This window comes from Hydrogenophaga laconesensis, from assembly GCF_031457235.1.
Lineage (GTDB): Bacteria > Pseudomonadota > Gammaproteobacteria > Burkholderiales > Burkholderiaceae_C > Hydrogenophaga > Hydrogenophaga laconesensis.
In genome coordinates this window covers 112,892-226,674 of the sequence record NZ_JAVDWE010000007.1, presented here as the reverse complement: position 1 = coordinate 226,674, position 113,783 = coordinate 112,892, and the positions used below count along the sequence as shown (strand labels likewise).

Genomic DNA, 113,783 nt, shown 5'->3' with positions numbered 1-113,783 from the left:
CTCGAGCTGCATCGCAGTCTCCAGCCGGCGCGCCGGAATCTGCATGTGGTAGGCCGTGGCATCGCGCGAGGTGAAGGCGTTGTCGACACCGCCCATCGCCGCGACGCGGCGCGAGAATTCGCCCGGCTTGATGTCGGGTGTGCCCTTGAACATCATGTGTTCCAGCGCATGGGCCACGCCGGTGGTGCCATCGACCTCGTCCATCGATCCCACGCGCACCCACAGCATCTGCACGACCGTGGGCGCCCTGCGGTCGGGCCGCACGATCACCGTCAGGCCGTTGGCCAGTGTGAACTGTTGCACCGCCGGGGTCGCCGCAGCGAACGGGGAAGCTGGCACAGGTGTGGCAGACGGCTGGGCCAGGGCACCGGTTCCCAGCATCGCCAGGGCCACGAGGAAGGCGCAACAGCGCTTGTCGATCGACGGCATGGGGCGTTTCATAGAATGCAATGGATTCTAGAGATGGAAAAATGTTCTCGTTCTTTCGCAAAAAAGCCCCCGTCCCCCCGCCAGCCGCCCTTCCAGAGGCTTCTGCACCCGCCGTTGCGGTGCCCGACCCCATCGTGGCGGCACCAGCACCCGCCCCTCGCCAGGGCTGGCTCGACAAGCTCAAGGCCGGCCTGCGCAAGACCGGTTCGGGCATTGCCACCGTGTTCACCGGGACGCAGATCGACGACGCGCTGTATGAGGAGCTGGAGTCGGCACTGCTGATGGCCGACACCGGCGTGAAGGCCACCACGCACCTGCTGACCGATCTCAAGCGCCGCGTGAAGGAGAGCAAGACCACCGATCCGGCGGCCGTGAAAGGCCTGCTGGCCGACGCCATCGCCGATCTGCTCGCCCCCTTGCAGAAGCCACTGGTCATCGGCGAGCACAAGCCCACCGTGATCATGGTCGCCGGCGTCAATGGCGCGGGCAAGACCACCTCCATCGGCAAGCTCACGCGACACCTGGCCGACAGCGGTGCCTCGGTGCTGCTCGCCGCTGCAGACACCTTCCGCGCGGCGGCACGCGAGCAACTGGCCGTCTGGGCCGACCGCAACACCGTGGAAATCATCACCCAGCAAGGCGGTGACCCTGCCGCTGTGAGCTTCGACGCGGTCACCGCCGGCAGGGCACGCGGGCGCGATGTGGTGCTGGTCGACACCGCCGGCCGCCTGCCGACGCAGCTGCATCTGATGGAGGAGCTGCGCAAGATCAAGCGTGTGGTGCAGAAGGCCGACGCCGGTGCACCGCATGAGGTGCTGCTGGTGATCGACGGCAACACCGGCCAGAACGCACTCCACCAGGTGCGGGCCTTCGACGACGCGCTGCAGCTCACCGGCCTGGTCATCACCAAGCTCGATGGCACAGCCAAGGGCGGCGTGCTCTGCGCCATCGCGCGCGAGAAGCCGGTGCCCGTCTACTTCATCGGTGTGGGCGAAAAGCTCGAAGATCTCGAGACCTTCGACGCCCGCGAATTTGCGCAGGCGCTGCTCGCCTGAAACCGCCCAGAATGCCTGCCCTCCACCCTTCCCTGTCCACCACCAGGCCCATGCCATGAGCTCCACCACCGTCTGGCTCGAAGCCGCCTTCCTGGGTCTCATCCAGGGGCTCACCGAATTCCTGCCCATTTCATCGAGCGCGCACCTGCGCATCATCGGCCCGCTGCTGCCCTCGGGCGGCGACCCTGGCGCGGCCTTCACGGCGATCACGCAAATCGGCACCGAGGCCGCCGTGCTGCTGTACTTCCGGCACGACATCGTGCGCATCTTCCTGGCCTGGTGGGCATCGCTTACCCAACCCGCGCGGCGGCAGGACCCTGACGCGCGCATGGGCTGGCTGATCATCATCGGCTCGGTGCCCATCGTGGTGCTGGGCCTGCTCTTCAAGGACGCGATCGAAGGTTCGCTGCGCAACCTCTACATCACGGCCACGATGCTGATCGTGTTCGCGATCATCCTGGGCGCGGCCGACCGCCATGGCCGTCGCGAGCGGACGCTGGACAAGCTCACCTGGACACACGGCCTGCTGTTCGGCCTGGCCCAGGCCATGGCGCTCATCCCGGGCGTCTCGCGCTCGGGCGGCACCATCACCGCCGGCCTCCTCATGGGCTACACGCGCGAAGCGGCGGCCCGCTATTCCTTCCTGCTCGCCATCCCGGCCGTGATGGGTTCCGGCTGTTACCAGTTGCTGCGCAGCTGGCAACACGGCAGCCCGATCGCAGCCGGCCCGACCGCCCTGGCCACGCTGATCGCCTTCGGCGTCGGCTATGGCGTGATCGTGGTATTCCTCAAACTGGTGTCCACGCGCGGCTACATGGCCTTCGTGTACTACCGCATCGCGCTCGGCCTGCTGGTCTTCGGACTGCTGGGCGCCGGCATTCTGAGCGCGCATTGAACACCTTCCCGCCATCGCCCGGCGCAGCACCCGACGGCAGCGGGTTCTGGGGCCGGCGCTGGCGAAAGCAGGTGGCCTGGCGTGTGCTGTTCTGGCGCGACATGCTCGCTGTGGGCAGCGTGATCAACCTCTGCACCGGGCTGGCGGCGCTGATGCTGGTGGCCCAGGATCAACCGATTGGATGGGCCCTGGCCGTGCACTTCGCCCCGCTGCCCTACAACACCTTCCTGCTCGCCACGCTGCTGCGCACCCCCGGCGCACCCCGTGCGGCCCGGGTCGCGGGCTGTGCGTGGTTCGCGGCCATGCTGGTGGTCTGAGACACAAGCCACATGCACCACGGCATCAAGAAACTCGTGCTGCTCGGTGCCGGCCAGGCGCATCTGCAGGTGCTGGCCCGCCTCGCACGGCACCACCCCGGCAATCTCGACGTGATCCTGCTCACGCCGTTCCCGCACCACACCGGCCACGGTTGCCTGCCGGGCTTCGTCACCGGCCAGCACACGGCAGACGAAGGACGCGTCGCGCTCGAACCTCTGGTGCGCGCGGCGCGCGCGCGCTGGCTGCAAGGCCGCTGCACGGGGCTGGACGCCACGGCGCAGCAGGTGCAGATCACGCCCACCGGCGGCGCCCAGGGCGTGCCCACCACCCTGGGCTATGACCTGCTGTCCATCGACATCGGTACCCAGCCCGACAGACCCTGGCTGGACGCCACCATGCCAGGGGCCACGCACCACGCGCTGCACCTGCACCCGGTGGAAGCCTTCATCGCCCTCTGGCCGCAGGTGATGGCCATGGCGCAGAAGCAGGCCGTCTCGCTGGCCGTGGTGGGTGCAGGGGCCGACGGCATCGAACTCGTGTTCGCGGCCGCGCAGGGCATCCGCGAGCATGGCCTGCCGGGCTCGCGCTTCACCCTCATCTCGGGCGGAGAAGACATCGGCCCCGACCTGCCAGCGGGCGTGCGGCAACGGGTGTTGGCCCAGCTCAGGCACCAGGGAATCACGGTATTGCGAGAGGCCTGCGTCGGCATGAGCGAGGGCGAAGTCCTATTGGGCAACGGGGCGCGGCTGGCCTGCGACGTGCCACTGCTGACGATGGGCATGCGCCCGGCCGCGTGGCTGCAGGGCAGCGGATTGGCGCTCAACGACACAGGGCAGGTGCTGGTCGGCCCGCAGTTGCAGAGCACCAGCCACGCCCAGGTATTCGCCACGGGTGGCGTGTCCGCGCAGTTGGACGGCACGCCCGGCGACATGCACGCCGGCACCGTGCTCGCCTACAACCTGCTGGCCGCGCATGAAGGCGCACCGCTGCGCACCCTGCCATCCAAACGCCAGCGCGTGGCCCTGCTGGCCTGTGGCACTGGCCACGCCATCGCAAGCTGGGGCCCACTGTGTGTGGGCGGTCGATGGGTCTGGGAATGGAAAGACCGCATCGACCGGGGGTTTCTGGAGTTGCACCGCGTGACGCGCGGATAAAAAACAACATACCCCCCGAGGCATGCCACCCAAAGCATGCGCTGGCACCGGGCTTGCTATACGCTAACTTGCCCCGCAGGGGGGCGTCCGTGCCGCCGCAGCCACGTCTCCATGGTCATCACCCTTCTGGTTTTTGTTCATCTCATCGCCACCTGTACGGCGATCGGCACACTGGTGCTCACCGATCTGCGGCTCATTGCGCGGGCCACGGGCTATCGCGTGGTGATTCCGCCGCCTGAGCGGCTGGAAACCCGCATCGTCGCAGCGGCGTTGCTGGTGCTGTATTTCAGTGGTGCCGCACTGATCGCCCTGGGCATGCGGGAGAACAGCGACTACATCGCCAACCCCAAGCTGCAGGCCAAGTTGTTGCTGGTGGTCATGCTGACGCTGAACGCGTTCATCCTGCACCGCTACGTGTTTCCCATCCTGGGGCGTTCGCTCAGGGTATCCGCCTGGAGCAACCGCGAATGGTTCACCGTGGTCACCAGCGTGTCGCTCTCCAACAGCCTGTGGTTCTATTGCGCGTTCCTGGGCGTCGCCCGCCACTGGAGCGGTACGGTGCCACTGGAATTCGTGCTGCTGGTGGGCCTGATGATCTGGGCCGTGGTGTTCTGCCTGGCCAATGGCCTGCTGGCCCTGGCCTCGCGCGACAACCCTCGCAAAAAGAGACCCGACTGGCTCGATTCCATCAAGGCCCGCCTGAGAAATCTGTTCCAGCTGCGGGACCGCTGAACCCGCTGCTGGTCACACCTTTGCGCGCCGCCCTCGCGCCGATCGCTCAGCAACCGAGCAATTCGGCCAGGTGCAGGAAGTCCCGGGCATGCCAGGTGTTGGCCGCGTCGGGCGACACGTCCTTGGGCCGTCCGGCGCCGAACTCCAGCGGCCGTTCCACATAGGCCGTGGCCAGGCCACAGGCACGGGCGGCGGCCAGGTCGTCCTGGTGCGCGGCCACCAGCATCACCTGTGCAGGCGCCACGCGGAACACCCCGGCCACGCCGAGGTAGGTGCGGGGGTCGGGCTTGTACGCACGGAACACCTCTGCAGACAACACACAGTCCCATGGCAGACCGGCACGCTTGGCCATGTTCGTGAGCAGACCGATGTTGCCGTTGGACAGTGTGCACAGTGTGTGGCGCGTCTTCAGCCGCACCAGCCCGGCCACCGTGTCCGGCCACGGGTCCAGCCGATGCCACACGCGGTTGAGGTGATCGCGCTCGTCCTCCCCCAGATGCGATAGACCGAAACGCGGCAACAACCCGTCCAGCACCATGCGGTGCAGGTCATCGATCAGCGTCCAGCCGAGCTCGCCCGAGCGCACGCGTTGCATCGCGGGCTGGTATCCGGCGCGCCACGCGGTGGCGAACGCGTCGGCATCGATCTGCGGGTACAGCGCCTGGACCTCCCGCACGATGCTGCCGTGCCAGTCGACCACGGTGCCGAAGACGTCGAAAGCGAGGATGGAGGGGGTGGGCATGGCGGTGCTCAGCGCAGCTTCAGCGCGGTGACCTCGATCTCGATCTTCATGCGCGGGTCGAGCAGGCCCGCCGAGATCATCATCGCGGCCGGACGGGCCTTGCCCAGATACTTGCGCAGCGCGGGCCAGCAGGCCTCGAACAGAGAGGCATCGGGCAGCACATAGTTCACACGCACCACATCGTCCAGGCTGGTACCCGCCTGCTGCAGCGCGGCCTGGATGTTGAGCAGGCACTGCTCGGTCTGCTGGGCGATGTCGTCGGAGATCTGCATGGTGGCGTAGTCGAACCCCGTGGTGCCGGAGACGAAGACCCAGTCGCCCGCCACCACGGCGCGCGAATAACCGATCTGCTCCTCAAAAGGCGAGCCGGAACTGATGTGTCGACGGTTCATCGTGTCTCCTCAATCCACCAGCAAGCGCACGCCATCGTCACGCGCCGCCAGCACCTCGCCCACCTCGGCCGCCGCGCCGAAGCCATGGCGATGGAACACGGCGAGCACATCGGCCACGGCCTCGGGCGCGCACGCCACCAGCAGACCACCGCTGGTCTGCGGGTCGCTCAGCAGGGCCTGGTCCACCGGTTGAACGCCGTTCCCCAGGCGCACCTCGTGGCCGTAGGCAGCCCAGTTGCGGCCCGAGGCACCGGTGACCATGCCCGCCGCCGCCAGGCCTCGCACGCCCTCGATCAGCGGCACGCGGGCCATGTCGATGCGCGCCGTGGTGTTCGAACCGCGCGCCATTTCCAGCGCATGGCCGGCCAGGCCGAAGCCGGTCACGTCGGTCAGCGCGTGAACGCTGGCAAGCCCGGCGAGGTCGGGGCCGGCGGTGTTCAGCTTCGTGGTGTTGTCGATCATCTGCGTGTAGCCCACGGCGGGCAGCGCGTCCTTCTTGAGCGCGGCGGACAGCACACCCACACCCAGCGGCTTGCCCAGCACCAGCCGGTCTCCCACGCGGGCGTCGGCATTGCGCCGCACGCGGTCCGGGTGCACCAGCCCCAGCGCCACCAGGCCGTAGATGGGCTCGACCGAGTCGATGGTGTGGCCGCCCGCGATGGGGATGCCGGCCGCCTGGCACACGCTCTGGCCGCCGGCCAGGATCTTTCCGATGGTCTCGGTGGACAGCACGTTGATCGGCATGCCCACCAGCGCGAGCGCCATGATGGGCGTTCCGCCCATGGCGTAGACATCGCTGATGGCGTTCGTCGCTGCAATGCGCCCGAAATCGAACGGGTCATCGACGATGGGCATGAAGAAGTCGGTGGTGGCGATCAGCGCCTGCTGGTCGTTGAGCCGGTACACCGCCGCGTCATCGGCCGTCTCGATGCCGACCAGCAGCTCCTTCGGAATGGGCATGGCGCTCGTGCCCTTGAGGATGTCGCTGAGCACGCCGGGTGCGATCTTGCAGCCGCAGCCGCCGCCGTGCGATAGGCTCGTGAGCCGGGGTTCGGTGCGGGTCGTCGTGGGGGAGATGGTCATGGGGCGCCGGGCGAGGTAGGTATGCCCGACATTGTGCGTGCTCGGCGCACGGAGAGGGATCGGGGTCTACACGGGCGCCCAGAACACGCTGAACCAGCCGTTCGCATCGGTCCAGTGCTTCGGCGCGCCGAAGCCAGCCTCGCGCAGCAGCATCGCGAAATCCTGCGGTTGCCACTTGTACGAGTTCTCGGTGTGCAGACGCTCGCCGTCGGCAAACGTCCGCTCGCCACCGGGCCAGCGCACGGTCTGCGTGCCCATGGCCTGCAGGTGCATCTCGATGCGGGACTCATCGGCGTTGAACAGTGCCACGTGCTGCCAGGCAGCCGGTGCGAAGTCGGCGTTCAGCAGGCGGTTCACGTGGCGCAGCAGGTTGCGGTTGAACGCGGCGGTCACGCCGAGCTCGTCATCGTAGGCGCGTTCGAGCACGTCGCGTGGCTTGACACGGTCCACACCGATCAGAAGGCCTCCGCCCGCACCGCCAGCCTCGCACACGGCGTGCGCCTGGCACAGCAGCGCGAGCGCCTGGTCGGGCAGGAAATTGCCGATGCTGGAGCCGGGGTAGAACACCACACGCGGCTGCTGCGAGAGGGCGCGCCCGGCCAGCCAGGCGTTGGCGTCGGCGCCGAGCGCGAACAGGGTGGAGAAGTCCATGCCCAGGCCGAGCATGGGCAGATCGGGGTGGCGCTGCTGCAGTGCCGCCAGCGTGTCGCGCAGGTAATCCACCGAGATGTCCACCGGCACATAGGCAGAAGGCCGCAGCACCGGGAACAGGCGCGCGGCCTTGGCACAACTGCCCGCGCCCAGGTCCAGCAGCACCGCGCCTTCGGGCACATGACGCGCCATCCCGGCACCATGCTGTGCGAACACCGCCGCCTCGGTCCGCGTGGGGTAGTACTCGGGCAACTCGGTGATGGCATCGAACAGGCGCGAGCCCAGCGCGTCGTAGAAGAACTTGGGCGAGATGCCTGCAGGCGTCTGCATGAGGCCCGCAACAAGTTCGGGGTGCGACGCACCCGGGCGCGGCTGGTGCAACTGGACGAACTGCGGTGCCTGGTCGATGTATCGCATGCGGTCTCCTTCGGCGGTGTTGATGTTCTAGCGTGCCAGCCGCAGCCCGCTGAACTGCCAGCGTGCATCGGTTGGAAAGAAGTTGCGGTAGCTCGCGCGCAGGTGCGAGGTGGGCGTGGCGCACGAGCCCCCGCGCAGCACGTACTGGTTGACCATGAACTTGCCGTTGTATTCACCCACCGCGCCTTCGGCCGGGCGGTAACCGGGGTAGGCGGCGTAGCTGCTGCTGGTCCACTCCCACACATCGCCATAGACCTGCATCAGGCCTTCGCCAGCGGCGCGCGCGGGCAACGGGTGCAGGGCATGGCTTTCCTGCAGGTTGCCCTGCACCACCAGCGGCGCGGCGGCGGCTTCCCACTCGGCCTCGGTGGGCAGGCGCGCACCGGCCCACTCGCGGTGCGTGGCAGACGCCCAGTGCGCAAAGGCGTCGGCTTCGAAGTGGCTGATGTGTGCCACCGGCGTGTGCGGGTCCAGCCCCACTTCACCGTGCAGCGTGAACACGCTGGGCATGGCGCCGGTCTCCGTCGGCAAGGTCCAGTACATCGGTGCGCGCAGGTTCTGCGCACAGACCCAGTCCCAGCCGGCGGCAAGCCACCAGCGGGGGTCGGTGTAACCACCGTCCTGCACGAAGGCCCACCACTCGCCGTTGGTGACGAGCCGGTTCATCAACGAATAGGGTTCGAGCCACTGCCGGTGACGCGGCAACTCGTTGTCGAACGCAAAGCCCTCACCCGCATGTCCGACCTCGACCAGACCGCCGGCCTGCTCGATCCAGCGCGGATCGACCGCCACCACCGGCACCAGAGGCCAGTGGCGGCGGTAGGCGGGCCGCAATGGGTTGATGGACAGCAGGTGCTTCACATCGGTGAGCAGCAGCTCCTGGTGCTGCTGTTCGTGGTGCAGGCCGAGATCGATCAGACGCAGGGCTTCTTCGCTGTGGGTGTGCTCGATCAGGCGCGCGATGCGCGCGTCCACCTGTTCGCGCCATTGCCAGACGGTGGCAAGGTCGGGCCGCGTGAGCAGGCCGCGCTGCGGCCGCGAGAAGCGGTCGCCCACGCCCTGGTAGTAACTGTTGAACAGCACACGAAACGCGGGGTCGAAGGGTTTGAAACCGGGTTCGAAACGCTCGAGAACGAAGGTCTCGAAGAACCAGGTGACGTGCGCGAGGTGCCATTTCACCGGGCTTGCGTCGGGCATGGACTGGGCCTGGCAGTCTTCGGGCGAGAGCGGTGCGGCCAGCGCCCGGCTGCGTTCGCGCACGGCCGTGTAGTGGCGCGCCAGCCCCGCGCGGTTGTGCCGTGTGTCGTTTGAACGCTGTGTGGCAGCCGGGCGGGGCGTGGGGGTCATGGGTCAGGTTCCTGGCTTGAGCCGCAACAGCTGGCCGTCGCGGTCGTCGGTGAGGAGGTAGATAAAGCCGTCCGGCCCCTGGCGCACGTCGCGCACGCGCTGGGCCAGGTCGGGCAGCACTTTGTCTTCGCGCACCACGCGTTCGCCATCCATGACGAGGCGCACGAGGTAGCGGAACTTGAGCGAGCCGACCAGCAGGTTGCCCTGCCAGTCGCTGCCATAGGGTCCGCCCTTCACGAAGGCCATGCCGGAGGGCGCGATGGAAGGCTTCCAGTACAGCAGTGGCTGCTCCAGGCCTTCCTTGCTGGTGATGCCGTCGCCCACCTTGCCACCGCCGTAATTCTCACCATAGGTGATGACGGGCCAACCGTAGTTCTTGCCAGCGTCGGTGCGGTTGAGTTCGTCGCCGCCCTGGGGACCGTGCTCGATGGTCCAGAGGCGGCCGTCGGGGCCGAGCGTGGCGCCTTGCACGTTGCGGTGGCCCAGGCTCCATATCTCGGGCAGCGCGCCGGCCCGGCCCACGAAGGGGTTGCCGGGGTGCGCACTGCCATCGGGCCGCACGCGCACCACCTTGCCGTTGTGGTTGTCCAGCGTCTGCGCGTCGGCCATGCGCTGGAAGCGGTCGCCCAGCGCAAGGAACAGGCTGCCATCCTCGTCCTGCGCGATGCGGCACCCAAAATGCAGCCGGCTCGCCACCTTGGGTTTCTGGCTGAAAATGACGCGCACGTCTTCCAGCGCGGACGCGTCGGACGACAGGCGTGCCGACGCCATGGCCGTGGAGTTGCCCCCCAGGCCGGGTTCGCTGTAGCAGAAATGCACCAGGCGGTTGCGCGCGAAGTCGCGGTCGGTGACGAGGTCGAGCAGGCCGCCCTGCCCCACGGCGTCGACCTCGGGCACGTTCCTGAGCGGCTGGCCCACACGGCCGTTGGCGCTGACCACCCGCATGCGGCCGGGTCGCTCGGTCACCAGCATGCGGTTGTCTCCGATGAAGGCCACGGCCCAGGGGTTGTGCAGGCCCTGGGCGACAACTTCGGTGGTGACGGCGGACGATTGCGCATGCGCGGCAGGGGCAATCAACGTGCCCGCGAGGGCGGTCAATGCGAGCAGAGGCCTGGCAAAAGAAGGGGTCATGGTCATGTGGAAGTGGTTGCGGAAAAAATGGCGGCAACCCGGTTGGTGCGTCTGCGCCGCCCGGGGTTCCCGCGTGTCCGCTCAACCCATGGGCCGCACCCCGAACAGCCACGCATGCGCCCAGAACACGATGGCAAGGTAGATCGCCAGCCCGGCCACCACGGCAATGGCATCGTTGACCGCGCTGCCCGGCAGTGCGGGTGGACGCCGCAGCAGCCCGGCCGCTTCGCGGCGCTTGACCGAGATGCGGTCGGCCACGGCCCAGGCCAGAAAACCGCCGAACAACAGCACGTCGGCGAGCGTGCCGTTGGCCAGCAGGTGGGCCAGCGCCCAGCATTTCACCGCCAGCAGCATCGGGTGCCGTGCGGCCCGCTGGATGCGCCCGGGCAGGTAGGCCGCGAGCAGGAGCACGAAGACCGGCAGCATCAGCAACATCGCCAGGTGGCGCAGCCCGGCAGGCGGCGTGTAGAGCAGCACGGGAGCCTGTCGCGCCAGGCCGTAGCCCCAGACGATGAGCGCCAGGCCGATGAAGGACACCAGCGTGTACACGCCCTTGAAGGCGTTCTCTCCCAGGCGTTGCGCCAGGGCGTGGCGCCCCTGCGGCGCGACGATGGACACCGAGTGCACCCCCAGGAACAGCACGAGGCCGACGACCAACCACGACATGACCACCTCCTTTGGCTACCGCGGCATCGGGTGCCGCATGGCGAAGAGGCACTGTAGCGCCGGTGGCGCCGCGGTCAAGCCACCGGGGTCAAGCCCCGTGGCGCGCCGCATGGCGCTGGGCGCAGACCCAGCCCAGCTCGGCGAGGGGATCGGCCTTCGAAGCGGTCTGGGCCGCGTCGGCCGAGGCCGCGGTGCCATCCACCAGGCGCTGGCCGATGCCGCGCAGGATGGCGGCCATGCGGAACAGGTTGTAGGCCATGCAGAAGTCCCAATGGGCCATGGGGTCGCGACCGGTGGCAGCGGCATAGGCCTGGACGTAGGGCCGCTCCTGCGGGATGCCCAGGTGGTCCAGGTCCAGTCCGCCGATGCCGCGCCAGAGCGAGGCCGGGATGTGCCAGCTCATGCAGTGATAGGCGAAATCCGCCAGCGGGTGCCCCAGGGTCGAGAGCTCCCAGTCCAGCACACCCAGCACCTTCGGCTCGGTGGGGTGGAACACCAGGTTGTCCAGCCGGAAGTCGCCATGCACCAGGGTGGTCTCGTCGCCGGGCGGAATGTGCTCGGGCAGCCAGTCGATGAGACGGTGCATGGCGGTGCTCATGGGCAGGGTCGACTCGACACACTGGCGCGACCAGCGGGAGATCTGCCGGGCGAAATAATTGCCGGGCTTGCCGTAGTCGGCCAGTCCCGTGGCGGCGGGATCGATGGCATGCAGGGCCGCGATCACGCGGTTCATCTCGCCATAGATGGCGGCGCGCTCCTCGCGCGGCATGCCGGGCAGTGCCTGGTCGATCAGCACGCGGCCTTCGAGCCACTCCATCAGATAGAAAGGCGTGCCCAGCACCGTGGCGTCATCGCAGTAGGTCAGCATGCGGGGCACGGGCACCGCAGTCCCGTGCAGGGCGTGCATGACGCGGTATTCACGGTCGATGGCGTGGGCCCCCGGCAGCAGCGCGCCCGATGGCTTCTTGCGCAACACATAACGCTCGCCGCCCACCTCCACGCGGTAGGTCGGGTTGGACTGCCCTCCCGAAAGCGCGGTGAGCGTGGGACGCTGTCCACTGCCCAGGCCCTGCGCCCCCAGATACCCGCCGAGGCGATCGATGTCCAGGCTCATAGCGAACTCACCAGATGGCCGCCGTCCACCGCCACGCAGGCGCCCGACATGGCGGCGCCCGCGTCGCTGGCGAGCAGCAGCAACGGGCCATCGAGGTCGGTGAGCGCGCCGAAGCGGCGGCTCGGGATGCGCGCACGCAGCTTCTCGCCGGCCTCGCTGTCCATGAATTCGCGGTTGAGGTCCGTCACGATGTAGCCCGGCAGCAGCGCGTTGACGCGCACACGGTGGCGCGCGAGTTCGAGCGCCATGGCCTTGGTGGCCTGAACGACGCCGGCCTTGCTGATGGCGTACGGTGCCACACCGCCGGCCACGCGCTCGCCCAGGATGGACGCGACGTTGACGATCGCACCACCCTTGCCGGCGGCCACCATGCGCCGCGCGGCCTCGGTCGCCACCAGCCAGCACCCCTTGAGATTGGTGTCCATCACCTGGTCCCAATCGTCCTCGGTCTGCGCGAGCAGGGGCCGGGTCACCGTGATGCCGGCGTTGTTGACCACCACATCGGGAGCGCCCCAGTCGGCCAGCGCATCGAAGCAGGCCTTGACGCTGGAAGCGCTGGTGACGTCGAGCGCAACGGCCCTCGCCTGCACACCCGATGCCGCGATCTGCCGCACGCTGGCTTCGAGCTTGTCGGCGCGGCGCGCGGCCAGCACCACCTTCGCTCCCGCGCCTGCCACGAGATGTGCGAAGTGATGGCCGAGGCCGCTGGAGGCGCCGGTGACGAGCACCACACGGCCATCGAGCTGCCAGCGGGAGAAGACACGCGCGCTCATGCCGGCGCTCCGGCATGGCGGTCGGCCGCCTGCACGATCTTGCGGGCCATGCTCCAGCGGTGCACTTCGCTCGGGCCGTCGTAGATGCGGAAGGCGCGCATGTCGGTGAAGATGCGCATCACCTCTTTCTCGGCGGTCACGCCCTGTCCACCCAGGATCTGCACGCAACGGTCGACGACGCGCCACTCCGCCTCCGAGCACACCACCTTGGCGCGGCTGGACTCGAAGTTGCACCGCTCGCCCTGGTCCAGCATCCACGCCGTGTGCCAGATGTGCAGCCGGGCGGTGTGCAGGTCCATGTCGTTGTCCGCCAGCATGAACCCCACGCCCTCGTGTTCGGCGAGGGGCCGCCCGAAAGCCTGGCGCCGGCGGGCGTGGTCCACCGCGGCATCGTGGGCCCGACGGGCCTGTCCGAGCCAGCGCATGCAGTGCGTGAGGCGCGCGGGCGCCAGCCGCACCTGGGCGTAGCGGAACCCCTTGCCCACCTCGCCGAGGACGTCTTCCTCGGGCACATACAGGTTCTCGAAACGCAGCACCGCGTGCCCACCCGTGAAGCAACGGTCCATGGCGTCCATGTTGCGCTCGTGAACGATGCCGGGTTGATCCATGTCGGCGAGGAACATGGTCGCTGTGCCATCTTCCATGCGCGCCATGACGATGACGTAGCTCGCACCCTCCGCACCGGTGATGAACCACTTGGTGCCGTTGATGCGGTAACCCCGGCCGTCGCGGGTGGCCGTCGTCTGCAGCATGCCCGGGTCTGCACCCGCCCCGGGCGAGGGCTCGGTCATGGCGAAGCACGAGCGGGTGAACCCCTTCACCTGTGGTGCGAGCCAGCGCTGCTTCTGCGCGGCGCTGGCCACCTCCTCCATCAGGTGGATGTTGCCTTCGTCGGGCGCGTGGATGTTGAGTGCTGTCGGGCCCAGCCACGAATAGCCGGCCTCCTCGAACATCACCGCCTTGGCGACGTGGGACAGCCCCAGTCCACCCATCCCGATGGACGCGTGCGGCGTCAGCAGACCGGCCGCGCGGGCGCGAGAGACCAGCTCGTCGCGCAGCGCGGCGTGCGGGCCGTGTGCGTCCTGCCGGGGATCGTTCTCCAGGGGCATGATCTGCTCCCGGATGAAGTCGCGCGTGGTGCGCTGCAAGGTCTTCAGTTCGTCCGATAGTTCGAAGTTCATGTGGGCAGTGAATGTCTCTTGGCGGGAGCCGCTCAGGCGGCCTTCTTCAGGGGAATCACGCGGCGCTGCAGGGCGGCGAGCAGATCGGCTTCGCGCCTCTTCGCCGCTTCGATGCCGCGCTCGCGCACATGGCCGTAGCCACGGATCTGCTCCGGCAGGCTGGCCAGTTCGACGGCGGCCTCGTGGTGCGCGCCGTCCCGGGTGACCTGCAGGGTCTCGACGGCCTTGTCGACGTTCGCCTCGTACTCACCGATGAGGGCACGTTCGGTGCGCCGCTCCCGCGTGTAGCCGAATAGGTCGAACGCCGTGCCGCGCAGGCCGCGCAACCCGGCCAGAACCTTGAACAGCGGAACGATCCAGGCGCCGAACGCCATCTTGCGCGGCTCGCCGGTGCCGGGGTCGCGGCGCGCAAGCAAGGGCGGCGCGAGGTTGAAGACCAGCTTGTAGTCGCCCTCGAACTGGCGGTCGATGTGCTGCAGGAAACCGCTGTGCACATGCAGGCGCGCCACCTCGTACTCGTCCTTGATGGCCATGAGCTTGAACTGGTACTTCGCAACGGCGCGCGTGAGTTCGGTGCGCCCTGGGAACGCCGCGCGCTCGGCCGCGCGCACCTTGTCCACCACGGCCATGTAGCGCTGCGCGTAGGCCTCGTTCTGGTAGTCGACCAGGTACTGGCGGCGCAGGGCGATGGCCTGGTCCAGGTCGTCCACCGGCGCCGGCGATATGCCCGCGCTGCCCGCGGCCTGGCGCGAGGCGATCAGGTTCTCCACCGCCCGGGCATCCACCGCCGTGCGGCGCCCCCACATGAACGCGTCACGGTTCATCTGCTGGGCCGTGCCATTGAGCTCGATGGCTTTGTCGATGGCCTCGGCCGACAGGGGAATGAGCCCGCGCTGGAACGCGAAACCCATCATGAACATGTTGGCGGCGATGCTGTCCCCCATCAGCGCCACAGCGATGCGGCTCGCGGCCACGAAGACCGCGCCATCGGTCCCCACGGCATCGGCGATGTTGCGGTGCAGGCCGCCGCTGGGGAACTGCATGTCCGCGTTGCGCGCGAAATGGCCGGGCATGGTCTCTTCGGTGTTCACCACCATGCGGGTATGTCCCTTGCGCGTGAGGGCCAGGGTCTTCGAGTTGCCCGCCACGATCATGTCGCAGCCCAGCACGAGGTCGGCGCCGCCGGCCGCGATGCGGATGGTCTTGATGGCTTCGGGCGAACGCCCGAAACGAAGGTGGCTCCAGACCGAACCCCCCTTCTGCGCCAGGCCGGCCATGTCCAGGATGCCGCAGCCCAGCCCCTGCAGGTGCGCGGCCATGCCGAGGATGGCACCGATCGTCACCACACCGGTGCCGCCCATGCCGGTCACCAGAATGCTGTAGACGCCCTTCTCCAGCGACGGCAGGACGGGGTCGGGCAGCGGCGGGAACACGGCGGTATTGCCCATGCGTTCGGGCTTGCGGAGCTGGCCGCCCAGCACCGTCACAAAGCTCGGGCAGAAGCCCTTGGCGCAGGAATAGTCCTTGTTGCAGGAGGACTGGTCGATGCGGCGTTTGCGGCCCAGCTCGGTTTCCAGCGGCTGCACCGACACGCAGTTCGACTTCACACCGCAGTCGCCACAACCCTCGCACACCAGGTCGTTGATGACCAGCCGCTTGGCCGGGTCGGGGAATGTGCCGCGCTTGCGACGGCGCCGCTTCTCGGCCGCGCAGGTCTGGTCGTAGATGAGCACGGTGGTGCCCTCGATCTCTCGCAACTGCTTCTGCACTTCGTTGATGTCGTCGCGGTGGTGCACCGTGAGCCCGGGGGGCCATTGGATGCCGGCCGGGTACTTGGCGGGTTCGTCGGTCACCACGACGATGCGCTTCACGCCCTCTGCGTGCACCTGGTGTGCCATGGTCGGCACGTCGAGCGGCCCATCGTGCTTCTGACCACCGGTCATGGCCACCGCGTCGTTGAACAGCAGCTTGAAGGTGATGTTGGTCTTCGCCGCCACAGCGGCGCGCACGGCGAGCAGGCCGGAATGGAAATAGGTGCCGTCGCCCATGTTCTGGAACATGTGGCCGCGTCTGGAGAACGGCGCCTCGCCCACCCACGACATGCCTTCGGCACCCATCTGGGTGTAGCCCTGCGTGGAGCGGTCCATGGCCTGCGCCATCCAGCTGCAGCCGATGCCGGCGTAGCCCTTGCTGCCCTCGGGCAGCACCGTGGAAGAACTGTGCGGGCAACCGCTGCAGAAGTAGAAGCTGCGCGAGAGGATGTCGATCACGCCCTTGGGCGCGCGGTAGCCGCGCAGCTCTTCCACGCGCTGGCGCAGCGCCTCGAGATCGCCGTCGTTGAGTTCGAGCAGGCGTTCGCCGATGGCGATGGCGATCTGGTTGGAGTCCAGCGCCATCTCGGACTGCAGCAAGGTCTGGCCACGTTCGTCCTTCTTGCCCACGATGGGCGGTGCATCGGGCATGCCGTAGAGCTGTTCCTTGAGCTGGAACTCCAGCAGGCTGCGCTTCTCCTCCACCACCAGGATCTTCTGCAGGCCAAGGGCGAACGCCTTCGCACCTTCCGGCTCCAGCGGCCAGGTCATGCCGACCTTGTAGACGCGCAGGCCAAGCGCGGCCGCGGCTTCCTCCGACAGATTGAGCTCGTCCAGCGCCTGCAACACATCCAGGTAGCTCTTGCCATGGCTGACGATGCCCAGCCGGGGCGAGTCGGAGTCCAGCACCACCTTGTCGATGCCATTGGCGCGGGCGAAGGCGGACACCGCCACCAGTTTGTGGCGGTGCAGGCGCGCCTCCTGGGCGTGCGGCGTGTCCGGCTGGCGCAGGTTCACGCCATCGGGCGGCATCTCCACGCCCTCGGGCAGGCGAATCTGCACGCGGTTGATGTCGACGTCGATGGACGCGGTCGCCTCGACGTTGTCCTTCACGCACTTCATGCCAACCCAGCAACCGCTGTAACGCGACAGCGCCCAGCCGATCACCCCGTAATCCAGGATCTCCTGCACGCCCGAAGGACTGAGCACGGGGATCATGGCGTCGACCATGGCGAACTCGCTCTGGTGGCAGGTGGTCGACGACTCGCAGGTGTGGTCATCGCCCAGGAGCACCAGCACACCGCCGTTCTTCGACGAGCCGGCCAGATTGCCATGGCGGAAGGCGTCGCCGGTGCGGTCCACACCGGGGCCCTTGCCGTACCAGATGGAGAACACGCCGTCGTACCGGCCCTCGCCCGTGGCTTCCGCCTGCTGCGTGCCCCACACAGCGGTGGCAGCGAGGTCTTCATTCACACCCGGCACGAAAAGCACGTTGTGGGCGGAGAGGTGCTTCTTCGCCTTGCCAAGCTGGTCATCGAAGCCGCCCAGCGGCGAGCCCCGGTAGCCAGAGATATAGCCGGCGGTCGTCTTGCCCTCCTGGCGGTCGCGCAGGTGCTGGGTCATGGGCAGGCGCACCAGTGCCTGCGTGCCGGTGATGAAGATGCGCCCCTTCTCCAGGGTGTATTTGTCGTCCAGGCTGACGGCTTTGAGACTCATGGGTTTCCTTCTTGGCTGAACCAGGGTGGCGCCACGGGCATGGCCCCTGCGCCTAAGTGTCGACACTTGTTTATTCAGAAGTAAATCATGTCCACAAGACGCTTGTCAACCCTTATGGGAAAGTCCTGAGTCAAGCCACTTCAGAGCTTTCTCCGTTGTCATATTTTCCGCACAAATCCAGTGCAGCACGCACTCTCCTTGCGCGTCGTAAGCGATTGATAGTGCACGGATAAAGTGCAAGAACCCAATGTGTCGGCACTTATATAGTCACTTGTAGCTAGTGGCATGCATATTGCAATTGTCCGACTAGGGAAAACACCACTCCACACAATCGGAATCGGCTCATATAAACATTGTCTCTATAAGTGTCGACAGTTTGAATGTCGCACCGATACCAACCTTTTCAACACACAGGAGCATCCAATGAACATCCAGCGCATCCAACCCAACGCCCGCATGAGCGCCGCCGTCGTCTGCAACGGTTTCGTCTTCGTCTCCGGCCAGGTGGCCGACGACACCAGCGCCAATGTCGCGGGGCAGACGAAGCAGATCCTCGACAAGATCGACAGCATCCTGGCCGAGGCCGGCACCAGCAAGGAGCGCATCCTCAGCGCCAACATCTGGATCGCCGAAGCCGCCACGTTCAACGAGATGAACAGCGTGTGGGACGCCTGGGTGCCGGCCGGCCACACGCCCGCCCGGGCCTGCGTGGAATCCAAGCTCGCGTTCCCGCAGTACACGGTCGAAATCGGTGTGATCGCCGCCGTCTGAGCGCCACGCGATGAAGACGGTCATTCTCGGAGGGGGCATCGTCGGCGTGACGACCGCCTACTACCTCGCCCGCGAGGGGCACGAGGTGGTGGTGGTGGACCGGCAGCCCGGCGTCGCCAGGGAAACCAGTTTTGCCAACGCCGGCCTGGTGGCTCCTGGCCATGCCTACACCTGGGCCTCGCCCCGTGCGCCCAAGATCTTGCTCAAGTCGCTCTTTCTCAAAGGCCAGGCGCTGCGGCTCAAGCTGCGCTTCGACCCGCGCATGTGGTCCTGGGGGCTGAAGTTCCTGGCCGAATGCTCGGCAGAGCGCTCGCGCGAGAACACCGCGCGCAAGCTGCGGCTGTGCCTGTATTCACAGGACCTTCTCCAGGAACTGACGGCCCAGGAGAACCTGCGGTACGACCTGATCTCCGGTGGGTGCCTCTACGTCTACCGCGACCCGGCCGCCTTCGAGCGCGGCGTGGCCGCCACCAGCGTGCTGTCCGACGGCGGCCTCACGCTGCAGCGGCTCACGCCCGACGAGGTGGTGCAGCGTGAGCCGTCGCTGGCCGCCTCGCGCTCACAGATCGCCGGCGCGATCTTCTGCCCGTCCGACGAGAGCGGCGATGCCCATCTCTTCTCGCAACAGCTGGCCCAGCGCTGCGAGCAACTGGGCGTGCAGTTCCTGATGGACCGCCCGATCACCGGCTGGGACCACAGCGCCGACCAGATCCGCGCGGTGCACACGGACAAGGGCCCCATCACGGGTGACCGTTTCGTGCTGGCGCTGGGCAGTTACTCGCCACTGCTGGCTTCCAAGCTGGGGTACGGCCTGCCCGTGTACCCCGTCAAGGGCTACTCGATGACGGTGCCCATCCGCGAGGGCGACGAGGCGCCCACGCTGGGCGGCGTCGACGAACACAACCTGGTGGCCTGGGCGCGCTTCGGCAACCGCCTGCGCTTCACGGCCACTGCGGAGTTCGCGGGCTACGACACGCGGCACCAGCCGAGCGACTTCGCGGACATGCTGGGCGTGGCCCGGCAGTTGTTTCCGCGCGGTGCCGACTACGGCTCGCCGTCGTACTGGTCCTGCCTGCGCCCCATGACGCCGGCCGGCGCGCCCATTCTCGGCGCCACGCGCCACCGCAACCTCTTCCTCAACACGGGCCATGGGCACATGGGCTGGACGATGGCCTGCGGCACCGGCCGCATCGTCGCCGACCTGCTGTGCGGCCGCAAACCCCAACACAGCCTGGAAGGCCTGACCCTATGACCACCCTGACTGCACCCAACCGCACCTACCAGAAGCACGCGTTCACGCTGGGCACCGGCCCGGCGTCGCGGGCGGCCATCGGGCTGATCGTGCTGGCCACCGACCACACGATCGAGCACGAATGGCACCGCATCATGCAGCTCGACGGTGTGGCGCTCTACCAGTCGCGCCTCTACAACTCGGCGGACATCAACGCGCAGACGCTGGCGGCGATGGAGAAGGACATTGCCCCCGCCACGGCCCTGATCCTGCCCGGCCAGCGCATGGACGTGGTGGCCTTCGGCTGCACCTCCGGTGCGATGGTGATCGGCGAGGAGACGGTGTTCGAGCGCATCCGCGAGGTGCGCCCGGGTGTGCCGTGCACCACCCCCATCACCGCCGCGCAGGCGGCCCTCAAGGCACTCGGTGCGCAACGCGTCGGCCTGCTCACGCCCTACGTGAAATCGGTCAGCGACTGGATGGCCGACTACATCGCCGACCGCGGTTTCGACGTCACCGCCAGCGTGTCCTACGAGCACGGCGACGACAACGAGGTGGCGCGCATCGACGAGGCCTCGATCCGCGCCTCGGTGCTGGAGATGGGCAAGGCGTCCGATGTCGATGCCGTGTTCGTCTCGTGCACCAGCATGCGCCTGGCCAGCCAGGTGGCCGCGCTGGAACAGGCCATCGGCAAACCTGTGATTTCGAGCAACCACGCCATGGCGTGGCACGCGCTGCGACTCGCGGGCATTCGCGACGCGTTGCCCCAGTGGGGCCGCCTCTACAGCCTCTGAACCTTTTCGCAGCCCCGCTGCATTTCCTCGCCGCCGGCATCGCCGGCCTTTTTCCACCACCGGTTCCCACAGGAGTGAAGCATGAAGAAGATTGCAACCAGATTCTTGGCAGCGGGCTTGCTCGCCGCCGCAGCCGCCGCGCAGGCACAGGACGTCACGATCGGAGCCGTCCTGCCACTGACCGGCGCCAGCGCCAGCATCGGCGAAGACCAGCGCCGCGGCATCGAACTCGCGACCGAGCGCGTCAACGCCGCCGGTGGCGTGCTGGGCCGCAAGCTGCGCGTGATCATTGAAGACTCGGGTGGCCGCGCACCCACGGCGCTCGATGGCGCCAAGAAGCTGGTGACGGTGGACAAGGTGCCGGTGGTGCTGGGCGAGTACTCCTCGGGCATCACGATTCCGACGGCGCAATACGTCATCAAGGAAGGTGCTTCGCACCTGAACATCGGCAGCTCCAGCCCGCGCGTGCGCGACATCGGCGTGGGCTCCTTCAGCCTGATCGGGCTGGACAACGTGTCCGCCAAGTTCGCTGCCACCGACGTCTACGAGCAGAAGTACCGCAAGGCCGCCTTCATCGCCCCCAACAACGCGTATGGCCAGGGCGTTGCCGAAGAATTCAAGAAAGCCTTCGAAGCGCTGGGTGGCCAGGTGGTCACCTCCATCCTCTACACCGCCGGCCAATCCACCTACCGCCGCGAGCTGCAGCAGATCGAACGCTCCGCGCCCGACGTGTACGTCTACAGCGCCTACGGCCAGGAAGCGGCCATCATCAACCGCGAAGCCTTCGACCTGGGCCTGAACAAGACGCAGTGGTACGCCATCTACCTGACCATGTGCACCACCGACACGCCGGCACAGATCGCCAACGGCCAGCTCGGCATGGAAGTGAGCTCGATCGGCCCGAACGGCAAGTCGTACGAAGAGACGTACTCCAGGAAGTACAACGAGAAGATGAAGTCGGCCTACGGCAGCTACGCCTATGACGGCGTGATGTTCGCCGCTGCGGCCATCAAGCAGGCGGGTTCCACGGACAACGCCAAGGTTCGCGCTGCGCTGAGCGAAGTGGGCCGCAAGTTCGAAGGCGTGACCGGCGAGATCTCCTTCGACCAGGACCGTCAGCGCGCGGTGCAGCCGTACCTGCGCATGCGCTACCAGAACGGCGCCGTCGTTTCGCGTTGATCCCCTGGCGCGAACCCTCCCGCAACGGTGGGTTCGCGCCCTGCCCTTCCTCATGAGGCCCGCCCATGTTTCAGTTCTTCCTGGACGTGCTCATCCGCACGGCTGACCTTGCCCTGGTCGCCGTGGGGCTGAGTGCGGTCTATGCCCTGGTCAAGTTTCCCAACGTGGCGCACGTGCAGTACGCCGTCATCGGTGCCTTTCTGACACTGACAGGGCAACGCATGGGCCTGCCTTTTGCCGTTGCCATGGTGGTCTCATGCCTTCTCACGGGTGTGCTGGCTGTCTTTCTCAACACGCTGGTGTTCCGCCGGCTCCTGCGCTCGGGCCCAGCCATCGCGATGATCGGGTCCCTCGCCGTGTCGATGGTGATCGTGGCCCTGGTGCTGGGCATCGCCGGATCGCGTCCCCAGCGTTTTGAATTCGACATCGTCGCGCCGCTGGTGATCGCGGGTGCCCGCGTCTCTCATGCGCAGGCTTACTCGATCGCGGTGGCCGTCGCGGTGCTGGCCGTGTTCACCTTCGTGCTCTACCGCACCTCGGTCGGCCGTTCGATGCGCGCGCTGGCGTCCAACCGCGCACTGGCCGAAGCCACCGGCATCAACGCCGCGGCCATCACCAACCAGATCAGTTTCGTCAGCGGCGCGCTGGCGGCCGTGGGCGGCACCATGCTCGCGATGACCAGCGACGTACACGTCAACCTCGGCACCGACCTGCTGTTGCCGGTGTTCGCAGCGGCCATTCTCGGTGGGCTGGGCAGCCCGTTGGGTGCGGTGGCCGGCGCCTTGCTCATCGCCATCGCCGAGACCTCGGTGACCAACATGAACTTCGGCTGGCTGGTGGGTCAGCCCCTCGCCTTCCTGCCGGTGACGTACATCGGCGCGGCGTCCTTCATCTTCCTGCTGGTGGCGCTGATCTTCAAACCCTACGGCCTGTTCGACCGGGAGGTGCGCCGTGTCTGATTTCCTGCTGCATGCCGTCACCGTGACGGCCATCTACGCCCTCATCGCCGTCTCGCTCAATATCCAGGCGGGTTACGCCGGGTTGCTCAACCTGGGCCACATCGCCTTTGTGGGCGTGGGGGCCTACGCGGTCGGCATCGCGCACCAGATGCAATGGCATCCCGCCATCGGCTGGATGCTGGGCCTGGCGGTGGCCGCCGCGCTGGGTTTCTTCGTCTCGCGGCTGGGCCGCAACCTGGGCGCGGACTACTGGGGCATCGCCACCCTGGCCGTGGCCGAGATCGTGCGCACGTTCGCGCTGAACGAGGACTGGCTGACCGGTGGTGCCCAGGGCATCAGCGGCATCCCGTCCATGTGGAGTTCGATGAGCTCGTCGGCTTCGCGCTGGGCTTTCATGGCCACGGTGCTGGTGACCCTGCTTGCGGCTGCAGCCCTCACGAGCCGGCTGGGCGCGGGCCGCTTCGGCCGTTCGTTGCGGCTCATGCGCGAAGAGCCATCCCTGGCCACGAGCATGGGCTACGACCTGGTGGGCCTGAAATCGCGCGCCACGGTCACCTCGGCCATGATGGCCGCCGTGGCGGGTGCCTTCCTCGGCCACTACGTGAGCTACGTCGGACCGGACTTCATGCTCGCTTCCGAGACCTTCATGATCTGGACGATGGTGATGATCGGCGGCCTCGGCAACGTGGCCGGGGTCGTGATCGGCGCGCTGTTGGTGCAAGGCATCTACATCTCGGTGCCGTTCGCACGGGACTTTCTCGGCATTGGCTCCGATGTGGCCGGTGCCGTGCGCCTCGGCCTCATCGGCTGCCTGCTGCTGGCCTGCCTGCTCTGGCGCAAGGACGGCCTTCTCCCCGAAACCCTGAGGAAGCTGTGATGCACACGCTGCTCGATATCCAGAACATCCACAAGGCCTTTGGCGGCAACGTGGTGCTGCAAGGCGCCTCGCTCAACGTGATGCCGGGCGAGATCGTCGGCCTGCTGGGCCCGAACGGCTCCGGCAAGAGCACGCTGCTCAACGTGGCGTCCGGCTTCGCCCGCTCCGACTCGGGCGAGGTGCGCTTCCAAGGCGAGGACATCTCGCGCCTGCCCGCACACCGCATCGTGCAACACGGCATGGCCAGGACCTTTCAGCTGCCCTCGATGCCCAGCCGCATGAGCGTGCTCGAGGTGACACTGGCAGCCGACACACGCCTGCACGGCGTGTGGTCCACCCTGCTCAGGCCACGCGCCGTGCGCGAGGCCGAGGCCGAAGCGCTGCAACAGGCCAACCAGTTGCTGGACGCCCTGCTGCTGACCCCGGTGAAGCACCTGGCGGCCTCGGCGATCTCGGGCGGCCAGAAGAAGCTGCTGAGCATTGCCTGCGCGCTGATGGCGCGGCCCAAGCTGCTGATGCTCGATGAGCCCACCGCCGGCGTGCACCCCAACCTGCGCCGCGACATCGTGCAGACCTTGCAACGCCTTCGGGGCCAGGGCATTTCGCAGCTCATCGTCGAGCACGACATGCATTTCGTGCGCGAGGTGTGCACCCGCTGCGTGGTGCTGGACCGTGGCCAGATCGTGGCCGACTGCAAGCCCGAAGAGCTGTCTTCGCATCCCCAGGTCATCGAGGCGTACCTGGGCCGCGCCGCCGCCGACGCGGCACAGATGAAGGCCGCGTGATGGCACCCGCACAAGACGCTCTCCCACTCATCGAACGCCAGCCACGCGGCGCCAGGGTACACAACATGAACGAAAGATCGGAAAAGGACATCGATGTCCGCGACGTGGTGGCCGGCTACAGCGCTGAAGTCGACATCCTGCGCGGCATCTCGCTGACCGTGGCGCCGCGCGAGATCGTCTGCATCCTGGGGCCCAACGGTTGCGGCAAGTCCACGCTGCTCAAGACCGTCGCGGGGTTCCTGCGACCGCGACGCGGCAGCATCCACATCCGCGACGAAGACGTCGGCCAGATCCCCGTGCACCGCAAGGTGCGCAGCGGCACGCTCGGATTCGTGCCGCAGACCGACAACGTCTTCGGATCGCTGACCACATGGGAGAACCTCGCGCTCGGCGGTCAGTTCATGTCGAAGGCGGACTGCGCGCAACGCATCGATGAGCTGTGCACGACCTACCCGGTGCTCGCGCGCAAGCTGGGCGCACCGGCCGCATCGCTATCGGGCGGTGAACGGCAGGTGCTGTCGCTGGCCCGCGCGCTGATGCCGCGCCCACGCGTGCTGCTGCTCGACGAGCCCTCCGCCGGCTTGTCGCCCAAGACGCTCGCCGAGGTGTTCGAAGCCATCTCCGCCACGCGCGACAAGGAAGGCATTTCGGTGCTGATGGTGGAGCAGAACGCGATGGAGGCCCTGCGCATCTCGGACCGCGCCTATGTGCTGTCGATCGGCACCGTCGCACTCGAGAACAAGGCCAGGGTGCTCATGAACAGCCCGGAAATGCGCGAGCTGTACCTGGGCGGCCGGCCGCATTGAGGTGGACACCCCCCTGCGCCGCTGCGCGGCTTCCCCCCTCCGTGGCGCGCCTTCGGCGCTTCGAGGGGGGGACGGCAGCTCGGGCCGGCGGAGCCGGACCCTTGCTGCCTCTGGTGGGGGTTGCCTCTTTGGTCGCCGCACCGCAATAAACCCAGGCCACCTTCATGAACCCTAGCCCTATCTCTTCGCTGCCACATGGCAGCCTGGTCGCGATCCTCACACCCTTCGGCGCCAGCGGCGGCATCGACTGGCCCGCGCTCGAACGCCTCATCGACTGGCATGTGCGCAGCGGCACGCGCGGCCTGGTGGTGGCGGGAACAACGGGCGAATCGTCCACCTTGAGCATGGACGAGCACGCCGAGCTGCTGGCGCGTTCGGTGGAACACGCGGCTGGCCGCATCCACATCATGGCGGGCGTGGGCGCGAACTCGACCGCCGAAGCCGTGCACCTCGCGCGCATGGCGCAGCAGGCGGGCGCGCACTCGCTGCTCAGCGTGGTGCCGTACTACAACAAGCCCACGCAGGAAGGGCTGTACCGCCACTTCAGCGAACAGGCCGATGCGACGCCGTTGCCACTGGTGCTCTACAGCGTGTCGGGCCGCACGGTGGTGGACTTCAGCGTGTCCACCGTGCGGCGGTTGGCGCAACACCCGAATATCCGGGGCATCAAGGATGCGTCCGGCGATCTCGTGCGCGCGCAGCAACTGTCGGCCGCGTTGCCCGAAAGCTTCGTGCGCTACAGCGGCGACGATCTGACCGGCGCGGCGGTGCTCGCGCTGGGGGCCCACGGCATCATCTCCGTCACGGCCAACGTGGTGCCCGCTGCCGTGCAGGCGCAATGCAGTGCCATTGCGGGCGGGCGGCTCGCGCAGTCGCGCACGCTGGTTGCGGACCTCTTCGAACTGTCGCAGGCGCTCTTCACCGAGAGCAACCCGATTCCGGTGAAGTACCTTGCCAGCCTCATGGGCCTGTGCGAGAACCGGCTGCGCGCGCCACTGGTGCCGGCCGGCACGGCGTGTGCCCACGGGCTCGAGGATTTCTTCACCCAGTCGGCCCTCATCGCCGATGCGCGCGAGGCGTTTTCAGATGCGCGCGCACGCGCAGTGGCGTGACCCTCCGCCGCTTGCGGACCGGAGGCGTGCGCAAGTGACCACCGCACAAGGTGTAACATCCACGGGGCAGCAACTGTCTACACTTGTTGTGACAAAACGGGAAGGGTCTTGAAGGTTCTTCCCGGAGAAGTCCAAGCCAGCCTTTTCTAGTCCCTACGCCCATTCCTATGGCCACCTCCGCTGCCCGCCGACGCGCCGCCCCCCAGCACATCCCGCAGACACGGGACGAGAGTTCCGTGGAGCGCCTCTACCTGGACCTGCGGGACCGGGCGATGCGCTACGAATTCCGGCCGGGCACCCGGATCAATGAGCAGGCGTTGGGGCGCGAATTCGGCGTGAGCCGCGCGCCGCTGCGCGAGGCCTTGAACCGGCTGGTGGCCGAAGGCCTGCTGGACTTCGTGATGAACAAGGGGTTCTTCCGCAAGAACATCAGCGTCGACGAGGTGTTCGATCTCTATCAGGTGCGCATCGCACTGGAGCGACGAGCGATCTTCCTGGCGCTGCAGCGCGCCAGCGACGCGGAGATCGAAGCGGTGCGGCAGTACTGGGCCGAGGTCATGTCCCGCGCGGCCGAAATGTCTTCCGACGACTTCCTGCTGGCCGATGAGGAGTTCCACCGGCGCATGGTCGCTCTGGCCCGGAACAAGGAACTGAGTGCGTTCATGGAGGTCGTCACGCGGCGCATCCACATCGCGCGCCACATCGACATCCAGCAGTCGGCCTGGAACGCCAAGGCGTTCGACGCCCACTTCGAAATCCTGCAACTGATGCAGGACCGCAAGAAGGACGCCGCGCTGGAGTGCATCACCGAGCACATCGACATGAGCATGAAGCGGGCCGTGGAAATCACCAAGGAGATGGTGGCCAAGTTCTTCCTGGTCAATTCGTCGGTGCCGGAAACGTCGCTCCCCACGCATCAGGGCGCGAGCGGCTGAAGCCGGCCCCAGATGCCGTCCCCCTCCCCGCGCCAAAGGCGCGCCTGAGAGGGAGAAGCCACGCAGCGGCGCAGGGAGAGCTTTCTGTCACACCTGGGCCCGGCGCAGGCGCTCACGGCTGTTGGAGAGGTGCGTGCGCATCGCCTTGCGGGCGGCCTCGGCATCGCGCAACCGGATCGCGTTGTAGATGTTCTGGTGCTCACCATGCACACGCCGAAGGTAGGCCGGCAGCCCTTCGGGTTCGCTGCTCGCGGTGTTGATCCGCGTGCGAGGAATGATCATGGTGCCCAGGTAGGTCATGAGGTCCGCGAAATGCCGGTTGCCGGTGGCCCGCGCCACTTCCATGTGGAACTGGAAGTCGGACGGGACGGCGTCGGACGACTCGGCGATGGAGGCTTCGAAGGCGGCGAGTGCGGCGGCCATGTTCTGCAGGTGGCTGTCGTCCCTGCGTTGCGCGGCCAGGCTCGCGGCCTCGCTCTCCAGGCTGATGCGCAACTCCAGCAGCGAGATCACATCGGCCACGGTGGCAAAGTCTTCGGGCGCGACGCGGAAGTTGTTTTGTTCGGGGGGCGCCATCACGAAGGTGCCGATGCCATGGCGCGTTTCCACCAGGCCTGAGGCCTGCAGGCGCGAAATGGCTTCGCGCACCACGGTGCGGCTCACCTCGAAGCGCGCCATCAGTTCGGATTCGGTGGGCAGCTTGTCACCGGTCTGCAGGCGGCCTTCGCGCACGTCGGCGGCCAGCGTGTCGACGATTTCAGGCACCAGGCCGCGCTGCCGGCGCGGGCGCGTGGGCGGCATGACCAGTGGCGTTGTCTCGTCACCTAGGGTTTTCACGGGGAGCATTGTTTTTTCCTTGACACGCCATTGTGGCGTTCACACAATCCGCCCAAGTTGTCTGACAACCGACAACAGACAACAAGATGGCCGGACTGTAGCAAACCGCTCGCGAAACTCCAAGCCTTTCGAGACAAGCCGCACACCATGGACTCACCCATCAACACCCACCACCGGTTGCTGCTCACCGGCGCTGCCGGCGGCCTGGGAACGGCCCTGCGCGATCGCCTCAAGGGCAACTGCACGGTGCTGCGCCTGTCCGACACGGCCGACCTCGGGGAGGCGGGGGCGGATGAAGAAATCGTGCAGGCCGACCTGTCCAGCGCGGAAGAGGTCGATGCCATGGTCGAGGGTTGCGATGCCATCGTGCACATGGGCGGCATCTCGGTGGAGGCGCCGTTCGGCGCGATCCTGCAGGCCAACATCCTGGGGGTGTACCACCTGTACGAAGCGGCACGGCGGCATGGCGTCAAGCGCATCGTGTTCGCGAGTTCGAACCACGTCACCGGCTTCTACAAGCAGAGCGAGACGATCCATGCGGAACACCCGCCCCGCCCCGACGGTTTCTACGGCTTGAGCAAGGCGTTTGGCGAAGACCTCGCGCGCCTCTATTTCGATCGCCACGGCATCGAGACCGCCTGCGTGCGCATCGGCTCGTCGTTCGTCGAACCGAAAGACCGCCGCATGCTCGCCACCTGGCTGAGCTTTGACGACCTGCACCGCCTCATCGGTGCCTGCCTGAGCACGCCGGTGCTGGGCCACACCATCGTGTTCGGCATGTCGGACAACGCCGTGACCTGGTGGGACAACAGCCGTGCGCGGCACATCGGCTACGTACCGCGCGACAGCTCGGACGTGTTCCGCGAAGCGGTCTTCGCGCGCACCAGTGCCCCCGACCTGAACGACCCGGCGGCCATCTACCAGGGCGGCGCCTTCGTCAAGGCTGGTCCGTTCTGAACGGCACGCCACCCCGCACCATGACCACCACAGCCGACCTGGTGCTCGACGCCCGCAATGGCGTGGGCGAAAGCCCCGTGTGGGACGCGCAGCGCGGCTGCCTGTTCTGGGTCGATATCCCCGGCCGCCTGCTCTGGTGCTGGAATACGGGCACGGGCCGCTCGCGCGTCTGGGCCACACCGGAGATGACGGGCTGCATCGCCCTGGCTGCGGGCAGCGAGACCACGCCCCATGGCCGCTGGGTGGCGGCGATGGAAACGGGTGTGGCGGTGCTCACACCGCACGACGACGGCTCGATGACCCATGAGCCACTGGCCGGCGTGCAGCACCCCCAGCCCGGCATGCGCTTCAACGATGGCCGCTGCGACCGCCAGGGTCGGCTGCGCGCCGGCACCATGGTGATGGACATGGCGCTCGCCGCACCGGCGGGCAGCCTCTATGCCCTCGACGACGGTGTGCTGCGCGCACAGCGCAACGGATTCATCACGCCCAACGGCATGGCCTTCAGCCCCGATGGCCGGACGATGTACCTGTCGGACTCGCACCCCGACGTGCAGACCATCTGGGCGTTCGAGTACGACACCGACACCGGCACGCCGGGCGAGCCCCGCGTGTTCATCGACATGAAACCCCTGCCCGGCCGACCCGACGGCGCGGCGGTGGATATTGACGGTGGCTACTGGATCTGCGGCAACGACGCGGGCCTGGTGCATCGCTTCACACCCGACGGCCGGCTGGACCTTTCACTCCCCGTACCGGTGAAGAAACCCGCGATGTGCGCCTTCGGTGGCAGCGGCCTTGACACCCTGTTCGTCACCTCCATCCGCCCGGGTGGCGACCTCGCCGACCAGCCGCTGGCCGGTGGCGTGTTCGCGCTGCGCCCCGGTGTGCGGGGGCTGCCCGAACCGCACTGCGCATTGACCTGATTCCTGCATTCCGACAAGAGGCCACAAGCCCCCTTCTGTTTTCAACCACCAACCGAAAGCGCTGAGGACGACATGCACATCAAATCCCTAATGACCCTCGTGGCCGCCTGTGCCGCCTTCGCGGCGCAGGCCACCGAGTTCCGCTCGGCCGACACGCACAACGCGGACGACTACCCCACTGTCGCGGCCGTGAAGTACATGAGCGAGCTGCTGGAGAAGAAGAGCGGCGGCAAGCACAAGATCAAGGTGTTCAACAAGCAGGCCCTGGGCAGCGAGAAGGAGACCATTGACCAGGTGAAGATCGGCGCGCTGGACTTCACGCGCGTGAACGTGGGTCCGATGAACGCCATCTGCCCGCTCACGCAGGTGCCCACCATGCCCTTCCTCTTCAGCTCGATCGCGCACATGCGCAAGACGCTGGACGGCCCGGTGGGCGACGAGATCCTCAAGAGCTGCGAGTCGGCCGGCTTCATCGGCCTGGCGTTCTATGACAGCGGCGCGCGATCCATCTACGCCAAGAAGCCGATCAAGACCGTGGCCGATGCCAAGGGCCTGAAGATCCGCGTGCAGCAGTCCGACCTGTGGGTCGCGCTCGTCAGCGCGATGGGCGCCAATGCGACGCCCATGCCCTACGGCGAGGTGTACACCGGACTCAAGACCGGACTGATCGATGCCGCGGAGAACAACATCCCTTCGTTCGACACTGCCAAGCACGTGGAAGCCGTGAAGATCTACTCGAAAACCGAGCATTCGATGGCCCCCGAGATCCTGGTGATGTCCAAGGTGGTCTACGACAAGCTGCCCAAAGCCGAGCAGGACATGATCCGTGCCGCCGCCAAGGAATCGGTCGCGTTTGAACGCCAGAAGTGGGACGAGCAGGAGGCCAAGTCGCTCGCGAATGTGAAGGCCGCCGGCGCAGAGATCGTCGAGGTGGACAAGAAGTCGTTCCAGGCCGTCATGGGCCCGGTCTACGACAAGTTCATGACCACGCCCGACATGAAGCGCCTGGTCAAGACGATCCAGGACACCAAGTAAGCCCTGCCCATTCCACCCCAGCCCTCGCCCGCTGCCGCGGGCAGGGCAGCAAGGTCTCTCATGTTCACCAAACTGTGTGCCGGCTTGTCCAAGCTGTGCCTGATGCTGGCCGTGATCGGGTTGATCGCCGTCGTGCTGTGCGTGCAATGGCAGGTGATCGGCCGCTACGTTTTCAACGACACGCCCACCTGGGCGGAAGCGCTGGCCATGCTGCTGGTGCTGTTCGTCACCGCCTTCGGCCTCGCCGTGGGCGTGCGCGATGCGGGCCACATCGGCCTGGAATCGCTGGTGAGCCTGCTGCCCATTCGCTGGCAGCGGCGCATCGAGTACGTGATCCACACCCTGGTGGCGATCTTCGGCGCGATGATGGCGCAGAGCGGCTGGATGTGGATGAGCGCCAAGTGGAGTGAGAAGAAGCCGATGCTGCCCGTGCCCGACGGCATCGACTACCTGCCGATCGTGATCGCCGGTGTGCTCATCGTGCTGTTCTCGATCGAACACATCGTCGCGCTGGTCCGCGGCACGCTCGTGGAGCCCGCATGGAACTGACCGTTCTCGGACTGAGCTTCACGCTCCTGCTGATTCTGGGCGTGCCGGTGGCCTTCGCCATCGGACTGTCGTCGATCGCCACCATCATCGTCGCCGGCCTGCCCGTGGCGGTGGTGTTCCAGAAGATGGTCGGCGGCATGCAGGTGTTCAGCTTCCTCGCCATTCCATTCTTCGTGTTCGCGGGCGAGCTGATGTTGTATGGCGGCATCGCCGACCGCATCGTGCGCTTCGCCAACAGCCTGGTGGGCCACGTGCGTGGCGGCCTGGGCATGAGCAACGTGGTGGGCTGCACGCTGTTCGGTGGCGTGGCGGGTTCGCCGCTGGCGGACGTATCGGCCATCGGCTCGGTGATGATCCCGCTGATGAAGAAGGAGGGCTACGACGCCGACTACGCGGTCAACGTCACGACCCACGCCGCGCTGGTCGGCGCGATCATGCCGACCTCGCACAACATGATCATCTTCACGCTGGCCACCTCGGGCATCGCGTCGGTGAGCATCCTCAGCCTGATCCTGGCCGGGCTCATTCCGGCTTTGATCCTCACGCTGTGCAACCTGGGCGCGGCCTACTACGTCGCGGTGAAGCGCGGCTATCCGACCCATGGCAGGTTCCCCGGCTGGGGCGAGGTGTTCCGATCCTTCGGGGCCGCGCTGCCCGGCCTGCTGGTGATCGTGATCATTCTCGCGGGCATTCTCTCGGGTGCGTTCACCGCCACCGAGTCCGCGTCCATTGCGGTGGCGTGGGCGCTGGCCATCACCGTGCTGGTGTACCGCACGCTGTCGTGGCACAACTTCCTCAAGGCCTGCGCCAAGGCGTGCAAGACCACGGGGGTCGTGCTGCTGCTGATCGGCATCTCGTCGGCCTTCGGCTATTTCATGGCGCTGTATGAGGTACCGCAGCTCACCGGCGAGCTGATGAAGTCTGTCTCTGAAAAGCCCTGGGTGATCTTTCTCATGATCAACCTGCTGCTGTTCATCCTCGGCACCTTTCTCGACATGGCCGCCACCATCCTGATCTGCACGCCGATCTTCATGCCGATCGCGATGCAGTTCGGCATGGACCCGACGCAGTTCGGCATCGTGATGCTGATCAACTGCGCCCTGGGTCTCAACACGCCACCCGTGGGATCGGTCCAGTTCGTGGGCTGCGCGATCGGCGGCATCTCGGTCGGCCAGGTGATGCGCACCATCGCACCGTTCTACGGCGCGCTGGGCATCTGCCTGATGCTGGTCACCTACGTTCCTGCGTTCTCACTCTGGCTGCCCAGCCTCGTCAAATAAACATTCAAGGAGAGACCACATGTCCATCAACCGCAGACAGCTGCTGGCTTCGTCCGCCGCCATCGCCACCATTGGCCTGCCCGCCTACGCACAGACCTTTCCGAACAAGCTGGTGAAGATCATCGTGCCGTACCCGCCGGGCGGTTCGTCGGACATCATCGCGCGCTCGATCAGCCAGCCGCTGTCGGACAGCCTGGGTCAGACGGTCGTTGTGGAGAACCGCGCCGGCGCCAACGGCAACCTGGGCGCCGACCTGGTCGCCAAGTCCGCCCCCGACGGCCACACCCTGCTTCTGTGCGACGTGGGCGCCCTGGCAATCAGCCCCTCGGTCTACACCAAACTCAACTTCGACCCGAGCAAGGATCTGCGCGGCGTGACCATGCTGGCGTACTCGCCACACATGTTGGCGGTGCATCCATCGGTGAAGGCCAACACCCTCAAGGAGCTGGTAGCCCTGTCCAAGACCACCGAGCTGAACTTCGCCGTGACCGCCGTGGGCAGCGCGCCGCACGTGGCCGGCGTGGCCGTGGAACGCGCCACCGGCGCCAAATGGACCTACGTGCCCTACAAAGGCGGCTCCCAGGCCGTCGCCGACACCGTGGCCGGTCAGACGCAGGTGATCATGAACGGCATGCTGGCCACCTTGCCCAACGTCCAGAACGGACGGCTGAAGGTGCTGGGCATCTCGAAGAAGACGCGCATGCCACTGGTGGGCGAGGTGCCGACGCTGGCCGAACAGGGTGTCACCGATTTCGAGTCGGGCACCTGGCAGGGCGTCGTCGTGCCCCGTGGCACCCCGGCGGCGATCGTCTCGCGCCTCAACGCCGAACTGATCAAGGCCATCCGCAGCCCCGATGTGCGCGCGCGCCTGACCGGCCAGGGTGCCGAGGTGGTGACCATGCAGCCCGCGGAGCAGGACGCCTTCTTCGAGCGGGAACGCAAGCGCTGGGGCGCGGTCGTGGCGCAGGCCGACATCAAGCTGGACTGAATCTGACCCGCGGCCGACCACAATAGGGGGATGAGCACACTTCCATTCCCCCGCCTCCTCGACCCCGCGCGCTTCCAGGGCGACGTGGACGGCCGGCCCGCCCGCCTCTTCTTCCTGCGCAATGCGCGCGGCATGCAGGTGGCCATCACCAGCCTGGGTGCGAAGGTGCTGCAGATCCTGGTGCCGGACAGCACCGGGGCACTGGACGACGTGGCGCTCGGCTACGACCAGTTGGCCGATGTGATCACCGGCTCGCCGTCCATGGGCGCATTCGTCGGCCGCTACGCCGGCCGCATCGGTGGCGCACGCTTCACGCTCGATGGCCGCGAGCACCGCCTTGCGGCCAACTCCGGGTCGCATTGCATCCACGGCGGCCCGCGCGGCTCACGCCACCGCGTATTCGAAGCCACGCAACCCGATGCCGCAACGCTGCAGCTGCGGCACCGTTTCCTGACCGCCGAGGACGGCTTTCCCGGCACGCTTGACCTGCAGCTGACCTACCGCCTCGACGACGACAACGCGCTCGTGCTGGAGCACACGGCCACCGCCATCGACGAGCCCGGGCCGGCCAGCTTCACCAGCCACATCTACTTCAACCTCGATGGCGTGGACCAGGGCCAGCGCATCGACGGACATGTGCTGCAGGTGCCCGCCTCCGGCGAGGTGCTGGCCACGGGCACGGACGGCATCGCCACGGGTGGGCTCGTGCCGCTCGACGGCCATCCGCACGATCTGCGTTCCGCGCGCAGGCTGGGAGACCTGTCCGACATCGACTTGAGCTACGTGCTGCAACCCCAGCAACAAGCCGGTCCGCGTCTCTGCGCGCGCCTGCACAGCGCCGCCAGCGGGCGCACCCTGGAGGTGTTGACCACCGAGCCCTTGTTGCAGGTCTACACCGCGGGGCAGCTGGGCACTGCGGAGAAGCCCGATCTGGGCAAATGGGGGGTGCGGCACCGGCCGCGTTCCGCCGTCTGCCTGGAGCCTCAGCATTTCCCCAATGCCCCGAACTGCCCCACGCTACCGCAGAACAATGTGACACCTGGGAGGCCCTACACGGCGACGACGGTCTACCGTTTCGGCACGCTCTGAACGCCGTCGGCGCCGTCAGGGAAAGCGGAACCGGTCCCGGCGCTGGCACTCCGGCGGCTCGCCGTAACCCGCAGAACGGACTTTCTGGTCCTGCGTGATTTCCACCTGGAACCAGCGGCAGAACGGGTTGTCGTAGCGGTAGCTCCAGACCGAGCCGCGGTTGCGCGCCAACCCCTCCACTTCGCCCGGCCGCCCGAGCTTTTCGCGCACCGCACTCTGGTCCATGCCAGGCAGGATCTGGCCGAAGTTGGCCTCGTTGAGCACCTGCTCCGCACGCACGGCGCGCCCAGCGGCATCGAGGTAGACGAACCACGTCTGCGGCCCGTACGGCCCTCGGGGAAACTCCAGCCGGGTGCCGCCCTCGACCTGCCGTCTCGTCTCCGGCGGCCCCATGCGAGCCTCGATCTGCTCGCCCGTCAGACCGGCGAAGTCGGCGGGCGGTGCATAGCCGGCACATCCCGCCAGCAACAGGGACGCACCCATCAGGTGCCACAAGGACAAGCGCATGGCTGGCTCCCGGGTTGGTGTTGGACGATCCGCCGCAACGGCAAGACGAAGAGACCGAGTGTGCGGCGCACCGGGTTCACAGGTCTGCGCGCTGCCGCACGCTGGCGGTACCGTCGTCAGCCCAGCAGGGCGGCCAGGCCGCCCTCGGGCTCGAAACGGTGGTTCCGGTGCACCAGCCGGGTGGGGCCCGGCCAGACCCTCGCCGACAGGCTGTGCCTCGGATCACCGGGGTAGCAGATCACGCGGCACCCCTCCTCGTCAAACGGCTCCGGCTCGATCAGCGACGGCGGGCGGCTGCGGGCGGTTGTCAGCACCTGGGCGACGTTACCCAGCCGGCTGAGTTCGCTCAGGCTCATGATCTGCGGTGGCGCCAGATCAATCTCGCCGGCCCAGTAGCGCTCCAGCCCGCCCCGTGGCGACAGCCAGACAGCCTCGGTCGCCTCGTGCGCACAGTGCTCCACCGCCTGGCCATCCGGGGCAGGGGCCACGAAGAAGCGGGTATCGAAGCGCTTGTTGGTCACGGAAGGTACACGCGGGGTCACCCAACGCGACCAGGGATACACGCAGGCTGTGGCGATCGGCAAACCCCGGGTGCGCAGAGCGTCGGCGAAAGGCGTGCCGGTGGCCGTCAAGGCACGCACGGCCTGCACGTGGGCGGCACCTTCCGGCTGGCCCAGCAGCAGGCCACATTCCTCGAAGGTTTCTCGCAACGCGGCGACATGCAGGCCCAGCGCCATGGCGGGTTCCAGAGTTGGCTCACGCAGGACGTCGCGGCAGACCACGGGCGTGCGGTCCACCGCCGTGGAGTCGGCGTGTCCATCCGACGCGTCCAGTTTGCCGCCCGGAAAAACATGCACCCCACCCAGCACACCGGAATTGCCGTGCCGGCGAACCAGCAACACCTCCAGACCGGAAGGGCCGTCGCGCACCACCATCACGGTGGCGGCAGCCACGGGCGGGGTGAGCACTTCATCGGAATTGATTGCAATGGGCATCCGGCATTGTCCTTGCGCGGCACGTGGCCTGCAGTCGCCATGGTTCAACCCGCTCATTTTTAATGCTTTTGCATTGTTTTCCGAACGTATTCAGACGCCAGACACCCAGGAAAGAAAGAAAACCGGGTGGCCACAGGGGCGTGGAACTTTGGCTTTAGCACTCAATCCCAGAGAGTGCTAATATTCTTCGCAGACACCTGAGGAGGGTTCACATGTCCCACACACTTGCTCCTGTTGCCACCGCCACCCACGGCTCGATCGCCGTGGCGAACCCGTGGGCGCTGGTGCCGCCCCTGGGCAACCTGGACGCCTACATTTCCGCCGTCAACCGCCTGCCCCTGCTCACGCTGGAACAGGAGCAGCAGGCCGCCCGGCGCCTGCGCGACGATAACGACCTGGATGCTGCCGGCCAGTTGGTGATGTCTCACCTTCGCCTGGTGGTGTCGATCTCGCGCCAATACCTGGGCTATGGCCTTGCCCATGGCGACCTGATCCAGGAAGGCAACGTCGGCCTGATGAAGGCCGTCAAGCGCTTCGACCCCGACCAGGGCGTGCGTCTGGTGAGCTATGCCATGCACTGGATCAAGGCCGAGATCCATGAATACATCCTGAAGAACTGGCGCATGGTCAAGCTGGCCACCACCAAGGCGCAGCGCAAGCTCTTTTTCAACCTCCGTTCCCGCAAGCAGGGTTTCCGCGCTGATGCGCTGGACGGTGACACCCACCGCGAAGTGCTGTCGGACAGCGAAGTCGGCGTGGTGGCGCGCGAGCTCAATGTGAAGCCCGAAGAAGTGCGTGAGATGGAAACACGCCTCTCCGGCGGCGACGTGGTGCTGGACCCCGCACCCGGCGACGATGGCGAGGACAGCTTCGGCCCTATCGCGTACCTGGCCGACGCCACCCACGAGCCCACGGCAGTGCTCGAATCTGCCCAGCGCGACGCCCTGGCCACGGAAGGCGTGGCACACGCCATGAGTGAACTGGACGAACGTTCGCGCCGCATCGTCAGTGAGCGCTGGCTCAAGGTGAACGATGACGGTTCCGGTGGCATGACGCTGCACGAACTGGCCGCCGAATACGGTGTGAGCGCCGAGCGTATTCGCCAGATCGAGGTGGCGGCCATGAAGAAGATGCGCAAGGCCCTGGCCGACTACACCTGATCCTCCCCTCCTGCAATGAGCCCCGGCGGTCCATGTGCCCCGGGGCTTTTTCGTGAGCGCCCAGGTCGAGGAGCGGACCTTGTTACCGGAGGCACGTCACTGCGTGCGCGACAATCGCCGGATGTCTCATGTCTACGCGCCACCCGGCGCCCTCCATGCGGGCCTGTTGCTTGCCCGGTGGGTGCTCCTCCTCTTGTCGATCTTCCTGCTTCGGACAGCCCTGGCGACCAACGCACCCACGGTTGTGCTCGATGGGACACAGGCAACCATTTCGCTTGACCAGCGCAGCACATACTGGGTCGATCCCTCCGGCCAGCTCACGGTGCAGGAGGTGGAGGCGCAGCAGGCGTCCCTGCCATTCGCCTTGCGCAGCAATACCTTGCGGCTGCGGCTTCCCGAAAAAGGCGCCATGTGGGTGCGCTTCGACGTCGACGTTCGCGACAGCAGTGCACACTGGGAACTGGAGCTGGCCCGCTCGGGCACCGACGCCATCAGTCTGTATCACCGGCAGGCGGACGGGACCTGGAGGGCCCAGCACGCGGGCGACCGCATCGCGGTAGAGGATTGGGCATTCCCAGACCGCTATCCCGTCTTTTCGCTCGACTCGCGTGCCAATGCCGTGGTGACGTACTGGTTGCGCATCGAACATGCCCGCGTGCCGTACTCAGGCCACCTGCTGATCCACAACCATCACACGCTGCGCGAGTTGCGCATTCACCAGCAATTCCTGCTGGGTGCGTATTTCGGCATGGCGATGCTGCTCACGGCGACGGCATTGGCCAATGCGCTGGTGTTCCGCGATACCAGCTTCGCCGCCTACGCCATCTACATCACGGTGCTGGGACTGGCCCTGGCGGCATCGCTGGGCGTGGCGGGCCAGTTCCTCTGGCCAGGTTCGGCCCGATGGAACGGTTGGGCGGAGTTCGTGCTCATGCCGATGACTGCCGTCTGTGGCCTGCTGTTCGTGCGCCACGTCGTGCAGCCCAGGCGCATCGGCAGGTGGCTGGACCGCTCGGCCCTGGCGGCACCCGCCCTGCTGTCGGCGTTGACGCTGTGGGATCTGCTGGCGCCCAAGGCATGGACCCTGCCCGCGGTGACCGCCGTTGCCGCGGTCAACCTGATGCTGGTCTATGCGCTGCTCTGGGCAGCATGGCGCACGGGGGACCGCTGGGTGCGCTGGGTCGCACTGGGCATGCTGCCGGTGCTCATCGCAGGCGTGCTCCCCGTGATGCGCAACTTCAATCTCATTTCCTCGGGCTTTCTCTCGCAGTACGGCATGGTGATCGCCGCTGCCCTCGAAGCGCCCCTGCTGCTCTACGGCCTGCTGCAGCGCTCATCGCTGCAGCACGAGGCACAGGCCCGTGCCCGCGCCCTGGCTCTGACCGAACCTCTCACTGGCCTGAGCAACCGCCACAACTTCATGCTGCGCCTGCACGACAGCCTGGTGCGCGCGCTGCGTTACCAGCATCGCAGCGCGCTGCTGCTGATCAGCCTGGACAACCACGACTGGTTCGCCGACCAGCATGGGCGCGAGGTGGCGGACCGTGCCTTGGTGATCACCGGTTCGCTGCTGCGCTCCGTGGCGCGCGATGTCGACACGGCAAGCCGCATCGACGACAGCACCATGGCGCTGTTGATGGAAGGCCCGGTCAAAGAGGCACAGGCCCTTTCCGCTGCCACCAGCATCGTTGCGAGCGGCTTGCGGCCTGCGGTGCAGTTGCCTGTGGGCGCTGCACTGAAGTTCAAGGTCGTGGTGGCCTTGTTGCCGGACATGTCGCAGGAACTGCAACAGGACGCGCAGGCCCACCTGGGCTGGCTGCGCATGGCGCTCGACGCCCTGCGCAAAGACCCGCTCAAGGCGATCCTGAAGCTGAACTTCTGATCAGGCCTCTCGGCGCAGCGCAGGGAACAGGATCACGTCGCGGATACTCGGGCTGTCGGTGAGCAGCATCATGAGGCGGTCGATGCCAATGCCGCAGCCACCAGCCGGCGGCATGCCGTACTCCAGCGCGCGGATGTAGTCAGCGTCGTAGTACATCGCCTCCTCGTCACCACCATCCTTGGCAGAAGCCTGGGCCTGAAAACGCGCGGCTTGATCCTCCGCATCGTTGAGTTCGGAGAACGCGTTGCCGAACTCGCGCCCGGTGATGTAGAGCTCGAAGCGCTCGGTCACTTCCGGGTGTGCGTCATTGGCGCGCGCCAGCGGCGAGATTTCGGTCGGGTGGTCCATGATGAAGGTCGGATTCCAGAGCTTGTCCTCGACCTTCTCCTCGAAATACAGCACCTGAAGGGCGGGCAGGCTGCGGCTGGACAGCTGGTGTTTTTCCTCGCTCAGGCCCAGCTTCTTCAGCTTCGCCTGTAACCAGGCCGCATCGTCCACGCCGTCACCGGCTTCGGTGTACTTGACGATCGCCTCGCGGATCGTCAGCCGCTCGAACGGCGACATCACATCCACCGGCCGCCCCTGGTAGGTCAGCGGCTCATCGCCGCGAAGGCGGCGCACCACGTGACGGATGAGCTTCTCGTTGAAGTCCATCAAGTCCTGGTAGTTCCAGTACGCCGCATAGAACTCCATCATGGTGAACTCTGGGTTGTGGCGGACGCTGATGCCTTCGTTGCGGAAGTTGCGGTTGATCTCGAACACGCGGTCGAAGCCGCCCACCAGCAGCCGCTTGAGATAGAGCTCGGGCGCGATGCGCAGGAACATTTCCTGGTCGAGCGCGTTGTGGTGGGTCTTGAAAGGCTTGGCATTGGCTCCACCCGGAATCGGGTGCAGCATCGGCGTCTCGACCTCCAGGAAGCCATGGCTCACCATGAAGTCGCGAATCGCCGACAGCGACTTGCTGCGCGTCACAAAACGCTGGCGCGCGGCTTCGTCCGTGATCAGGTCCACGTAACGCTGGCGGTACTTGATCTCCTGGTCGGCAATGCCATGGAACTTGTCGGGCAACGGGCGCAGGTTCTTCGTCAGCAGGCGGATCTGGCTCGCCTGGATCGTAAGCTCGCCAGTGCGCGTGCGCATCAGCGTGCCCTCCACACCGAGAATATCGCCAAGGTCCCAATGCTTGAACGCGGCGTACACGTCCTCACCCACGGCATCCTTGCTGACATAGACCTGGATCCGGCCGGAAGCGTCCTGCAACGTGGCGAAACTGGCCTTGCCCATCACGCGCTTGAGCATCATGCGCCCTGCCACGCTCACCTGCACCGGTGCGGCCTCCAGCGCTTCCTTGCTGCTCTCACCCCATTGCTGGGACAGGTCTGTGGCCTTGTTCGCGGGTTTGAAGTCGTTGGGAAATGCCACACCTTTCCCCTGCTTCTGGGCCTCGCGCAGGGCTTTGAGCTTCTCGCGGCGTTCGGCGATGAGCTGGTTTTCGTCCTGCGCAGCAGGCGCACCGGTTTCGGCGTTGGGGGGGGTCTGGGCTTGGGTCATGAATGAAAAATGGGTTGGGCACCGAGGTGCGCAACCCATGATTGTAGTTTTCAGGCTGGCCCGGGCCCGAAATGCGATCTGCCGCCGGGTCATCCTGCGTGAATCGGCCCTTCGGGAGCACGCCCCCCGCGATGCGTGCGGCGCCCTTACTCGCCCAGGTAGGCGGCGCGCACCTTGGGGTCGTCAAGCATCTCGCGGCCCACGCCGGTCATGATGATTTCGCCGGAATCCATGACATAGCCACGGTCGGCAATCTGCAGGGCGCGGCGGGCATTTTGCTCCACCAGCAGAATCGTCACCCCCTGGGCCGACACATCGCGCACGACCTCGAAGATCTTGTCCACCATGATGGGCGAAAGCCCCATCGATGGCTCGTCAAGCAACAGCACCTTGGGTTGGCTCATCAGCGCGCGGGCCATGGCAAGCATCTGTTGCTCACCACCGCTCATGGTGCCGGCCAGCTGGTCTTTGCGCTCGCGCAGGCGCGGGAAGATGCCGAACATCCTCTCGATATCCTGCGCAATGCCGGCCTTGTCCTTGCGGATGTAGGCGCCCATTTGCAGGTTTTCTGTGATGGTCATGCGCGTGAACACGCCACGGCCTTCCGGAACCATGGCCAAGCCTTGCTTCACCAGATCCCAGGCACCCTTGCCCTTGATGCTCTGCCCCAGGTACTCGACATCGCCTGCTTCGTACGCGAGAGAGCCCGTGACCGCTTTCATCGTGGTGGTTTTGCCTGCACCGTTCGAACCGATCAGCGAAATCAGCTCGCCTTCGCGAACTTCGAGATCGATGCCCTTGACGGCCTTGATACCGCCATACGCGACCTTCAGACCGCTGACTTTAAGAAGTGTGTTTGCCATTTGCATCGGTCCTTGATCAGTGGCCGCCGGTACCGAGGTAGGCCTCGATCACCTTGGGGTTCTTCTGCACATCGGCAGGTGTGCCTGAAGCGAGCTGCTTGCCGTAGTCGAGCACGGTTACGCGGTCGCACAGCCCCATCACCAGCTTCACGTCGTGCTCGATCAGCAGAATCGTGCGGTTGTCCTTGCGGATGCGGTCGATCAACTCACGCAACTGAACTTTTTCAGTCGCGTTCATGCCTGCGGCCGGCTCGTCAAGTGCAATCAGCTGCGGGTCCGTGGCCAGGGCGCGCGCAATCTCCAGTCGGCGCTGGTCACCATAGCTCAACGTGCGCGACTTGTAATCGGCAAACTTCTCGATGCCCACGTACGCCAGCAACTCTCGGGCGCGGTCCGTGATCTCCTTCTCCTCACGCTTGAAGCCAGGCGTGCGCAACACTGCACCGATCAGGCCCGAGTGCGTGCGAACGTGGCGCCCGACCATGACGTTTTCCAGCGCGGTCATCTCAGCGAACAACCGGATGTTCTGGAACGTTCGCGCGATGCCAGCCTTGGCCACCTCATGCACAGCCGTGGGGGTGTAGGGCTTGCCCGCGAGTTCGAAAGACCCACTGTCGGGGGTGTACAAGCCGGTCAGCACGTTGAAGAACGTCGTCTTGCCAGCACCATTGGGACCGATCAGGCCATAGACCTGACCACGCTGGATTTCAATGCCCACATCACTCAGGGCCTGCAGGCCACCAAAGCGCTTGGAGACATTCGCCACTTTGAGAATCATGTCGCTCATCTGAATGCTCCGCTTACTTGGATAGGGACTTGCCGTGCTCGGGCGCAGGCCACAAGCCCCGCGGACGAAGCAGCATCACGACCACCATGGCCAGTGCGATGAGCAACTGGCGCAGGATCTCTGGGCCCAGGCGACCACCCGTCAATTCCGTCAAAGGATGTGCCACGTGACGCAGCACCTCGGGCAGACCTGCCAGCAGCAGCGCACCGAGCACCACGCCCGGGATGTGACCGATGCCACCGAGCACCACCATGGCCACCACCATCACCGACTCCATCAGTGAGAACGACTCAGGGGACACGAATCGCTGGAAAGAGGCGAACAGCACGCCGGAGACACCACCAAACGAGGCTCCCATGCCGAAGGCCAGCAACTTGAGGTTGCGCGTGTTCAAGCCCATGGCCTTGGCGGCAATCTCGTCCTCGCGAATCGCCATCCATGCACGGCCAATGCGCGAGTCCTGCAGACGGTAGGAGAGAACGATGGCCAGCACCACGAAGAACAGGAACAGGTAGTAGTACAGCGTGACCGGCTGAAAGGTGTAGTCACCGATGGTCAAACGCTTGCCGAGGTCCAGCCCGAAGACGGAGATGGAGTCGATCTGGCTGATGCCCTTGGGGCCGTTGGTGATGTTCACCGGACGGTCCATGTTGAGCAGGAAGATACGGATGATTTCACCGAAGCCCAGCGTGATGATGGCCAGGTAGTCACCGCGCAGCTTGAGCGTTGGAGCGCCGAGGATCATGCCGACGATGCCGGCGATCACCGCCGCAAGAATCATCACCCACCAGATGCTGTAGTGCAGGCCATTGGGGAACATGGCCTTGATGGCCGGAAAGGTGTCGGCCAGGTGAGGCGAGCCGAGCAAGGCAAACACATAGGCGCCCACCGCGAAGAAGGCGATGTAACCCAGATCAAGGAGGCCGGCGTAGCCGACCACGATGTTCAGGCCGAGAGCCAGCAGGACATACAGCAGGGCGATGTCGACAATGCGCACCCAGGAATTGCTGCCGGTGGATTGCAGGATGATGGGCAGCAGCAGCAGAGCCACGGCTGCAATGAGGAAAGCGATCAGCTTGCCAGTCTTGGTGTTCATCATGTGGTTTCTCCCGGACTGTCAGGCTCGGTCGGCGACACGTTCACCCAGCAGGCCCGACGGACGCAGCGTGAGAACGATGGCGAGAACGATGAACGCGAAGATGTCGGTGTACTGGCTGCCCAGCACACCACCGGTGAGCTTGCCGAGGTAGCCGGCGCCCAGCGACTCGATCAGACCCAGGGCAATGCCCCCGACAACGGCACCGGCGAGGTTGCCAATGCCACCCATGACGGCCGCCACGAACGCCTTGAGGCCGGGCATGAAACCCATGGCGTGCTGCACAGTGCCATAGTTGGAAGCCCACATCACGCCAGCGATGGCGGCCAGCATGGCACCGATGATGAAGGTAGCGGAGATGACCGTGTCGGGCTTGATGCCCATGAGCGCGGCCACGCGCGGGTTTTCGGCAGTGGCGCGCATGGCGCGACCCAGATTGGTGCGGTTGACGAGCCACATGAGAAAAGCCAGCGTGACCGCGGTGGTGGCCAGGATGACCACCTGCGTCACCGAGACGACCGCGCCTGCCACTTCGATCGGCGCGCGCGAGAGCATCGAGGGGTAGGACTTGGGATTGGGTGCCCAGATGATCATCGCGAACGTCTGAAGCAGCAGCGACATCCCGATCGCAGTGATCAGCGGTGCCAACCGGTTCGAGTTTCGCAGGGGCCTGTAGGCGAGCTTCTCGATCGAGAAATTCAGTGTGGCGCAGACCACCATCGCAATCACCGTGGCGAGGAAAAGGACCGCCCAGGTCGGCAATCCGGTGGATGCATTCATCATCCATCCGATGACGGTCCAACTGGTCAGGGCCCCGACCATCAGCACATCACCGTGTGCAAAGTTGATCAGGCCGATGATGCCGTACACCATGGTGTATCCAAGTGCGACGAGTGCATACATGCTGCCCAGCACCAGACCGTTGATGATCTGCTGTAGCAAAACTTCCATGAAAGATTCTCCGTGTGTGTGACAGGCCGCAGGTCGCTTGTGGCGCTGGCCCGTTTCAACCTAGCAAAAAACCCGCCAGACATGACCTTGAAACAGGACAGACTGCGGGTTGGTGGACGGATTGTAATGAGGCGTTTTGAGGGCCGAATGCGTGTAAGCCCTTAGCGGGCGCGGGTTTACCCTGATCAAAATACCCCGACGGGTTCCCACATCAGTGCGATTGCCGACACATTAGTTTTTTTGATTGTTCAGTTTTTTTAGTTCGCGCAACTTATCGGCAATGCGCAACTCCAGCCCACGCTCGACTGGTCGGTAGAAGTCGGGGTTGGCCATCCCGTCGGGCAGGTAACTTTCCCCGGCGGCAAAACCACCCTCTTCATCATGGGCGTAGCGATAGCCCTTCCCGTAATCCAGCGACTTCATGAGCCTGGTGGGCGCATTGCGCAGGTGCATGGGCACGGGTCTCGTGCCGTCCTTTTTCACGAAGGCCTTGGCCTGGTTGAACGCCTTGTAGACTGCGTTGGATTTCGGTGCCACGGCAAGGTACACCACGCACTCGGCAAGGGCAAGTTCGCCCTCGGGGCTGCCCAGGCGTTCGTAAACCTCGGCCGCATCCAGCGCCAGGCGCAGCGCCCGCGGATCGGCCAGGCCAATGTCCTCGCTCGCCATCCGGATGAGGCGCCGCGCCATGTACCGCGGATCGGCCCCACCATCGAGCATGCGCACGAACCAGTACAGCGATGCGTCCGGGTCCGAGCCGCGCACGCTCTTGTGCAATGCGCTGATGGTGTCGTAGAACTGTTCTCCACCCTTGTCATAGCGCCGCATGCGCTCGCCGAGAACCTTGAGCAGCCAGGCATCGCTCACCTCGGTCAACTGTTCCCGGTCCGCGGCCACAGCCAGGGTCTCCAGTGTGTTGAGCAGGCGACGGGCGTCACCGTCGGCATAGGAAATGAGTCGATCGATGGCTGCAGCCTCGATGGCAGGAACCGCGTCAATGGCCTGGGCCTTGGCCACGATCTCCCGCAGATCATCCTCGGACAAGGGCTGCAGCACATAGACCGCCGCGCGCGACAGAAGCGCCGAATTGACTTCGAACGAAGGGTTTTCGGTAGTCGCCCCGATGAAGGTGAACAGACCGCTTTCCACATGCGGCAGGAAGGCGTCCTGCTGGCTCTTGTTGAACCGGTGCACCTCGTCGACAAACAGAATCGTCCGCTGAGGTGTCAAACCGCTGCGCGCTGCCTCGGCTCGCTCCACGGCTTCGCGGATGTCCTTCACGCCGCCCAGCACGGCGCTGATGGTGAGGAACTGGGCGTCGAAGGCATTGGCCATCAGGCGCGCGATGGTGGTCTTCCCCACGCCTGGGGGGCCCCACAGAATGCAGCTGTGCGGCTGGCCCGATTCGAAGGCGAGGCGAAGTGCCATGCCTTCACCCAGCATGTGCCGCTGCCCGATCACTTCGGCCAGCGTACGCGGGCGCAGGCGCTCGGCCAGGGGCATGTGATTGCTGGCGATCGGCACGGGGGGACGATCAGGGCTTGACGACCGCAGCACCTGGGGGCGGCTGGAACTTGAAGTCACCCAACTTCAGCGGCGCATTGGCCTGCCAGTTGTTGAACGTGAGCACCGAGCGTTGGCCCAGGCTGTCCTCGATGTCCAGCACAGCGAGCTGTCCTTGGCGAAAACCCACACGCACCATCTGCAACTGGCCGTTGCGGTCCTTCGGACGGGCTTCAAGCCACGCCAGGCCGTCGCGTGCAGCTGCAGACTTCAACTCGAATGCATCGGAAAGCCCCTTGAGATCGGCGCCGGCGGCAATCAAGGCCGCAGGTGTGCTGCCCAGGGCATCTTTCTGTGCGCGCGAGGTGACCTGATTCAGGTCGACATCGTGAAGCCACAGCGTCTGTCCATCCGCCACGATGGTCTGCTCGAAGGGCTTGGCGTAGACAAAGCGAAAGCGGTCAGGCCGAAGAAATTCGAATGTGCCGCTGGAGGTCTTGCTGCGCGCCACGTTGTCGCTCGCGCGCCTGGGTGAAGTCACGACCTGGGTGAAGTTCGCTTTACCGCTGTTGACTTCACGCAGAAACTTCTCGAGGTCTTGCAGGCCGTCGGCGTGGGCCATGGCAGCGCAGCAGGCCAGCGCACAAGTGGTGATGAATTGCTTGATCATGGACGGTAGGATCCGGTTGCGCCGACTTGGTTGCACATCGGCTGCGTTCAATCTCCGCGCGAGGGCACCAGAATGTCACGCTGGCCGCTGGATGTGAGGGCGCTGACAAGCCCCGCGTTCTCCATGTCTTCCAGCAGGCGCGCGGCGCGGTTGTAACCGATCTTCAGCTTGCGCTGCACATAGGAAATGCTTGCCTTGCGGTCCTTGAGCACGATCTCCACGGCCTGGTCGTACAGTGCGTCCTTCTCGCCATTGCCCTCTCCGCCGCCTTCGCCAAACAGGTCACCCCCGTCACCGTCGCCCGTCCCACCCTCGAGCACACCGTCGATGTAGTTGGGCTCGCCGCCCTGCTCCTTGAGATAGGCCACGACGCGATGCACCTCGTCGTCGCTCACGAAGGCGCCGTGCACACGGATCGGGAAGCCGGTTCCCGAGGGCATGTACAGCATGTCGCCCATGCCCAGCAGGCTTTCGGCACCCATCTGGTCGAGAATGGTGCGGCTGTCGATCTTGCTGCTTACCTGAAAGGACAGGCGAGTGGGAATATTGGCTTTGATGAGGCCGGTGATCACATCCACGCTGGGGCGTTGGGTGGCAAGGATCAGATGGATACCCGCAGCGCGCGCCTTCTGCGCCAGACGAGCGATGAGTTCCTCGATCTTCTTGCCCACCACCATCATCAGGTCAGCGAGCTCATCGATCACCACCACGATGTAGGGCAGGCGTTCCAGCGGCTCAGCCTGCTCCGGAGTAAGACTGAACGGGTTGCCGATGATCTCGCCACGCGCCGTCGCCTCGTCGATCTTGGTGTTGAAGCCCGCGAGGTTGCGCACGCCCATCTTGCTCATGAGCTTGTAGCGCTTCTCCATCTCCGCCACACACCAGTTCAGACCGTTGGCAGCGTGCTTCATGTCCGTCACCACGGGTGCCAGCAGGTGCGGGATACCCTCGTAGACGCTCATTTCCAGCATCTTCGGGTCGATCAGCAGCAGGCGCACGTCGCGCGCATCGGCCTTGTAGAGCAGCGACAGGATCATCGCGTTGATGCCCACTGACTTGCCCGAACCCGTGGTCCCAGCCACGAGGCAATGCGGCATCTTCGCGAGATCGGCCACCACCGGCTGACCGCCGATGTCCTTGCCCAGGCCCATGGTCAGCATCGACTTGGCGTCGTTGTAGATCTGAGATCCAAGGATTTCGCTGAGCCTGATCGTCTGGCGTTTGGCGTTTGGCAACTCGAGCGCCATCAGGTTCTTGCCCGGGATGGTCTCGATCACCCGAATCGAGACCAGTGACAGCGAACGGGCCAGATCACGCCCAAGGTTGACGATCTGCGATCCTTTGACCCCGGTCGCGGGCTCGATCTCATAACGCGTGATCACCGGCCCTGGAGCGGCGGCCACCACGCGGACCTCGACGCCAAAATCCTTGAGTTTCTTTTCAATCAGGCGACTGGTCATCTCCAGCGTCTGGCTGTCGACGCCAGCCTGGTGCGTGGGCGCACTGTCGAGCAGGTCGACCTGGGGCAGCTTGCTGTCGGGCAACTCGGTGAAAAGCGGTTTCTGGCGCTCCTTGGCCACGCGTTCGCTCTTGGGAACGTCCACCAGTGTGGGTTCGATCACCACCGGCGTCGGGTGGTGCTCCTCGATCTCGACACGCTCAACCTTGACGACCTCTTCCCGTTCGCGTGCGGCCTTCTCCCCAATGCGCTGATCTTCGACCGCCTCGCGCTTCTCGCGCCGGGCTTCGAACCAGCCGTCGAGCGTGTGGCCCACTTCCTCGGCCCAATGGCCCCAGGAGAAACGGAAAACCGTCGGCAGGCAAACCAGCAGCACGGCCAGCATGGCCAGGGCCGAGCCAGTGAAACCCAGCCATCGCGTGGCCACCGGACCCAGCGCATGGCCAAGCACGCCGCCCGCATGGTCCGGCAACAAAGCCTCCAATCGGTACAGACGGCTCCATTCCAGCACGGCACTGGCTCCCATCAGGGTGACCAGCGCCAGCCAGAAGAGGACACGCCGTACCCACGGCCGATGCCAGATGCCGTCACCGGGCTCCGTGGCGTCGCCCTCGGCTCCTTGCGCACCACGAATCCAGCGCGCCAGCGTGGACAGCCACGCCCGGACACCCGCGAGGAACAGCCACCACACCGAAAAGCCGAAAAGGTAATAGCTCCAGTCCGACAACATGGCCCCCAGCCGGCCACCCCAGTTGCCAACATCTGACGAGGTGCCCGTGGTGCTCCAGGCCGGATCGGCCAGGGAGTGGCTGAGCAATGCCAGCAGCCAGAAAGCGAGCGCGGCCGCGCCCAGCACCAGGCCAATTTCCTGGGCAAACCGGGAAACACCCGCCGGCGCCGCAGGGCTGCGGTCGGCGTTGAGGGTGTTGAGTGAGTAAGTCATAGGCTCCGTCGAATTCCAACGGCAAGCTTACCCCATGCCAGTCGCGCGGCGGGCAGTGCCCGCAGAGGCTGCAGCAGACTCAACCCAGCGAGTTGAGGCGCTCCTTGATCACCGTACTGCCCTCTTCCGTGACCTCGATGAAACCCCGGTCTTCAAGGTCCTTCATGACACGGCTGACCATTTCGCGAGAAGCCCCGATCATCTTGGCCACATCCTGGCGGGAAACACGGTCCTTGATGGTCAGAACGCCATCTTTGTCGGGCTGGGCAAACTCCAGCAGGGCACGCGCCACGCGGCCATAGACATCCATCAGGGCCAGCGATTCGATCTTGCGGTCGGCGTGGCGCAGACGCTGCACAAGGCCGCGCATGACCGCATACGCCATCGAGGTGTTTTCGGGCAGGCAGCGTGCGAACTCGGTGCGCCCCAGAATCAGCACATCCGTCTGCACCTCCGCGCGCACAGTCGCGGAGTGCGGCTGGTTGTCGATCAGGCTCATCTCGCCCACGTAATCGCCTGGATTCATGGTCGCCAGGATCACCTCGCGTCCACGCGTGTCCGTCGTCACCACGCGCGCCCGTCCTGTCAGAACAATGGCCAGGCAGTTGGACTTCTTGCCCTGTTCGACAATGCATTCGCCGCGCTTGAAGCGCCTCTTGACCACGGAATCCGCCACCGACTCGGCCTGCGCCTGGGTCAAGGTGGAGAAAAGCGGCACCCTGCGGATGAGATCGAGATTGGACAGGAGAGACATGCGTGTATTCCTTGGTTGGGACGGCGCAAGCAGCGCTCTTTCATACAATGATTCGCACACATCGGGCGCCCGGCGGCACTGGATTCGCTCGCCTAATGCCCCCATATAACCGCTTACTCTAAACCACTTGGCTCCAAATTCGATGGGGCGCTCAACATGAAACACGCGAAAGTCCTCATCCTGGGTTCTGGCCCTGCTGGCTACACCGCCGCCGTCTATGCCGCGCGCGCCAACCTCAACCCCGTGCTCATCACCGGCATTGCCCAGGGCGGCCAGCTCATGACCACGACCGACGTGGACAACTGGCCTGCCGACGCCGAGGGTGTGCAGGGCCCCGATCTGATGCAGCGGTTTCTGGCGCACGCGGAGCGCTTCAAGACCGAAATCATCTTCGACCACATCAACACCGTGGACTTCAGCAAACGGCCCTTCGTGCTCAAGGGCGACAGCGGCGAATACAGCTGCGACGCACTCATCATCGCGACCGGTGCATCGGCCAAGTACCTGGGCCTGCCTTCCGAGGAAAGCTTCATGGGCAAAGGCGTGTCGGGTTGCGCCACCTGCGACGGCTTCTTCTACCGGGGACAGGAAGTCAGCGTGGTCGGTGGCGGCAACACGGCCGTGGAAGAGGCCCTGTACCTCTCCAACATCGCCAGCAAGGTCACGCTCGTGCACCGCCGGGACACATTCAAGGCGGAAGCCATCCTGGTCGACAAGCTGATGGAGAAGGTTGCTGCCGGCAAGATCGAGCTCAAGCTGCACAGCACGCTGGACGAGGTGCTGGGTGATCAGACCGGTGTGACCGGTGTGCGCTTGAAGAGCGTGAAGACAGGCAACACCGAAGAGGTGGCGGTGAAAGGTTGCTTCATCGCCATCGGTCACCAGCCCAACACCGACATCTTCAAGGGCCAGCTCGAGATGAAGGACGGCTATATCACCACCCGTTCCGGACTTCAGGGGATGGCCACCATGACCAGCGTGCCAGGCGTCTTTGCCGCCGGCGACGTGCAGGATCATGTGTACCGCCAGGCCATCACCAGTGCAGGCACGGGCTGCATGGCCGCACTCGATGCTCAACGCTTCCTGGAGCAGAACGCGGGCTGAAATCCCGACCTGACGGTCGGACTTGCCCGGCTGGCCAGGGATTGACTATAATTGCGGGCTTTGCTGCGCTTTACCGGCCTGCCCGGGTACGAAGCAGATCTTCGGGTTACCGCCACCCTTTCCTGGCGAGGTGAGGCTGATGGGCCAGACGGGGACTCCCCCGGTTCGCGGTCCGCAGCTGTTTGAAATGATCGGAGTGTCCTCATGGCACGCGTCTGCGACGTCACGGGCAAGAAGCCCATGGTCGGGAACAACGTTTCCCACGCCAACAACAAAACCAAGCGCCGGTTCCTGCCGAACCTGCAATACCGCCGTTTCTGGGTCGAGAGTGAAAACCGCTGGGTGCGCCTGCGCGTCTCTGGCGCTGCTCTGCGCCTGATCGACAAAAACGGCATTGACGCCGTGCTCGCCGACCTGCGCGCACGCGGTCAGGCTTAAGGAGAACCGAACATGGCAACCAAAGGCGCACGCGAGAAGATCAAGCTGGAATCCACCGCTGGAACCGGCCACTTCTACACCACCACCAAAAACAAGAAGACCACGCCCGAGAAGATGCTGATCAAGAAATTTGATCCGAAGGCTCGCAAGCACGTGGACTACAAGGAAATCAAGCTCAAGTAATCGAGCCGATGCCCCAACAAAAAACCCGCTGTCTTCACAGCGGGTTTTTTGTTGTCCGGGGGCCGCGCAGGCGGCGTCCGGAAGATCGGGTGCGATCAGGCGTGGGCAGAGCGCAGGCGGATCGAGAAATCACGCAGGGCGGCGATACCGCTTTCTTCAGCGCGGCGGCACCAGGCTTGCAAGTCCACAGCCAGTTGCTCACGGGTAGCATTGGTGCTGGACCACAGGGCACGCAGCTCCTCGCGCATCGTCACCATCTTGTCGAGCACGGGGTGCTCCGCACGGACCTGGGCCAGCTGAGCCTTCACATTGGCGGGCACCTTGTCGTCATCGCGGTGCAGCCAGCGGCGCGCTGCTTGCAAGACGGTCGCGTCGCCACGGCGCTGCTTCAGGGCTTGCAGCTCCTGCTTGCACGCGGCACGCATTTCGCGGGCATAGCCGGCCATCACTTCGTAGCGGTTGGCGATGATCGCCTCCAGCGTCTTCTCGTCGGCCACCGGGCGAACGGCACCATAGGCCATCTTCGGCGGCACCTTCTTCACGGACGCAAGACCGACGGACTTCATCATGGTGATGTACATCCAGCCAATGTCGAACTCGTAAGGCTTGACCGACAGCTTGGCCGAGGTCGGGTATGTGTGGTGGTTGTTGTGCAACTCTTCACCCCCGATCAGGATGCCCCAGGGCGACACGTTGGTGCTCGCATCGGTGGCTTCGAAGTTGCGGTAGCCCCACCAGTGGCCGATGCCGTTGATGACGCCGGCGGCGGTGATGGGAATCCAGGCCATCTGCAGGGCCCAGACGGCCACACCCAGGACACCGAACAGCGCCACGTCGATGATCAGCATCAGGCTCACGCCGAGGCGCGAATGGCCCGTGTAGAGGTGCTTCTCGATCCAGTCGTTGGGCGTGTTGTGGCCGTAACGCTCCATGGTCTCGGCATTCTTCGCCTCGGCGCGGTAAAGCTCGGCACCTTCGTAGAACACCTTCTTGATGCCAAAGATGTGCGGGCTGTGAGGATCCCCCTCATGTTCGCACTTGGCGTGGTGCTTGCGGTGAATGGCCGTCCACTCCTTCGTGACCATGCCCGTGGTCATCCACAGCCAGAAGCGGAAGAAATGCGAGGCAATCGGATGAAGGTCCAGCGACCGGTGCGCGGAATGGCGGTGCAGGTAGATGGTGACGCTGGCGATCGTGATGTGTGTCAACACCAGGGCCACGAGAAGGACCTGCCACCAGGCAGCGCCAGTGAGGCCCTGCGCCAGAAACTGGATCAGGCCATCCCAAAGCTGGGTCAAGGTTCCGGAATCGGAAGAAAACATGGAGTTCCTAAAAGACCGCCCTGGGTCACGAAAAGAAGCGCGCCAAGCCCGTGGGCGGTGTGGGTCAGCGAAGGTCGAATTTTAAGGCCGGGGGTGGAAATCACCAACCCAAGGAACGAGTTGGATGCAAACTTCCGCCTTCAGTTCAGGTAAATTGACGGCAATTCAAGGCCTTTTCCGCCAAACGGCAGCGAAAAAGCCGTCGGTTGCGTGCCGATGAGGCCACAAACGCAGCCAGCGCCCATCTTTGCCGGAGCACAGCGAAGACGCCTCAGAAACGTGCGCACTGGCCAGGAGCCCCTCCACGGGGACAGGCTCGAAGTCGGCATGACCGGCCTCAAAAGCCGAGCAGACCGCCTCATTCTCCTCCCGCAGCAAGCTGCAGGTCGCGTACACCAGGCGGCCACCCGGCTTCAGCAAGCGGGCTGCGCTGTGCAGGATGGCCTGTTGCAACGCCGCCAAATCTCCCACGGTTTGCGGCGTCTGGCGCCATTTCAGGTCGGGGCTGCGCCGCAGTGTGCCGAGGCCAGAACAGGGGGCATCCACCAGCACGCGGTCGATCTTGCCCGCCAGGCGCTTGATGCGGTCATCCCGCTCATGCGCAATGGCCACGGGGTGCACGTTGGACAGGCCGCTGCGCGCCAGCCGGGGTTTGAGCGCATCGAGGCGATGGCCCGATGTATCGAAGGCGTAGAGCCGGCCACTGTTGCGCATGGCAGCACCGATGGCGAGGGTCTTGCCACCCGCGCCGGCGCAGAAATCCACGACCATCTCGCCACGCTTGGCATCCAGCAGCAGGGCCAGCAGTTGCGAACCTTCATCCTGCACCTCGACTTCCCCCTGCACGAAAGCGGGCAGTTTGGCCAGCGAGGGTTTGCCTTGCAGCCGGATGCCCATCGGCGAATAGGGCGTGGCCGTGCCGGCCAGACCGGCTTTCTGCAATGCCGTGAGCGCCGCGTCGCGCTTGGCCTTGAGAACATTCACCCGAAGGTCCAGCGGTGCGGGCTGGTTCAGACTGGCGGCGAGGGCGTTGAACTCGTCGCCCACCTGGTCGCGCAAGGCCGTGACCAGCCACTCGGGCAGGTTGTGGCGATGCGGCGCCATGAGCTCGGCGTCGTTGACGGCATCGCAATGGTCGAGCCAGATTTTCTCGGGCTCGGTCAGCGCGCTCTTGAGAAAGTCGCGGTCACCGGGGAACGCGAGGATGGCCAGGCGGCGCCATTTCGAGCCACTGCCCGAGCGGGCCAGCCATTCAAGCCGGAGGCGTTCCCGCAGGATGGTATAGACGGTGTCGGACAGGGTGGCCCGCTCGCGCGGGCCAAGCGAGCGGTTCTCGCGGAAATGGCGCGCCACGACAGCGTCCGCGGGGTGCTCGAACTTGAAGACTTGTTCGATCAGGCTGGCGCTTTCGTCCAGAAGGGCTTTGGGATGCATAAGGCGTATTGTCCACCGGGGATAATCATGGGCTATGTCCGAAATCTCCGAACAGGTGCGCCGCCGGCGCACTTTCGCCATCATTTCCCACCCCGACGCGGGCAAGACCACGCTGACAGAGAAGCTGCTGCTGTTCTCCGGCGCCATCAACATTGCGGGCAGCGTCAAGGCCCGCAAGGCCGCCCGCCACGCCACCAGCGACTGGATGGAAATCGAGAAGCAACGCGGCATCTCGGTGGCGTCATCCGTGATGCAGATGGAATACCGCGACTGCGTGATCAACCTGCTCGACACCCCGGGCCACCAGGACTTCTCTGAAGACACCTACCGCGTGCTCACCGCCGTCGATGCGGCCCTGATGGTGATCGACGCCGGCAACGGCGTGGAGCCCCAGACCCGGCGCCTGCTGCAGGTCTGCCGCGCGCGCAACACACCCATCCTCACTTTCGTGAACAAGATGGACCGCGAGGTGCAGGCACCGCTGGACCTGATGGACGAAATCGAACGAGAGCTCGGCATGACCGTCGTGCCCTTCACCTGGCCCGTTGGCATGGGCAAGACGTTCCGCGGCGTGTTCGACCGGCGTACCGACCAGATGCGCGTGTTCGCCGCCGGTGAGGATCGCCGGGGTGGCGACGAGGAAGTGCTCACCGGACTGGCCAACCCCGAAAGCGTGAAGCGCTTTGGCGCGGAGTTCGAGCAGGCGCGCGAGGAACTGGAGCTGGTGTCGGGTGCCTCCCCTGCATTCGACGAGCAGCAGTTCCTTGCTGGCCAGCAGACGCCCATGCTGTTCGGGTCTGCGGTGAACAACTTCGGCGTTCGCGAGGTGCTCGACGCGCTGGTCGACCTCGCCCCGCCGCCCGGTGAGCGGCCGGCCATCCAGCGCACGGTGAAGCCAGAGGAAACCAAGTTCAGCGGCGTGGTGTTCAAGATCCAGGCCAACATGGATCCGGCACACCGCGACCGCATCGCCTTCGTGCGCGTGGCGAGCGGCCATTTCGAACGCGGCATGAAGCTCAAGGTGGTGCGATCGGGCAAGGACCTGCGGCCCAACACCGTGGTGAGCTTCCTTTCTCAGCGGCGCGAACTGCTGGACGAGGCGTTTGCCGGTGACATCATTGGCATTCCCAACCACGGCGTGCTGCAGCTCGGCGACACCCTGACCGAAGGCGAGAGCCTGCAGTTCACGGGTCTGCCCTTCTTCGCGCCGGAAATCATCCGCAGTGTGGAAGTGGCCGACCCGCTGCGCAGCAAGCAGCTGCGCGCCGGCCTGACCCAGCTCGGCGAAGAAGGTGCGATCCAGGTGTTTCGCCCCGTCGCCGGTTCGGTGCTGCTGCTCGGTGCGGTGGGTCAGCTGCAGTTCGAGGTGGTGGCGCACCGGCTAGAGCATGAGTACGGCGTGAAGGCCCGCATCATGAACAGCCCATATCAGGTGGCGCGCTGGGTCACCTGCGCACCTGAGGACGGCGGCGATATCGAGCTGAAACGATTCATTGACGCCAACAGCCACCGTGTGGCGCTGGACGCCGTGGATGCGCCCACCCTGCTCGTGGACCATTCCGCGACGCTGCGCGCCGTGGAAGCCAACTGGCCCAAGATCAAGTTCCACGCGATGCGTGAGCACGCGGGGCTTGTGTTTGCCAAAGGCGTCTGATCAAGCCACGGCGAGCAGCCGCTCCACCGCCCGCGGGTAGATCACATGTTCCTGCGCGAGCACCCGTGCCCCAAGCGATTCCGCGGTGTCGTCCGGCAGCACCGGCACCACGGCCTGCTCCAGAATCTCGCCGTGATCCAGCTCGGATGTCACGCGGTGCACAGTGGCGCCGGCAAAGCGGCAACCCATCTCGATGGCGCGCTGGTGCGTCTTCAGGCCCGGGAAAGCGGGCAACAGGCTGGGGTGGATGTTGATGAGTCGCCCCTCGTAGTGCTGCACGAATCCCGGCGTGAGGATTCGCATGAACCCCGCCAGCACCACGAGCGCGGGGGCATGCCGGTCGATTTCGGCCTTCAGGGCCGCATCGAAGGCCTCGCGGCTGTCATAGCCCTTGTGGTCCAGCGCGGCAGTGGCGATGCCCTGCTCCTTCGCCCAGGCCAGACCCGGGGCCGCGGCCTTGTTGCTGACGACAGCTGCGATGCGTGCGCCGAAGCGGGCCTGCCAGCGTTGTGTCCGGGCGGTCTCCACGATGGCAGCCATGTTCGAGCCGCTGCCGGAGATGAGAATCACGATGTTTTTGTTCAGGCCAGACATGGCCGGGAAGTGTAATGACCTCAGACCTGCAACCCCTCTCTGCCGGCCGCCCGCGCGGCCATGATTTCAACCAGCGTCCGCTCTCGGCCGCCGAGGCGCGCGTGCTCGGCACGCTCATGGAAAAGGCGCGTACGGTGCCCGACAGCTACCCGCTCACGCTCAACGCCCTGGTAACCGGCTGCAACCAGAAATCCAGCCGGGAACCGGTGACGAACCTGGCCGATGCCCTCGTGCTGGAAGCACTGGACGGTCTGCGCAGCCTGCACATGGTGCTTGAGGGCGGCGGAAGCCGCGTCACGCGCTACGAGCACAACTTCGCGCGCGCGGTGGGTGTGCCCGAGCAGTCCGCCGTGCTGTTGGGCATGCTGATGTTGCGCGGCCCGCAGACCGCTGGGGAACTGCGCTTGAACACCGAGCGCTGGTACAAATTTCTCGACATCGCTTCGGTCGACGGCTTCCTGGAGGAAATGCAGGAGCGCGCAGCCGACAAAGGCGGCCCCCTGGTGGTGAAGCTTCCGCGTGCGCCTGGTGCCCGTGAGCAGCGCTGGGCGCACCTGCTGTGTGGCCCGGTCGACATGACCGCGCCCGCTGCACAGGCCACGAATGCCAGCAGTGCGGCCACCGAGGATGAGCTGATCGCCCTCAGCCGCCGGGTGGCTTCGCTGGAAAACACGGTGGCCTCCTTGCAGGAGCAGCTGCAGAATCTGCACGAGCAGTTGGGCATGTCACAGCCCGGACAGCCATAAAACGAACGGTCGTGCGAAACTGACCGGCGTTGTTCAATTTGCCGGCACACATCCTGTGGCGGCCACCAGGAGACATCCATGGATTTGGCATTCACGCCCGAAGAACAGGCGTTTCGCGAGGAGATCCGCAGCTGGGTCAAGGCCAACCTGCCTGCCGAGATTTCCTACAAGGTCCACAACGCTCTGCGCCTGACGCGCGACGACATGCAGCGCTGGGCGAAGATTCTGGGCAAGAAGGGGTGGCTCGGCTGGGGCTGGCCGAAGGAGTTCGGTGGCCCGGGCTGGAATGCCGTGCAGAAGCACCTGTTCGAGGAAGAATGCGCCCTGGCCGGCGCGCCTCGTGTGGTGCCCTTCGGCCCGGTGATGGTCGCGCCCGTGATCATGGCCTTCGGCAACAAGGAGCAGCAGCAACGCTTCCTGCCCGGCATCGCCAGTGGTGAAGTCTGGTGGAGCCAGGGCTACAGCGAACCAGGTTCCGGTTCGGACCTGGCCTCGGTAAAGACCCGTGCCGAGCGCAAGGGCGACAAATACATCGTGAATGGCCAGAAGACCTGGACCACACTGGGCCAGTACGGCGAATGGATCTTCTGCCTCGTGCGCACCAGCAACGAAGGCAAGCCGCAGACCGGTATTTCCTTCCTGCTGATCGACATGAAATCGCCCGGCGTCTCCGTGCGGCCGATCAAGCTGCTCGATGGTGAGAGCGAGGTGAACGAGGTCTGGTTCGACAACGTCGAAGTGCCTGCGGAGAACCTCATTGGCGAAGAGAACAAGGGCTGGACCTATGCCAAGCACCTGCTCAGCCACGAGCGCACCAACATCGCCGACGTGAACCGCGCCAAGCGCGAGCTCGAGCGCCTCAAGCGCATCGCCAGGACCGAGGGCGTCTGGGACGACGTGCGCTTCCGCGATCAGATCGCGCTGCTCGAAGTGGATGTGGTGGCGCTGGAAATGCTGGTGCTGCGTGTGCTCTCGGCCGAGAAGTCGGGCAAGAACTCGCTGGACATCGCCGGCTTGCTCAAGATCAAGGGCAGCGAGATCCAGCAGCGCTACAGCGAACTCATGATGCTCGCGGCCGGCCCCTACAGCCTGCCCTTCATCGAGGAAGCCATGGAAGCCGGCTGGCAGGGCAACTTCCCCGGGGGCGTCAACGCCAACGCGCCGCTCGCCTCCACCTACTTCAACATGCGCAAGACCACCATCTACGGCGGCAGCAACGAAGTGCAACGCAACATCGTCGCGCAGACGGTTCTGGGCTGAAGACTGAGGAGACACACATGGATTTCGATTTCAGCGACGACCAGCAGCAACTGCGCGACGCCGTGCGCAAATGGGTCGACAAGGGATACACCTTCGAACGCCACAACGCCATCGTGGCCGCTGGTGGCTTTGACCGCGCCGCTTACACGGAACTGGCCGAACTGGGCCTGGCGGGCCTCTACGTGAGCGAGGACGATGGTGGCCTAGGCATGGGCCCCATTGAAGGCATGGTGGTCATGGAGGAGCTGGGACGCGGCATCGTGCTCGAGCCGCTGGGCCAGACGCTCATCGCCTCCGGCCTGCTCGGTGGCTACGCCCCGGCGGAACTCAAGGCCGCCTGGCTGCCTCGGGTGGCCTCGGGAGAAGTCCTGGTGGTGTTGGCGCATCAGGAACGCAAGGCCCGCTACAGGCTGGATCTTTGCGCAACCACAGCCGTGCAGGCCGGCCAGGGCTGGACCTTGACCGGCACCAAGAACGTCGTGCCCGCCGCCGACCACGCCGACGCCTTCATCGTGCCCGCCATGGCGGGTGGCAAGATGGGCCTGTTCCTGGTGGAACGCACCGCATCGGGCGTGAGCACCCACGGACATGCCACGCAAGACGGCGGCCGCGCCGGAGATCTGACGCTCAAGGACGCGCCGGCCCGGCTGATCACCACGGATGGACTGACCGCGCTGGAACACGGGGTGGACATCGGCATCGCTGCCGCCTGCGCCGAAGGCGTGGGCGTCATGGACAAGACCGTGGCCATCACGGTCGAGTACATGAACACCCGCAAGCAGTTCGGCGTGGCGATTGCCACGTTCCAGGCCCTCCGCCACCGCGTGGCCGACATGAAGATGCAGCTGGAGCTGGCGCGCTCGATGAGCTATTACGCCAGCCTCAAGCTCAATGCACCGACGGCCGAGCGCCGGGCGGCCATGGCCCGTGCCAAGGTGCAGCTGGGCACGGCCATGCGCTTCATTGGTCAGCAGGCGGTGCAGCTGCATGGTGGCATCGGCGTGACCGACGAATACATCGTCAGCCACTATTTCAAGAAGCTCACGCAACTCGAAATGACCTACGGCGACACCCTGCACCATCTTGGCGAGGTATCGGCCCGGATGCAGGACACAGCCGGCGTTTTCGCCTGACCCGCAGCGGCCCGCACCACGCGGGCCGCGTTGTTCTGGGCCCGACCCCAAGAGGAAACCAGCGCATGACCACCCGCCGATCCATCTTTGCCGCCATGGCCGGCAGCCTGCTGCTGGCCGCCTGCGCCAGCACCCCCGACGACAACGCACGGCCACCGATCGTGTTTGTTCACGGCAATGGCGACTCCGCGTCCATCTGGCAAAGCACCCTGTGGCGCTTCGAGTCCAACGGTTGGCCGCGCGAACGCCTGCATGCGATCGACCTGCCCTATCCATTGGCCAGGGACGAGGACGGCAAGGCGCAGCCAGGCCGATCCTCCACCACCGAACACATGGCTTTCCTGAAGACCGAAGTCGAGAAAGTGATCAAGGCCACCGGCGCGGCACAGGTGGTGCTGGTGGCGAACTCGCGTGGCGGCTACGCCGTGCGCAACTACGTCCAGAACGGTGGCGGCGACAAGACCGTGAGCCACGCGGTGCTCGGCGGTACGCCCAACCACGGCGTATGGGCCATCAAGGGCTTCCGGGAGACCAACGAGTTCTCGGGCACCGGCCCGTTCCTCACCGCGCTGAACGCGCCGAAGAACAACGCCGGCGACGAGGTGACAGGCCCGGTGAAGTGGATGACGATCCGCTCGGACAACAACGACAAGTTCGCGCAGCCCGATGGCGTGTGGATCGGCGCCCGGGGGACGCCCACCAACGTTACCTTCGAAGGTCCGGCGCTCAAGGGTGCGCAGAACGTCGTGCTGCCCCGCGTGGACCACCGTGAGACCTCGTTCTCGCCCGCTGCGTTCGACGCCATGCATCGTTTCATCACCGGGCGGGAGCCGCGAGCAAGCGGGATCGCGCCTCAGGACGCCGTGGTGCTCAACGGCAAGGTCACCGGCCTCGGCCTGTCATCCACGGACCCGGCCTCGGGCAATTACTCGAACAACCTGCCGCTGCCGGGCGCCCAGCTCACGGTGTATGCGATTGACCCGGCCACCGGCGAGCGCCGTGGCGCTGCGGTGCACAGCAAGACCGTGGGCGCCGATGGCCTCTGGGGCCCCTTCCCGGCGCGGGTGGGCCAGCCCTACGAGTTCGTCATCAGCGCTCCCGGTTACGCCACCACGCACATCTACCGCAGCGCATTTCCCCGTGGCAGCGATCTGGTCCACCTGCGCGCGGAGCGCCTGGCCGCAGCCGACAGGGCAGCAGCCTCCTCCGTCACATTCACCCGCCCGCGAGGCTATTTCGACGCGGCGCGCGACACCATGTCGTTCGACGGCAAGGCCCTGCCCGGCGTGCCCCCCATGGGGGCAGGCGTATCGAGCTCGAAGATCCTCGTGGCCGACAGCGGCGTGCGGACCATCGCGGCCGAGTTCAATGGCGAGAAGCTGGCGGGCCGTACGTGGCCCGCCAGCGACAACCACGTGGTCGTGCTGGAACTGACCTACTGAAGCTAGGCGTGCAACCGCGAGGTCTTGGGCAGATGGGACATCAAAAACTCCATCTGGTCCGCCAGGATGCGGCGGTTGCGCAGGATGAAGTCTTCCCAGAGGCTGGGCACATAAGGCGCGTACAGCAAGCCCATGTGGGCCTGCTCGGGCGTGCGGTTGCCCTTGCGGTGGTTGCACGACTTGCAGGCCGTCACCACGTTCATCCAGGTGTCGCGCCCGTTCTGCCCCAGCGGCACGATGTGCTCGCGCGTGAGCACTTCCTCGTGGAAATGCTCTCCGCAGTAGGCGCACACATTGCGGTCGCGCGCGAAGAGCTTGCTGTTGGTCAGCGTGGGCCGCAGGTCGAAAGGGTTGATGCGCGGCACGCCCTGGGTGCCGATGATGGAGTTGACCGTGATGATGGACTGCCGCCCGGTCACTGCGTTGTGCCCGCCATGAAACACCGCCACTTCGGCCCCCATCTCCCAGCGCACCTCATCCGCCGCGTAGTGCAACACGGCTTCCTCCAGGCTGATCCACGACTGTGGCAAACCTTGTGCGGAGAGCTTCAAGACCTTCAAGACGGGCTCCTTCCAATGAACGTGTCAACGGGGAGGGACGGCACTCGCCAGGGCCGCCCTGCGCCGCCGGCGGGGCCCGCGGGCGCATATCATCATGTGCCAATATAGCCTGCTTTGATGAAGCAACTGTGGCGATGGGTTGTAAGCCACCGCTTTTGTCCTCATCTGACCGCTCAGAACTGCCCCAGATCACCTCTCCCTGCATGAAAATCTTTCGTGGTTTGCGATCCCGCTCCAGCGGCACACCCGGTTGCGCGCTGACCATCGGCAACTTCGATGGCGTGCACCGGGGCCACCAGGCCATGCTTGCGCTGCTCGACAACGAGGCGCGGCACCGGGGGGTGCCGAGCTGTGTGATGACCTTCGAACCGCATCCCCGCGACTACTTTGCCGCACTCCACCAGAAGCCGGAGCTGGCACCGGCGCGCATCGCCACGCTGCGCGACAAGCTACAGGAACTGGAGCGCTGCGGTGTCGACGAATGCGTGATCCTGCCTTTCAACGCCCGCCTGGCCAACCAGCCGCCCGAGGCTTTCATCCAGGACACGCTGGTGGAGGCCTTCGGCGCGAAGTACGTGCTGGTGGGCGACGATTTCCGCTTCGGCGCCAGGCGCGCCGGTGACTACACCATGCTGGACGCCGCTGGCAGCCGCCTGGGGTTCGACGTGGCTCGCATGCAAAGCTATGAGGTGCATGGCCTGCGCGTCTCCAGTTCCGCCGTGCGCGAAGCCCTGGGTGACGGCCGCATGGACGACGCCGCCGCCCTGCTCGGCCGCCCGTACAGCATCAGCGGCCATGTGGTGCATGGGCGCAAGCTCGGTCGCCAGCTGGCCGAGAGTTCGCCGGGGCGGGGTGACGGCTTTCGCACCCTCAACCTGCGGTTTTCCCACTGGAAACCAGCGGCCAGCGGCATCTTCGCAGTGCATGTGCACGGCCTCGGTCCGGACGCCGATTCCCCACCCCTGCCGGGCGTCGCCAACCTGGGTGTGAGGCCTTCGCTCGACCCGGCGGACGTCAATGGCGGGCGCGTCCTGCTGGAAACCCATTGCCTCGAATGGCCGGCCGCGCTGGCGGCCAGCCTGCCTGGCGGGGAGGCCTACGGTAAAATCGTCCGGGTGGAACTGCTGCACAAACTGCATGACGAGCTGAAGTACGACAGCCTCGACGCCCTGACCCAGGGTATCGCACGGGACTGCGACGACGCGCGCGCGTTCTTTGCATCGCTGCACACCCAGACCCACCGGCAGACCACCCGCGACCGAATTTAGACGATCCGTCTGTCCGGTCGCTGCCCTTCGACAGGCTCAGGGCGAACGGTTTCTGTCCCAGTTCCACACTCCCCGTTCGGGCTGAGCTTGTCGAAGCCACCAACGCATTCCCGTCATGTCCGACTCCCCCACCGACTACCGCAGCACCCTTAACCTGCCCGACACGCCCTTTCCCATGCGCGGCGACCTGCCCAAGCGCGAACCGGGCTGGGTGGGCGCATGGAACCAGGAAGGGCTCTACAAGCGCCTGCGCGACGCCCGTGAAGGCGCACCGCTGTTCGTGCTGCACGACGGCCCGCCCTACGCCAACGGCCAGATCCACATGGGCCACGCCGTCAACAAAGTGCTCAAGGACATGATCGTCAAGAGCCGCCAACTGGCCGGCTTCGACGCGCAGTACATCCCGGGTTGGGACTGCCACGGCCTGCCGATCGAGAACGCCATCGAGAAGAAGCACGGCCGCAACCTCAGCCGCGACGACATGCAGGCGAAAAGCCGGGCCTACGCCACCGAGCAGATCGGCCAGCAGCGCGAGGACTTCAAGCGTCTGGGCATCCTGGGCGACTGGGAGCGGCCCTACCGCACCATGGACTTCGCCAACGAGGCGGGCGAGATCCGTGCCTTCAAGCGCGTGATCGAGCGTGGCTTTGTCTATCGGGGCCTCAAGCCGGTCTACTGGTGCTTCGACTGCGGCTCCTCGCTGGCCGAATTCGAGATCGAGTACGCCGACAAGAAGAGCGACACGCTGGACGTGGCCTTCGAGACCGACGACGCCGGCAAGCTGGCGAGCGCATTCGGCCTGGCTTCGCTACGGGCGGGCAAATCGGCCTTCGCCGTCATCTGGACCACCACCGCCTGGACCATCCCCGCCAACCAGGCGCTCAACGCCCACCCCGACCTGAGCTACGCGCTCGTGGACACGCCGCGCGGCGTGCTGCTGCTGGCCGAGTCGCTGGTCGAGAAATGCCTGGAGCGTTTCCAGCTCGAAGGACAGGTGATCGCCACGGCCAAGGGCGAAGCGCTGCGAGGCCAGGTGTTCCGCCACCCGCTGTACGACGCCGATGCCGGCTACCGCCGTGTCTCCCCGCTGTACCTGGCCGACTACGTGAGCGACAGCGACGGCACCGGCCTCGTGCACTCGGCGCCTGCCTATGGCCTGGACGACTTCAATTCCTGCGTGTCGCATGGGCTGGCCTATGACGACATCCTCAATCCGGTGCAGGGCAATGGCACCTACGCAGCGGACTTCCCGCTGTTCGGCGGCCAGCACATCTGGAAGGCGGTGCCAGCCATCCTGGAGGCGCTGAAGCAGGCCGATCGCCTGATGGCCACGCAGCCGATCACCCACAGCTATCCGCACTGCTGGCGCCACAAGACGCCGGTGATCTACCGCGCGGCCGCGCAGTGGTTCATCCGCATGGACGAAGGCGAAGGTGTGTTCACGAAGGACAAGGCGCCACACACCCTGCGGCAGACCGCGCTGGAAGCCATCGAGCACACGCACTTCTTCCCGGAGAACGGCAAGGCCCGCCTGCACGACATGATCGCCAACCGGCCCGACTGGTGTATCTCGCGCCAGCGCAGCTGGGGCGTGCCGATCCCGTTCTTCCTGCATAAGGACTCGGGCGAGCTGCACCCGCGCACCATGGAGATCCTCGATCAGGCCGCCGACATGGTCGAGAAAGGTGGGATCGAGGCCTGGAGCCGCGTGACGGCCGAGGACATCCTGGGCGCGCAAGATGCGCCGCTCTACACCAAGAGCCAGGACATCCTGGAGGTCTGGTTCGACTCCGGCTCGACCTTCCAGCACGTGCTGCGCGGCAGCCACGCCAAGGCCTATGTCAACGGTGCCTTCCACCACGAAGGCCCCGAGGCCGACCTGTACCTCGAAGGCCATGACCAGCACCGAGGCTGGTTCCACTCCTCGCTGCTGCTGGGCTGCGCCCTGCACGACCGCGCCCCCTACCGGGGCCTGCTCACCCATGGCTTCACGGTGGACAGCCAGGGTCGCAAGATGAGCAAATCGCTCGGCAACGGCATCGATCCGCAGGACGTCACCAAGAAGCTGGGCGCCGAGATCATCCGCCTGTGGGTGGCCGCGAGCGACTACTCGGGCGACATCGCCGGCGACGACAAGATCCTGGCCCGCGTGGTCGACGCCTACCGCCGCATCCGCAACACGCTGCGCTTCCTGCTCGCCAACATCAGTGACTTCGACCCGGCCACCGACGCCGTGCCGATGGACCAGATGCTGGAAATCGACCGCTACGCGCTGGCGCGCGCGGCGCAGTTCCAGGCCGAGGTGCTGGCGCATTTCGAGGTGTACGAATTCCACCCCGTGGTCGCCAAACTGCAGGTGTATTGCTCTGAAGACCTGGGCGCGTTCTACCTGGACGTGCTCAAGGACCGCCTCTACACCACGGCACCCAAAAGCCTGGCGCGCCGCAGCGCACAGACCGCGCTGCACCAGATCACGCACGCCATGCTGCGCTGGATGGCACCCTTCCTGAGTTTCACCGCTGAAGAGGCATGGCCCGTGCTCGCGGGCGCGCAGAACCGGGGTTCGATCTTCTTCGAGACCTACGCCAACCTGCCCGTGGCCAACGAAGGCCTCCTGACCAAGTGGGCGCGCATCTGCGAGATCCGCAACCTGGTGAACAAGGAGATCGAGACCGTCCGCACGGCGGGCCAGGTGGGCTCCTCGCTGCAGGCCAATGTGCGCCTCACGGCACCGGCCGACGACCATGCGTTGCTGGCCTCGCTGGGTGAGGACCTCCGCTTCGCCCTGATCGTGTCGGCGGTGGAGTTGCTGGCCGGGGAAGAACTGGCGGTGCAGGTCGTTCCGTCGACGGCCACCAAGTGCGAGCGCTGCTGGCACTACCGCGATGATGTGGGCAGCGATGCCGCCCACCCCACGCTGTGCGGCCGCTGCACCAGCAACCTCTTTGGCGCGGGCGAGCCGCGCACGGTGGCCTGATATGAGCCCCCACGTTCTTCACTGCGTGTATTCACTGCCCCCCGAGGGGGTGCGTGCCACCCTTGGGGCGGCCTGGCAGGTGGCACCATGACGGCCACCGGCAGCCGCCACATCTGGCCCTGGCTGGGCCTGGCGGCCGTGGTGTTCCTGGCCGACCAGATCACCAAGAACTGGATCCTGGCGGCCTACCAGCTGGGCGACAGCACCCACCTCACCGGCTTCTTCAACATCGTGCGTGTGCACAACACGGGCGCGGCCTTCTCGTTCCTCGCGGGTGCGGGCGGCTGGCAGCGCTGGTTCTTCACCGCCGTGGGCGTGGGCGCTGCCATCTTCATCGTCTGGATGCTTCGCTCGCACCCGGGCCAGAAGCTGTTCTCGTTCGCACTGTCCTGTATCCTGGGCGGGGCGCTGGGCAACGTGATCGACCGCCTGTGGCACGGCTATGTGGTGGACTGGCTGGACTTCCACTGGTCCTTCCTGGCCGGCCTTTTTCCGGGCGGGCACTTCCCGTCGTTCAACCTGGCCGATGTCGCCATTTCGATCGGCGCCATCTCGCTGATCCTCGACGAGATCCTGCGCGTGCGCCGCCGCTGACCCCCTGCGCGGTCCCGCGAGCCCGCACCGCGGACGGGACCTGTCTTCGCAGCGTATAGTTTTGAGGTTCATGAAACATCTGTTGGACCTTCTTGCGGCGATCGCCCTGCTGGTATGGGGCACCCATCTGGTGCGCACCGGCGTGCTTCGCGTCTTCGGCAGCAACCTGCGGCAGATTCTGGCGTCGAGCATGGGCAACCGCTTCACCGCTGCCCTCTCGGGGCTGGGCGTGACCGCGCTGGTGCAGTCCAGCACTGCCACGGCGCTCATCACCGCCTCTTTCGTCGGTCGCGGCCTCATCGCCCTGCCCGCTGCGCTGGCCGTGATGCTGGGCGCGGACATCGGCACCAGCCTCATGGCCGTGGTGTTCTCCTTCGATCTTTCCTGGCTTTCGCCGCTGTTCATCTTTCTTGGCGTCACCCTGTTCATCGCGCGCCAGGGCACGCAGGTCGGTGATTTCGGCCGCGTGCTGATCGGACTCGGGCTGATGCTGCTCGCGCTGCGGCTGATTTCGGGGGCCACGGGTGTTCTCACGCAGAACCCGGCGGTGCAGATGATGCTGGGCTCGCTCACCAGCGACCGGATGCTGGAGATCCTGATGGGGGCTGCGCTCGCCGTGGTTGCGTACTCCAGCCTCGCGGTGGTGCTGCTGGCCTCCACTCTGGCGCTGCAGGTGGTGGGGCTCGATGTCGCCTTGGGTATCGTGCTCGGCGCCAATCTGGGCAGTGGTCTGCTGGCCGTGATCACGACAGCCAAGTCGGGCATCAGCACCCGCCAGGTGCCGCTGGGCAATCTGCTGTTCAAGGTACTGGGCATAACGATCGCGATCTGGCTCATTCCCGCCTGGCTGCAATTCATGCAACCTCTGGTGCGGGATCCGGCCACGCTCACCGTGCTGTTCCACCTCAGCTTCAACCTGATGGTAGGTGCGGTGTTCATCGGCCTGACCAAGCCAGTGGCGCGCATGGTGAACCGCCTGCTGCCACTCAAGGAAGGCAAGGGACCGCTGGACCGACCCAACCACCTCGACCCATCAGCCCTGGCAACGCCTTCGCTGGCCATTTCGTGCGCCGCGCGCGAGGCCATGCACCAGGCCGATGTGGTGGAGACCATGCTGCGTGGCGTGCTCACCGTGATCCGCAACAACGACGCCAAGCTTTCGCAGGACCTGCGCAAGCTCGACGACACGGTGGACAACCTTTACTCCTCGATCAAGTACTACCTCACCAAGATCTCGCGGCAGCAGCTCAGCGAGGCCGAGGGCCGGCGCTGGACGGACATCATCAGCTTCACCATCAACATGGAGCAGATCGGTGACACGGTCGAACGCGTGCTGCTCGACATCGAGGACAAGAAAATCCGCAAGGGCCGCAGTTTTTCCGAAGCCGGCATGGCCGAAATCACCGAACTGCACGCGCGCCTGCTGGACAACATGCGCCTGGGCATGAGCGTTTTCCTCAACGGCAACGTGCGCGATGCGCAGAAGCTGGTGGAGGAGAAGGTGCGCTTTCGCGACATGGAACGCGAATACGCCGCCACCCATCTGGACCGCCTCTCGGGCATGACGCCGCAGAGCATGGACACCAGCTCGCTGCACCTGGACCTCATCAGCGACCTCAAGCGCATCAACTCGCACATCTGCTCGATCGCCTACCCGATCCTCGACAGCGCCGGCGTGCTGGCGCCCAGCCGTTTGCGCGAGCCCAGCCCCCCGTCGCACGCCAGCCGCCTCTGAAGCCACCCGGGCTGCAGGGCCCTGACCCCTGTGCTACGCTGGCCCTCCGCTTTTTGCACCAATCCCAAGGAGACCACATGCCCGGACTGCTGCCCCACATCGATCCCGACGGCCTGCTCGAGTTCTCGGTGGTCTACACCGACCGCGCGCTCAACCACATGTCCCGGCGTTTCCAGGGCGTGATGACCGACATTTCCGCCATGCTCAAGCGCGTCTATGGTGCCCACTCCACCGTGCTGGTGCCTGGCAGCGGCACGTTTGGCATGGAGTCCGTGGCGCGGCAGTTTGCGCATGGCAAGCATGTGCTCGTCATCCGCAATGGCTGGTTCAGCTACCGCTGGACGCAGATTTTCGAGATGGGCGGCATTCCCGCCAGCCACACCGCAATGAAGGCCCGCCGCATCGCCGAAGGCGCGCAAGCCGCGTGGGCGCCCGCCCCCATCGAAGAGGTGAAAACCACGATCGCACGCGAGAAGCCTGCGGTGGTGTTCGCCCCGCACGTGGAAACCGCCGCCGGCATGATCCTGCCGGACGACTACCTCAAGGCTGTGGCCGATGCGGTGCACGCCGTGGGCGGTCTGTTCGTGCTCGACTGCGTCGCCTCCGGCGCGATGTGGGTGGACATGAAAGCCACCGGCGTCGACATCCTCATTTCGGCCCCGCAGAAGGGCTGGAGCAGCTCCCCCTGCTGCGCCATGGTGATGCTCAGCGAGCGCGCCCGCACGGCGATCGACCAGACGCAGAGCACCACCTTCGCGATGGACCTGAAGAAGTGGCTGCAGATCATGGAGACCTATGAGGGCGGGGGTCATGCGTACCACACCACACTGCCCACCGACGCCCTGCTCCGCCTTCGAGACACCATGAAGGAAACCGAGGCCTACGGCTTCGAGCGCGTGCGCAAGGAACAGATCGAACTCGGCACGCAGGTGCGCGCGCTGCTCGTGCGCCATGGCTTCCCCAGCGTGGCCGCATCCGGCTTCCAGGCGCCTGGCGTGGTGGTGAGCCACACGACCGACCCCGAGATCCAGTCCAGCAAGGCGTTTCTTGCGCAAGGTCTGCAGACGGCGGCAGGCGTGCCGCTGCAGTGCGACGAGGGTGCGGATTTCAAGACTTTCCGGATCGGCCTGTTCGGGCTGGACAAGTGGCACGACGTGCCGGGCACGCTTCAGCACCTGGAACGTGCGCTGGCGCAGGCCACGCCCAAGGTGGCGCAATTGGCCTGATGGCGTGCCTGGACCTCGCGGGATCGGAGTGCGATGGCACTCCGATCCGCGAATGTCCCCCGGCGGCTGGTGCCGCCTCCTCCTTTATTTCGCTGCGCAGAGCGCCATCGCACTCCGATCAGGGCGCCCGCCTGAGGCTCAGGGCAGCAGCACTGTGCAACCGGTGGTGGCGCGTGCTTCCAGGCTCTTGTGCGCGGCCTGCACGTCGATCAGTGCGAAACGTTGGTCGATGCGCACCTTGACCTTGCCGCCTTCCACCACCGCGAACAGGTCGTCCGCCATGGCCTGCGTGCGCTCCCGGCTGTTGATGTGGCTGAACAGCGTCTGGCGCGTCACATAGATCGAGCCCTTGGAAGCCAGGATACCCGGCGCGAACGGCGGCACCGGTCCCGAAGCATTGCCGAAGCTGACCATCAGGCCGAAGGGGCGCAGACAGTCGAGCGATTTGTCGAAGGTGTCCTTGCCCACCGAGTCGTAGACCACCTTCACGCCTTGCCCGTTGGTGATGTCCTTGACGCGCGCGGCGAAGTCCTCGGTGCGGTAGTTGATGGCGTGTGCCGCACCGTGCTCAAGCGCCAGTGCGCATTTCTCGTCAGACCCCGCAGTGCCGATCAGTTGAAGACCCAGCGACCTGGCCCATTGGCAGGCGATCAGCCCCACGCCACCGGCGGCCGCATGGAACAGCACGAAATCACCCGCTTCCAGCCCCTCCACTGGACGGCTGCGCTTGAGAAGGTACTGCGCGGTCAAGCCCTTGAGCATCATGGCCGCACCGGTTTCGAAGTCGATGGCGTCGGGCAGGCGGCAGACGTTCATGGCGGGCATCACGCGCACATCGCAGTAGCTGCCAGGTGGGTTGGCGGCATAGGCCGCGCGGTCGCCGGCCTTGAGATGCGTCACGCCCTCGCCGACGGCCTCGATCACACCTGCGCCTTCCATGCCGAGCGCCAGTGGCAGGGGAAAGGGGTACAGGCCGGTACGCTGGTACACGTCGATGAAGTTCAGGCCCACGGCGTGGTGGCGGATGCGCACCTGCCCAGGACCCGGCTCGCCCACGCTCACGGTGTCGATCACCAGTTGCTCGGGACCGCCCACGGCATGGATGCGCACGGCACGGCTGGTCTGTTTGCTCATCTTGGTCTCCTCATCGGTGAAGCGCAACAACAGGGAATGCGGCGATGCTGCCATGAATCGGCGACGCCCCTGCGGCAGCCATTCCATCATCCCCTGCCTGTGGCCGGTCTTGCCATCGCGGCTACAGTGTCGGGCCATGCCGCCGAACCCCAGTACCTCACGCCTCACGCCCACCGCACTGGTGCTGCTCACGCTGCCGCCCCTGCTGTGGGCCGGCAATGCGGTGGTCGGCAGGCTGATGCAGGGCGTGGTGCCGCCGATCACGCTCAATTTCCTGCGCTGGGCGCTGGCGTTCTGCCTGCTGCTGCCCATGGCCGGCTGGGTGCTGCGGCGCGGCAGCGGTCTGTGGACGCACTGGCGGCGCTTCGCACTGCTCGGGCTGCTGGGTGTGGGGTCCTACAACGCCCTGCAATACATGGCCCTGAAAACGTCCACCCCCATGAACGTCACGCTGGTGGCCGCCAGCTCGCCGGTCTGGATGCTGCTGCTGGGCCGCCTGCTGTACGGTGTGGCCATCTCACGCCAGGCGGCCCTTGGTGCGGCCTTGTCGCTGGCCGGAGTGGCGGTGGTGCTGTCGCGTGGCCACCTGGAACAATTGCTCGCGGTGCAGCTGGTGCCCGGCGACGCGTGGATCTTGCTCGCCGCCATCCTCTGGGCCTGGTACAGCTGGCAGCTGGCGCGGCCAGGTGACGATCCGGTGGACCTCAAGGCCGACTGGGCCGCCTTCCTCATGGCACAGATCGTCATGGGGCTGTTCTGGTCGGGGCTGTTCTCGGCAGGTGAATGGCTGTTTGTGCTGCCCGAAGTGCCGGCAGGCGAGTCGCACATCCACTGGGGTTGGTCAACGGCCGCAGCGCTGTTGTTCTTCGCCATCGGCCCTTCGCTGATCGCCTACCGCTGCTGGGGCGCGGCCGTGGCCCGCGTGGGGCCGGCGATGGCCAGCCTGTTCCAGAATCTCACGGCACTGTTCGCGGCATTGCTGTCGGCGACCGTGCTGGGCGAACCGCCACGCGGCTACCACATCGCCGGGTTCATGCTGATCGTGGGCGGCATCCTGGTGTCGCCACGCCGCTGACCACACGGCGCACTTCCTCAGTGCGCCCCGCTTTCTCAGAACGTGCCGGCGTAGGCACCGCCATCGGCCAGCACGTTCTGGCCTGTCATGTAGCCCGCGTGAACGCTGCACAGAAAGGCGCAGATGGCACCGAACTCCTCCGGGTTCCCGAAGCGCCGCGCCGGCACGCCCTTGCGGCGGCTGTCGGCCACCGCTTCCACCGTCTGCCCGGCCTTTTGCGCGAGGCTGCCCAGCGTGGTGCGCAGGCGCTCGGTCTCGAAGGCTCCGGGCAACAGGTTGTTGATGGTCACGCCACGCGCGGCGATATCGCTGCGCGCCAGACCGGCCACGAAACCGGTGAGCCCGGTGCGCGCACCATTGGAAAGGCCGAGGATGCCGATGGGTGCCTTCACCGCGCCAGAGGTGATATTGACGATGCGGCCGAAGCCACGCTCGGCCATACCGTCCACCACCGCCTTGATGAGCTCGATCGGGGTGAGCATGTTAGCGTCCAGCGCCTTGATCCAGTCCTCGCGTTCCCAGGCACGGAAATCGCCTGGGGGCGGACCACCCGCGTTGTTGACCAGGATGTCGAACGCCGTGCCCGGACCACCCGCCACCGAGAGCGCCGCCGCACGGCCTTGGGGGGTGATGATGTCCGCCGCCACGCCGAGCACGCTCACGCCGGGTGCACTGGTGCGCAGCGCGTTCACCGCGGCGTCGAGGTCGGGCGCGCCCCGTGCGACAAGCACCACGTTCACGCCCTCGGCCACCAGCGCCTGGGCGCAGCCCAGCCCCAAGCCCTTGCTCGCACCGCACACCAGTGCCCATTTGCCTTTGATGCCCAGATCCATGTTTCTCTCCGTGGGTTAATTTTTCGGCACCGTGCCGAAGCGCGTCACCAGGAAGACACCGCCAAGCACGAGCACGGTGCCCGCAACGATCCAGCGGTTGAAGGGTTCGTCGAGGATCAGCACGCCCATCACGATGGTGGACATCGGGCCGATCATCCCGGTCTGTGCGGTCAGGCCGGCGCCCACGCGCTCGATCGCCATCATCACCATCATCACCGGCGCGAACGTGCACAACGTGGCGTTCAGCAGCGAGAGCCAGATCACCTCGGGCGCCACCGCCGCCGCGCTCATCGGGCGCAGCAGAACGAATTGCAGCAGGCACAGCAGGCACGCCACGCTGGTGGCCAGACCCACCAGCCGCATGGAGCCCAGCCGCTTCACGAGCTCGCCGCTGTACACGAGGTAGATCGCGTAGCTGATGGCACTGGCGAACACCAGCGCGGCGCCGAACGCGGCGTCCGGCCCCTGGAAACCGGCTTCATGACCAAACACCAGCAGCACGCCGGCATAGCTCACCGCCATCGCCACCGCCTGCAGGCCTGTGATGCGGCGCCGGTAGATCACCCAGCCCAGCAACAGCACCAGCGTGGGGTTCAGGTACAGGATGAGGCGCTCCAGGCTCGCGCTGATGTACTGCAGACCCCAGAAGTCGAGAAAGCTCGCAAGGTAGTAGCCGGTGATACCCAGGCCGACAACGCCGAGCCAGTCGCGCTGCGTCAGCGGTGCAGGCCTCTCGCCGCCAGGCCGATGGCTCGCCCACCACGCCAGCGCGAGAAACAGGGGCAGCGCAAACAGCATGCGGTACATGATCAGCGTGACCGCGTCGACCCCATACCGGTACGCCAGCTTGACGATGATGGCCTTGCCGCTGAAGGCGATCGAGCCCGCACTGGCGAGCAGCAGACCGCTGGCGAGATGGGAGGCGTGGGAGGGGGAAGCAGGCGCGGCAGGCATCCGGGCGATTATCCGGGCCGTGCGAAGGGCATGCGAGGCCAGGGGCTTCGTCTTTGGCGATGCCAGACCCCGTCAACGGCCACCACGGCGGCGCGGTTGCAGCACCACGACCAGCAGCAGCAGGATGGCCACCATCAACAACAGCGCCGACACCGGCCGCTCGATGAACACGAACCAGTTGCCCCGCGCAAGCTGCAGCGCACGGCGCAGTTGCTCTTCCAGGCCAGGCGCCAGCACGAAGCCCAGCAGCAAGGCCACGCCTTCACAGCCCAGGCGCTGCAACAGGAAACCCAGCAGCCCCAGCCCCATGACCAGCCAGACGCCCCAGCCATGCGGCCCGAGCGCGAGCGCCCCCAGGCCAGCCGCCACCAGCAACCCAGCGAGCAATGCGCGGCGCGGCAGGCGCAGCACACTCAGCATCGCCGGTACCCACCAGCGGCCCAGTGGCAGATTGAGCGCGAGCAACAACAGGTTGCCGACCCACATGGACACCAGCAGCCCCCAGAACAGCTGAGGCTGCACCACCATCACCGACGGGCCAGGCTCGATCGCATGCAGGCCGAGCGCGCCGAGCAGCAGCGCCATGATCGTGTTGGGCGGCAGGCCCAATGCCAGCATCGGCAGGTAGGCGGTCTGCGCGCCAGCGTTGTTCGCCGCCTCGGGCGCGGCCACGCCGCGCAGATTGCCCTGACCCAGCGCGGGCTCACGGTGGCGCGAGACCACCGCCTCCAGGCGGTAGGCCGCCAGCGACGACAACAGCGCCCCACCGCCGGGCAGCACGCCGAGCACCACCCCCAGCCCAGTGCCACGCAGCAGCGCAGGCAGGGCATCCTTGAGTTCGTCGCGGGTGGGCCGCGTGTCGAGGCCCACGCCGTCCGAGGGAGCTCGAGGTGACTCTTGCACCGGCGCACCGGGAGCGAGCGCGGACAGTCCCGCCAGCTCGGCCGCCACCGGCGCCACCACAAAGAATCCCAGCGCCAGCGCGATGAAGCCCACGCCCTCGGTCAGCCCCTGCTGCCGGCCCATCCAGGGTTCCAGCGCCTCGGGCACGAACCGCGCGGTGCCGGTGTGGACGTCCCAGCCCACAAGACCCAGCAACAGGCCCAGCACCGCCATCGCCAGCGCCTTGAGGAAGGAGCCTGACGCAAGCACCGTCGCTCCGACCAGCCCCACCACCAGCAACAGGAAGCGTTCGGCCGCACCAAACTGCAAACCCAGCGACACCACGCCCGGTGCCAGCAACACCACCAGGGCGATCGCCAGGCAGCCCGCGACGAACGAACTGAGGGTGGCCACCGAGAGCGCCACGCCTGCGCGGTTCTGCCGTGCCAGCGGATGACCGTCCAGACTGGTCATGACCGATGAAGCCTCACCCGGCTGGTCGAGCACGATGGCCGGCACGGAGCCACCGTACTGCGCGCCGTAGTAGACCCCCGCGAGCACCAGCAGCGCCGACAACGAAGAAAGCCCCAGGGTGGCCGGCAGCAGCAACGCGATGGCCGCCACCGGACCAAGGCCGGGCAACACGCCGAATACGCTGCCCACCACCACGCCCAGTGCCACCAGACCGAGCGCCTGCCAGCTGCCCACCGCAGCCAGCCCCTGCGCCAGCGAATCCCACCAGGAGAACTCCATGTCTTCGTGCCCGTCCGTCTTCAGCGCATGGAGCGCGTAGGCCACAGCGGCACATCCAGCCCCAGCGGGCCGATCCACAGGATGCACACCACCGCCACCAGCGCAATGGCCCACAGCCACACGCGCTGACGGGAGCCGCCCTTGTCACCGGACACCACCGCCAGCACGAGGCCCACCAGCCCCACCGCAAGGCCAAGCGTGGGCCAGCGGGTGAACCATCCACCCACCCACGGCCACTGGGCCGGGCCGCTGCACAGCGCGAACCAGAACAGACCCCCAAGCACACGCAGCAACGGGCCCAGGCCCCAGTGGCGCACACGCCCGCCGCCCACGGCTTCGAAAGTCAGCGCCTTGAAAAGAATGAGCACGCCCAGCAGACCCAGCAACAGGCCGAGCAGCAGCGGCACATAGCCAGGGCCCATGTCGGCGGCCGAGCCCAGCGCGTGGCGCGTGGCGGCCCAGCCGAAACCGATGCCCAGCGCCAGGAACAGCAGGCCGGCCAGAAAATCCTGCAGGTTCTTGATCATGGATCGCTGCGGCGGGGTGCGGGATTCACTGCACGGGCGGCGTGCAGGAGAGCACCTCGTCCATGGTCGTCAGGCCTTCGGCCACGCGCGCCGCGCCACCCAGACGCAACGGACGCATGCCGTCCTGCACGGCCTGCCTGCGCAAGGCATCCAGCACGGGCTCCCGGCTGACCTTGTCCTTGAACGCCTCGGTAACCACCAGCAGCTCGTACAAGCCCATGCGACCGCGGAAGCCCGTCATGCGGCAGTCCACACAGCCAACCGGCTGGTAAGGCCGGTAGCTGCCACTGACCTGCCAGGGCTTCACCAGTTCCGTGAGCGATGCGCGCGATGCCGCCACCTGTTCCTTGTCCTGCGGCTTGCGGCAGGCCGGACACAGCGTGCGCACCAGGCGCTGCGCAAGCACGCCCAGCACGGTGGCGTTGATCAGGTAGGGCGGGATGCCCAGCTCCATCAGCCGCATGACCGCCGACGGCGCGTCGTTGGTGTGCAGCGTGGTGAACACGAGGTGGCCCGTGAGCGCGGCCTGCACCGCCATCTCGGCGGTGGCCAGGTCGCGCACCTCGCCCACCATGATGATGTCGGGGTCCTGCCGCATCAGGGAACGCAGCCCCTGCGCGAAATCGAGGTCGAGGTGCGGCTGCACCTGTGTCTGGTTGAAGGCCGGCTCGATCATCTCGATCGGGTCTTCCACCGTGCTCACATTCACCTCTTCCGTGGCCAGCCGCTTGAGCGTGGCGTAGAGCGTGGTCGTCTTGCCCGAACCAGTGGGGCCGGTGACCAGCACGATGCCATGCGGGTGCCGCGTCAGCGCCTCCCAGCGCTGCGCGTCGTGCGGTGGAAAGCCCAGCGCACCGAGATCCTTGACGGTCGATTCGGGATCGAAGATGCGCATCACCAGCTTTTCACCGAATGCGGTGGGCAGCGTGGACAGGCGCATCTCCACTTCGTCGCCCCTCGCGCCACCCACGCCAGGCCGCAGCGTCTTGATGCGACCATCCTGTGGGCGCCGGCGTTCGACCACGTCCATGCGGCCCAGCAGCTTGATGCGCGCGGTCATGGCGTTCATCACACCGATGGGCATCTGGTACACCGGGTGCAGCACGCCATCGATGCGAAAGCGGATCACCCCCTGATCACGCCGGGGCTCGAGGTGGATGTCGCTCGCACGCTGGTCGAAGGCGTATTGCCAGAGCCAGTCCACCACCTGCACCACACCCTGGTCGTTGGCGTCGAGCTGCTTGTTGGACTTGCCCAGCTCCACCAGCTGCTCGAAGCTGCCGAAACCGCCCTGGCCGCCGCTCTTGCTGGCCGCGCGAACCGACTTGGCCAGCGCGAAGAATTCACCGGTGTAGCTGTTGATGGACTGCGGGCTGGAAAGCACCAGGCGAACGCTGCGCCGCGTCTGTCGTTCCACTTCGGGCACCCAGTCGCGGATGTAGGGCTCGGCCGTGGCCACCACGACCTCGGTCGGGCTCACCAGCACCGGCAGCACCTTGTGGCGCTCGGCGTAGGCCGCGCTCATCACGTCGGCCACCTTGCCCACGTCGACCTTCAGCGGATCGATGCGCATGTAGTCGAGCCCGCTGCGCTTCGCGAGCCATTGCGTGAGCGTCTCCACGTCGAGCACATGGCTGTCGGACGCACGCGCCATGCCCACCACCGAGAGCCGTTGCAACGGATGCTGCGAGCTGTGCGCGGATGCGCAGCGAGCAATGGTGCGGTCGGCCTCCTCGCTGGAGATCACCCCGTCCTCGCGCAGCCAGCCCACCAGCGTGCGCCAGTCCAGCGGACCGTCGAATTTCTGCTGCGATGGCGTCTGCGAGGTTTTCATGCGTTGATCAGGATACTGGTTTGAACAGCTTCAGCCACTTCACAGCGGGTAAACCCCAGCGCGCCTGAACCGCTTCGGCGCGCGCCAGCAGGGCCATGCGCGTGGGGCGGTTCGAGGTCCGTTGGGCCAGCACCACGGTGTTGCCCTCCCGCGTAGGCTTGAATGCCCATACCGCGTCGGCACCGAAGGCCGCACAGATGCCTTGCAGCGACCTTTCGTAGCTGGCGTCGCGCCCGAACAGGTTGACGGTCAGGCAACCGTCATCGGTCAGCGCGGTCCGGCAGTCGGCGTAGAAGTCGGGGCTGTCGAGCACCGGCGCGGCGGCCTCGTGGTCGTACAGGTCCACCTGCAACGCATCGTATGCGCCGACGTGGTCCGCGCTCCGGATCTCTTCGCCGGCATCGGCCAGCAACACACGCAGGCGAGGACCATCGGCGGGCAGCTTGAACCACTGCCGGCACACCGCGAGCACCTGGGGGTTGATCTCGATCGCGGTGGTGTCCATGCGCAGCTTCTTGAAGCAGAACTTGGTGAGCGCGGCCGACCCCAGGCCCAGCTGCAGCGCACGACGCCTGGCCACCGAATCGGGCTCGACAAACAGCAGCCAGGCCATCATGCGCTGGACATAGTCGAGCTCGATGTCGAACGGCGCGTCCAGCAGCATCGAGCCCTGAATCCACTCGGTGCCCAGATGCAGGAAGCGCACCTCACTGTCTTCGGAGATGGTCACCTCCGGCAAGGCCTGCGGGGTACGGCGGGCGCGGGCGGCAGCGTTGGCGCCGGCCTTCATGCGAAGGCGCCGTGCATGCGGCACACGGGAAGTCGGATCGGGACGGGCATCGGTTGCAGGTTGGCTTGGAAACAGGTCATTATGGAAGGCGGACGTGACATGCGGCTCAGGCCGCGACACCGTGCCGACGCAGCACCTCGGCCCAGGCTTCCAGCTTGCGGTCGAAGCTCCAGCTCGCGTTGGCCGGGCTGGTGGACGGCAGCTTGTACACCGGCACACCCAGCCGCTCTGTGTGGCGTGCATGCCGGAAGCTTTCACCGCCATTGTGGGCAATCGCCTCCAGCTGCGGGCAGCGCCAGCGCACCACGGAGAAGTCGTTCAGTTCCGCGTTGAGGATATCCGCGTCCAGACTGCCCTCGCGCTCACAGGCGCCGTACACATCCCAGACGCCCAGTCCGCGCTCGCACAGCACGGCCAGGCGGTCCTCGTAGGACATGCCGGTCAGCGGCTGTGCCCACAAGGCACCCAGGATCTTCCAGAAATGGTTCTGCGGATGGCCGTAGTACTGCTGCGCGCGCAGCGACGCCGCACCCGGGAAACTGCCCAGCACCAGCACGCGCGTGTTCGAACTCAGTACCGGCGCCAGGCCTTGCAGGCGGCTCACAGGTGCACCGTCGGTGCGCTTAGGCTTCGTATGGCCCGGCGCGGTGCTCATGCCACCGCCTCCAGTGCCGCGAGCCGCGGCAGCACGGCCAGCGCGTTGGCGGTGGTGGCGTGCATCAGATCGGCCACGGGCATGCCGCGCAAGCCCGCCACCACGGCCCCGATGCGAGGCAGCTCCGCCGGGCTGTTGACAGCCTGCGCACGCCCGGCCTGCCGTTCGGCCGCCGTCACATACAGCCATTGCGGCGGAATGTCAGGCGCGTCGGTTTCCAGCACGAGCGCGGATAGAGGCAATTCGGCGGCCAGGCGCCGCAGCTGCCGCGCTGGCTCGAACGTGCAGGCGCCACCAAAGCCGAGCTTGAAGCCCAGCTCGATGAAAGCCTGCGCCTGCTGTTCGCTGCCATTGAATGCGTGGGCGATACCGGTCACCGGCAACTCGCGCAGGTGTTTGAGCAGCATGTCGGCGCTGCGGCGCACATGCACGATGACCGGCAGGCCGTGCTGGCGTGCCAGCCGGAGCTGCGCCCGGTAGAAGAACGCCTGCCGCTCCCGCATCTCGGGCGTGCACAACTCGGGCACGAAGAAATCCAGGCCGATCTCGCCGACCGCCACCAGGCGGGGATCGTCGCGATGATCGGCGAGCGCGGCGTCCAGCGCCTGCAGATCGTCGTCGGACGCACGGGGCACGCACAGGGGATGGATGCCCAGCGCGTAGGTATCGCCCAGCCGGTGCGCGAGCTCGCGCACGGTGCCGAAGTTGGCTCGCGCCACGGCAGGAATGACGCACAACCCCACGCCCTGGTCGGCCGCGCGCTGGCGCAAGCCGGTCAAGTGCGCGGGCTCTGCGCCAAACTCGGCGGCGTCCAGATGGCAGTGTGTGTCGATCCACATGGCGGTATAACGGCCATTGTGCCGGCAAGTTCGCACCCGCCGGCTGTCCCCCCGACAAGAAAGGAAACCGCCATGTCACACACGTCCCGCCTCGCCTGGCTCGTCGCTCCCGCGCTCATGGCCCTGACCGCCTGTGCCATGCCGGGTGCCCCCGCCCCTGCGCCGCTGGTGGGCAGCGAATGGCTGCTGGAAGACCTGGGAGGGCGCGGCGTGGTCGACCGCGTGCAGGCCACCCTGGCGTTTCCCGAGGCCGGCCGGGTGGCGGGCAACAGCTCGTGCAATCGCTTTTTCGGCTCTTACACCCTGATGCAGGACCGCGTGGCCTTCGGCCAGCTCGGCGGCACGCGCATGGCCTGCGCCGAGGCGGTGAACGACCAGGAGTCGCGCTATCTGGACGCGCTGCAGAAAGCGCAGCGCCTGGAAGTGAGCGGCAAGACCATGCTGATGCACGTGCAGGGGATGGACAAGCCCCTGCGCTTCACGCGCACCAAACCCTGAACCCCCACACCCCACCGCTGCGCGGGTCGCTGCCCCCCGAGGGGGCTGATCCGCCTTGGGAGCGGCCCGGCGGCGGACCGCATCGCCAACCCCCACGCTCCACCGCTGCGCGGGTCGCTGCCCCCCGAGGGGGCTGATCCGCCTTGGGAGCGGCCCGGCGGCGGATCGTCTCAGGTCAGCACACCCGCCGTCAGTCGCAGCACACGGTTGCAGCGTGCAGCCAGGTTTTCGTCGTGGGTGACCACGATGAAGGCCGTTCCCTGATCGCGTGCGAGTTCCAGCATGAGCTGGAACACCGATTCGGCGGTGCTGCGATCCAGGTTGCCGGTGGGTTCGTCGGCCAGCACACAGGCCGGCTGCGTCACCAGCGCACGCGCGATCGCCACGCGCTGACGCTCGCCACCCGACAGCTCGGCCGGGCGGTGGTGCAGGCGCTCGCCCAGCCCCACACGCGTGAGCATCTGTTCGGCCCGCTGCGCGGCCTCGGCGCGTGGCAGGCGGCGAATCCACAGCGGCATGGCCACGTTGTCGCGCGCGCTGAACTCGGGCAGCAGGTGGTGGAACTGGTAGACGAAACCCAGGTACTGGTTGCGCAGGTGGCCCTGCTGCGCGGCGCTCAGGCCGGATAGCGCCTGGCCCATGAGCTGCACGCTGCCGCCACTGGGCGCATCCAGTCCCCCGAGGAGGTGAAGCAGCGTGCTCTTGCCGGAGCCCGACGCACCGACGATGGCGACGGTCTCGCCCGAGCGCACGGTGAGGTCGATGCCCTTGAGCACCGTGACATCGAGCCGGCCTTCGTGAAAGCGCTTGGTGAGGCCCTGGGATTGAAGGACAAGCTCACTCATAGCGCAGGGCCTCGGCGGGATTGACTCGGCTGGCACGCCAGCTCGGGTAGATGGTGGCCAGGAACGCGAGCACGAGAGAAATCACCGCCACCGGCACGATGTCGGTCTGCTGCGGATCGCTGGGCATGCGGCTGATGAGATAGATGTCCTGCGGCAGGAAGCTCGCCCCGAGCAGGCGTTCGAGCGCGGGCACCAGGGTGTCGATGTTGTAGGCCACACCCAGGCCGAGCAGCAGGCCGGCGCCGGTGCCGATCACGCCCACCATGGCGCCCTGCACCATGAACACCCCCATGATGCTGCGCGGGCTCGCGCCCAGGGTGCGCAGGATCGCGATGTCGGCACGCTTGTCGGTCACGGTCATGACCAGCGTGGAGACGAGGTTGAACGCCGCCACCGCCACGATCAGCGTGAGGATGATGAACATCATGCGTTTCTCGAGCTGCACCGCCGCGAACCAGGTGCGGTTCTGGCGCGTCCAGTCGCGCACCAGCAGGCCGGGGTCGAGGTCGGCGGCGATGGACACCGCCACCTCGCGCGCCTCGTGCAGGTTCTTGATCTTCACGCGCACGCCGGTCGGGCCCTCCACGCGGAAGATGCGGGCGGCGTCTTCCTGATGGATCAGCGCGAGCGCCGAGTCGTATTCGAAATGGCCCGAATCGAACGTGCCGACCACCGTCATCTGGCGGATGCGGGGCACCACCCCGGCGGGCGTGACCTGGCCGCTGGGTGCGATCAGCGTCACGCTGTCGCCCGCGATCACGCCCAGGCTGCGCGCCAGCTCGCCACCCAGGATCACGCCGAACTCGCCGGGCACCAGGCGGGGCAGCATGGTGTTGGACAGCTCGGCAGCCAGGTCGGTGACTTTGGGTTCCAGGACAGGGTCGATGCCGCGCACCAGGGCACCCTTCATGTCCTCGCCACGCGCGATCAGCGCCTGCGCGCCAACGAAGGGGGCAGCGCCGACCACTTCCGGGTGGCGTTCGATGCGCGCGATCGTCTCCGCCAGATGGGGAATCGCCTGACCGCTGGGTTCGAACACCTCAATGTGGGAGAGGACGCCCAGCATGCGGTCGCGCACCTCCTTCTGGAAACCGTTCATCACCGAGAGCACGATGATCAACGCGGCCACACCCAGCGCGATGCCCAGCATGGACACGCCCGAGATGAAGGAAATGAAGCCGTTGCGCCGGGTGGCGCGGCCGGCGCGCGTGTAGCGCCAGCCCAGGATGAGTTCGTAAGGTGTTTGCATGGGTTAGAGGGGCATTGTGGCATCCCCGACAATCGCGTCATGCCCGTACCCCCCACGGCCTCCGAGCCCTCCTCGCACCTGCTGGTTCCCTTCGCCAGCGCGAGCGACCCCGCCTGCCGCGCTGCACTGCCCGGTCTGGTGCTGCCGCAGCTCACCGCGCTGCTCGGCGAGTTGATACCGGTCTACACCGACGCGGGCGACGACCACAGCCTGAGCCCGCCGCACGAGCGAGCGCTGGCCCAGGCGATCGGCCTGCTGCGCGCCGACGGCTGCCCGTTTGGCGACGGTCTCATTCCCTGGGCCGCCGCCGAAGGCGCGCAGCCCGACAGGCCCCAGGCCTGGTTCACGCCCTGCCATTTCCAGGTCGGCATGGAACAGGTGACGCTGCTGCCCGGCGATCAGTTGGATCTCGCCGACGGGCACGCGCGCGCGCTTTTCGACGCCCTCGCGCCCTACTGCGCCGAAGACGGCATCGTCCTGAGCTACACCTCGGCCGCGCGCTGGCACGCGCAGGGCGAGCCGCTCCGCGACATCGCCTGCGCCAGCCTGGATCGCGTCGGCGGTCGTTCGGTCGAGGCCTGGATGGCCGAGAGCGCGGCAAACCCCTCGGGCGGCCGCCTGCTCAAGCGCCTGCAGAGCGAGGCACAGATGCTCTTCTATTCGCACCCGGTGCACGACGCACGCGAGGTCGCCCGGCTACACCCGGTGAACGGCTTCTGGGTCAGCGGCGCGGGGGCACTGGGCCATCCCCCGGCCTTGCGGCCACGCCCGACCATGCCCGACGGCCTGCGCCACGCCGCGTTGAAGGCCGACTGGCCGGCATGGCAACGCGCCTGGACCGCACTCGATGCCAACGAGATCGCCCAATGGCGTGCCCGCGCCCGACGCGGCGAGCCGATCACCCTCACCCTGTGCGGCGAACGAACCGCGCAGCGCTTCACCAACGCACCGCAAGGCACGGGCGCACGCCTCGGCCGCATGTTCAAGAACCTGCTCGGCCAGCCCCCGGCCTGGAAGACCCTGGAAACCCTATGAAGATCATCACCCGCGACGTGCCACCCCGCGCCGCCTGGGCTCTGGAACAAAGCGGCCTGCACCCGCTGCTGGCGCGCCTGTTCGCCGCGCGCGGCATCACCAGCAAGGACGAACTCGACGACGCACTCGCGCGTCTGCTGCCCCCGTCCACCCTGCTCGGCGCACAGGACGCCGCACGGGCCCTGGCCGATGCGATGGCCGCGCAGAAATCCATCTGCATCGTGGCCGACTACGACTGCGACGGCGCCACTGCCTGCGCGGTGGGCCTGCGTGGCCTGCGCCTGCTGGGGGCGACGCTGGGCCATGACCGGGTGAACTACCTCGTGCCCGACCGTGTCACCGACGGCTATGGCCTCACCCCCGCCATCGCACGGCGTGTGAAGGCGCAGGGCGCCGATGTGCTGGTGACGGTGGACAACGGCATTGCCAGCGTCGATGGCGTGCGTGCCGCACGTGAACTGGGCCTGGACGTGATCGTGACCGACCACCACTTGCCTGCGCTGGTCAACGAAGAGATCGTGTTGCCGCAGGACTGCATCATCGTCAACCCGAACCAGCCTGGCTGCCCCTTCGAAAGCAAGTCGATCGCTGGCGTTGGCGTGATGTTCTACGTGCTGCTCGCGCTGCGCGCCGAGCTCCGTGAACGGGGCGTGTTCACCCTGCAGAACCAGCCCAAGATCGACACGCTGTTGCCCCTGGTCGCCCTCGGTACGGTGGCCGACGTGGTGCGCCTTGATGCCAACAACCGCCGCCTGGTCGCGCAGGGCCTCAAGCGCGTGCGCCAGGGCGCGATGCCGCCGGGCATGGCTGCGCTCTTCAACGCCGCCGCCCGCAAACCGGCCGCAGCCACCGGATTCGACTTCGGCTTCGCGCTCGGCCCACGGCTGAACGCCGCCGGGCGGCTGGCCGACATGACGCTGGGCATCGAATGCCTGACCACCGACGATGCGCTGCGTGCCGACGAGCTGGCGCGCACGCTCGACGGCATCAACCGCGAGCGCAAGGCGATCGAGGGCGACATGCGCGAGCAGGCGCTGCTCATGGCCGAGGAGATGTTCGATGAATCGGAAGAGCCCCCGCCCGCGCTGGTGGTGTTCGACCCCGACTTTCACGAAGGCGTGGTGGGCATCGTGGCATCAAGGCTGAAGGACAAGCTGCATCGGCCCACGTTCGTGTTCGCCGCGAGCAGCGCAGAAGGCAAGGAGCACGAGCTGAAGGGCTCGGGCCGTTCGATCGCGGGCTTCCATCTGCGCGATGCGCTGGACCTGGTGGCCAAGCGGCATCCGGGGGTGTTGCTGCGCTTTGGCGGCCACGCGATGGCGGCGGGCTGCACCATCGATGAGGAGCATCTCGACACCTTTGAAGCCGCGTTGCAGCAGGTGGCGCACGAATGGCTGGACGCCGCCACGCTGCAGCGGCGCATGGAAGCCGATGGACCATTGGACACGAAGTACCGCCGCGCGGATCTGGTGGACACGCTGCACCAGGAGGTCTGGGGTCAGGGGTTTGCGCCGCCGGTGTTCTGTGAGGAGGTGCAGGTGGTGTCTCAGCGGCTGGTGGGCGAGAAGCACCTGGCGCTGAAGCTCAAGCACCAGGGCGAGCCGGTGGATGGCATCTGGTTCGGCCACACGGAGCCGCTGCCGGAGCGGGTGAAGATTGCCTTCCGGCTGGATGCGGATGAGTGGCAGGGGCAGCGGCGGGTCCGGTTTCTTGTTGAGGCTGCGGAGGTTTGACTGGCGGGGAACCTCGCGGGCTCCGGGGTGCGGGCGCTCTGCTCCGCGAATGTCCCCCGGGGGCGGGAGGCCGCCTCCTCCTTTTATTTCGCTGCGCAGAACGCCCGCACCCCGGAGCCTGAGACACCTGGGCTGCAGCCATACCGCGTGCAAGGTAGGTGGTCGACGGCCGGGGTGATTGCCGCAGCGGCATAAAAGGAGGAGAACCGGCGAAGCCGGTTCGGGGGACAGCCGCGGAGGCGATCACCCCGGCCGTCAACCACCGGAGCAACGCCAATGGAGGCAATCAGCTCATCAGCGCTTCACGAACCGCCGCCAGCTGACGACGAGACACCGCCAGCCGTTCATCGACGCCATCGAGCCGCACCATCCAGCCCTCACCCTCGACCGGATCGTTGTGCTTCTCCACCGCCCGCACCGCGCGGCGCGACACCAGGGCATTGCGGTGCACCCGCACGAACAGATGGGCGTAACGCTGCTCCAGATCGCTCAGCGCCCCATCGAAGATGTGCTCCTTGTCCGCCGTGCGCACCGTGATGTACTTCAATTCGGCCTTCAGATAGATCACATCGGCCAGCGCCACCCGCTCGCTGCGACCGCGCTCCTGGATGATCAGGCTCTCAGGCAGGCCCGCATCCTGCGCCCCCTCGCCCGCGCTGCGCTGGCGCACCACCTTCTGCAGCGCCTGTTGCAGGCGCTCGCGCCGCACCGGCTTGGTGAGGTAATCGATCGCCTCCAGCTCGAAAGCATGTACCGCGTGCTCGGCATGCGCCGTGACGAACACGATCGCCGGCGGCGTGGCCATCTGACGCAAGGTGTTCGCCAGCGAGATCCCATCCACGCCCGGCATGTGGATGTCCAGCATCACCAGATCGCAGCCCGTGCGCTGGATCTGCTCCATCGCCTGCACCGCATTCGACGCCTCACCCACCACATCGGCCCGTGGCTCGGTGCACTCGCCCAACAGTGTGCGCATGCGCGAACGCGCCAGCGCTTCATCGTCAACGATCAGTACCTTCAATGCCATGTCACGCTCCGTTGCCAGATCGGGTTCGCTTCAAACCCCGCTTATACCGGTATTTCAAGTCTTACCTGAAACACGCCATTCACCAAGGCGCTCTGAAAACGTCCCTGCACGTCGTGCAGCAGCGTCAGGCGCTGCCTCACATTGTCCAGCGCCAGCCCGTTGCCGGGCTTGCCGCTGCCCGCGGGCACCGTGTTGGTGACCTTGATCACCACCACACTGCCACGACGCTGCGTGCTGATGCGAACCACCGCCCCACTGGCGCTCGGCTCCACCCCGTGCTTCACCGCATTCTCCACCAGCGGCTGCAGGATCAGCGGGGGCAGTTTCGCTTTCGAGGCCGAATCGTCCACGCTCCACTCCACCCGCAACCGGTCGCCGAACCGCACCTGCTCGATCGCCAGGTAGTGTTCGGCCAGCTCCAGCTCCTGCCACAGCGGCACAGCTTCCTTCGGATCGGCCAGCGCATGCCGGAACAGTTCGCTGAGATCCTCTAGCAAGTTCTCTGCCTTGGCCGGCTCCTCGCGCACCAGCGCGATCGCGCTATTGAGGGTGTTGAACAGGAAGTGCGGGCGAATGCGCGCCTGCAGCTCCGCCAGCCGCGCCGTGGTGCCTGCGGGCCCGCGCGCCTTGGAGCGCCACATGAGCGCCGCCACCAGCACCCCCGACACCAGGGCACCCGATGCCGCGCTGGCCAGCCAGGGGGAGGGAGCGGCCAGTCCCATCCAGACCAGCAGGGCACAACCGTAGAGGCCCGACAGCGCGCCAAAACCGATCGCGGCGCCCCATTGCCCCGGGATCGGCAGCAGGCCCAGCTGGCGCTTGAGGCCACACACCGTGAGCAGCCAGGCCAGCACGGCGGGCAACGCGGCACCCGTGTAGATCGCCATCTGTGTCACCCAGACGAGGAAGGTCTGGGCACCAAAAAGAGCGGCCACCGCGACGATGGCCTGCACGAACAGCACCGCGCGCAGCACCGTGCCGACCTGGCAGGTGTCGAACACCTGCACCCTCACACGCATGTGCTCGGGCATCTCATCGATCGGGCGCGCGCCGGCCGCATGCGCCAGTTCCTGGAAGCTCGATAAAATTCTGGAATCTTTCATGGGATGCAATCCGCCTTCGGGTCGGCCCCATGAGGGCCTCAACAGAGGTCTGCAGCGCCGCAACCGGCCCGGGCCTCCCGCCCCAAGCCCATCCCCGGCGCACGTCCGTCCCTTCCATTTTCCTTCCAGCCGCTGGCAACACCATGTCCACCAACCAACTCGACAAGAAATCCGAAGCCTGGTCCGCCCTATTCTCGGAGCCGATGAGCGAGTTGGTCAAGCGCTACACGGCCAGCGTCTTCTTCGACAAACGCCTCTGGCAGGCCGACATCACCGGCAGCCTCGCCCACGCGGAAATGCTGGCGCACCAGGGCATCATCGCCGCCGCCGACCACGAGGCCATCCAGCGCGGCATGGCCCGGATCACCGAAGAGATCGAGTCCGGCCAGTTCGAGTGGAAGCTCGACCTCGAGGACGTGCACCTGAACATCGAGGCGCGCCTGACCCAGCTGGTGGGCGATGCGGGCAAGCGTCTTCATACCGGCCGCAGCCGCAACGACCAGGTTGCCACCGACGTGCGGCTTTGGCTGCGCAGCGAGATCGACCTGATCGTGCCGCTGCTCAACGAACTGCAGATCGCACTGGTGGAGGTGGCGGAGAAGAACGTGGACGTGATCCTGCCCGGCTTCACGCACCTGCAGGTGGCACAACCCGTGAGCTTCGCGCACCACCTCTTGGCGTATGTGGAAATGTTCTCGCGTGACGCCGAGCGGTTCGCCGACGTGCGCCGCCGCACCAACCGCCTGCCTCTGGGCAGCGCCGCGCTGGCCGGCACCACCTACCCGCTGGACCGCGAACGGGTGGCGCGCACCCTGGGCATGGTGGACGAGCGCGGTGAGCCGCTGGTGTGCCAGAACAGCCTGGACGGCGTGAGCGACCGGGATTTCGCCATCGAATTCACCGCCGCGGCCAGCCTCTGCATGGTGCACGTGAGCCGTTTCAGCGAGGAGCTGATCCTCTGGATGAGCCAGAACTTCGGTTTCGTGAAGATCGCCGACCGCTTCACGACCGGCTCGTCGATCATGCCGCAGAAGAAGAACCCCGATGTGCCCGAACTCGCGCGCGGCAAGACCGGCCGCGTGGTCGGCCATCTCATGGGTTTGATCACACTCATGAAGGGACAGCCGCTGGCGTACAACAAGGACAACCAGGAAGACAAGGAACCGCTGTTCGACACCGTGGACACGCTCAAGGACACGTTGCGCATCTTCGGCGAGATGGTGGGCGGCCAGACGAATCCGGCCACCGGCGCCAAGGAAGGCGGCATCACGGTGAACGCCATTGCGATGGAAGAAGCGGCCAAGAAGGGCTACGCCACGGCCACCGACCTGGCCGACTACCTGGTGAAGAAGGGCCTGCCGTTCCGCGACGCGCACGAAACCGTGGCGCATGCCGTCAAGGCTGCCGTGTCGCACAACTGCGACCTGTCGGAATTGCCGTTGGCGGTGCTGCAGGGCTTCAATGCGTCGATCGAGAAAGACGTGTACGAATGCCTGAGCCTGCGCGGCAGCCTGGAGGCGCGCAACACCCTGGGCGGCACCGCGCCGGCGCAGGTGCGTGCACAGATCGCACGCCACCGCAAGCGCCTGGGCTGAGCACCACCGGCCCGCGCGCCGGTCCACCGGGACACCTGGAGCGGAGGGCTTTCCGCTACCCTTGGCACCTGCCATGGAGGAAGACTTGAAGAACACACCGTCCCACCTTGCCGTTGCTGCGCTGCTGCTGGCCACGGCCCTGCCGGCCACAGCACTGCAGATCACCAGCGTGTCGCCTCGGGGCGAGGTATCGCGGGTCCGCCAGATCGTCGTCAAGTTCGATGAAAGCGCGGTGAACTTCGGCGACGCGCGCGCCCCCGCCCCGGTGTCCCTGAGCTGCAGCGACGCCCAGGCCACGCGGGGCAACGGCCGCTGGATCAACGACCGAGAATGGGCCTTCGATTTCGAGAACGATCTGCCGCCGGGCGTGAACTGCACGGTGCAAGGCAAAAGCGGCTTCAAATCGCCCAAGGGGGCGGAACTGCCCCCCTTCCGGTCCACCTTCAACACCGGCGGACCGTTCGTGCAGCAGGTGCGGCCGGGAACCTCGTCGCAGATCGACGAGGAACAGTATTTCGCGCTGCGGCTCAACGGCGCGGCGACGGAAGCCAGTCTGCAGTCCAACGTGTGGTGCGCGGTCGAAGGCCTGGGTGAACGCGTCCCGATCCGGCTCATCAACGGCAACGACCGCACTGCGGTGCTGAAGGCCAATGGCTGGGACAAGGCCGCCGCGCAGGAACCGCAGCGTTACGTGACGCTGGCGTGCAACCGCCGCTTCACACCGGACACGCGCGTGGCCATCGTCTTCGGCAAGGGCGTGGCCACACCGTCGGGCGTGGCGAACACCATCGAACGGCGCCTTGAATTCCGGGTGCGTGAAGCCTTCACCGTCGGGTTCAGCTGCGAGCGCGAAAACGCACAGGCGGCCTGCCTGCCGATCCGGCCGATGACGCTCAACTTCAGCGCGCCGGTGCCGCGCAAGGTGGCCGAAGGCCTGCGCCTCCAATCGCCTCAGCAGTCGCACAAGCCGGTGTTCGAGGAAGACAACGCCGACGGCGACAGTCTGGTCGACGAGGTGAGCTTCAAGGCCCCGTTCGCCGAACAGGCCACCTTCAAGGTGGCGTTGCCGAAGGACTTCAAGGACGCTGCCGGCCGCGCCCCCGCCAATGCCGACAGCTTCCCGCTGGCGGTGAACACCGGGCCGATGCCACCGCTGGCCAAGTTCGCCGCAGCACCGTTCGGCATCGTCGAACGCTTTGCGGAACCGGGTGGCACGGCGTTGCTGCCCGTGACGTTGCGCAACGTGGAGGCGGCACTGTCCGTACAGGGCGTCACGCCGGGCCAGGTGAGCGACCTGCAACCCCGGACCGACGCGGACATCATTGCCTGGTTCCGCAAGGTGCAGCGCTACCACCAGTTCAACGTGCTGCGAAAACATGCGCAGGCCGAGACGGCCGGGCCGCTGCCCAAAGCACTGGAGGACCGGGACAAGCGCTGGGTCGAGTCGCGTGCCGTGTCGCTGCTCAAGGGCCAGGCGAACGTGAAGGCGATGGAACTGCCCAGGCCCGCCAGCGGCGATCCACGGCCTTTCGAGGTGGTGGGCATTCCGCTCACGCCGGGCTTTCACGTCGTCGAGATCGCATCGCCCACTCTCGGCGGCGCGCTGCTGGACCCGCGCTATGGCGGTTCCCGCACGATGTACGTGCGCACCTCGGCACTGGTGACCAACCTGGGTGTGCACTTCAAGCTTGGCCGCGAGAACGCGCTGGCCTGGGTGACCACCCTGGACAAGGGCAAGCCTGCGGCAGGTGCTTTCGTGCGCGTGTCCGACTGCGCCGGCAAGGAGGTGGCCACGGGCACCACCAACGCACAAGGTGTGGTCGAACTCAAGGGCGTGCCGCCCGAAGCCCCGCGCTGCAACAGCGATGACGGCGAAGCCTCGCAGGCCTACTTCGTCAGCGCCCGCCTGAAAGACGGTGCCACGGAAGACATGGCGTTCACCTGGAGCGACTGGTACCGGGGTATCGAGCCGTGGCGCTTCAACGTGCCCACCAGCCGCGACAAGCGCCCCGACGAGCGTGTCCACACGGTGTTCGACCGCACGCTGCTGCGCGCAGGTGAAACGGTGTCGATGAAGCACCTGATCCGCACCGAAACCGGTCAGGGCTTCGGCCTGCCGGAAATCCTCCCCGATACCCTGGTCGTCACGCACACCGGCAGCGGCCAGCAGTTCACGCAACCCGTGATCTGGCGCAGGACGGCGACCGGCGGGCAGAGCGCCGAAAACAGCTTCGCGGTGCCCGGCGGCGCGAAGCTGGGCAGCTACGAGGTCACGCTCAAGAGCGCCGACGAACGCCAGCGCCAGTACAGCACCGGCGAGTTCCGCGTTGAAGAATTCCGGCTGCCGGTGCTCGAAGGCCGCATCGCACCGCAGGAGCAGAAGGCGCTGGTCAACGTGCAGAGCCTGCCGACGCAGCTGCAGGTGAGCTATGTGTCCGGCGGTGGCGCGGCCAATCTGCCCGTGCGTGTGTCGGCGCTGGTGCGCGACAAATACCTCAGCTTCCGCGACTTCGACGGCTTCAGCTTCCAGCCACCGCGCGTGCGCGGTGACAACGCACAGAGCGACGAGGGGGGCGAGGAAGAGGCCACGGCCTCGCAGGACCAGCGCATCATCGCCGACAAGCTGCCCGTCACGCTGGACCGCAATGGCGCGGGCGCGGTCGTCATCGATCAGATTCCGGCCGCGTCGCAACCCCAGGAACTGTTGCTGGAGGCCACCTACGCCGACCCGAACGGCGAGGTGCAGACGCTGCGCAGCGTCTCCACCGTCTGGCCGGCGAATGTGGTCGCCGGCATCAAGACCGAAGGCTGGGTGTCGGCGCGGCAAAAGATTCGGTTCCAGGCCCTGGCGCTGGACCTCGCGGGCAAGCCGGCGGCCGGCGTCTCGCTGGACGTGAAGGCGCTGGCCCACATCACCACCACCAGCCGCAAGCGCATGGTGGGCGGTTTCTACACCTACGACAACCGGTCGGAGACGAAGGACCTGGGCACGGTGTGCAGTGGCAAGAGCGATGCGCGCGGCCTGTTGCTGTGCGAGACCACGCTCGGCGAACCCGGTGAGGTCGAGCTCGTCGTGACCGCGAAGGACAGCGCGGGCCAGAGCATCCAGGCGGCGAGTTCGGTGTACGTCACGCGCCAGGGCGAACTCTGGTTCGGCGGCGAAAACCACGACCGCATCGACCTGCTACCGGAAAAGAAGACCTACCAGCCCGGTGACACCGCGACGTTCCAGGTGCGCATGCCGTTCCGCTTCGCCACGGCGTTGCTCACGGTAGAGCGCGAAGGCATCGTCGAAAGCCGTGTGGTGCAGCTCAACGGGCAGGACCCGACCGTGCAGCTCAAGGTGCAGGAAGGCTGGGGGCCCAACGTCTACGTGAGCGTGCTGGCCCTGCGCGGCCGTCTGCGTGAGGTGCCGTGGTACTCGTTCTTCACCTGGGGCTACAAGGCGCCGCGCGAATGGTGGACATCGTTCTGGCACGAAGGGCGCGAGTACGTGGCACCAACGGCGCTGGTGGACTTGAGCAAGCCCGCGTTCCGCCTGGGCCTGGCGGAAATCCGCGTCGGCACGAAAGCGCACCAGCTCGACGTGAGCGTGAAGGCCGACCAGGAGAGCTACCCGGTGCGGGGCCAGGCGCGCGTGACCATCACGGCAAAACTGCCGAACGGCCAGCCGGCGGCGAACGCGGAAGTGGCCCTCGCCGCGGTGGACCAGGCGCTGCTGGAACTCATGCCCAACCGCAGCTGGAACCTGCTGGAAGCCATGCTGCAGCCGCGCGCATGGGGCGTCGAAACGTCCACCGCGCAGATGGAGATCATCGGCCGCCGGCACTATGGCCGCAAGGCCGTGCCCGCCGGTGGCGGCGGCGGCAAGAGCGGCACGCGCGAGCTTTTCGACACCCTGCTGCTCTGGAACCCGAAAGTGGTGCTGGATGCGAAAGGCCAGGCCATCGTCACGGTGCCCTTGAACGATGCGCTCACCACCTTCCAGATCGTCGCCGTGGCCGACATGGGCACGGGGCTTTTCGGCACCGGGCAGGTCAGTGTGCGGTCGACCCAGGACCTGCAGATCATCAGTGGTCTGCCGCCCCTGGTGCGCGAAGACGACCAGTTCCGCGCACAACTCACGTTGCGCAACACCACGCAGAGGGCCATGAAGGTGGAGGTGGCGCCGCGCGCCACCTTGCTGGAGCTCAAGCCGCAGACCGTGGACATTCCGGCCGGCGAAGCGCGCGAGGTGGCCTGGAACGTGACCGCGCCCGCACAGCTGACGCAGACCCGCGCCGAGGCGATCCTGTGGGAGATCGAGGCGAAGGACACGCTGGGTGGCGCGAAAGACGCACTCAAGGCACGGCAGCGCATCGTGCCCGCCGTGCCGCTGACGGTGCAGCAGGCCACGCTGGTTCAGGTCGACGGCGCCTTCAACCTCGACGTGGCGCCGCCTGCCGGCGCCCTGCCGGGCCGCGGTGGCCTCAAGATCGCGCTGCAACCCAGGCTGGCCGAAGGCCTGCCCGGCGTGCGCGACTGGTTCGCCAACTACCCTTTCGTGTGCCTGGAGCAGAAGACGAGCAAGGCGGTGGGCCTGCGCGATGCGAAGCTGTGGCAGGGCGTGGTGGCGCAGTTGCCCAGCTACCTGGACAGCGACGGCCTGGCCAGCTACTTCCCGCCACGCGAGGGCGATGGTGACCGCGGCAGCGACATCCTCACCGCCTACCTGCTCGCCGCCACGCACGAAGCGTCCTCCATCGACCCGGCCTTCGGCCTGCCCGACGACGTGCGCGCTCCAATGGAGCGGGGCCTGATCGCCTTTGTCGAAGGCCGCATCACGCGCGAGTTCTGGAGCCCGCGCAAGGACCTGGACGTGCGCAAGCTCGCCGCCATCGAAGCGTTGTCGCGCCATGGCAAGGCACGCGGCCGCATGCTGGGCAGCGTGACGATCGCACCCAACCAGTGGCCCACCAGCGCGGTGATCGACTGGGTGAACATCCTCAAACGTGTGACCGATGTGCCGCAACGCGAACAGCGCCTCGCCGAGGCCACCCAGGTGCTGCGCGCGCGTCTGAGCTTCCAGGGCACGAAGCTGGTGTTCAGCACGGAACGGGACGACTACTGGTGGTGGCTCATGGCCAACGGCGACGTGAACACCGCACGCCTGATGCTCGCGGTGATGGACGACCCCGCCTGGCAGGACGACATGGGTCGGCTGGCCAGCGGCTTCATCGGCCGCCAGCAGAACGGCGCCTGGCGCACCACCACGGCCAACCTCTGGGGCGGTCTTGCGCTGGAGAAGTTCTCGGCGAAGTTCGAGGCGGTGCCGGTGGCGGGCACGACGCGTGCCGCCCTCGGCACGGGCAGCGCCGCCATCGACTGGGCCAAAGTCGAGCGTGTGAAGACGACCGATGCAATCGGCGCACCCAACCAGACGACCTGGTTCGGCGCCCCCGCCAGCCCGGGCAACCTGAAAAACAACACCGGCTTCCTGCCGTGGCTGGCCGATGGCGGCAAAGGCACGCTGAGCGTGGCGCACCAGGGCGCGGGCAAGCCCTGGCTGACGCTGCAGTCCATCGCCGCGATTCCGCTCACCTCGCCTTTCAGTGCCGGCTACACCCTCAAGAAGACCATCTCCCCCGTGGAACAGGCCGTCAGCGGCACGCACACACGCGGCGATGTGTGGCGGGTGTCGCTGGAGATCAACGCCTCGGCCGACATGACCTGGGTCGTGGTCACCGATCCGATCCCCGGCGGCGCGACCATCCTGGGCGGCGGGCTGGGCCGCGACTCGCAGATCGCCACCTCAGGCCAGCGAAGCCCGTCGGGCAACGCCTGGCCAGCCTTCGAGGAACGCAGCTTCGAGTCCTACCGCAGTTACCACGAGTACGTGCCCAAAGGCGTCTTCAAGGTGGAATACACCGTGCGACTGAACAATGTGGGCGTGTTCTCGCTGCCGCCCAGCCGCGTGGAGGCGATGTACGCGCCGGAAATGTTCGGTGAAACGCCCAACGCACGCGTGACGGTGGAGGCCGTCCGGTGAACCTGCGCCACGCGCTCGCGGCCATCGCGCTCGGCCTGGGCCTGGCGCCCCACGCGCAGGCCTTGCCCAGCTTCGCCGAGGTGCAGGCCGACTGGCGCCCGTCCGACGCGCGCGTGCTCGACCGCCATGGCGAGTTGCTGCAGCGCGTGCGCGTGGACCACCGCGTGCGCCGTGGCGAATGGATCGCGCTGGCCGACATGTCGCCCGCGCTGCGCACGGCCATGGTGTTGAGCGAGGACAAGCGCTTCCACGAACACAGCGGTGTCGACTGGCGCGCGGTGTCGGCCGCGGCCTGGGGGAACCTGTGGAACACGCGCACCCGCGGCGCCTCGACCATCACCATGCAGCTGGCCGCGCTGCTGGACGAGCCGGATGGCGATCTGCAGCGCGGCGCGGGCGGGCGGCGCGTGTCGCAGAAGATCGGCCAGGCCGTGGCCGCGCAAAGCCTGGAGCGGCGCTGGCGCAAGGACCAGATCCTCGAGGCGTACCTGAACCTCGTGCCCTTCCGGGGCGAGATCGTCGGCATCGACGCGCTCTCGCGCACGCTGTTCGGCAAGGCCGCGCACGGCCTGGACGAATCCGAAGCGGCGCTGGCGGCCGCGCTGGTGCGCGGGCCCAACGCCGCGCCCAGACAGGTGGCACAGCGCGCGTGCGGCGTGCTCAGGCTCATGCAAACGGGCACCACGGTGGATTGCGTGGTGCTGCAGGCTTTCGCCGACATGGCACTCAACAGCCGCGAGTTCCCGGCCACCGAAGGCATTGCCCCGCACCACGCGCGGCGCGTGCTCAGCGAGCAGACGCCGGGCACTGAACGCACGGCGCGCTCGTCGCTGTCCGCGCCGCTGCAGCGCTTCGCCCTGCACACCCTCCAACGTCACCTGCGTGAACTGCGCGGGCGCAACGCACAGGACGGCGCGCTCGTCGTGCTGGACAACGCCAGTGGCGACGTGATGGCCTGGGTAGGATCGTCGGGCGAGTTGAGCGCAGCATCGGAGGTGGATGGCGTGACCGCGCTGCGCCAGCCTGGCTCCACGCTCAAGCCGTTTCTCTACGCACAGGCGATCGCGCAGCGACGCATGACGGCGGCTTCTCTGCTGGAGGACTCGCCCGCCGCCATCCCCACCACCAGTGGACTCTACATCCCGCAGAACTACGACCGCCAGTTCAAGGGCTGGGTCTCTGCGCGCACCGCGCTGGCCTCGTCGCTCAACGTTCCCGCGGTGCGCACGCTCGTCATGGTCTCGCCCGACGCCTTTCACCGGCAACTGGGCGCCATGGGCCTGCCATTGCGCGAATCCGCGGGCTACTACGGCTACAGCCTGGCCCTGGGCAGTGCCGAGGTGCCTCTGCTCTCACTCACCAACGCGTTCCGCACACTGGCCAATGGTGGTCGGCATGGGCCGGTGGGTTCGCCGCCACAGGGCGAAGCGGTCATCGACCCTCGTGCGGCCTTCATCGTGGGCGACATCCTGAGCGATCCGAACGCGCGCGCGCGCACCTTCGGCACCGACAGCCTGCTGGCCACGCGCTTCTGGACCGCCGTGAAAACCGGCACCAGCAAGGACATGCGCGACAACTGGGCGGTGGGCTGGTCCGAGCGCTACACCGTCGGCGTGTGGGTCGGCAATGCCAGCGGCGCGCCGATGTGGAATGTCAGTGGCACCAGCGGTGCGGCGCCCATCTGGGCCGATGTGATGCAGCACCTGCATGCCCGCACGCCCAGCCGTCCGCCCACACCACCAGTCGGCCTGGTGCAGGTTCGCACCCGTTTCGACGGTGCGGATGGCAGGAGGCCGCTGGAAGCCACGCGCAGCGAGTGGTTCATCGCCGGCACCGAGCAGGCCAGCTTCGCGATGGACACGCCCGACGCAGCGGTACAGCCCACCGGCGCCCCGCTGCGTATCCGCTCGCCAGCGCCAGGCACCATCGTCGCGCTGGACCCGGACATCCCACCCAACCGGCAGCGACTCACCTTCATCGCCAGCGGCACTGGTGGCCGCTGGCGCCTGGACGGCAAGCCCCTGGCCCAGGGCGCCCAGGTGCAATGGCTACCCTGGCCGGGCAGGCACGTGATGCAACTCACCGACGCGCGCGGCAAGGTGCTGGACGAGGTGCGGTTCGAGGTTCGGGGAGCGGGGGTGAAAGCGCATGCAGGAAACCATTGACCTGAGCACCTTGCGCGTCGTGGTGGCGGCGGCCGACCTCGGCTCCATCAGCGCGGCCAGCGAGCGCCTGCAACTGGCGGTGGCGGCCGCCAGTGCGCGCATCACGGCGCTGGAGGAGTCGCTGGGCTTCCGGGTGTTCGAGCGGTCGTCGCGCGGTGTGCAGCTCACGCCTGCGGGCCAGATGCTGGTGCAACGCAGCCGCGCGCTGTTGACCGACGCGGACCGGCTGGCGCAGCACCTGCGCGGCTACAGCGAGGGCCTGCAGGGTCAGGTGCGCGTGCTGGCCAACACCTCGGCACTGCTGGAGGTACTGCCCCGACGGCTCGAGCAGTTCATGAAAGCGCATCCGCTGATCCGCATCGACATGGAGGAGCGCGGCAGCCCGGAAATCCCGCTCGCACTGATCGAGGGGCGCGCCGACTTCGGTGTGGTGGACCTGCCCGTGCCGCCTGCCGGCCTGGCGTTCACGCCTTTTTTCAGCGACACCCTGGTGCTGCTCGCCCCACGCTCGCACCGGCTGGCAAGCCGCCGCCGGTTGCGGCTGGTCGACGCGCTGGACGAGCCCTTCATCACGCTGACAGACGGCACAGCCTTGTCCAACCGCCTGCTGGCCTCGGCGGCCGACGCCGGCCGCCAGCTCCATGTGCGCATGCGCATGCGAGGCTTCGACGCCGTGTGCCGCATGGTGGCTGCCGGCCTGGGCGTGGGTGTGCTGCCGCTGGAGGCGATCGCCCCCCAGCTGGCCCATCTGCCGCTCACGGCGGTGCCGCTGTCCGACCCCTGGGCCCGGCGCACACACCACATCGCCACCCGCACCGACGCGCCACCCGCACCAGCCGCGATGACGCTGATCCGCGCCCTCACCACCCACTGAGGCGCTGAAGCAGGCTTTCGCGTTTCGCGAAAGCGGCCTTTGCCGCACGCCATTGCGGCCCACAGACGGCCATTCCTACACTGCCGCCAGACCCCACAAACACAATCGCGGCTGCCCTGGCCGCGCCCGGAGACTTCATGAAAATCGCCCGTGTCAGCGCCACACCGCTGAACCTGCCCGTCACCGTCCAGTCCCCCAGCCGCGCCCAGACCACCAGCCTGTCGGTCTGCCTCGTCACTGTCGAAACCGACAGCGGCCTCATCGGCACCGGCATGACCGCCATCACCGAGGAGGAGGTGATCGGCAGCATCGTCAACGACATCGCGGCGCACCACCTGATCGGCATGGATCCGATGCGGCACGAGCAGATCTGGGAACGTCTTTATTGGCTGCTGACGCCGCGCGGCCAATCGGGTTATGCGAGCCATGCCATCGCCGCCATCGATCTCGCGCTCTGGGACATCAAGGGCCAGGCACTGGGCGAGCCGTGCTGGCGCCTGCTGGGCGGTGCACGCGCCGAGGTGCCGGTGTACGCCACCTTCGGCTTCAACTTCTTCGACCGCGACGAACTGGCCGCCGCCGCGCGCGAGTGGGTGGGTCGTGGTTTCACCCGCCTGAAGATGACGGTGGGACACCATGCGCTGCAGCGGCGCGACGAACCACGGCCGCTGGATCAGGTCATCGCCGAAGACGTGCAGCGCATCCGCGCGGTGCGCGAATCTGTCGGGCCGGACGTGCAGATCTACATCGACGCCAACTGCAGCCTCGACTACTTCCACGCGCTCTCCCTGGCGAAGAAGGTGGAACCCTGCGACATCAGCTTCTTCGAGGAACCGGTATCGCAGAACGACATTCCCAACCTCGCGAGGCTGCGCGCCAAAACCTCGATCCCGCTGGCCGCCGGGCAGAACGAAGGGCTGGCCTCGCGCTTTCGCGACATGCTGGTCGCGCAGGCGGTGGACGTGGTGCAGCCCAACGCCTGCATCAGCGGTGGTTTCACCCAGTGCAGCCGCATCGCTGGCATGGCCTCTGCCTTCAACACGCGCTTTGCCAATGGTGGTGCCTGGCCCCATCACAACATGCATCTGCACGCCGGTCTGGCCAATGGCTCGCTGGTGGAGTACCACTCGGTGGCGGTGCAGTGCTGCGAACTGGTCTTCGACGATCTGCCCAAACCGGAACGCGGCATGCTGCGCCTGCCCGTGACGCCCGGTCTGGGTTTCAAGCCCAACCCCGAACGTCTGGCCGAACTCGCCAGACGGCCAGGCTCGCGCGGCGCGGGCAAGGCCTGAACCGGAATCCCCACGAAAAGAACGGAGACAAGACATGCAGAAAAGCAACCCATCCTTCTCGATCGGCCGGCGCACCGCCATCGCACTGGCGCTGGCGTCCACGCTCGGCGCGAGCGCCTGGGCACAGGCCTGGCCCAGCAAGCCGGTGCGGCTCGTGGTCGGCTACTCGGCAGGCGGCGGCGTCGACGCCATGGCACGGCTGATCGCCCCGCGCCTGTCGGCCCTGCTCGGCCAGCAGGTGGTGGTGGACAACCGCACCGGCGCGGCCGGCCTGATCGCAGGCGACACGGTGGCACGCGCCGCGCCCGATGGCTACACCTTGATGCTGGGCGACAGCTCGCTGCTGATCGCACAACATCTGCAACCGCGCATGAGCTTCGACCCGGTCAAAGCGTTCACGCCCGTGGCCGGTGTGTTCACGCTGCCCCTGGTGATCGTGGCCAACAACGATGTACCGGCCAAAACACCGGCCGAGTTCGTGAAGCTGCTCAAGGAGAACCCCGGCCGCTACTCCTACGCCACCTCGGGCGTGGGCACGGTGCACCACCTGGGTTTCGAGATGCTCAAGGGCCAGGCCCGCACCTTCGTGGTCCACATTCCCTACCGGGGCGCGTCGCAGATCGTGCCCGACGTGATGAGCGGCCAGGTGCCCATTGGCGTGGTGAGCGCGACCTCGGCCATCGCCCAGGCCAAGGCAGGCAAGCTGCGCGCGGTGGCTGTGATGAACCCCGTGAAACTGTCCGGCGCCGAAGACATTGCCCCGCTCTCCGACGCCCTGCCCGGCTTCTCTGCGGTGCCCCGCCTCTACGTGCTGGCGCCGGCTGGCACGCCGGCGGCCATCGTCGAGCGCCTGAGCGACAGCCTGCGCTCGGTGATGGAAGCGCCCGACATCGCACAGATTGCGGCCCAGCAGGGTGCCGTGCCGGCCTACATGCCCGCCGGGCCGCTGGCCGCCGACATCGTGCGCGAGTCCGCCGAATGGGGAAAGGTCATCCGCGAGCAGAAGATCACCGCCCAGTGAACCGGGCGATCTGATCAGGCCCCAGGTCAGGTACAGGGTTCGGGCTGGGGTACTTCGGTGCAGCGCTTGTAGGCCTCGGCCTTGAGGCCACCGCCCACGACCCGGTACTGGTCGAAACAGGCCGCGCTGGCCATGTAACGGTGCCAGCGGGCCTCGCACGCGCTGATACCAGGCGGCAGGGGGGTGCTGGCAGGCACGGCCTTGCTGCGGTACCGCTCGGGGACCACGGTGCCATAGACCACCTGACCGTGATCGTCCACCCACCGGTAGACCTCCGCGGCAGTGGCCGCCAACGGCACAGCCAGGGTCAGGATGACGGCCAGGGTGTGGATTTTCATGTCCATCCGACTCTTTTGCTCGCGAGGCAGTTCCACCGTCTGTCTTTCGCTGGACGCTGCATTGCAGCAAAAATTTCAAAGCACCACCAGCCGCTTTCACAAACCTTTTGCGGAGTGCGCGGCTAACATCCCCCGACCACCGAATCACCGGAGACTTTCGAGATGACCGTCATCACCAACGTGGAAGACCTGCGCGTGCTCGCCCAGAAACGCGTGCCACGCATGTTCTACGAATACGCCGACAGCGGTTCCTGGACGGAAGGCACCTACCGTGCGAACGAAGCGGACTTCCAGAAGATCAAGCTGCGCCAGCGCGTGGCGGTCAACATGGAGAACCGCAGCACGCGCAGCACGATGATCGGCCAGGAGGTGGCCATGCCGGTGGCCATCGCCCCCACCGGCCTGACCGGCATGCAGCACGCGGATGGCGAGATCCTCGCCGCACGCGCTGCGCGCAAGTTCGGCATCCCGTTCACGCTCTCCACCATGAGCATCTGCTCGATCGAGGACGTGGCGCAGCACGCGGGCGAGGGTTTCTGGTTCCAGCTCTATGTGATGCGCGACCGCGGCTTCATCGAGCGTTTGATCGACCGCGCCAAGGCCGCCCGGTGCAGCGCGCTCGTGCTGACGCTGGACCTGCAGATCATCGGCCAGCGTCACAAGGACCTGAAGAACGGACTGACCGCGCCGCCGAAGATGACGCTCGCCAACATGATCGACATCGCCACCAAGCCGCGCTGGGCGCTGGGCATGCTCGGCACCAAGCGCAAGCAGTTCGGCAACATTTTCGGCCACGTCAGTGGCATCGAGAACATGGGCAGCCTCGGCGAATGGACGGCCAAGCAGTTCGACCCGTCGCTCAACTGGGGCGATGTGGAATGGATCAAGAAGCGCTGGGGTGGCCAGCTGATCCTCAAGGGCATCCAGGATGTGGAAGACGCAAAGCTGGCCGTGGCCTCGGGCGCCGACGCCCTCATCGTGAGCAACCACGGCGGCCGGCAGCTGGATGGCGCCCAGAGCAGCATCGACGCCCTGCCTTCCATCGTGGACGCGGTCGGCGGCCAGATCGAGATCCACATGGACGGCGGCATCCGCAGCGGCCAGGACGTGCTCAAGGCGCGCGCGCTCGGCGCGCGCGGCGTCTACATCGGCCGCCCCATGCTCTATGGCCTGGGCGCCATGGGGGAGGCGGGTGTGAGCAAGTGCCTGGAGATCATCCATAAGGAACTGGACCTGACCATGGCCTTCTGCGGCCACACGCAGATCGAGAACGTGGACAAGGGCATCCTGCTGCCGGGCACGTTTCCGAAGTAAGGAGATCACCCTCCGCACGGCTCCGCCGCTCCTCCCTCCGCTGCGCGAGGGGTTGTGCACCCCGGGGCCCGGCAGAGCCGGTTCCTTCGGTGCCGTCGAAATGGCCGTCCGCTCCGGACACGCCTGATGTCATCCCCCGGTATGCTCACCGCCGTGACCCCACCCACGGCCCCGATCCGGCGCATCGCCCACCTCGACATGGACGCTTTCTACGCGTCGGTCGAGTTGCTGCGCTATCCGCAACTCAAGGGGCTGCCCGTGGTGATCGGCGGAGGCCGTCGGCGCGAGGACGACATGCTCGCGCGGCTGCGCGAGGCCTACCCCGAGCGCGAATGGACGGGCGATGACCTGGCCCACATCCCGGTCGAGTTCTTTCCCCTGCTGGGGCAGTACGCCGGGCGCGGGGTGGCGACCACCGCCACCTACCCCGCGCGCCAGTTCGGCGTGGGTTCGGCCATGGGCCTGATGAAGGCGGCCAGACTTTGCCCGCAGGCCATCCTGCTGCCGGTGGATTTCGATGAGGTGCGCCGCATCTCGCGCCTGTTCAAGCAGACCATCCGCGAGATCGCGCCGGTGATGGAGGACCGGGGCGTGGACGAGGTCTACATCGACTTCACCGACGTGCCAGGCGGTCAGCGCGAAGGCGGGCGCGTGCTGGCACGCCTGATCCAGAAAAGCATCTTCCAGGCGACGGGCCTGACCTGCTCCATCGGCGTGGCACCGAACAAGCTCATCGCCAAGATGGCGAGCGAATTCAAGAAACCCAACGGCATCAGCGTCGTGTACGAGCAGGACCTGGAGCAACTCATCTGGCCCCTGCCCTGCCGCAAGATCAACGGCGTGGGCCCCAAGGCCGATGCGAAGCTGCAGGGTCACGGCATCCACACCATCGGCGAGCTGGCGCAGCGCGAACGCACGTGGCTGATCCAGCACTACGGCAAGAGCTACGGCGCCTGGCTGCACGAGGTGGCGTGGGGCCGTGACGAGCGCCCGGTGCAGACCGAGAGCGAGCCGGTGAGCATGAGCCGCGAGACGACCTTTGACCGCGACCTGCATGCGGCACGTGACCGCGCCGAACTCGGCGCCATCTTCACCCGCCTGTGCGAGCAGGTGGCCGACGACCTGCAGCGCAAGGGTTATGTCGGCAAGACCATCGGGGTCAAGCTTCGCTACGACAACTTCCAGATCGTCACACGCGACAGCACCATCGATCATTTCACCAATGAAGCCACCAGCATCCGCCGCCAGGCTGGCCTGTGCCTCAAGCGGGTGGACCTCACACGGCGCATCCGGCTGCTGGGCGTGCGTGTGGGTTCGCTGGCGCGGCTGGGCGAAGTGCCGCCCGAGCCCGAACGGCCCCCCGGACCCGCCCAGTTGTTCTGATTTGGGCAGAAAGTCACTCAGCGCCCGTTGACGCGGGCTGACGCGAAACTTACATTGGCGAAGACCGCCATCCGCTGCATTCCCACCGTTCCCAGGGGGCTGCCATGCATCTCTGTCTCAGTCTCTGCGAGCTGGAGCGCATCAAGCGCTGGCATGTGGCACACCGGCTCGATCACCCGCTGGAACACCAGCTGTGGGACGGCATGCTCACCTTCTGGGTGATGGGCTGGGTGGGTTGTGTGCCGGCGTTCTTCGCCCAGGCGCTGTGGCTGGTGCCGCTGTGTGGCGCCGGGATCATGGCCCCCACGCTCTATGTTCGCTGGCGCCGCAAAGTGCACAACGCACATCGCCTGCGTTGCGACTGGCTCGGCCCGGAAGACTGAGCCGCGTCCGGCCTGGGACAGTCCCTGCGCGTGGGTCGGCTTACAGTGAGCCGATCCTTCCCACGAGAGACACGCCCGCCATGAACGCACCCACCTGCTTCTCGCTCACCACCCAGGACCATGTCGCCCACCTGGTGATGAACCGGCCCGCCGAACTCAACACCATGCACCCCACGTTCTGGCGCGAGCTGGACGAGCTGCTCACGCGGATCCACAACGAAGGGGTGGCGCGTGCCCTGGTCATCAGCAGCACCGGCAAGCATTTCAGCGCGGGCATGGCGCTGGAGACCTTCGCGGGCGCGATCAGCATGGACGACCAGAGCCCCGAGGGTCGGGCCGCCATCTTCGACCTGCTCACCGACATGCAGGCCACGTTCACGAAGATCGAGAACCTGCGCATCCCGGTGATCTGCGCCATCCAGGGCGGCTGTATCGGGGGCGCGGTGGACATGGTCACCGCGGCCTGCATCCGCTACGCCTCGGCGGACGCCTTCTTCTGCATCCAGGAAATCAACATCGGCATGGTGGCCGACGTGGGCACACTGCAGAGGCTGCCCAAGCTGATGCCGTTCGCCGTGGTGAAAGAGATGGCCTACACTGGCCGCCGCCTGCCCGCCGCCCGCGCCATGGCCTACGGCCTGGTGAACGAGGTGTTCGACAGCGCCGACGCCACGCTCGCCGCTGCCTTGCAATGCGCGAAGGAAATTGCGGCCAAGCCGCCGGTGGCGATCTGGGGCACCAAACAGGCCGTCACCTATGCACGCGACCACTCGGTGGAAGACAGCCTGCGCCAGATGGGCTGGCTGCAGGGCACGGTCTGGAGCAACGCCCATGTGCGTGAGTCCATCGCCGCGATGAAGGAGAGGCGGGCCGGCAACTTCACACCGCTGAGCGCTCTGCAACCGTTCAGGTCACTGGGCTGAGGCGCCCGGCGCCGTTCCAATCAGGTCCGCGCTGTTCACCGCCCGCACGCGCGGGCCGAAGCTGGAAATGTTGGTCAGGGTGGCGTTGTGGTGCGCGATCACCTGGGGTGCGGTGAGTACGGCATTGCCCGCCGAGGTATGGGCATCGGCCACCAGCACGACGGGATAGCCCAGCGCCAGGGCGCGGCGCGTGGTGGTGTCCACGCAGAACTCGGTGTGCATGCCGCAGACGATGAGCTCCTCGGTGCCCCTGGCCTTCAGCAGGGCCTCCAGGTCGGTGTTCAGGAACGCATCGGGCGTCTTCTTGCGCACCCGGAGATCGCCGGGCTGCACCTCCAGTCCGTCTGCCAGTTGCCATTCGCGCGTGCCGTGCTCCAGATACCCGCTGGTGGACTCGTGCTGGATGAAGACCACCGGCGCACCGGCCGCCCGGACGCTTGCCGCCACCTGGTTGATGCGCGCGATCACCTCGTCGCTCGCGTGGGCGCGCCCCTCGCCCTCGCAAAGCCCTTGTTGCATATCGATGACGAGCAGGGCGGTTTTCATGGGTGTCCCCGTGCGCTGAAGGGTCAGGACACCCGGTAAGTGGCCAGGTGCAAGCTGGTCTCGGTGCTGCTGATGCCCCGGATCAGGCGGATGCGCTCCAGCACCTGCGAAAGCTCCGTCAGGCTGGTGGCGCGAAGGCTTGCGAGCAGGTCCCACCGGCCGTTGGTGTCGTGCAGCTCCGCCACGCCGGGTTCGCCCAGCAGGCTGGCAATCACCGCGCGTGTCTGGTTGCCCTCCACCGCCACGCTCATCCACGCCATGATTTCGCTGGGTTCCGCGTCGGGCCGCAACCGCACCGTGTAGCCCACGATCACGCCAGCCGCCTCCAGCCGCGCGATGCGGTTGGTGATGGTGCCGCGCGAGACGCCCAGCTTTTTCGCCAGTGCAGCAACGTTGGTGCGCGCGTCCTTGCGCAGCAGGGCAATCAATTGCTGATCGAGGGCGTCCATCCGGTCATTATGCGATTCAATGCTGACATTTTGGTAATTTATTGACGAAATTCAATCAATGTTGACGATTTACATTGAACTTCACCCCGTCGACACTGATGTCCATCATCAAGGACATCCCCATGAACGCCGCCTCCACCTCTCTGCCGACCCTGTTCCTCAGCGCTCAGGACGTGGCCCACCTGATCCACCGCCTGGGCTTGCCCCGCACGCTCGAGCGGCTGGCCGACACCCTGCACGCCGACTACCTGCGCTGGCCGGACTTCGACAAATCCGCCCGTGTGGCCAGCCATTCCCGCGACGGTGTGATCGAGCTGATGCCGATCGCCGACGACACCACCTACGCGTTCAAGTACGTCAACGGACATCCCAGGAATACGCAAGGCGGCCTGCCCACGGTGATGGCATTCGGTGTGCTCGCCGACGTGGCGACCGGTGCGCCCCTCCTGCTGAGCGAGCTCACGCTCACCACCGCGCTGCGCACGGCCGCCATGTCGGTCGTGGCCGCGCGCGCCCTCGCCCGCACTGACAGCCGCCGCATGGCGCTCATCGGCAATGGCGCGCAGAGCGAATTCCAGGCCCTGGCCTTCCATCACCTCATGGGCATCGACGAGATCCGCCTGTTCGACACCGACCCCGCCGCCACCCGCAAGCTCATGGCCAACCTGGGCGGCCAGGTCGGCCTTCGCCTGGTGCCTTGCGACAGCATCGCCCAGGCGGTGCGAGGTGCCGATATCGTGACCACGGTCACCGCCGACAAGACCAATGCCACCATCCTCACGCCGGACCTGATCGAACCGGGCATGCACATCAACGGCGTGGGCGGCGACTGCCCCGGCAAGACCGAGCTGCACCCCGACGTGTTGCGCATGGCCTCGGTGTTCGTCGAGTACGAGCCTCAGACCCGCATCGAAGGCGATTTGCAGCACTTGCCCGCTGACTTCGCCGTGACCGAGCTCTGGCAGGTGCTGGCGGGGCGTGCCGAGGGCCGCACCGGCACCGCGCAGGTCACACTGTTCGACTCCGTCGGCTTTGCGCTGGAAGACTATTCCGCATTGCGTTTCCTGCGACAGGCGGCCCGCGAACTCGGCCTGGGCCGACAACTGCCGCTGGTGCCTGCACTGCCCGATCCCAAAGACCTGTTCGGCCTGTTGCGCGAAGCCGCACCGCAAGAGCGCGCGCTTGCACTGGCTGCCTGAAGCTCTCGCGTTCGCTACGATGGGCGTCCCCACCGCTCCCGTGCCCATGAAGACCTTTCACAACCCCCACCACGCCGGCCATGCCGGTCAGCAGGAAATGTTCCGCGGCCGCATGGTGCCGTGTCACGAAGTGCCTGCGCGGCTGGACTTCGTGCTCGCCGAACTGGAGCGCCGCCCCCTCGGCCCGCTCGCGCCACCCACGGTGGACGACTCCGACCTGGGCGCGGCCATCGCCCGCGTGCACGACCCGCGCTATCTCGCGTTCCTGGCCACCGCGTGGGACCAGTGGGTGGCGATGGACGCGGCGAACGCACAGCGCGACGCCCTGCCTTCGGTGTGGCCGCTGGCCAACCGGCATGGCTTTCGCAACGACGTGCTGCCACGCAACTTCGCAGCGCGGCTGGGCCTGTTCTCGTTCGACTCCGGTTCGCCGCTGACCGCAGGCACCTGGGCCGCCGCACGAGGTGGCGCGGCCTGCGCGCTGGCCGCCGCGCGCGCCTTGGCCAACGGCGACCGCAGCGCCTTCGCGCTCTCGCGCCCGCCCGGTCACCACGCAGGGCCGGACTTTCTCGGCGGCTACTGTTTCCTGAACAACGCCGCCATCGCGGCACAGGCGCTGCGCGAGGCCGGCCACGGCAAGGTGGCGGTGCTGGACGTGGACTACCACCATGGCAATGGCACGCAAACCATCTTCTATGAGCGTGCCGACGTGTTCACCGCGTCGATCCACGGCGACCCTGCCACCGAGTACCCCTTCTTCCTCGGCCACGCGGACGAGCGTGGCGCAGGTGCAGGCCTGGGCTTCAACCTCAACCTGCCACTCCCGCGCGGCTCGGGCGTCAAGGTCTGGCGTGCCGCGCTCGACACCGCATTGCAGGCCGTGCGCGACTTCGGTGCCAGTGCGCTGGTCGTGCCGCTGGGCCTGGACACCTTCGAGGGCGACCCGATTTCCGGCTTCACCCTCAAGACCGGCGACTACGCCGCGGTGGGCGCAGCGCTCGCCAGTGCCGGGCTGCCCACCGTGTTCACCTTCGAAGGCGGCTATGCGGTGGACGAGGTCGGCACCAACGCCGTGAACCTGCTGGAAGGTTTCCAGAAGGCTGCCTGAGCGGCGATGGCCGCCGCTGCGCTCACTGCCGTGCCGTGCGCACGTTGGCCGGCGGCGACTGCGGGTGGCTGCTGCGCCAGGGATTGATGTCCAGGCCGCCCCGGCGGGTGTAGCGCGCGTACACCGTGAGCTTGGCCGGCTTGCAGCGCTGCCAGATGTCCATGTAGATGCGCTCGACGCACTGCTCATGGAATTCGTTGTGGTTGCGGAAGCTGACGATGTATTGCAGCAGCCCCGCCTGATCGATCTGCGGCCCGCTGTACTGGATCTGCACGCTGCCCCAGTCGGGCTGCCCCGTCACCAGGCAGTTGCTCTTGAGCAGATGGCTCACCAGCGTCTCGGTCACGGGCTGCTCGTGCAGCGCGGCATGAAGCAGCTCGGGCGCGGGCTGGTACTGCGTGCACTCGACATCGAGCCGGTCCACCGACAGGCCGTCGAGTTCATGCACCGCCTCGCGGTTGAACTGCTCGGGCAGCACCAGGCGCACACCCGCGCTCGCCTGCACCGGACCACCGTGCCAGATGGCGGTGCTCACGTCGGCGCGGATGAGGTCGCGCACCGCATCGGCACTGGCGAAGCGCGTGTTGTTGAAGCTGTTGAGGTAGAGCTTGAACGACTTGCTCTCGACGATGTGCGTGCTCTCGCAAGGCACGGTGATCTGCGCCAGCGCGACCATCGGCTTGCCCCGGGGGTTGAGCCAGCTCAGCTCGAACGCGGTCCAGAGATCGGCACCGAGAAAAGGCACGCTGCCGGTGATGCCGATCTCGCGCCGTTTGGTCTCGCGCGGCAGGGGGAACAGCAGCGAGGCGTCGTACTGGTCGATGTAGGCCGAGACGCGGCCGAGCTGCGATTGTTCAGGGGTGTTCTGTGTCATTTCAGATGAATTCGCGTTCGCGCAGCCATTTGGTGGCAACCCACTTCTCGCCCTCGATCACCGGCGCGCCGCCGTGCAGCGTGCGCGTTGAAGGGTGGGCGCGGTCGTAGCTGAAGAACACGGCGTTGCCGCGCACCGGGGCCACCTCCAGACCGATGTCGGGGAAGGTGGTGCCCCCACCGCGTGTGGGTTCGTTGAGGTACATCACCAGCGTGGCCACGCGCTGGCCGCCACGCCGCAGGATGGTCGGCGTGCCCGGCTCGTTGGGGTCGAAGTAGTCGTAGTGAGGTTTGTACTCGGCACCGGGTTTGTAGTTCAGCACCTGGAAACCCTCGCCGTTCTCCAGCGGCCAGTTCAGCAGCCGAGCGATGCGGGCCTCCACCCTGGCCACCTCGGGCGTCTGCCCACGGGTGAAGAACATGCCACTGCTGGTGCGGTCGGGGTTGAGCTCTTCGCCGCCGGTCTTGGTCTGCACGGTGAGCGAGCGCGCCAGGTGCGGGCGGGCGGATTCGATCAGCGCCTCGCACTCCTCGGCGCTGAGCAGATTGCCCAACACCACCACGCGGGGGTTGCCCACCGACACGATGACATCCACCATGCGGTCGCCCGCGTCGAGCTGCCGGGGCGAGCGCTCCAGATCGAGGTCGGGCACGGGCACCCGCTCGGGCTCCGCGTCCGGCTGGCCACCCGCCGCCTCGGCCGCGGCCTTCGCCCGGGCCTGTTCCTGCAGGTGCTCGCGCAGCGTGCTCTCCAGCGCGGCCACCGCGACCGACTCCTGCCAGCCGGAGGACATCATGGACGCCAGCACCACCTCGGGGGTGAAGCCGGCGGAGGCCTGCTCGATGATCCAGCGGCGCAATTCGGGAGTGATGGTCTGGCTCATGGTTGGAAGTCGTGTGGACGGGCCTCAGGGCTTGGGTTGTTCTCGGCGGAACACCAGCCTGTCGGTGGAAGACACCGCGGGCACGAAACGGTAACCCTCGAGGTCGAAGCCCTTGAGTTGCTCGGGCGTGGTGACACGGTGCGTCACCGCATAGCGCACCATCAGGCCGCGCGCGCGCTTGGCCATGAAGCTGATGACCTTGTAGCCATCGCCCTTGCGCTCCTCGAAGGCACAGGTGACCACGCGCGGCACCAGCGCCTTGCGGTTCACAGCCTTGAAGTATTCCTCGCTGGCGAGGTTGATGACCACCGGGCTCAGATCGGCCTGGGCGCGCTGGTTGAGGTATTCGGCGATCTGGCTTCCCCAGAATTCGTAGAGGTTCTTGCCCCGTGCGGTCTTGAGGCGCGTGCCCATTTCAAGCCGGTAGGGCTGCATCCAGTCCAGCGGCCGCAACACGCCATACAGCCCGCTGAGGATGCACAGGTGCTGCTGCAACCAGTCCAGCTCGCTCTCCCCAAGGGTCTTCGCATCCAGACCGCCGTACACGTCGCCGTCGAAGGCAAGCACGGCCTGTTTGGCGTTCTTCGCGGTGAACTTCGGCCGCCAGGCCTGGTATCGCGCCACATTCAGGCCCGACAGCGCGTCCGACAGGTCCATGAGCTCGCCGATCTGCAGCGGCGACTTCTCGCGCAACACATCGATGAGCTCGGCGGAGTGCTTCACGAAAAGGGGCTGGGTGTGGGTGGCCACATGCGGCGGGGTCTCGTAGTCGAGGGCCTTGGCAGGCGAGATCAGGAAAAGCATGCTGGAAAAGGGCATCTCCGCGCAACCGGAGTTGCGCGGCTCGAAGATCGGGTTTCTGGCGGGGGGTGAAGCTTCGATTATCACCATCGGCGCAGCAGGCTCAACGGCGTCGACACCCGGCCCGGAAACGCTCAAACTGGAGCGCAGCGCAGGCCTATTCAATTACGATAAGGGAAATGCGTTGCATAATGGTGAATCACAAGGCCCGCTTTCGCCACACAGGAGACCGACATGCCGACCACCGCCACCCTGCCCCCGCCAGCACCGATCCAGCAGTTGCACCACTACGCCTACCGCGCGAAGGATGCGGAGGAAACGCGACGGTTCTACGAGGACATCCTGGGCCTGCCGCTGTACCACATCATCCAGAGCGACTACGTGCCGAGCACGGGCGAATATTGCCCGTACACGCACTTCTTCTTCCGCCTGCAGGATGGCTCTTTCATTGCCTTCTTCGACCTGGGCGACGACGAGGCGGCCTTGCCGAGCCCGAACACGCCGAAGTGGGTGAACCACATCAGTTTCCGGGTGGACACGGTGGAAGAGCTGGAGAACACGAAGGCGCGCCTGGAGGCCAGTGGCATCGAGGTGCTGGGCGTGACCGACCACCACATCTTCAAGAGCATCTATTTCTTCGACCCGAACGGCATCCGCCTGGAGCTGACCGCGCAGCTGGCGGACGAGTTCGAGATGCTCAAGGAAAGCAAGACGGCGCACGCGCGGCTGGCCGAGTGGACAGCGCGCAAGGAAGAGTGGCGCAAAGAACGGGCAGAAGGCAAGAGCGCTGCGCCGCTCAAGCCGCAGCAAAACGATCGACCTGAGGTGGCGGGGCGCGTCAAGGCTTGAGTCTTTTGGCGTTGGCGAGGCTCCGGTGGACCGAAGCGAGGGGCCGGGGGCTCCGCGAATGTCCCCCGAGTCGGCTTCGCCGCCTCTCCTCCTTTATTTCGCTGCGCCCCCGGCCCCTCGCTTCCGCCCACCTCCTGGCACGCAACGGCTGCAAACCACGGGTGCCTTCGGTTCGGTGATGCGTGGCGCTCTGCGCAGCGAAATAAAGGAGAAGGCGGCCTCCCGCCGCCGGGGGGCATTCGCGGAGCAGAGCGCCACGCAGCACCGAACCCGCGAGGTCTACCCAGAAAAAACATGAAGACAACCCACTAAGGAGCGATGCATGTCAGCAACGGCATACCGCGACACAGCCCTCACGAACAACTACGAGTTCACCAGCGGTGCCGGCTACGTGCTGCCCGAATACGACTTCGTGCCGCCACCTGAACTGCAGGGTGGCCCCCTGGTACGCCACCCCATCGTCATCGTCGGCGGAGGCATCACCGGCCTCACCATGGCCTGCTCCCTCGCCCGACTGGGCGTGCGCGCCGTGCTGCTCGACGAAGACAACACCGTCGGCGTCAAGGGCGCGTCTTCACGCGGCATCTGCTACACGCAGAAGTCCCTGGAAATCTTCGAGCGCCTCGGCATCTTCGAACGCATCGCAGCCAAAGGCACACAGTGGAGCGTGGGCCGCACCTTCGCGGGCGACGACGAGGTCTACAGCTTCGACCTGCGCCAGCAAGGCAACTTCCACCTCTCCAGCCAGCCCCCCTTCATCAACATCCAGCAGTTCTACATCGAAGCCTTCCTGGTTGACCGTATCCAGCAACTGGGGGGCGTCGAGCTGCGCTGGCAGAACCGCCTCACCGCCTTCGAACAGAACGCCGAGTGCGCGACCCTCACCGTGGAAACCCCCGCCGGCACCTACCGCATGGAGGCCGAGCACGTGATCGACGCCACCGGCTCCGTCAGCCCCCTGCGCAAATGGCTGGCCGTGCCCTTCGATTCGCGGCGAGGCGACGACCGCTGGTGCATCGCCGATGTGCGCTTCACCGAGCACCCGCCGGTCGAACGCCACACCTGGATCGAAGCCCCGTTCAACGAGAACCGCGCCGTCTGGCAGCACCTCATGGCCGATGACGTCTGGCGCATCGACTACCAGATGGCGCCCAACGCCGACCCAGCCTACGTGAGCCGCGAGGATGTGGTGCGCGAACGCCTCGCACGCCAGTTCGGGTCCGACGTGGGTGTCGAGATCGTCTGGGTCGGCCCCTACGCCTACCGCAGCGAATGCGTGCACGCCATGCGGCATGGCCGCGTGTTCCTGATGGGGGATTCGGCCAAAGTGGTCAGCCCCTTCGGCGCGCGCGGCGGCAACACCGGCGTGGCCGACGCCGACAACCTGGCCTGGAAGCTCGCCGCCGTGCTGCGCGGCAAGGCCGATGTCGCCCTGCTGCAGAGCTACCACGACGAGCGCCTGGAAGCCGCACAGCAGAACGTCTGCGTCACCAACCGCACGGCCCGTTTCCTGCGCCCGGCCGACGGTGCCGAGCGCGTGTTCCGCCACGCCGCGATCGGGCTGGCCAAACAGTACCCGTTCGCGCGCAGCCTCATCAACACCGGCCGAATGGCGGTGGCCAACCCCTACAGCCGCTCGGGCGCCTGCACCTACGCGGCCGGCAGCGCGGCGGGCCAGTCGGTGCAGAACGTGTCGTTCTGCTGGGCCGACGGCAGCGCCGGGCGGGTCAATGACCTGCTGAACTGGGTCGAGGGCGACCTGCTTGTGCTGGTGTTCGGTGAGGCCACGCCCGCCTCGCTGCAGCGCCTGCGTCGGCTCTGCCTCGACGCGCCCGTGCGCAGCGTGCAGGTGCTGGGTGTCCGGGATGCCGCCCAGGCAACGGAGCACGTGCGCGACCCACAAGGCCACCTGCAGGGCGCCTGCCAGGTGTCGGGCAACGCATGGGCGCTGGTGCGGCCCGACGGCTACCTTGCCGCCACGGGCGATGCCATCAACGCCCGGCTGGTCACAGCCATCGAACGTTCCCTCGGCTTGCGCGGAGACACGCCATGAAACAGAACCTGAATTTCCAGGACGCCGACGCGTTCTACGAGCACCTGCTGGACGCCCACGTCGGCCTCAGCCGCGAAGACAGCGAACTGCTCAATGCCCGCCTGATCCTGCTGCTGGCCAACCAGATCGGCGACACGGGGGTGCTGAAAGCCTGCATCGACGCCGCCCGGCAGCTGCCTCGCTAAAATCGGCGGTTCTTTCCCAGACGGCATCCTGCGGGATGCCGTTCCCATTTTTGGCGCGCCCATGACCGACACCCTGAACCAGCCTGGCCTGCAATCCCTGGCCAAATCGTTCGAACCCGCACCGCTGGAAGCCCGATGGGGCCCCGAATGGGAAAAGCGTGGCTACGGCGCCGCCGGCTTCCGCGGCACCGGCTCTGCACAGGCCGGCGCGCCCTCGTTCGCGATCCAGCTGCCACCACCGAACGT

Annotated in this window: 104 protein-coding genes (2 of these 104 running past the window's edge); 57 read left to right on the top strand and 47 right to left on the bottom strand. The window is 66.6% G+C overall.

What is annotated here, in order from left to right; genetic code table 11:
- Positions 1-441: the start of a M16 family metallopeptidase gene (locus J2X09_RS14355; RefSeq protein ID WP_310308591.1), read on the bottom strand. Its footprint begins 1,035 nt before the window's first position; 441 of the gene's 1,476 nt are visible here — the first part of the coding sequence; the start codon lies at positions 439-441; the stop codon falls past the left edge of the window.
- Between the two features lie 29 nt (positions 442-470).
- Between J2X09_RS14355 and ftsY the strand changes: the two genes are divergently transcribed.
- The 5 genes from ftsY (at position 471) to J2X09_RS14330 (ending at position 4,583) form a co-directional block, all read left to right on the top strand.
- Positions 471-1,484 (top strand): signal recognition particle-docking protein FtsY, encoded by a 1,014-nt coding sequence (gene ftsY, locus J2X09_RS14350; protein ID WP_204733973.1) that lies wholly within the window; start codon positions 471-473, stop codon positions 1,482-1,484.
- Between the two features lie 55 nt (positions 1,485-1,539).
- Entirely contained in the window at positions 1,540-2,379 is an 840-nt protein-coding gene (locus tag J2X09_RS14345; protein WP_204733974.1) for an undecaprenyl-diphosphate phosphatase, read from the top strand.
- Positions 2,376-2,696 carry a hypothetical protein gene (locus J2X09_RS14340; RefSeq protein ID WP_204733975.1) on the top strand — a complete coding sequence of 107 codons (321 nt, stop codon included), beginning with the start codon at positions 2,376-2,378 and terminating at the stop codon, positions 2,694-2,696. The genes J2X09_RS14345 and J2X09_RS14340 overlap by 4 nt, the downstream gene beginning before the upstream one ends.
- A 12-nt stretch (positions 2,697-2,708) precedes the next feature.
- Positions 2,709-3,851: an FAD-dependent oxidoreductase gene (locus J2X09_RS14335; RefSeq protein WP_204733976.1), complete on the top strand. Its 1,143-nt coding sequence runs from the start codon at positions 2,709-2,711 to the stop codon at positions 3,849-3,851.
- Positions 3,852-3,962: 111 nt separating this feature from the next.
- A complete protein-coding gene (locus tag J2X09_RS14330) occupies positions 3,963-4,583 on the top strand; it encodes a hypothetical protein (protein ID WP_204733977.1) in 621 nt (206 codons plus the stop codon).
- Positions 4,584-4,629: 46 nt separating this feature from the next.
- On the opposite strand, the gene J2X09_RS14325 is transcribed toward J2X09_RS14330, so the two are convergent.
- The 11 genes from J2X09_RS14325 to J2X09_RS14275 all read right to left on the bottom strand — a co-directional run bounded on the left by J2X09_RS14325 (position 4,630) and on the right by J2X09_RS14275 (position 17,607).
- Entirely contained in the window at positions 4,630-5,325 is a 696-nt protein-coding gene (locus tag J2X09_RS14325; RefSeq protein WP_204733978.1) for a haloacid dehalogenase type II, read from the bottom strand.
- Positions 5,326-5,333: 8 nt separating this feature from the next.
- Complete coding sequence (locus tag J2X09_RS14320) at positions 5,334-5,717, bottom strand: RidA family protein (RefSeq protein ID WP_204733979.1); 384 nt, start codon at positions 5,715-5,717, stop codon at positions 5,334-5,336.
- Between the two features lie 9 nt (positions 5,718-5,726).
- Positions 5,727-6,800, bottom strand: a complete 1,074-nt coding sequence (gene selD / locus J2X09_RS14315; protein ID WP_204733980.1) for a selenide, water dikinase SelD — start codon at positions 6,798-6,800, stop codon at positions 5,727-5,729.
- Between the two features lie 66 nt (positions 6,801-6,866).
- Complete coding sequence (egtD, locus tag J2X09_RS14310; RefSeq protein ID WP_204733981.1) at positions 6,867-7,868, bottom strand: L-histidine N(alpha)-methyltransferase; 1,002 nt, start codon at positions 7,866-7,868, stop codon at positions 6,867-6,869.
- Positions 7,869-7,895: 27 nt separating this feature from the next.
- On the bottom strand, positions 7,896-9,215 hold the full coding sequence (gene egtB, locus J2X09_RS14305; protein ID WP_204733982.1) for an ergothioneine biosynthesis protein EgtB: 1,320 nt from the start codon (positions 9,213-9,215) through the stop codon (positions 7,896-7,898).
- Positions 9,216-9,218: 3 nt separating this feature from the next.
- Positions 9,219-10,346: a PQQ-dependent sugar dehydrogenase gene (locus J2X09_RS14300; protein WP_204733983.1), complete on the bottom strand. Its 1,128-nt coding sequence runs from the start codon at positions 10,344-10,346 to the stop codon at positions 9,219-9,221.
- A gap of 81 nt (positions 10,347-10,427) precedes the next feature.
- A complete protein-coding gene (locus J2X09_RS14295) occupies positions 10,428-11,012 on the bottom strand; it encodes an NnrU family protein (protein WP_204733984.1) in 585 nt (194 codons plus the stop codon).
- A gap of 88 nt (positions 11,013-11,100) precedes the next feature.
- A complete protein-coding gene (locus J2X09_RS14290; RefSeq protein WP_204733985.1) occupies positions 11,101-12,126 on the bottom strand; it encodes a phosphotransferase in 1,026 nt (341 codons plus the stop codon).
- The gene (locus J2X09_RS14285) at positions 12,123-12,899 is read right to left on the bottom strand and encodes an SDR family NAD(P)-dependent oxidoreductase (RefSeq protein WP_204733986.1); all 777 of its coding nucleotides are present in this window, start codon (positions 12,897-12,899) and stop codon (positions 12,123-12,125) included. The genes J2X09_RS14290 and J2X09_RS14285 overlap by 4 nt, the downstream gene beginning before the upstream one ends.
- The gene (locus tag J2X09_RS14280; protein ID WP_204733987.1) at positions 12,896-14,080 is read right to left on the bottom strand and encodes an acyl-CoA dehydrogenase family protein; all 1,185 of its coding nucleotides are present in this window, start codon (positions 14,078-14,080) and stop codon (positions 12,896-12,898) included. Before J2X09_RS14280 ends, J2X09_RS14285 begins: the two co-directional genes overlap by 4 nt.
- Before the next feature lie 32 nt (positions 14,081-14,112).
- The gene (locus J2X09_RS14275) at positions 14,113-17,607 is read right to left on the bottom strand and encodes an indolepyruvate ferredoxin oxidoreductase family protein (protein WP_204733988.1); all 3,495 of its coding nucleotides are present in this window, start codon (positions 17,605-17,607) and stop codon (positions 14,113-14,115) included.
- Positions 17,608-18,030: 423 nt separating this feature from the next.
- Between J2X09_RS14275 and J2X09_RS14270 the strand changes: the two genes are divergently transcribed.
- From J2X09_RS14270 to J2X09_RS14225, 10 genes are all read left to right on the top strand, one after another.
- Positions 18,031-18,378: a RidA family protein gene (locus J2X09_RS14270; protein WP_204733989.1), complete on the top strand. Its 348-nt coding sequence runs from the start codon at positions 18,031-18,033 to the stop codon at positions 18,376-18,378.
- A gap of 10 nt (positions 18,379-18,388) precedes the next feature.
- On the top strand, positions 18,389-19,630 hold the full coding sequence (locus J2X09_RS14265) for a D-amino acid dehydrogenase (protein ID WP_204733990.1): 1,242 nt from the start codon (positions 18,389-18,391) through the stop codon (positions 19,628-19,630).
- Positions 19,627-20,403 carry a maleate cis-trans isomerase family protein gene (locus tag J2X09_RS14260; RefSeq protein ID WP_204733991.1) on the top strand — a complete coding sequence of 259 codons (777 nt, stop codon included), beginning with the start codon at positions 19,627-19,629 and terminating at the stop codon, positions 20,401-20,403. Before J2X09_RS14265 ends, J2X09_RS14260 begins: the two co-directional genes overlap by 4 nt.
- Before the next feature lie 81 nt (positions 20,404-20,484).
- Positions 20,485-21,582, top strand: a complete 1,098-nt coding sequence (locus J2X09_RS14255; RefSeq protein ID WP_204733992.1) for an ABC transporter substrate-binding protein — start codon at positions 20,485-20,487, stop codon at positions 21,580-21,582.
- 65 nt (positions 21,583-21,647) lie between these two features.
- The gene (locus J2X09_RS14250; RefSeq protein ID WP_204733993.1) at positions 21,648-22,541 is read left to right on the top strand and encodes a branched-chain amino acid ABC transporter permease; all 894 of its coding nucleotides are present in this window, start codon (positions 21,648-21,650) and stop codon (positions 22,539-22,541) included.
- Positions 22,534-23,418 (top strand): branched-chain amino acid ABC transporter permease, encoded by an 885-nt coding sequence (locus tag J2X09_RS14245; protein WP_204733994.1) that lies wholly within the window; start codon positions 22,534-22,536, stop codon positions 23,416-23,418. The genes J2X09_RS14250 and J2X09_RS14245 overlap by 8 nt, the downstream gene beginning before the upstream one ends.
- A complete protein-coding gene (locus tag J2X09_RS14240; RefSeq protein ID WP_204733995.1) occupies positions 23,418-24,203 on the top strand; it encodes an ABC transporter ATP-binding protein in 786 nt (261 codons plus the stop codon). The genes J2X09_RS14245 and J2X09_RS14240 overlap by 1 nt, the downstream gene beginning before the upstream one ends.
- A 65-nt stretch (positions 24,204-24,268) precedes the next feature.
- Complete coding sequence (locus J2X09_RS14235; RefSeq protein WP_204733996.1) at positions 24,269-25,009, top strand: ABC transporter ATP-binding protein; 741 nt, start codon at positions 24,269-24,271, stop codon at positions 25,007-25,009.
- 164 nt (positions 25,010-25,173) lie between these two features.
- Positions 25,174-26,121, top strand: a complete 948-nt coding sequence (gene dapA / locus J2X09_RS14230; RefSeq protein WP_204733997.1) for a 4-hydroxy-tetrahydrodipicolinate synthase — start codon at positions 25,174-25,176, stop codon at positions 26,119-26,121.
- 167 nt (positions 26,122-26,288) lie between these two features.
- On the top strand, positions 26,289-27,056 hold the full coding sequence (locus J2X09_RS14225) for a GntR family transcriptional regulator (protein WP_204733998.1): 768 nt from the start codon (positions 26,289-26,291) through the stop codon (positions 27,054-27,056).
- Positions 27,057-27,143: 87 nt separating this feature from the next.
- Here J2X09_RS14225 and J2X09_RS14220 read toward each other — a convergent pair whose 3' ends face one another.
- Positions 27,144-27,902 carry a FadR/GntR family transcriptional regulator gene (locus J2X09_RS14220; RefSeq protein WP_204733999.1) on the bottom strand — a complete coding sequence of 253 codons (759 nt, stop codon included), beginning with the start codon at positions 27,900-27,902 and terminating at the stop codon, positions 27,144-27,146.
- A gap of 138 nt (positions 27,903-28,040) precedes the next feature.
- Here J2X09_RS14220 and J2X09_RS14215 point away from each other — a divergent pair, with 138 nt between their 5' ends.
- The 7 genes from J2X09_RS14215 (at position 28,041) to J2X09_RS14185 (ending at position 34,717) form a co-directional block, all read left to right on the top strand.
- Positions 28,041-28,850 carry an NAD-dependent epimerase/dehydratase family protein gene (locus tag J2X09_RS14215; protein WP_204734000.1) on the top strand — a complete coding sequence of 270 codons (810 nt, stop codon included), beginning with the start codon at positions 28,041-28,043 and terminating at the stop codon, positions 28,848-28,850.
- A 20-nt stretch (positions 28,851-28,870) separates the two neighbouring features.
- On the top strand, positions 28,871-29,776 hold the full coding sequence (locus J2X09_RS14210) for an SMP-30/gluconolactonase/LRE family protein (protein ID WP_204734001.1): 906 nt from the start codon (positions 28,871-28,873) through the stop codon (positions 29,774-29,776).
- A 72-nt stretch (positions 29,777-29,848) separates the two neighbouring features.
- On the top strand, positions 29,849-30,811 hold the full coding sequence (locus J2X09_RS14205; RefSeq protein ID WP_204734002.1) for a TRAP transporter substrate-binding protein: 963 nt from the start codon (positions 29,849-29,851) through the stop codon (positions 30,809-30,811).
- Between the two features lie 60 nt (positions 30,812-30,871).
- On the top strand, positions 30,872-31,360 hold the full coding sequence (locus J2X09_RS14200; RefSeq protein WP_204734003.1) for a TRAP transporter small permease: 489 nt from the start codon (positions 30,872-30,874) through the stop codon (positions 31,358-31,360).
- Entirely contained in the window at positions 31,351-32,640 is a 1,290-nt protein-coding gene (locus tag J2X09_RS14195; protein WP_204734004.1) for a TRAP transporter large permease, read from the top strand. The genes J2X09_RS14200 and J2X09_RS14195 overlap by 10 nt, the downstream gene beginning before the upstream one ends.
- Before the next feature lie 19 nt (positions 32,641-32,659).
- Positions 32,660-33,628 carry a Bug family tripartite tricarboxylate transporter substrate binding protein gene (locus J2X09_RS14190; protein ID WP_204734005.1) on the top strand — a complete coding sequence of 323 codons (969 nt, stop codon included), beginning with the start codon at positions 32,660-32,662 and terminating at the stop codon, positions 33,626-33,628.
- A 30-nt stretch (positions 33,629-33,658) separates the two neighbouring features.
- Entirely contained in the window at positions 33,659-34,717 is a 1,059-nt protein-coding gene (locus J2X09_RS14185) for an aldose epimerase family protein (protein ID WP_204734006.1), read from the top strand.
- Between the two features lie 15 nt (positions 34,718-34,732).
- On the opposite strand, the gene J2X09_RS14180 is transcribed toward J2X09_RS14185, so the two are convergent.
- Positions 34,733-35,224, bottom strand: a complete 492-nt coding sequence (locus J2X09_RS14180) for a hypothetical protein (protein WP_204734007.1) — start codon at positions 35,222-35,224, stop codon at positions 34,733-34,735.
- Between the two features lie 116 nt (positions 35,225-35,340).
- Complete coding sequence (locus tag J2X09_RS14175) at positions 35,341-36,219, bottom strand: NUDIX hydrolase (RefSeq protein ID WP_204734008.1); 879 nt, start codon at positions 36,217-36,219, stop codon at positions 35,341-35,343.
- Positions 36,220-36,431: 212 nt separating this feature from the next.
- On the opposite strand from J2X09_RS14175, the gene rpoH reads away from it, so the two are divergent.
- Both rpoH and J2X09_RS14165 read left to right on the top strand, forming a co-directional pair.
- Positions 36,432-37,379, top strand: coding sequence for an RNA polymerase sigma factor RpoH (gene rpoH / locus J2X09_RS14170; RefSeq protein WP_204734009.1), 948 nt, complete (start codon positions 36,432-36,434; stop codon positions 37,377-37,379).
- A 121-nt stretch (positions 37,380-37,500) separates the two neighbouring features.
- Positions 37,501-39,261 (top strand): 7TM diverse intracellular signaling domain-containing protein, encoded by a 1,761-nt coding sequence (locus J2X09_RS14165; protein WP_204734010.1) that lies wholly within the window; start codon positions 37,501-37,503, stop codon positions 39,259-39,261.
- Here J2X09_RS14165 and lysS read toward each other — a convergent pair whose 3' ends face one another.
- The 9 genes from lysS to J2X09_RS14120 all read right to left on the bottom strand — a co-directional run bounded on the left by lysS (position 39,262) and on the right by J2X09_RS14120 (position 49,838).
- Positions 39,262-40,812 carry a lysine--tRNA ligase gene (lysS, locus tag J2X09_RS14160; RefSeq protein WP_204734011.1) on the bottom strand — a complete coding sequence of 517 codons (1,551 nt, stop codon included), beginning with the start codon at positions 40,810-40,812 and terminating at the stop codon, positions 39,262-39,264. It lies immediately after the preceding gene.
- Between the two features lie 146 nt (positions 40,813-40,958).
- Positions 40,959-41,675, bottom strand: a complete 717-nt coding sequence (locus J2X09_RS14155; RefSeq protein WP_204734012.1) for an ABC transporter ATP-binding protein — start codon at positions 41,673-41,675, stop codon at positions 40,959-40,961.
- A 16-nt stretch (positions 41,676-41,691) separates the two neighbouring features.
- Positions 41,692-42,462, bottom strand: a complete 771-nt coding sequence (locus J2X09_RS14150; protein WP_204734013.1) for an ABC transporter ATP-binding protein — start codon at positions 42,460-42,462, stop codon at positions 41,692-41,694.
- 13 nt (positions 42,463-42,475) lie between these two features.
- A complete protein-coding gene (locus J2X09_RS14145; protein ID WP_204734014.1) occupies positions 42,476-43,561 on the bottom strand; it encodes a branched-chain amino acid ABC transporter permease in 1,086 nt (361 codons plus the stop codon).
- An 18-nt stretch (positions 43,562-43,579) separates the two neighbouring features.
- Positions 43,580-44,509 carry a branched-chain amino acid ABC transporter permease gene (locus J2X09_RS14140; protein WP_204734015.1) on the bottom strand — a complete coding sequence of 310 codons (930 nt, stop codon included), beginning with the start codon at positions 44,507-44,509 and terminating at the stop codon, positions 43,580-43,582.
- A gap of 231 nt (positions 44,510-44,740) precedes the next feature.
- A complete protein-coding gene (locus J2X09_RS14135; RefSeq protein WP_204734016.1) occupies positions 44,741-46,012 on the bottom strand; it encodes a replication-associated recombination protein A in 1,272 nt (423 codons plus the stop codon).
- A gap of 31 nt (positions 46,013-46,043) precedes the next feature.
- Positions 46,044-46,679, bottom strand: coding sequence for an outer membrane lipoprotein periplasmic chaperone LolA (gene lolA / locus J2X09_RS14130; RefSeq protein WP_374726507.1), 636 nt, complete (start codon positions 46,677-46,679; stop codon positions 46,044-46,046).
- Between the two features lie 50 nt (positions 46,680-46,729).
- Positions 46,730-49,084 (bottom strand): DNA translocase FtsK, encoded by a 2,355-nt coding sequence (locus J2X09_RS14125; protein ID WP_204734018.1) that lies wholly within the window; start codon positions 49,082-49,084, stop codon positions 46,730-46,732.
- A 79-nt stretch (positions 49,085-49,163) separates the two neighbouring features.
- Positions 49,164-49,838, bottom strand: a complete 675-nt coding sequence (locus tag J2X09_RS14120; RefSeq protein ID WP_204734019.1) for a Crp/Fnr family transcriptional regulator — start codon at positions 49,836-49,838, stop codon at positions 49,164-49,166.
- Between the two features lie 156 nt (positions 49,839-49,994).
- Here J2X09_RS14120 and trxB point away from each other — a divergent pair, with 156 nt between their 5' ends.
- The 3 genes from trxB to rpmG all read left to right on the top strand — a co-directional run bounded on the left by trxB (position 49,995) and on the right by rpmG (position 51,563).
- On the top strand, positions 49,995-50,942 hold the full coding sequence (trxB, locus tag J2X09_RS14115; protein WP_204734020.1) for a thioredoxin-disulfide reductase: 948 nt from the start codon (positions 49,995-49,997) through the stop codon (positions 50,940-50,942).
- A 204-nt stretch (positions 50,943-51,146) separates the two neighbouring features.
- Positions 51,147-51,380 (top strand): 50S ribosomal protein L28, encoded by a 234-nt coding sequence (gene rpmB / locus J2X09_RS14110; RefSeq protein WP_056269541.1) that lies wholly within the window; start codon positions 51,147-51,149, stop codon positions 51,378-51,380.
- A gap of 12 nt (positions 51,381-51,392) precedes the next feature.
- Positions 51,393-51,563: a 50S ribosomal protein L33 gene (gene rpmG, locus J2X09_RS14105; RefSeq protein ID WP_056269543.1), complete on the top strand. Its 171-nt coding sequence runs from the start codon at positions 51,393-51,395 to the stop codon at positions 51,561-51,563.
- A gap of 95 nt (positions 51,564-51,658) precedes the next feature.
- Here rpmG and J2X09_RS14100 read toward each other — a convergent pair whose 3' ends face one another.
- Positions 51,659-52,885, bottom strand: coding sequence for a DesA family fatty acid desaturase (locus tag J2X09_RS14100; RefSeq protein WP_204734021.1), 1,227 nt, complete (start codon positions 52,883-52,885; stop codon positions 51,659-51,661).
- 165 nt (positions 52,886-53,050) lie between these two features.
- Positions 53,051-54,319, bottom strand: a complete 1,269-nt coding sequence (locus tag J2X09_RS14095) for an RsmB/NOP family class I SAM-dependent RNA methyltransferase (RefSeq protein ID WP_204734022.1) — start codon at positions 54,317-54,319, stop codon at positions 53,051-53,053.
- A gap of 34 nt (positions 54,320-54,353) precedes the next feature.
- Between J2X09_RS14095 and J2X09_RS14090 the strand changes: the two genes are divergently transcribed.
- The gene (locus J2X09_RS14090; RefSeq protein WP_204734023.1) at positions 54,354-55,973 is read left to right on the top strand and encodes a peptide chain release factor 3; all 1,620 of its coding nucleotides are present in this window, start codon (positions 54,354-54,356) and stop codon (positions 55,971-55,973) included.
- Here the strand turns inward: J2X09_RS14090 and purN are convergent, their stop codons facing one another.
- Complete coding sequence (gene purN, locus J2X09_RS14085) at positions 55,974-56,567, bottom strand: phosphoribosylglycinamide formyltransferase (protein WP_204734024.1); 594 nt, start codon at positions 56,565-56,567, stop codon at positions 55,974-55,976.
- 14 nt (positions 56,568-56,581) lie between these two features.
- Here purN and J2X09_RS14080 point away from each other — a divergent pair, with 14 nt between their 5' ends.
- The 4 genes from J2X09_RS14080 to J2X09_RS14065 all read left to right on the top strand — a co-directional run bounded on the left by J2X09_RS14080 (position 56,582) and on the right by J2X09_RS14065 (position 61,148).
- Positions 56,582-57,313, top strand: coding sequence for a YceH family protein (locus J2X09_RS14080; RefSeq protein WP_204734025.1), 732 nt, complete (start codon positions 56,582-56,584; stop codon positions 57,311-57,313).
- 78 nt (positions 57,314-57,391) lie between these two features.
- On the top strand, positions 57,392-58,573 hold the full coding sequence (locus J2X09_RS14075; protein ID WP_204734026.1) for an acyl-CoA dehydrogenase family protein: 1,182 nt from the start codon (positions 57,392-57,394) through the stop codon (positions 58,571-58,573).
- Between the two features lie 17 nt (positions 58,574-58,590).
- Positions 58,591-59,706, top strand: a complete 1,116-nt coding sequence (locus tag J2X09_RS14070) for an acyl-CoA dehydrogenase family protein (protein ID WP_204734027.1) — start codon at positions 58,591-58,593, stop codon at positions 59,704-59,706.
- A 65-nt stretch (positions 59,707-59,771) separates the two neighbouring features.
- Positions 59,772-61,148 carry an alpha/beta fold hydrolase gene (locus J2X09_RS14065; protein WP_204734028.1) on the top strand — a complete coding sequence of 459 codons (1,377 nt, stop codon included), beginning with the start codon at positions 59,772-59,774 and terminating at the stop codon, positions 61,146-61,148.
- Positions 61,149-61,150: 2 nt separating this feature from the next.
- Here the strand turns inward: J2X09_RS14065 and J2X09_RS14060 are convergent, their stop codons facing one another.
- Positions 61,151-61,708 (bottom strand): HNH endonuclease, encoded by a 558-nt coding sequence (locus J2X09_RS14060; protein WP_204734029.1) that lies wholly within the window; start codon positions 61,706-61,708, stop codon positions 61,151-61,153.
- 203 nt (positions 61,709-61,911) lie between these two features.
- Here J2X09_RS14060 and J2X09_RS14055 point away from each other — a divergent pair, with 203 nt between their 5' ends.
- The 5 genes from J2X09_RS14055 (at position 61,912) to J2X09_RS14035 (ending at position 69,508) form a co-directional block, all read left to right on the top strand.
- Complete coding sequence (locus tag J2X09_RS14055; protein WP_204734030.1) at positions 61,912-62,976, top strand: bifunctional riboflavin kinase/FAD synthetase; 1,065 nt, start codon at positions 61,912-61,914, stop codon at positions 62,974-62,976.
- 115 nt (positions 62,977-63,091) lie between these two features.
- Positions 63,092-65,953, top strand: coding sequence for an isoleucine--tRNA ligase (gene ileS, locus J2X09_RS14050; protein WP_204734031.1), 2,862 nt, complete (start codon positions 63,092-63,094; stop codon positions 65,951-65,953).
- Positions 65,954-66,040: 87 nt separating this feature from the next.
- Positions 66,041-66,547, top strand: coding sequence for a signal peptidase II (gene lspA, locus J2X09_RS14045; protein WP_204734032.1), 507 nt, complete (start codon positions 66,041-66,043; stop codon positions 66,545-66,547).
- 70 nt (positions 66,548-66,617) lie between these two features.
- Entirely contained in the window at positions 66,618-68,282 is a 1,665-nt protein-coding gene (locus J2X09_RS14040) for a Na/Pi cotransporter family protein (protein ID WP_204734033.1), read from the top strand.
- Positions 68,283-68,359: 77 nt separating this feature from the next.
- On the top strand, positions 68,360-69,508 hold the full coding sequence (locus tag J2X09_RS14035) for an aminotransferase class V-fold PLP-dependent enzyme (RefSeq protein WP_204734034.1): 1,149 nt from the start codon (positions 68,360-68,362) through the stop codon (positions 69,506-69,508).
- A 138-nt stretch (positions 69,509-69,646) separates the two neighbouring features.
- On the opposite strand, the gene J2X09_RS14030 is transcribed toward J2X09_RS14035, so the two are convergent.
- Positions 69,647-70,642 carry a quinone oxidoreductase family protein gene (locus tag J2X09_RS14030; protein ID WP_204734035.1) on the bottom strand — a complete coding sequence of 332 codons (996 nt, stop codon included), beginning with the start codon at positions 70,640-70,642 and terminating at the stop codon, positions 69,647-69,649.
- Positions 70,643-70,778: 136 nt separating this feature from the next.
- On the opposite strand from J2X09_RS14030, the gene J2X09_RS14025 reads away from it, so the two are divergent.
- A complete protein-coding gene (locus J2X09_RS14025; RefSeq protein ID WP_204734036.1) occupies positions 70,779-71,717 on the top strand; it encodes a DMT family transporter in 939 nt (312 codons plus the stop codon).
- Between the two features lie 35 nt (positions 71,718-71,752).
- Here J2X09_RS14025 and J2X09_RS14020 read toward each other — a convergent pair whose 3' ends face one another.
- The 8 genes from J2X09_RS14020 to J2X09_RS13985 form a co-directional block, all read right to left on the bottom strand.
- Complete coding sequence (locus J2X09_RS14020; protein ID WP_204734037.1) at positions 71,753-72,550, bottom strand: SDR family oxidoreductase; 798 nt, start codon at positions 72,548-72,550, stop codon at positions 71,753-71,755.
- Positions 72,551-72,565: 15 nt separating this feature from the next.
- Entirely contained in the window at positions 72,566-73,504 is a 939-nt protein-coding gene (locus J2X09_RS14015) for a DMT family transporter (protein ID WP_204734038.1), read from the bottom strand.
- Positions 73,505-73,576: 72 nt separating this feature from the next.
- A complete protein-coding gene (locus tag J2X09_RS14010; protein WP_204734144.1) occupies positions 73,577-75,139 on the bottom strand; it encodes a tripartite tricarboxylate transporter permease in 1,563 nt (520 codons plus the stop codon).
- Between the two features lie 20 nt (positions 75,140-75,159).
- A complete protein-coding gene (locus J2X09_RS14005) occupies positions 75,160-75,666 on the bottom strand; it encodes a tripartite tricarboxylate transporter TctB family protein (protein WP_204734039.1) in 507 nt (168 codons plus the stop codon).
- Between the two features lie 25 nt (positions 75,667-75,691).
- Entirely contained in the window at positions 75,692-77,500 is a 1,809-nt protein-coding gene (gene tfpB, locus J2X09_RS14000) for a type IV pilus assembly ATPase TfpB (protein WP_204734040.1), read from the bottom strand.
- Between the two features lie 7 nt (positions 77,501-77,507).
- Complete coding sequence (locus J2X09_RS13995) at positions 77,508-78,290, bottom strand: spermine/spermidine synthase domain-containing protein (RefSeq protein WP_204734041.1); 783 nt, start codon at positions 78,288-78,290, stop codon at positions 77,508-77,510.
- A gap of 106 nt (positions 78,291-78,396) precedes the next feature.
- Positions 78,397-78,945, bottom strand: coding sequence for a DNA-deoxyinosine glycosylase (locus J2X09_RS13990; protein ID WP_204734042.1), 549 nt, complete (start codon positions 78,943-78,945; stop codon positions 78,397-78,399).
- Positions 78,942-79,784: a TatD family hydrolase gene (locus tag J2X09_RS13985; protein ID WP_204734043.1), complete on the bottom strand. Its 843-nt coding sequence runs from the start codon at positions 79,782-79,784 to the stop codon at positions 78,942-78,944. Before J2X09_RS13985 ends, J2X09_RS13990 begins: the two co-directional genes overlap by 4 nt.
- Positions 79,785-79,856: 72 nt before the next feature.
- On the opposite strand from J2X09_RS13985, the gene J2X09_RS13980 reads away from it, so the two are divergent.
- Complete coding sequence (locus J2X09_RS13980) at positions 79,857-80,282, top strand: META domain-containing protein (RefSeq protein ID WP_204734044.1); 426 nt, start codon at positions 79,857-79,859, stop codon at positions 80,280-80,282.
- A gap of 170 nt (positions 80,283-80,452) precedes the next feature.
- Here J2X09_RS13980 and lolD read toward each other — a convergent pair whose 3' ends face one another.
- Both lolD and J2X09_RS13970 read right to left on the bottom strand, forming a co-directional pair.
- Positions 80,453-81,127 (bottom strand): lipoprotein-releasing ABC transporter ATP-binding protein LolD, encoded by a 675-nt coding sequence (gene lolD / locus J2X09_RS13975; RefSeq protein ID WP_204734045.1) that lies wholly within the window; start codon positions 81,125-81,127, stop codon positions 80,453-80,455.
- On the bottom strand, positions 81,120-82,376 hold the full coding sequence (locus J2X09_RS13970; RefSeq protein WP_204734046.1) for a lipoprotein-releasing ABC transporter permease subunit: 1,257 nt from the start codon (positions 82,374-82,376) through the stop codon (positions 81,120-81,122). Before J2X09_RS13970 ends, lolD begins: the two co-directional genes overlap by 8 nt.
- Positions 82,377-82,415: 39 nt before the next feature.
- Here J2X09_RS13970 and J2X09_RS13965 point away from each other — a divergent pair, with 39 nt between their 5' ends.
- Entirely contained in the window at positions 82,416-83,411 is a 996-nt protein-coding gene (locus J2X09_RS13965) for a phosphoglycerate mutase (protein WP_204734047.1), read from the top strand.
- On the top strand, positions 83,408-85,144 hold the full coding sequence (recJ, locus tag J2X09_RS13960) for a single-stranded-DNA-specific exonuclease RecJ (RefSeq protein ID WP_204734048.1): 1,737 nt from the start codon (positions 83,408-83,410) through the stop codon (positions 85,142-85,144). Before J2X09_RS13965 ends, recJ begins: the two co-directional genes overlap by 4 nt.
- A gap of 286 nt (positions 85,145-85,430) precedes the next feature.
- Here the strand turns inward: recJ and J2X09_RS13955 are convergent, their stop codons facing one another.
- Positions 85,431-86,171 (bottom strand): LytR/AlgR family response regulator transcription factor, encoded by a 741-nt coding sequence (locus J2X09_RS13955; RefSeq protein ID WP_204734049.1) that lies wholly within the window; start codon positions 86,169-86,171, stop codon positions 85,431-85,433.
- Positions 86,172-86,212: 41 nt separating this feature from the next.
- Positions 86,213-87,274 (bottom strand): sensor histidine kinase, encoded by a 1,062-nt coding sequence (locus tag J2X09_RS13950; protein ID WP_204734050.1) that lies wholly within the window; start codon positions 87,272-87,274, stop codon positions 86,213-86,215.
- Between the two features lie 143 nt (positions 87,275-87,417).
- Here J2X09_RS13950 and argH point away from each other — a divergent pair, with 143 nt between their 5' ends.
- The 6 genes from argH (at position 87,418) to J2X09_RS13920 (ending at position 100,249) form a co-directional block, all read left to right on the top strand.
- Positions 87,418-88,869 carry an argininosuccinate lyase gene (gene argH / locus J2X09_RS13945; RefSeq protein ID WP_204734051.1) on the top strand — a complete coding sequence of 484 codons (1,452 nt, stop codon included), beginning with the start codon at positions 87,418-87,420 and terminating at the stop codon, positions 88,867-88,869.
- Between the two features lie 73 nt (positions 88,870-88,942).
- Positions 88,943-94,897, top strand: a complete 5,955-nt coding sequence (locus tag J2X09_RS13940) for an alpha-2-macroglobulin family protein (RefSeq protein ID WP_204734052.1) — start codon at positions 88,943-88,945, stop codon at positions 94,895-94,897.
- A complete protein-coding gene (pbpC, locus tag J2X09_RS13935) occupies positions 94,894-97,062 on the top strand; it encodes a penicillin-binding protein 1C (RefSeq protein WP_204734053.1) in 2,169 nt (722 codons plus the stop codon). The genes J2X09_RS13940 and pbpC overlap by 4 nt, the downstream gene beginning before the upstream one ends.
- Positions 97,046-97,936, top strand: coding sequence for a LysR substrate-binding domain-containing protein (locus J2X09_RS13930; RefSeq protein ID WP_204734054.1), 891 nt, complete (start codon positions 97,046-97,048; stop codon positions 97,934-97,936). Before pbpC ends, J2X09_RS13930 begins: the two co-directional genes overlap by 17 nt.
- Before the next feature lie 137 nt (positions 97,937-98,073).
- On the top strand, positions 98,074-99,228 hold the full coding sequence (locus J2X09_RS13925) for a mandelate racemase/muconate lactonizing enzyme family protein (protein WP_204734055.1): 1,155 nt from the start codon (positions 98,074-98,076) through the stop codon (positions 99,226-99,228).
- Positions 99,229-99,262: 34 nt separating this feature from the next.
- Positions 99,263-100,249 (top strand): Bug family tripartite tricarboxylate transporter substrate binding protein, encoded by a 987-nt coding sequence (locus J2X09_RS13920; RefSeq protein WP_204734056.1) that lies wholly within the window; start codon positions 99,263-99,265, stop codon positions 100,247-100,249.
- Positions 100,250-100,275: 26 nt separating this feature from the next.
- On the opposite strand, the gene J2X09_RS13915 is transcribed toward J2X09_RS13920, so the two are convergent.
- Positions 100,276-100,587 carry a DUF4124 domain-containing protein gene (locus J2X09_RS13915; protein ID WP_204734057.1) on the bottom strand — a complete coding sequence of 104 codons (312 nt, stop codon included), beginning with the start codon at positions 100,585-100,587 and terminating at the stop codon, positions 100,276-100,278.
- A gap of 162 nt (positions 100,588-100,749) precedes the next feature.
- Between J2X09_RS13915 and J2X09_RS13910 the strand changes: the two genes are divergently transcribed.
- The 4 genes from J2X09_RS13910 to J2X09_RS13895 all read left to right on the top strand — a co-directional run bounded on the left by J2X09_RS13910 (position 100,750) and on the right by J2X09_RS13895 (position 104,590).
- A complete protein-coding gene (locus tag J2X09_RS13910) occupies positions 100,750-101,901 on the top strand; it encodes an alpha-hydroxy acid oxidase (protein ID WP_204734058.1) in 1,152 nt (383 codons plus the stop codon).
- A gap of 126 nt (positions 101,902-102,027) precedes the next feature.
- Positions 102,028-103,284, top strand: coding sequence for a Y-family DNA polymerase (locus J2X09_RS13905; RefSeq protein WP_204734059.1), 1,257 nt, complete (start codon positions 102,028-102,030; stop codon positions 103,282-103,284).
- 104 nt (positions 103,285-103,388) lie between these two features.
- Entirely contained in the window at positions 103,389-103,667 is a 279-nt protein-coding gene (locus J2X09_RS13900) for a hypothetical protein (RefSeq protein WP_204734060.1), read from the top strand.
- An 80-nt stretch (positions 103,668-103,747) separates the two neighbouring features.
- On the top strand, positions 103,748-104,590 hold the full coding sequence (locus J2X09_RS13895; protein ID WP_204734061.1) for an enoyl-CoA hydratase-related protein: 843 nt from the start codon (positions 103,748-103,750) through the stop codon (positions 104,588-104,590).
- Here J2X09_RS13895 and J2X09_RS13890 read toward each other — a convergent pair.
- Both J2X09_RS13890 and J2X09_RS13885 read right to left on the bottom strand, forming a co-directional pair.
- Positions 104,579-105,136 (bottom strand): cysteine hydrolase family protein, encoded by a 558-nt coding sequence (locus J2X09_RS13890; RefSeq protein ID WP_204734062.1) that lies wholly within the window; start codon positions 105,134-105,136, stop codon positions 104,579-104,581. The genes J2X09_RS13895 and J2X09_RS13890 overlap by 12 nt on opposite strands.
- Before the next feature lie 23 nt (positions 105,137-105,159).
- Positions 105,160-105,585 carry an Lrp/AsnC family transcriptional regulator gene (locus J2X09_RS13885; protein ID WP_204734063.1) on the bottom strand — a complete coding sequence of 142 codons (426 nt, stop codon included), beginning with the start codon at positions 105,583-105,585 and terminating at the stop codon, positions 105,160-105,162.
- Positions 105,586-105,707: 122 nt separating this feature from the next.
- Between J2X09_RS13885 and ocd the strand changes: the two genes are divergently transcribed.
- Together ocd and J2X09_RS13875 are read left to right on the top strand one after the other, a co-directional pair.
- Positions 105,708-106,784: an ornithine cyclodeaminase gene (gene ocd, locus J2X09_RS13880; protein ID WP_204734064.1), complete on the top strand. Its 1,077-nt coding sequence runs from the start codon at positions 105,708-105,710 to the stop codon at positions 106,782-106,784.
- Between the two features lie 46 nt (positions 106,785-106,830).
- Entirely contained in the window at positions 106,831-107,892 is a 1,062-nt protein-coding gene (locus tag J2X09_RS13875) for a histone deacetylase family protein (RefSeq protein WP_204734065.1), read from the top strand.
- Between the two features lie 22 nt (positions 107,893-107,914).
- On the opposite strand, the gene queF is transcribed toward J2X09_RS13875, so the two are convergent.
- The 3 genes from queF to yaaA are packed head-to-tail and all read right to left on the bottom strand — an operon-like array spanning position 107,915 to position 110,453.
- On the bottom strand, positions 107,915-108,766 hold the full coding sequence (gene queF, locus J2X09_RS13870; protein WP_204734066.1) for an NADPH-dependent 7-cyano-7-deazaguanine reductase QueF: 852 nt from the start codon (positions 108,764-108,766) through the stop codon (positions 107,915-107,917).
- Position 108,767: 1 nt separating this feature from the next.
- Positions 108,768-109,649, bottom strand: coding sequence for a 2OG-Fe(II) oxygenase (locus tag J2X09_RS13865; RefSeq protein ID WP_204734067.1), 882 nt, complete (start codon positions 109,647-109,649; stop codon positions 108,768-108,770).
- Between the two features lie 24 nt (positions 109,650-109,673).
- Positions 109,674-110,453, bottom strand: a complete 780-nt coding sequence (yaaA, locus tag J2X09_RS13860) for a peroxide stress protein YaaA (RefSeq protein WP_204734068.1) — start codon at positions 110,451-110,453, stop codon at positions 109,674-109,676.
- A 231-nt stretch (positions 110,454-110,684) separates the two neighbouring features.
- Here yaaA and J2X09_RS13855 point away from each other — a divergent pair, with 231 nt between their 5' ends.
- From J2X09_RS13855 to J2X09_RS13840, 4 genes are all read left to right on the top strand, one after another.
- The gene (locus J2X09_RS13855) at positions 110,685-111,299 is read left to right on the top strand and encodes a VOC family protein (RefSeq protein WP_204734069.1); all 615 of its coding nucleotides are present in this window, start codon (positions 110,685-110,687) and stop codon (positions 111,297-111,299) included.
- A gap of 322 nt (positions 111,300-111,621) precedes the next feature.
- Complete coding sequence (locus J2X09_RS13850; protein WP_204734070.1) at positions 111,622-113,352, top strand: FAD-dependent oxidoreductase; 1,731 nt, start codon at positions 111,622-111,624, stop codon at positions 113,350-113,352.
- Complete coding sequence (locus J2X09_RS13845) at positions 113,349-113,537, top strand: DUF2783 domain-containing protein (RefSeq protein ID WP_204734071.1); 189 nt, start codon at positions 113,349-113,351, stop codon at positions 113,535-113,537. Before J2X09_RS13850 ends, J2X09_RS13845 begins: the two co-directional genes overlap by 4 nt.
- A 61-nt stretch (positions 113,538-113,598) precedes the next feature.
- On the top strand, positions 113,599-113,783 hold the start of the coding sequence (locus J2X09_RS13840; RefSeq protein ID WP_204734072.1) for a valine--tRNA ligase. Its footprint extends 2,716 nt past the window's final position; 185 of the gene's 2,901 nt are visible here — the first part of the coding sequence; its start codon is at positions 113,599-113,601; its stop codon lies off the right edge, out of view.

Bases quoted from the DNA above. Each gene is read 5' to 3' on its own strand.
- ftsY (WP_204733973.1), top strand. From the start codon at position 471: ATGTTCTCGTTCTTTCGCAAAAAAGCCCCCGTCCCCCCGCCAGCCGCC.
- J2X09_RS14345 (WP_204733974.1), top strand. From the start codon at position 1,540: ATGAGCTCCACCACCGTCTGGCTCGAAGCCGCCTTCCTGGGTCTCATC.
- J2X09_RS14335 (WP_204733976.1), top strand. From the start codon at position 2,709: ATGCACCACGGCATCAAGAAACTCGTGCTGCTCGGTGCCGGCCAGGCG.
- J2X09_RS14330 (WP_204733977.1), top strand. From the start codon at position 3,963: ATGGTCATCACCCTTCTGGTTTTTGTTCATCTCATCGCCACCTGTACG.
- J2X09_RS14325 (WP_204733978.1), bottom strand. From the start codon at position 5,325: ATGCCCACCCCCTCCATCCTCGCTTTCGACGTCTTCGGCACCGTGGTC.
- J2X09_RS14320 (WP_204733979.1), bottom strand. From the start codon at position 5,717: ATGAACCGTCGACACATCAGTTCCGGCTCGCCTTTTGAGGAGCAGATC.
- selD (WP_204733980.1), bottom strand. From the start codon at position 6,800: ATGACCATCTCCCCCACGACGACCCGCACCGAACCCCGGCTCACGAGC.
- egtD (WP_204733981.1), bottom strand. From the start codon at position 7,868: ATGCGATACATCGACCAGGCACCGCAGTTCGTCCAGTTGCACCAGCCG.
- egtB (WP_204733982.1), bottom strand. From the start codon at position 9,215: ATGACCCCCACGCCCCGCCCGGCTGCCACACAGCGTTCAAACGACACA.
- J2X09_RS14300 (WP_204733983.1), bottom strand. From the start codon at position 10,346: ATGACCCCTTCTTTTGCCAGGCCTCTGCTCGCATTGACCGCCCTCGCG.
- J2X09_RS14295 (WP_204733984.1), bottom strand. From the start codon at position 11,012: ATGTCGTGGTTGGTCGTCGGCCTCGTGCTGTTCCTGGGGGTGCACTCG.
- J2X09_RS14290 (WP_204733985.1), bottom strand. From the start codon at position 12,126: ATGAGCCTGGACATCGATCGCCTCGGCGGGTATCTGGGGGCGCAGGGC.
- J2X09_RS14285 (WP_204733986.1), bottom strand. From the start codon at position 12,899: ATGAGCGCGCGTGTCTTCTCCCGCTGGCAGCTCGATGGCCGTGTGGTG.
- J2X09_RS14280 (WP_204733987.1), bottom strand. From the start codon at position 14,080: ATGAACTTCGAACTATCGGACGAACTGAAGACCTTGCAGCGCACCACG.
- J2X09_RS14275 (WP_204733988.1), bottom strand. From the start codon at position 17,607: ATGAGTCTCAAAGCCGTCAGCCTGGACGACAAATACACCCTGGAGAAG.
- J2X09_RS14270 (WP_204733989.1), top strand. From the start codon at position 18,031: ATGAACATCCAGCGCATCCAACCCAACGCCCGCATGAGCGCCGCCGTC.
- J2X09_RS14265 (WP_204733990.1), top strand. From the start codon at position 18,389: ATGAAGACGGTCATTCTCGGAGGGGGCATCGTCGGCGTGACGACCGCC.
- J2X09_RS14260 (WP_204733991.1), top strand. From the start codon at position 19,627: ATGACCACCCTGACTGCACCCAACCGCACCTACCAGAAGCACGCGTTC.
- J2X09_RS14255 (WP_204733992.1), top strand. From the start codon at position 20,485: ATGAAGAAGATTGCAACCAGATTCTTGGCAGCGGGCTTGCTCGCCGCC.
- J2X09_RS14250 (WP_204733993.1), top strand. From the start codon at position 21,648: ATGTTTCAGTTCTTCCTGGACGTGCTCATCCGCACGGCTGACCTTGCC.
- J2X09_RS14240 (WP_204733995.1), top strand. From the start codon at position 23,418: ATGCACACGCTGCTCGATATCCAGAACATCCACAAGGCCTTTGGCGGC.
- J2X09_RS14235 (WP_204733996.1), top strand. From the start codon at position 24,269: ATGAACGAAAGATCGGAAAAGGACATCGATGTCCGCGACGTGGTGGCC.
- dapA (WP_204733997.1), top strand. From the start codon at position 25,174: ATGAACCCTAGCCCTATCTCTTCGCTGCCACATGGCAGCCTGGTCGCG.
- J2X09_RS14225 (WP_204733998.1), top strand. From the start codon at position 26,289: ATGGCCACCTCCGCTGCCCGCCGACGCGCCGCCCCCCAGCACATCCCG.
- J2X09_RS14220 (WP_204733999.1), bottom strand. From the start codon at position 27,902: ATGCTCCCCGTGAAAACCCTAGGTGACGAGACAACGCCACTGGTCATG.
- J2X09_RS14215 (WP_204734000.1), top strand. From the start codon at position 28,041: ATGGACTCACCCATCAACACCCACCACCGGTTGCTGCTCACCGGCGCT.
- J2X09_RS14210 (WP_204734001.1), top strand. From the start codon at position 28,871: ATGACCACCACAGCCGACCTGGTGCTCGACGCCCGCAATGGCGTGGGC.
- J2X09_RS14205 (WP_204734002.1), top strand. From the start codon at position 29,849: ATGCACATCAAATCCCTAATGACCCTCGTGGCCGCCTGTGCCGCCTTC.
- J2X09_RS14200 (WP_204734003.1), top strand. From the start codon at position 30,872: ATGTTCACCAAACTGTGTGCCGGCTTGTCCAAGCTGTGCCTGATGCTG.
- J2X09_RS14195 (WP_204734004.1), top strand. From the start codon at position 31,351: ATGGAACTGACCGTTCTCGGACTGAGCTTCACGCTCCTGCTGATTCTG.
- J2X09_RS14190 (WP_204734005.1), top strand. From the start codon at position 32,660: ATGTCCATCAACCGCAGACAGCTGCTGGCTTCGTCCGCCGCCATCGCC.
- J2X09_RS14185 (WP_204734006.1), top strand. From the start codon at position 33,659: ATGAGCACACTTCCATTCCCCCGCCTCCTCGACCCCGCGCGCTTCCAG.
- J2X09_RS14180 (WP_204734007.1), bottom strand. From the start codon at position 35,224: ATGCGCTTGTCCTTGTGGCACCTGATGGGTGCGTCCCTGTTGCTGGCG.
- J2X09_RS14175 (WP_204734008.1), bottom strand. From the start codon at position 36,219: ATGCCCATTGCAATCAATTCCGATGAAGTGCTCACCCCGCCCGTGGCT.
- rpoH (WP_204734009.1), top strand. From the start codon at position 36,432: ATGTCCCACACACTTGCTCCTGTTGCCACCGCCACCCACGGCTCGATC.
- J2X09_RS14165 (WP_204734010.1), top strand. From the start codon at position 37,501: ATGTCTCATGTCTACGCGCCACCCGGCGCCCTCCATGCGGGCCTGTTG.
- lysS (WP_204734011.1), bottom strand. From the start codon at position 40,812: ATGACCCAAGCCCAGACCCCCCCCAACGCCGAAACCGGTGCGCCTGCT.
- J2X09_RS14155 (WP_204734012.1), bottom strand. From the start codon at position 41,675: ATGGCAAACACACTTCTTAAAGTCAGCGGTCTGAAGGTCGCGTATGGC.
- J2X09_RS14150 (WP_204734013.1), bottom strand. From the start codon at position 42,462: ATGAGCGACATGATTCTCAAAGTGGCGAATGTCTCCAAGCGCTTTGGT.
- J2X09_RS14145 (WP_204734014.1), bottom strand. From the start codon at position 43,561: ATGATGAACACCAAGACTGGCAAGCTGATCGCTTTCCTCATTGCAGCC.
- J2X09_RS14140 (WP_204734015.1), bottom strand. From the start codon at position 44,509: ATGGAAGTTTTGCTACAGCAGATCATCAACGGTCTGGTGCTGGGCAGC.
- J2X09_RS14135 (WP_204734016.1), bottom strand. From the start codon at position 46,012: ATGCCCCTGGCCGAGCGCCTGCGCCCGCGTACGCTGGCCGAAGTGATC.
- J2X09_RS14125 (WP_204734018.1), bottom strand. From the start codon at position 49,084: ATGACTTACTCACTCAACACCCTCAACGCCGACCGCAGCCCTGCGGCG.
- J2X09_RS14120 (WP_204734019.1), bottom strand. From the start codon at position 49,838: ATGTCTCTCCTGTCCAATCTCGATCTCATCCGCAGGGTGCCGCTTTTC.
- trxB (WP_204734020.1), top strand. From the start codon at position 49,995: ATGAAACACGCGAAAGTCCTCATCCTGGGTTCTGGCCCTGCTGGCTAC.
- rpmB (WP_056269541.1), top strand. From the start codon at position 51,147: ATGGCACGCGTCTGCGACGTCACGGGCAAGAAGCCCATGGTCGGGAAC.
- rpmG (WP_056269543.1), top strand. From the start codon at position 51,393: ATGGCAACCAAAGGCGCACGCGAGAAGATCAAGCTGGAATCCACCGCT.
- J2X09_RS14100 (WP_204734021.1), bottom strand. From the start codon at position 52,885: ATGTTTTCTTCCGATTCCGGAACCTTGACCCAGCTTTGGGATGGCCTG.
- J2X09_RS14095 (WP_204734022.1), bottom strand. From the start codon at position 54,319: ATGCATCCCAAAGCCCTTCTGGACGAAAGCGCCAGCCTGATCGAACAA.
- J2X09_RS14090 (WP_204734023.1), top strand. From the start codon at position 54,354: ATGTCCGAAATCTCCGAACAGGTGCGCCGCCGGCGCACTTTCGCCATC.
- purN (WP_204734024.1), bottom strand. From the start codon at position 56,567: ATGTCTGGCCTGAACAAAAACATCGTGATTCTCATCTCCGGCAGCGGC.
- J2X09_RS14080 (WP_204734025.1), top strand. From the start codon at position 56,582: ATGACCTCAGACCTGCAACCCCTCTCTGCCGGCCGCCCGCGCGGCCAT.
- J2X09_RS14075 (WP_204734026.1), top strand. From the start codon at position 57,392: ATGGATTTGGCATTCACGCCCGAAGAACAGGCGTTTCGCGAGGAGATC.
- J2X09_RS14070 (WP_204734027.1), top strand. From the start codon at position 58,591: ATGGATTTCGATTTCAGCGACGACCAGCAGCAACTGCGCGACGCCGTG.
- J2X09_RS14065 (WP_204734028.1), top strand. From the start codon at position 59,772: ATGACCACCCGCCGATCCATCTTTGCCGCCATGGCCGGCAGCCTGCTG.
- J2X09_RS14055 (WP_204734030.1), top strand. From the start codon at position 61,912: ATGAAAATCTTTCGTGGTTTGCGATCCCGCTCCAGCGGCACACCCGGT.
- ileS (WP_204734031.1), top strand. From the start codon at position 63,092: ATGTCCGACTCCCCCACCGACTACCGCAGCACCCTTAACCTGCCCGAC.
- lspA (WP_204734032.1), top strand. From the start codon at position 66,041: ATGACGGCCACCGGCAGCCGCCACATCTGGCCCTGGCTGGGCCTGGCG.
- J2X09_RS14040 (WP_204734033.1), top strand. From the start codon at position 66,618: ATGAAACATCTGTTGGACCTTCTTGCGGCGATCGCCCTGCTGGTATGG.
- J2X09_RS14035 (WP_204734034.1), top strand. From the start codon at position 68,360: ATGCCCGGACTGCTGCCCCACATCGATCCCGACGGCCTGCTCGAGTTC.
- J2X09_RS14030 (WP_204734035.1), bottom strand. From the start codon at position 70,642: ATGAGCAAACAGACCAGCCGTGCCGTGCGCATCCATGCCGTGGGCGGT.
- J2X09_RS14025 (WP_204734036.1), top strand. From the start codon at position 70,779: ATGCCGCCGAACCCCAGTACCTCACGCCTCACGCCCACCGCACTGGTG.
- J2X09_RS14020 (WP_204734037.1), bottom strand. From the start codon at position 72,550: ATGGATCTGGGCATCAAAGGCAAATGGGCACTGGTGTGCGGTGCGAGC.
- J2X09_RS14015 (WP_204734038.1), bottom strand. From the start codon at position 73,504: ATGCCTGCCGCGCCTGCTTCCCCCTCCCACGCCTCCCATCTCGCCAGC.
- J2X09_RS14010 (WP_204734144.1), bottom strand. From the start codon at position 75,139: ATGGAGTTCTCCTGGTGGGATTCGCTGGCGCAGGGGCTGGCTGCGGTG.
- J2X09_RS14005 (WP_204734039.1), bottom strand. From the start codon at position 75,666: ATGATCAAGAACCTGCAGGATTTTCTGGCCGGCCTGCTGTTCCTGGCG.
- tfpB (WP_204734040.1), bottom strand. From the start codon at position 77,500: ATGAAAACCTCGCAGACGCCATCGCAGCAGAAATTCGACGGTCCGCTG.
- J2X09_RS13995 (WP_204734041.1), bottom strand. From the start codon at position 78,290: ATGAAGGCCGGCGCCAACGCTGCCGCCCGCGCCCGCCGTACCCCGCAG.
- J2X09_RS13990 (WP_204734042.1), bottom strand. From the start codon at position 78,945: ATGAGCACCGCGCCGGGCCATACGAAGCCTAAGCGCACCGACGGTGCA.
- J2X09_RS13985 (WP_204734043.1), bottom strand. From the start codon at position 79,784: ATGTGGATCGACACACACTGCCATCTGGACGCCGCCGAGTTTGGCGCA.
- J2X09_RS13980 (WP_204734044.1), top strand. From the start codon at position 79,857: ATGTCACACACGTCCCGCCTCGCCTGGCTCGTCGCTCCCGCGCTCATG.
- lolD (WP_204734045.1), bottom strand. From the start codon at position 81,127: ATGAGTGAGCTTGTCCTTCAATCCCAGGGCCTCACCAAGCGCTTTCAC.
- J2X09_RS13970 (WP_204734046.1), bottom strand. From the start codon at position 82,376: ATGCAAACACCTTACGAACTCATCCTGGGCTGGCGCTACACGCGCGCC.
- J2X09_RS13965 (WP_204734047.1), top strand. From the start codon at position 82,416: ATGCCCGTACCCCCCACGGCCTCCGAGCCCTCCTCGCACCTGCTGGTT.
- recJ (WP_204734048.1), top strand. From the start codon at position 83,408: ATGAAGATCATCACCCGCGACGTGCCACCCCGCGCCGCCTGGGCTCTG.
- J2X09_RS13955 (WP_204734049.1), bottom strand. From the start codon at position 86,171: ATGGCATTGAAGGTACTGATCGTTGACGATGAAGCGCTGGCGCGTTCG.
- J2X09_RS13950 (WP_204734050.1), bottom strand. From the start codon at position 87,274: ATGAAAGATTCCAGAATTTTATCGAGCTTCCAGGAACTGGCGCATGCG.
- argH (WP_204734051.1), top strand. From the start codon at position 87,418: ATGTCCACCAACCAACTCGACAAGAAATCCGAAGCCTGGTCCGCCCTA.
- J2X09_RS13940 (WP_204734052.1), top strand. From the start codon at position 88,943: ATGGAGGAAGACTTGAAGAACACACCGTCCCACCTTGCCGTTGCTGCG.
- J2X09_RS13930 (WP_204734054.1), top strand. From the start codon at position 97,046: ATGCAGGAAACCATTGACCTGAGCACCTTGCGCGTCGTGGTGGCGGCG.
- J2X09_RS13925 (WP_204734055.1), top strand. From the start codon at position 98,074: ATGAAAATCGCCCGTGTCAGCGCCACACCGCTGAACCTGCCCGTCACC.
- J2X09_RS13920 (WP_204734056.1), top strand. From the start codon at position 99,263: ATGCAGAAAAGCAACCCATCCTTCTCGATCGGCCGGCGCACCGCCATC.
- J2X09_RS13915 (WP_204734057.1), bottom strand. From the start codon at position 100,587: ATGAAAATCCACACCCTGGCCGTCATCCTGACCCTGGCTGTGCCGTTG.
- J2X09_RS13910 (WP_204734058.1), top strand. From the start codon at position 100,750: ATGACCGTCATCACCAACGTGGAAGACCTGCGCGTGCTCGCCCAGAAA.
- J2X09_RS13905 (WP_204734059.1), top strand. From the start codon at position 102,028: ATGTCATCCCCCGGTATGCTCACCGCCGTGACCCCACCCACGGCCCCG.
- J2X09_RS13900 (WP_204734060.1), top strand. From the start codon at position 103,389: ATGCATCTCTGTCTCAGTCTCTGCGAGCTGGAGCGCATCAAGCGCTGG.
- J2X09_RS13895 (WP_204734061.1), top strand. From the start codon at position 103,748: ATGAACGCACCCACCTGCTTCTCGCTCACCACCCAGGACCATGTCGCC.
- J2X09_RS13890 (WP_204734062.1), bottom strand. From the start codon at position 105,136: ATGAAAACCGCCCTGCTCGTCATCGATATGCAACAAGGGCTTTGCGAG.
- J2X09_RS13885 (WP_204734063.1), bottom strand. From the start codon at position 105,585: ATGGACGCCCTCGATCAGCAATTGATTGCCCTGCTGCGCAAGGACGCG.
- ocd (WP_204734064.1), top strand. From the start codon at position 105,708: ATGAACGCCGCCTCCACCTCTCTGCCGACCCTGTTCCTCAGCGCTCAG.
- J2X09_RS13875 (WP_204734065.1), top strand. From the start codon at position 106,831: ATGAAGACCTTTCACAACCCCCACCACGCCGGCCATGCCGGTCAGCAG.
- queF (WP_204734066.1), bottom strand. From the start codon at position 108,766: ATGACACAGAACACCCCTGAACAATCGCAGCTCGGCCGCGTCTCGGCC.
- J2X09_RS13865 (WP_204734067.1), bottom strand. From the start codon at position 109,649: ATGAGCCAGACCATCACTCCCGAATTGCGCCGCTGGATCATCGAGCAG.
- yaaA (WP_204734068.1), bottom strand. From the start codon at position 110,453: ATGCTTTTCCTGATCTCGCCTGCCAAGGCCCTCGACTACGAGACCCCG.
- J2X09_RS13855 (WP_204734069.1), top strand. From the start codon at position 110,685: ATGCCGACCACCGCCACCCTGCCCCCGCCAGCACCGATCCAGCAGTTG.
- J2X09_RS13850 (WP_204734070.1), top strand. From the start codon at position 111,622: ATGTCAGCAACGGCATACCGCGACACAGCCCTCACGAACAACTACGAG.
- J2X09_RS13845 (WP_204734071.1), top strand. From the start codon at position 113,349: ATGAAACAGAACCTGAATTTCCAGGACGCCGACGCGTTCTACGAGCAC.